This window comes from Shewanella indica (assembly GCF_002836975.1).
Taxonomy (GTDB): domain Bacteria; phylum Pseudomonadota; class Gammaproteobacteria; order Enterobacterales; family Shewanellaceae; genus Shewanella; species Shewanella indica.
Genome location: NZ_NIJK01000009.1, coordinates 1 through 96,822 on the forward strand (window position 1 = coordinate 1; position 96,822 = coordinate 96,822).

Here is a 96,822-nt window from a genome sequence, read left to right on the forward strand (position 1 = left end):
TCCATCCATTTTGAAGGACGACTGGATGCTCACATCGATCTGTGATTTTTAACGTGACACAGAATTTTGAACACCCTCCCCGAAAAGCGCCACTTAAAGGGGCAGTGGATGATGCGTGCACTGTTGATATTGTTAGAACTGCGAAAGAAACCAGCAAAATAAAACGGGGGAGCCAACGCATAATGACAAACACTCCATGTTTAAAGTCATTCCACTTGTACAATCATTATCAATGACCATCCAACACAACAACAGGCAAAAAGTCAACACCCAAAACAAACCGCCCTCAAAAAACCAACAAACACACCAAACAAAAACCAAATAAAACACCTATCCATCACCCACAACTAAAACCATCAATTTAAAAACAATGTGCAATAAGGAGTTATAAAAGGAAGTTAGGTGAATAGTTGAAGGGAGTCTTACTCTTACAATAATAAGTATGTCCATCAGGTAAGATGACTTTGGGAATCGTCCCTAGTTTGTTTTCACAACGCTATATTGATGGTAAAGATGAAGCTCATCGTCAAGTAACATGCTTTACGGATTATATTCGAAAGAGGGTTTTCAAAATTCTGTGTCACGTTAAAAATCACAGCGCAATGTAGGTTTCCTGTCGCTCTTCAAAATGGATGAACAACTGAGACAGCGTCAAGCTCCAGTTTTGAATCGGTGTAACTACCGTTCTTGAGCTTTCAATATACCTGCTGCTGAAGCAGCTGCTGGATCTCCAGCCCCAAAGTTCTGAAAGTCAGGATCCGGCTGGTAGTCTGACGCCATACCAGACCTATCTCACGATATGGAGCCTCCCCTGGAGGGCTCATCACCGCCAGATCTGTGTCTTTCAATATCCCGGCATCTATTGCCATCTGCGGCAGGAAAGTCGTGCCCAATTTACTGTTCACCATCTGTACCAGAGTGTGCAAACTGGTGGCCGCAAAAGGGTTGACCTTGGCGCTGTCACCCAGTTGGCAGGCACTGATGGCATGACCGGTTATGCAGTGCTCACTCTGCAACAGAAAAATACTCTCATCCGGCAGCGCCTGATAGTCCACCGGCTCATGAATATCGGCAGATAAGTCCTTGTGCACCACCATCTTGAAGGGATCTATACCCACTTTCATGCTGTGATAGCCGGAAGTATCAGCAGGCAGAGCCAACAACAACAGATCCAACTCGCCCTTACCCAAAGCTGTCAACAAACGCTCTGTGGTGTCCTCTTTGAGCAGCAAACTCAGATCCGGATAGGTCTTCTGGCACTGCTTAACTACACGGCTCAGCAGGAACGGGGCAATGGTGGGAATACAGCCAAGTCGGATCTCTCCAGTCATAGGCGCACCCTGGTTTTTCACCAATTCCACCAAGTCATCGACATCGGTCAGAATTTTCAACGAACGCTGTACTACTTCTTCACCGATAGCGGTAAACATAAAAGACTTATGATCCCGTTCAATCAGCTGATAACCCAACTGTTCTTCCAGATTTTGGATCCCGCTGGACAGCGTCGATTGGCTAACATGGCACACCTTGGCTGCCCGGTTGAAGTTCTGTTCCTGATGCAGGTTCACCAGATAATAGAGATTTTTCAAACTGGGTAAGTGTTTCATTTTGTCGATTACCAATTGAGTAATGCATTAGAAAGTTCTATCTAATCTAACACAAAAAGTCTGTCGAGCAGCAGTATCACATCAGGAGTGTGACCGAGGCGATAAATCATCCCCCAAGATATCTATCACTGAAGCGGAAATAGCAGAGAACCCAAGCCTTGACGGCTAAGGTTCAGGTAAAAAAAAAGGGGGTAGTAACGGAAGTTTCTTAATACCTTGACTGCGCCGGAGCTTCTCTCCGGCACCCAAGGCTAATTTATGCTTTGGCTTCGAGGAAAGACTTGAGTTGCTGCAGATCTGCACCGGCATGTTCAACAATAACCGCCAGCCACTCTTTATGCCCGGCTTCCCAAGCGGCTTCTTCACCGTGTTGCAGTTGCTGTGCAGTTTGCTGGATCCGCTTTAATCCCACAGAGCCGGCAGCACCTTTGAACTTGTGGGCCTCAGCGCACAGGGTATCTTTATCTCCGGCCGCTTCGGCCTTTTGCAAATTCGCGACGTATTCAGGCAACAACTGTTCAAATAACACCACACTCTTGAGTAAGGTGCCGGCACCAATAGCACTACAGTACTGCTCCAGGGTATTGAGATCTAAGATAGTATCCAGTTCAGTTGTGGCCATGAAGGCGCTCCTCAAATGTGTCAGATTTACCACATCATACCCGCTAAAATTACCGGTGCAACTTATAGGCGCTAAACAAGACAAAACTTTCCCGGATTTAACATTGGCGATACAAAATCCGGGCACAATAGATACAATGATTTATAGGCTATTGATTTAAATTGATTAAACTAGAACCTTGCCCGCCCTTAGCCGCCAACTCATCCACCAGTGCTACCAAGCCTATCCAGCGCTGAGCGCACCAATCCGGCGCCAGCAACACGGGACGGCTGGCATAAGCGGTCACCCGATGAAACACTATCTCTTTTGGCGTGTGACGGATCAGTTGCGCCGCACTGGTAACATATTCGTCCAGTGTCGGTGGCTGCAACCTGCCTGCTTCCCAGGCCTTGGCCATGGTACTGCCGACTACTATATGAAGGGGATGTAATTTAAGGCCATCGACACCTGTGTTTAACACTGCTTCCAGCGTTTGTTGATGTTCAATCAGCCCTTCTCCCGGCAGTCCGAGGATCAGATGAGTACATACCTTGAGTCCGCGACTGCGGGCGCGGCATACAGCATCCTGGTAAGCGGCAAAGTCATGACCACGGTTAATTCTTTTCAGCGTGGCGTCGTGAGCTGTCTGTAAACCCAGTTCCAACCAAACTTCACTGCCGTTTTGTTGATATTGCGCCAACAGATCCAGCACCCTGTCCGGTACGCAATCCGGGCGGGTACCGACACACAAACCCACCACTTGTTCGCTCTGCAGTGCCTCATCGTATTTGCGCTTCAACTCGGCATACTCTTCATAAGTACTGGTATAGGCCTGGAAGTAAGCCAAAAACCGCGAAGCCTTTGCCCTCATCTTCTGTTTGCCGGCCTCAAGCTGAGCCGCAATCGACAAGTCGGTTCCATGTTCATGACTGAAAGAGGCAACATTACAGAAAGTGCAACCACCGCGTCCCAGAGTTCCGTCGCGATTGGGACAGGTAAAACGTGCATCCAGAGTCAGCTTTTGTAACCGTTGACCAAATTGTTGCCGGCAGTATTGACCAAAGGTAGTGACAAAATCGTCCAGTCCCATTTGCTTCTCTCAAAAAAGTCGCCAGTCTAACGACTCCAATTTGGGACTACTCTGCTCCAGGTCAATTTATGTCACAAATGGCTGCTACTTTTGCCAGTGATCTATGATCAAACCGCTTGAGCGCAAACCGCTCCCAGATCACACTTTTGTGAATATTTAATCATTTAATGCAAATTTTTAATGTAAACGCCAGCGAGACCGGAAATCAGTTTTTCTTCTTTAAGGATAATTCGAGGCCGCTTGTTAAAATTAGGTGAACAGAAAACAGGGGCAAAGTAGATTTTCTTTTCATTCATAGTGTTATACAGCGCAATCCTCAGTTTACGTTAACGTAATGCAATTGAAGATTCCGTATGAAACACCCCAAAATTCATCAAATATATGCAATATTTAGGTTTGACCTTTAGCAAGTCTCAGGATAATTTGAATGGTTCGGGTGCATATCTATAGAGTTTGGTACTCTCTCCCGAGTAGTAATAGTGATGTTAAGGGAGGTTTTGTATGAGCTTGTATCATCCCAGTTTCGAGCGGGATAACTGTGGTTTTGGATTAATAGCCCAAATGGATGGCGAAGCCAGCCATCGCATTGTTCGCTCGGCAATCCATGGCCTCGACCGCATGAAACATCGTGGTGGTATTGCAGCTGACGGACGCACTGGCGACGGTTGCGGTTTGCTGATGCAAATGCCCACAGGATTCTTTGAAGCCATTGCGGCCGAACAGGGCTGGCATCTCAGCCGTAAGTTCGCCGTTGGTATGCTGTTTTTAAACCAGGATGAAACCCTGGCCGCCGAAGCCAGAATATTGCTCGAACGGGAACTGGAGAAAGAAACCCTGAGTATTGCCGGCTGGCGCCCGGTTCCGGTCAATCCGCAAGTGCTCGGCGAGATAGGCAAGTCCAGCTTGCCGCAAATTTGGCAAGTGCTCATCAATGCTCCCATTGGCTGGCGAGAAAAAGATCTGGAGCGGCGCCTCTATATGGCTCGCCGCCGTCTCGAGCAGCAATTAAGCCAGGATAAAGACTTTTATGTCGCCAGCCTCTCCGGCCAGGTCATTGTCTACAAAGGTTTGATGATGCCGGCCGATCTGCCGGCCTTTTATCCGGATCTGGCCGATATTAGGCTGCAAAGCTCTATCTGCCTGTTCCACCAGCGCTTCTCGACCAACACCTCACCCAAGTGGCCACTGGCACAGCCGTTCCGTTTTCTGGCCCACAATGGCGAGATCAATACCATCACAGGTAACCGTCAATGGGCTAGGGCGCGGGCCTACAAGTTCAACTCACCGCTGCTGCCTGACTTGCAGCAGGCCGCCCCGTTTGTCAATGAAACCGGCTCAGACTCGTCATCACTGGACAATATGCTGGAGATGCTGCTGGCCGGCGGCATGGACCTGTACCGCGCCATGCGTTTGCTTATCCCGCCTGCATGGCAGAGTAACCCCGAGATGGATGAAGAGCTCAAGGCCTTCTATGACTTTAACTCTATGCATATGGAGCCTTGGGATGGCCCGGCCGGGATAGTCATGACCAACGGTCGCCACGCCGCCTGCGCGGTTGATCGCAACGGGCTGCGGCCATCGCGCTATGTGATCACCAAAGACAGAATTCTCACCCTGGCCTCGGAAGTGGGTATCTGGGACTATGGCCCGGATGAAGTGATTGAAAAAGGCCGGGTCGGCCCGGGTGAACTTCTGGTACTCGACACCCTCAGCGGTCGTCTTTATCAGTCATTCGAAATCGATAACGATCTTAAACGTCGTCACCCCTATAAGGAGTGGATGGCGAAAAACAGCCAGACTCTGGTACCGGCAGAGCAGTTGTCGCCGCAGGATCAGGGCGTCAGTGAATTCAACCAGGGCACTTTGCTGCAGTACCAGAAGCTGTTCGGCTACAGCCGTGAAGAGCTTGAGCAAGTGATCTGGGTACTGGCCAGCAAAGGCGAAGAAGCCACCGGCTCCATGGGCGACGACACCCCGATGGCGGTACTGTCGAAGAAACAGCGCTCGCTGTATGACTATTTCCGGCAAAAATTTGCCCAGGTCACCAACCCGCCAATCGATCCGCTGCGGGAGAAACATGTGATGTCGCTGGCCACCTGTATCGGCCGCGAGCAGAACCTGTTTAACGAAACCACGGGACACGCCTATCGGGTGATGTTCAACTCACCTATCTTGTTGTTCAGTGACTTCAACCAGTTGCTGAGTCTGGACAGCACCTATTACCGTGCCAACAAGGTTGACCTTAACTATCCGGCCTCCGAAGGCCTGAGTCAGGCAATCAAACGGATCACTGATGAAGCCGAACGCCTGGCACGCACCGGCACCACCCTGATAGTGCTCTCGGATCGCGCCGTCAGCAAAGACACCCTGGTCATTCCGGCCGCCATGGCGGTAGGTTCAGTGCAGCAGATGCTGGTGAACAAGAGCCTGCGCTGTGACACCAACATCATAGTGGAAACAGCCTCGGCCCGGGATCCGCACCATTTCGCGGTACTGCTGGGCTTTGGCGCTACGGCCATTTACCCCTATCTGGTGTACGAGTCCATTGCCGAACTCGCCAAGCGCCATCAGGCCGAGGATATCGTCAATCTGATGCTCAACTTCCGCTACGGCATTGAGAAGGGGCTGCGCAAGATCATGTCCAAGATGGGGATCAGCACAGTCGCCTCCTATCGCTGCAGCCAGCAATTTGAGGCCATAGGCCTGGCCGACGAGGTGATTAAACAATGCTTCAACGGCGTGGTCAGCCGTATTCAGGGTGTGGGCTTCGATGGCATAGAAGCCGATCAGCAACTGCTGAGTCAGGCGGCCTTCCGCCCCCATGTGCCGCTGCCGCAGGGCGGTTTGCTCAAGTACGTTGAGGGCGGCGAATACCACTGCTTCAACCCGGATGTGGTCAATACCTTACAACGGGCTCTGAAAGAGGTGGATTACCCGCTCTACAAACGGTTTGCCGAGTTGGTAGACCAAAGGCCGGTCGCCACCTTGAGAGATCTGCTGAGCATCAAACAGCAGCGCGAAAGCATAGCGCTCGAAGATGTAGAGGCGGCCAAAACTCTCTTCCCCAGATTCGACAGCGCCGCCATGAGTATCGGCGCCCTGAGCCCGGAAGCTCACGAAGCGCTGGCCATCGCCATGAACCGTCTCGGCGGCCGCTCAAACTCGGGCGAAGGCGGTGAAGATGCCCGCAGATTCAACAGCGAACGCAATTCGGCCATCAAGCAGATAGCCTCTGGCCGCTTTGGGGTAACCGCCCATTATTTAATTAACGCCGAAGTGCTGCAGATCAAGGTCGCCCAGGGCGCCAAGCCCGGTGAAGGCGGTCAGCTGCCCGGTCATAAGGTCAGTGTTGAAATCGCCGGCCTCAGGCATGCCCGCCCGGGTGTAACGCTGATATCACCGCCGCCGCACCACGATATCTACTCTATTGAGGATTTGGCGCAGCTGATCTTCGATCTCAAGCAGATAAACCCCAAGGCGCTTATCTCGGTCAAGCTGGTCTCTGAGCCGGGCGTTGGCACCATAGCCACAGGAGTCGCCAAGGCCTATGCCGATATGATTACCGTTTCCGGCTATGATGGCGGCACAGGTGCCAGCCCGCTGACATCGGTCAAGTATGCCGGTAGCCCTTGGGAGCTGGGCCTTGCCGAAGTTCACCAGTCTCTGGTGGCCAATGGTCTGCGACATAAAATACGCCTGCAGGTGGATGGTGGTCTCAAGACTGGCACAGATGTTATCAAGGCGGCCTTACTGGGTGCCGAGAGTTTCGGCTTTGGCACTGTGCCCATGATAGCGCTCGGCTGCAAATACCTGCGTATCTGTCACCTAAACAACTGTGCCACCGGCGTTGCCACCCAGGACAAGACCTTGAGAGACAAGCACTATCATGGCTTGCCCGAGCGAGTAATGACCTACTTTGAGTTTGTCGCCGAAGAGGTGCGTGAATGGATGGCCAAGCTGGGGGTCAGCGAGTTTGAACAATTGGTAGGGCGCAGCGATTGGCTGCAGGCCATCGAAGGCCAGACCGCCAAGCAGCAGGGACTGGATCTGAGCCCTATCCTGTTCAAACCCGAAGTATTGCCAAGCACCAGTCTGACCTGGAAAGAGATCAATACGCCGGCAGATCCCGGCAACCTGAACCAGGAACTGCTGGCCAAGTGCGCCGAGCGTGCCACCAAGGGCGAAGGCTTCGATATCTGCTTCCCCATCAATAATACCGACCGCTCGGTAGGCGCCGCGCTTTCGGGCCATATCGCGGCAACCAGGGGCGTAAAAGGCTGTCCCAAGCCGATAAGACTCAGCTTCAACGGTAGCGCCGGTCAGAGTTTCGGGGTCTGGAACAGCCCAGGACTCGAGCTGTCACTGTGCGGCGACGCCAACGACTATGTGGGTAAAGGTATGTCCGGCGGCAAGATAGCCATCTATCCACCGCTCGGCAGCGCCTTCCAATCCGAGCGCAGCGCCATTGTCGGTAATACCTGCCTCTATGGTGCCACCGGCGGCAAACTGTTTGCGGCGGGACGGGCCGGTGAGCGCTTCGCGGTCAGGAACTCTGGGGCATTGGCGGTAGTTGAAGGGGTCGGTGACAACGGCTGTGAATATATGACAGGCGGTATAGTAGTGGTGCTGGGGACCACGGGCGTTAACTTCGGCGCCGGTATGACTGGCGGTTTTGCCTATGTGTTCGACCAATTCGGCCGCTTTAGCCGTAGGGTCAATACCGAACTGGTCGATACCCTCAAGCTGGAGATGCCCATTCATCAACAGCACCTCAAAGGGCTGATAGAGCAACATGTGGCCGAGACCGGCAGTGAACACGCCAGTGCCATTCTCAGTGAGTTTGACAACTGGCTCGACTGTTTTGTCCTGGTCAAGCCCAAGAATATTCAGGTTTCGGATCTGCTCAAACTGGAACAACCGAGCCCGGAACTGGCCGTAAAAGCGGGGTAAGCGAGCATGAGTAACGATTTTCAGTTTATCGAAGTGGGTCGTATCGACCCGAGCAAGCAGGCTATCGCACGCCGCAAGACTGAGTTTATTGAGATTTACCAACCCTTTGCCCAGGCGCAGGTCGACCAGCAGGCCGATCGCTGCCTGGACTGTGGTAACCCTTACTGCGAGTGGAAGTGCCCGCTGCACAACTATATCCCCAACTGGCTCAAGCTGGCCAAACAGGGACGTATCCTGGAAGCGGCAGACCTGGTGCATGAAACCAATACCCTGCCGGAGGTCTGCGGCCGAGTCTGCCCGCAGGACAGGCTCTGTGAAGGTGCCTGTACCCTGAATGATGACTTCGGCGCCGTCACCATAGGCAATGTGGAAAAGTACATCACGGATACCGCCATCGCCCAGGGCTGGCGCCCTGACATGAGCCAGGTAACGCCCAGAAGCGAGCGGGTCGCCATCATAGGCGCGGGGCCGGCCGGTCTTGGCTGCGCCGATATCCTGGCCCGCAACGGGGTCAAGGCTGTAGTCTTTGACAAATATCCTCAGATAGGCGGCCTGCTGACCTATGGCATTCCCGCCTTTAAGCTCGACAAGTCCGTGATGGCTACCCGCCGCAGCGTGATGGAAGGCATGGGGATAGAGTTCCGCCTCGGCGTAACTGTAGGCCAAGATATTTCCTTTGCCGAGCTGCTGACCAACTTCGATGCCGTGTTCCTCGGCATGGGGACCTATAACGCCATGCAGGCGGGCCTGCCCGGTGAAGAAGCTGAAGGGGTTATTCAAGCCCTGCCCTACCTGATTGCCAACACCCGTGAGTTGATGGGGCAAGCCGATCCGGCGCAGCCCTACATCGACCTCAAGGGCAAGAAGGTGGTAGTGCTCGGCGGCGGTGATACCGCCATGGACTGTGTGCGCACGGCGGTGCGCCAAGGCGCCGAGTCGGTTATCTGTGCCTATCGCCGTGACGAAGATAATATGCCGGGTTCGCGCCGTGAGGTGCAAAATGCCCGCGAAGAAGGAGTCGAGTTTCTGTTCAACCGCCAGCCGGTGGCGATTGCCACAGACGATGGCAAGGTCAAGGGAGTCGAATTTGTTGAAACCGCGCTTGGCAACGCCGATGCCAGCGGTCGCCGGCGTCCAGAGCCCATCCCGGGCAGCGATCAGTTGCTGGAGGCTGACGCCGTGATTGTCGCCTTCGGTTTTCAACCCAGCCCGGCGCCCTGGTTTGCCGAGTTTGATATCGCCCTGGATCAATGGGGCCGGGTAAAAGCTGAAAAAGAAGCGGCCAATCCATTCCAGACCAGCAATCCCAAAGTGTTTGCCGGTGGTGATATGGTCAGGGGTTCAGATCTGGTGGTCACCGCCATCGCCGAAGGGCGCGATGCGGCGCTTGGGATCCTCAATTTCCTCAGCTGACAACTCAACACTTTGAGCGCATACGGGAACCCACCTCCCGGGTGCGCTTTTTTTTCATCCAACCGCCACACTTCAAATAACACGCTTGCGACTGCCTTGGACTTGTCGTCCCTACAAGTCGCAAGCAGCTGACTTGTTCGCACCATCCTAGGCTTGTGCTATATTAAGCCGCCCTCAGGCTCACTCAAGACATTTAAAGAAGGTTAAGCCATGAAAATCGGTATTATCGGCGCCATGGAGCCGGAAGTTGCTCACCTGATTGCCTCTTTGGAAAACCCACAGCACAGCAAGGTTGCCGGCATTGAATTTGTCAGCGGCACTCTGGTTGGCAAAGAAGTCATAGTTACCCGCTCCGGCATAGGCAAGGTTGCCGCCAGCATAGCGACCAGTCTGTTGATTGAAAAGTTCGCCCCGGATGCAGTCATCAATACCGGCTCGGCCGGTGGGTTTGTCGATGCGCTGCAGATAGGTGATATAGTGATCTCCGATGAAGTCCGCTACCACGATGTCGATGTCACCGCCTTTGGCTATGAGATGGGCCAGATGGCACAGCAGCCGGCGGCCTTTATCCCGGATCCCAAGTTGATGCTGGCAGCCCAACAGGCCATCGCAGGTTTGGGAGAGGTCAAAGCCATTGAAGGCCTTATCTGCACAGGTGACAGCTTTATTTGCGATCCCGAGCGCACTGCCGTCATGTTAAAACATTTCCCCACCATGGCCGCCTGCGAAATGGAAGGCGCCGCCATTGCTCAGGTATGTCATCAGTTCGGCGTGCCCTTTGTGGTGATCCGCTCTCTGTCCGATAATGCCAACAACGACTCTCCGGTCGACTTTGATGCCTATCTGGTCAAGGCGGGGCACCACTCGGCCCTGATGGTCATAGGCATGCTGCATCACCTTTAATTTAAGGAGCACCAGAGCCCATGAGTCTGCCCTTTTGCGAGCAGCTGCTGGCCTTAGATGGCCCCCTCATACAGGGGTTTCTGGTGCTGTTTTTGGCCTTGTTACTGGCACGTTTGGCGCCGCTGCCCCAGGCGTTTCAACCCCTGGCCTGGTTGAGCCATCTTGCCAGGTCACTGGCAGCCAAGGTCAAACGGGGCGACAGAGACAAAAAGCAGCAGCTGATTGCCGGTTCACTGGCTATTTTACTGCTGGTACTGCCATTTTGGTTAATCATCACCTTTCTGCTGGAACTGGCTGCATTCCCCTGGTTCTTTGAGTTTTTGATCCTCTATCTGTGTCTCAACGACGCCTGTTTTATTCAGGAAGCCGAAGAGATATACCAAGCCCTCAGGCGGGGAGACAAACCGGCCGCCAGAGAGTTGCTCGCCCCCTGGGTTGCCCGCGACACCGCCGAACTGTCCGAGGCTGGCATAGCCAAGGCCACTATAGAAAAGCTGGTGACCACTCCCATTCACGGCACTGTTACCGTGGTGTTTTTCTTCTGTCTCGCCGGCGCGCCCATGGTGCTGCTGGTGAGAATGCTCAAACAATTGGAACAGAGCTGGTGGTGTCTGGATCCACAATACCGTTTCTTCGGTCGCCCCGTTTTTCTGGTCAATCAAGTGTTACTGTATATTCCGGCGCAGCTGTGGCGTTTTACCCTGGCGATTCAAGGTGGTCCCCAGACATTAAAACTGCTTTGGCACACACCCCATAGCCGCTTTCCTATCGGCTCTAATTTCCAGGTGGCAACCATGGCAGCATTTGTACTGATGACAGAGCTTGGCGGACCGCAAAAATATTCCGGCATCAAGGTACAGGTGGAGAAAATCGGCCCGGGGCCCATAGCGGATCACAAGACCATACCCAAAGCGATTGCGCTGACCTTTCGCACCTTCACCATCTGGTTTGCTTTTGTGATCTTGTTACCTCTGATTTGGGTTTTGTTACGTTATTCACAAACGCTTTAAATTATTCAATTTCTCCTTATAATGCCTTCATTCCCCGCTTGACACTGAGAAGACTGCCGTGCTGGACAATATGCATATCTCTTTGACGACCCCGGCATTGCTGTTTCCGGCCATTTCCCTGCTGCTGCTGGCTTATACCAATAGATTTTTCTCACTGGCCGCGCTAATTCGCACCTTGAGTGGCGGCGATAAACCCGTTGCCGCCGAACAACTGAAAAACCTGCGCCGCCGCATCGTTATCATCCGCCGCATGCAGGAGGCAGGTGTCACCAGCTTCGCCCTGTGTGTGCTGTGTATGATTTTTATCTATCTTGGCTTTAACACTACAGGCTCGATGATTTTCGGCGCCAGTTTGCTGTTATTGCTGTATTCCTTAATCCTGTCGGTGATTGAAATCCGTATCTCGGTCGATGCCCTCAACATTCATCTCAAAGAGATGGGTTAATGACATTGTGGGTCTATAGCCTGGATCTGTTCGGCACCGCAGTATTCGCCCTTTCCGGCGCTTTGGCTGCCAGCCGGCACAGGATGGATCCTTTCGGCGTTTTGGTACTGGCAGCGGTCACTGCCATAGGTGGCGGCACCCTAAGAGACACCATTCTGGGCGCTCCGGTATTCTGGCTTCATGACCACAACTATCTCTACGTGATACTACTGACCGTGGTACTGACCTTGATTCTGGTACGCCGCCCCTGGCGTTTGCCCCCATCTAGCCTGGCCATAGCCGATGCCGTCGGCCTGGCGCTCTTTACCGTTATCGGTACCCAAAAGGCCCTGACTCTGGAGTTTGGCGCCCTGATAGCCGTAGTCATGGGCTTGATCACAGGAGTGGGAGGAGGCATTATTCGGGATCTGCTTTGCCGCCGGATCCCCATGGTGTTGCGTACCGAAATCTACGCCACAGCATCTATTCTGGGCGGTCTGGTGTACACCTGCAGCCTGCAGTTAAAATTCGAAGCCGAGGCGGCGCTGATGCTGGCTTTTTTCACGGCTTTGATAATTCGCCTGGCCGCCATACGTTGGCACCTGTCGTTACCCGCGTTTGACCTAAAGACCAAGAGAGATTGATTGTGCGTTATTTGGTGTTGATCCTGGCATTGTTAAGCCCACCATTGCTGGCCAACAGCGGCGATATGCCGCCGGAGCAGCAGATGGCCGTACGCTATATCCATGCTCTGACCACTCACGACTATGATGAGCTGGCGACCTTTTACAATCGTGACAGCGTCTTCAACGACCGTACAGCAAACCGCAAATACACAGGCGGCAGGCATATTATAGAGTTTCTGGAGCGGGCACACCGCGGCGTACTCGAGTATCGATTCAACATAGAGCACATGTTCAACTCAGGCTCTCTGGTGGTGATGATAGGCAACTACCACTATAAGGGTCCGGGAGAGCAATTTGGCAAGCCCGGGAAAATTATTGATATCGCCATCCCCGGAGTAACCACGCTAAAGCTGGATACACTCAACCACAGGGTGAAAGAACATATGGATCTGATGGACTATCAGACCATGGTGGATCAACTCTCGGCTCAGTAATCCAGCTCGCCGGGAACCCGGCCTGTTTTTTACTGTCCAACTCATCTGAGTGCCAACAGCGAGATCAGGGTTCACTCTGATCCGAGAGGTAAAGATGAGTCGCTTATCCGTACTGGCTGTCCTGCCCCTGTGCTTCCCTCTGATGACTCAGGCCCAGGCAGCATTCAATGCCGAAGAAAAGTTTGAACCACCCCTGGTGGTTTCCTACGCCGCACAACCTATAAACCGTTTCAATCAAAAGCTGATGCAGGCGCAACATCAACAGGCTCCCTGGAGTAACAATCCCGAAGGGATCAGCCGCCACTATTCTGGCTCAGCCTTTAAGTTTGTACGCATCAGCCACTCTCACGGCAAGACCTTAACCTATAATGTCAGCACCCAGGAAGGACATCCGCAGATGCTGCTTATTCTGGCGCTCGATAACAATGCCGGAGACTGGTCAGTGGAAAAAGCCGTGCTCAGTTGGCGCTGCCAGAACAAGGTCTACTTTGGTACCGACAACTGTAGCCCGCCTCACGACCACTGAGCCTGATACAGGTAAGAAAAAACCCGGCAATGCCGGGTTTGGTATTTTACGCGCTCAAACAAATGCTTAAATTTAGCTACCTTGGAATTTAGGTACCTTGAGTTCAGGCCAGTGTTACCTTGGCAAACTTACGCTTGCCAACCTGGAATACCGCGCAAGTGCCGGCGTTCAGTACCAGCTTGCTGTCTTCAAGCTTATCACCATCCATCTTCACCGCACCTTGCTTGATCATCCGCATGGCATCGGAAGTGGAGCCAACCAGACCGGCTTCTTTCAGCAGATTGGCAATCGCCAACCCTTCACCGGCTTCCAGAGTCAGCTCGGGAATATCATCCGGCATAACACCCTTTTGGAAACGATTGATAAAGGCTTGATGGGCAGCCTCGGCAGCTTCTTCACTGTGGAAACGACCAATAATCTCTTTCGCCAGGGCTATCTTAATATCCCTTGGGTTGGCACCGGCTTCGACATCGGCCTTAAACTGTTCGATTTCAGTCAGCGGACGGAAAGACAGCAGCTCCAGGTAACGCCACATCAGCTCATCGGAAATGGACATTATCTTACCGAACATCTCATCCGGGGCTTCACTGATACCTATGTAGTTTCCGGCAGACTTTGACATCTTCTTCACACCGTCCAGCCCTTCCAGCAGCGGCATCATAATCACCACCTGAGGCTTCATGCCTTCGGATTTCTGCAGCTCACGGCCCATCAGCAGGTTGAACTTCTGATCAGTACCGCCCAGTTCTACATCGGCATTCAATGCCACTGAGTCATAACCCTGCAGCAGCGGGTACATAAATTCATGGATAGCGATCGATTGACCTGAGGCAAAGCGCTTCTTGAAATCGTCACGCTCCATCATACGAGCCACAGTCTGGCGGGAGGCCAGGCGGATCATACCGGCGGCGCCGAGATCTTCCAACCAGCTGGAATTGAACTCAATCCGGGTCTTGGCCGGATCCAGAATTTTGAATACCTGCTCCTTGTAGGTTTCGGCGTTGGCCAATACCTGCTCACGGGTCAGAGGTGGGCGAGTACTGTTCTTGCCACTCGGGTCACCGACCATACCGGTAAAGTCACCGATAAGGAAGATAACCTCGTGTCCCAGGTCCTGGAACAGTCTGAGTTTGTTAAGAATAACGGTATGGCCTAGGTGAATGTCCGGCGCAGTCGGATCAGCACCCAACTTGATTTTAAGTGGCCGACCTTCTTTCAGCTTTTCAAGCAGATCTGCTTCGAGCAAAACCTCGTCGGTACCACGTTTAATTTCCGCCATTATTTGTGCTAAATCAGCCATCTCGCCAACAACTCCCTAGGCTCTTCAAATTCAAAGAGACTTATGTTACTTGTTAGCCAGCCTAAATGAAAGTGTGTACACTAAGGCAATATGCCCAAGAATTAAGAAATTGGTATCCGGGTCGATGGCAAAGCTTATAACTCTCTTCAAACTGCTGCCCAGAAAGCATCAAATCCTGCTTAGTATTTTTACTACCATAACCCTGATAACCCTGTTGCTGCCCTCTGACGAAGCCGAGGCATCGAAAAACAGCGCCGTTCCGGAAACCCATGTTCGTTACCAAGTGCCTCTGGCCTTTCGTACCCCCACTTCACCTACGGCCCAGCAAGTGGTTGAAAGCGGGCAAGATCCAGAATCAGAAGCCGCCGCCGAGGCGTTGACAGAGAAACTCAATCAACAGGCTAAAGCCGCTCTGACAGTTCCGGAGCAAACCAGTCCGGCGATAGCCGAGCTTGAACATTTCGAGATAAAGAGTGGCGATACCCTGGCGGCGCTCTTCAGTCGCGCCTCACTTACTGCCAGAGAAGTTCACGACATTACCCAGTTGCCGCTGGCGAAAAAAAACCTGCTGAAAATCATGCCTGGTGACGAAGTCGCCATAGGTAAAAACGCCGATGGCGAATTGCAAGAGCTCAGATACCGCCTCGATGCCATCTCTACTCTGATAGTCCGCAAACAGGGCAAGAGTTATCAAGAAGAACTGGCGGTAAAAACCGTTGAGACCCGGGATAAGTTTGCCCGCGCCAGCATCAAGAGCAACTTCTGGAATGCCGGAGTCGAAGCCGGACTGACACCGGCGCAGATTATGCAGCTGGCCACCATATTCGGCTGGGACGTCGACTTTGCCCTGGATATCCGCGAAGGCGACAGCTTTGCCCTCATGTACGAAGAAGAATATGCCGATGGTGAGTTTCTACGTAACGGCAACATATTGGCGGCCGAATTTATCAACCAGGGCGAGCGCTACACCGCGGTAAGGTATAAGGATGGCAACTACTATTCCGAGGAAGGCCGCAGCATGCGCAAAGCATTCCTGCGCTCTCCGGTTGACTTCAAGTATGTGAGTTCCAACTTCAATCCCCGCCGCCTGCACCCTGTTACCGGTCAGGTGAAGGCTCACCGCGGAGTGGATTATGTTGCCGCTATAGGCACTCCCATCAAAGCGGCCGGCAGCGGCCGGGTCATCAAGGCAGGTTACAACCAATACAACGGCAACTATGTGTTTATCAAACACAACGAAACCTATACCACCAAATACTTACACCTTAACAAGCGTAAGGTTAAACAAGGTGAAAGCGTCAAACAGGGACAGATCATAGGTACTCTTGGCCGCACAGGAAGGGTAACTGGCGCCCATTTGCACTATGAGTTTATCGTCAACGGTGTACACAGAAACCCGCGCACTGTGGATCTCCCCAAGGCCGAAGCGATAGCCAAGCGCGAACGTGTCGCGTTCCAACAACTCAGTAGCCAATTGATGGCCACTCTGCTGCGCAACAAACAAGTTCAGGTTGCGATGCAATAACAGGGACAGCATAGATGAATTCAGGATACTTTATTGGGCTGATGTCCGGCACCAGCATGGACGGCGTTGATGCCGTATTAGTGGACTTCAGCAGTGGTCAACCTAAGCTGCTTGGCCAACATACAGAGCCGTTGCCCACTCATTTGTTCAAGGGGTTGCAGCGTCTGTGCCAACCGGATACAGATGAAATTAACCGTTTGGGACGGCTGGATCGCACTGTGGGTAAGGTGTTTGCAGCCGCGGTCAAGCAACTGCTGGCCAAGACTGGGGTGAGTAAAGAACAGATCTGTGCTATCGGCAGCCACGGCCAGACAGTACGCCACATGCCCAACCTGGAAGTGGGCTTTACCCTGCAAATTGGCGACCCCAACACAATCGCCGCCGAAACCGGTATAGATGTTATCGCCGACTTTCGCCGTAAGGATGTCGCCCTCGGTGGCCAGGGTGCTCCCTTGGTGCCGGCATTCCACCAGCAGATATTCTCACACCCAGGTATAAATCGCTTCATTCTCAATATCGGCGGCATCGCCAACATCACTTTCCTGCCCGCCGATAACCGGGAGATCCTTGGCTTTGATACCGGCCCGGGAAACACCCTGATAGACGCCTGGAGCCAGCAGATAAGACAACTGCCATTTGATGAAGACGGTCAGTGGGCCGAAAGCGGCAACAGCTCGGCGGAGTTTCTGGCGCAGTTGTTATCACACCCCTATTTCTCACTGGATTATCCCAAGAGCACGGGCAGAGAGCTATTCAACAACGCCTGGTTGGATCAACAACTGGCGCTGTTCAGCCATCTGCCGGAAGAAGATATTCAATCGACACTCTTGGATCTCACCTGTCACAGCATTGCCAGAGACATAGCCAAGCTGAGCCCGGATGGCGAAATCTATGTCTGTGGTGGCGGCGCGCTCAATGGCGTATTGATGAAACGCCTCGGGGCCCAGTTACCAAAGCACAGCATAGCCACTACCTCGGCTTTGGGTATTGATCCCAAGTGGGTGGAAGGCATAGCGTTTGCCTGGCTGGCGCTGCGCCACCATCAAGGCTTACCGGCGAACCTGCCGGCGGTAACCGGCGCCAGCCGCGAAGCCGTGCTCGGTGCCCGTTTCCCCGCCGCCTGAGAAAAGATTGGCTTCAACCAGGCAAAGCTGAAAAACAGGAATTAGCCATTGCGCCCTGCGGGGCGCTTTTTCTTGCCTGCAAGCAATGTTAACATGCCGTCAATTTTTGGCCGGGCGCAGTGCCGTGGCCACCGAGATGAGATGTCACCATGAGCAAGAAACAAACCCAGGCCCAGTTCGCCGGTATGACACCGGAAGGCCGCTACGACTTTCTGGTAGAGCAGGTAAAAGAACATAAAGAGCTGTGGGTATTACAAGACAATGACGGCTGCGTGATGCTGACCACGGATGATGAAGACTGTATTCCAGTTTGGCCCAGTGAAGAGACGGCTTCCCTGTGGGCCGAGGATGATTGGCAAGATTGCCGACCGCTGTCTATCGGCCTGGCCGAGTGGCTGGAGCGCTGGGTTCCAGGTATGGAAGATGACGAGCTCTATGTTGCCGTCTTCCCTATGCTGGAAGATCTCGGCGTAGTGATCCCGCCACATGAGCTGGAGCAGCGACTGGCGCCCAAGACGCGTCACTGAGTCGATGGAGCATGATTCAATAGAACATGATTCAATAGCGCACAAGGAGCACCGCGAGATGAGCCAAACCGCCACAGAAAGCTACGCCATTCCCAAACGCCTACTGCTGCTGATGCTACTTTATATCGCTGCCGCGGTCAGTGGTCTGATTGCCGGTCAAGGCGTTATCTTTTGTCTGCTGACGCTGATCATGGTGTTGGCGGTATTAGCGCGCCATCAAGCCGGCTTATGGGCACTACGACTCTATACCTTGGTGCAACTCGCGCTGGTGAGTTTCTTGCCCTATCTTCTGGATCAGGGCGACAGTGTAGCTACTGGGCCTAACTCACTCAAAATCACAGGTTTTGAGATCAAGGCACCGGACTGGGCCATTTTCAGCTTTCTGATAGGCTTTTGCATGCTGCAGGTATGGATAGCCTTTACCCCCAAGGTCAAAGCCTTCTTCAAGCGTAAGATGAACTTCAACCTGATGCAGTAACCGGCCTTGCGCCCACAAAAAAGCCGTCCCAGTGGACGGCTTTTTGCTGCTTTTATTCTCGGTTATACCGAGAAGCTGGCCCCACAGCCACAGGTGGTGGTGGCGTTTGGGTTTTTGACGAAAAAACGCGAACCTTCCAGCCCTGAGGTGTAATCCACTTCACCGCCAACGAGGTATTGCAGGCTCATGGGATCAACGACCAGCTGTACCCCTTGTTTTTCCACAGTGAAATCGCCTTCATTCACTTTTTCGTCAAAGGTGAAGCCATACTGAAAACCTGAGCAGCCGCCGCCCGTGACATAGACCCGCAGCTTCAGCGCACTGTTCTGTTCTTCTTCCAGCAAGGCCTTGACCTTGGTTGCCGCCGCATCGGTAAACTGGATGGGCATAGCTGATTCAGCTTGTTCAGTCATTACTACCTCTTACATCTGTTTGCTGTGGCAGATTATCTGTTACCTGACTATTTTGTTCAAGTATTATGCCGGGATCTTTTTCGCCCTCAAGCAACTCAGGCAAGCTGAAACTTTGCTCGGTTTCGGCGCCTTTGCTCCAGCGACTCGCAGGCACAACGACCTTGGCTTTCATCTGCTGTAATTCAAACCCTTCAGGCAGGGTAAATTCCGCTTCCAGTACCTGAAAGTACTTGAAGTTAAATGCCAACTTGGTGTCCACCAGTTTAGCTAAATTCAGTTCGACTTGCTTGCCCTCTTGCATGCCAATGAGAAGTATCTCACTTCTTCCCTTGAGCGCCTGCTTACGCTTTTGCAACTGGGTCAGCACCAATTTGAGGCGAAACTGTCCAGCTGTGGCTAAAGGCATCAATTCCAAACCATGAATAGCCACCCCTTCGGCATTATACTCCGGCGCCATGATGCTGCGGTAGAAGGCCAACTCACGTTCCAGCTCCTGCTGCTTTTTATGCTGTTTGTTGAACAGCTGCTGCATCTGTTCGTTGGCTTCCTTGGCCAGGCTCAGCTCCAAATTGCGGCTCGCCAACTGCTGCGCCTGCTCCTGTAACTCGATCTGCAATCGCTGACTCTTGCCATCGTTTCGTTGAAATTTGACTTCTGCTGGCGGAATAAAAAAGTGATAGCTGAGCAGTCCAGTCAGAAAGGCCACCATGACCAAGAGCAACAAATACAGACTGGATGGGCGAATATTTCGCTCCATCACTTGCAGGCGATCGAGCCAGCGATGATAATTTGCCATTAACTAACAGCCCCTTATATAAAAATTTCCATCTTGGGTACTAAGATTTCACATCAGGCTTCGGAAAGCAGCAGTGCAGACAAGATTCAGAAAGTTCAAACTTGAGGCGCGAAAGTATCTGCGCCACCAGATGAGAGACAAGCTGTCCCAAACGAGGATCAGTATTCAACTGTGTCTGCTGGCCCTGTTGTTTGCGCTGATGGCCTCGGCTGTCATCATACTATTTCGCCTGCTGCTGCAATGGGCCAATCATTTTACCCAAACACAAGAATGGGATTTTACGGGCTCAATCGGTGACTGGCGAGTCCTGTTACCACTTTTTGGGGCTTTTTTGATCTGGATTGTCGCCAAATTCGGCTCCAAACGCTACAAGCGGATGGGCATAGCCTATGTGCTGCACAGGGTGAAACTGCATTACGGCAAAATTCCGCTGCAGTCGGCACCGGGGCAGTTTTTTCAGGCGCTGTTTGCACTGGCGAGCAACTTCTCGGTCGGTCGTGAAGGCCCGGCAATTCATCTGGGGGCGGTCACCGCCTCGGTATTGGCGGAAAAATTCAAGCTGCCGGACAACAGTGTACGCATCATGTGCGCCAGCGGCATAGCCGCCGGGATAGCCGCCACCTTTAACGCGCCCTTGGCCGCCGTGGTATTTGTCCTCGAAGTGGTGCTCAGGGAATACAAGGTACAGTACTTCTTCCCCATCATGCTGTCGGCCATCTGCGGCGCCGTATCCAGCCAGGTGGTGTTCGGTAATATCCACGAGTTTGATGCCATCAAGGTCAGCCATATTCCACTGGATCAGTACCCGCTGCTGGCACTCGGCGGTATAGTGCTGGGGGTCGCCGCGGCCTTATTCAATCACAGCCTTATTCAGGTGACCGAGCGCGGCCAACACTGGCCCTTGATTATCCGCCTGTTACTGGCGGGTGTTATCACCACTTTGATAGGCCTGGTGCTGCCTCAAGCATTGGGCAGCGGTGAAATGGCCATAGGACTTGCGGTCAGCGACAATCCGGCAATCTGGTTTTTGCTGGCGGTATTGCTGGCCAAGATTATCGCAACCATTGCCGCTATCGGCCTTGGGATCCCGGGTGGGATCATAGGCCCACTCTACGGTATAGGCGCCTTGGGCGGCGCCATTCTGGCTCAGGCGACCGCGCTGCTGTTTCCCTCGGTGGCCCCCTATGCAGGGCTCTATACCGTCATCGGCATGACCGCCATGATGGGGGTTTGCCTCAGTGCACCGCTCGCCGCCCTGGTGGCGCTGCTGGAGATGACCAATGATGCCTCCATCATACTGCCCGGAATGATAGTGGCCGTGCCCGCCTACCTCATCGCCTATCAGGGGCTGAATGCCAAATCCATATTCTTTCGTCAGTTGGATATCATGGGCCTGGGTTATAAAGTGGCCCCGGTTAACCTGGGGTTACAGAAACTCGGGGTACGCGCCCTGATGGACAGGCGCATAGTGATAGTCAACAACAATGATGAGCTGCTGCTGGAAGTAATGAAACGCGCCCAGGGCAGGCCTGTGCTTGCCAGAGATGCCGAAGGCCAGATTGCCATGCTGGAGTTGCAGATGCCTTCGTTTGACACTGACACCAGCCTGACCCAACACAGGATCCAGGGGCTACCCGACTCGGCCACCCTCAACGAGGTGTATGAAATACTGGCGCCGAAACGTGCCGGTGAAGTCTATATCTATCAAGATAACCCGGAGAATATCGTCGGAGTGATCAGTTGGTCTAACCTGCAGCAGGAAATCCGTGCCGGAGAAGTGTAATTTCAGTCATCAGTCATTTTCATGACCGCCGCCTTCTGTTATAGTTGCGCCTCAGCCAAACCCTACATAACCCATGGGTCCAGACCTCAGTGTCAACACCCAACTGCATTGGAAACCAAGGCTGATGAACCATTTCCAGGGATCACATATCCTCTCTGTAAACCAGTTAGATCTGGACGCCATTCAAACCATTTTCACCGTAGCCCAAAAGATGACCCCATACGCACTGCGCGAGAAGCGTACCAAGGTGCTGGATGGTGCTATTCTCGGCAATCTGTTTTTTGAACCCAGCACCCGCACCCGGGTCAGCTTCGGCTGCGCCTTCAACCTGCTTGGCGGTCGGGTCGCTGAAACGGTCGGTATGGCCTCCTCGTCGCTGTCCAAGGGGGAGTCCCTCTACGATACCGCCAGGGTGTTGTCCAGCTACTCGGACGTAATAGCCATGCGCCACCCCGAGTCCTACTCGGTACGCGAATTTGCCGAAGGCAGCCGGGTGCCTGTTATTAACGGCGGCGATGGTGCCAACGAGCATCCAACCCAGGCACTGCTGGATCTGTTCACCATACAGAAAGAGCTGCACAGCAAAGGCTTAGGCATAGACGGTATGCATATCGCCATGGTGGGCGATCTCAAATACGGCCGCACTGTGCACTCGCTGTCGCGTCTACTGTGCATGTACAAGAACATCAGCTTCACCCTGATCTCCCCTGCCGAGCTGGCAATGCCTGACTATGTGATCGCCGACATTGAAAATGCCGGGCATAAGATCACAATAACAGACCAACTGGAAGGCAATTTAGATCAGGCTGATATACTCTATCTGACGCGCATTCAGGAAGAGCGCTTCCCCTCGCAGGAGGAAGCAGATAAGTATCGTGGCAAGTTCCGTTTGAACAGCGCCATATACACCAAAAATTGTAAGTCCAACACAGTGATCATGCATCCATTGCCTCGGGACTCCAGGCTGCAGGCCAATGAGCTGGACAATGATCTTAACAACCATCCCAACCTGGCTATCTTCCGTCAGGCCGACAATGGCTTGTTGATCCGCATGGCACTGTTTGCCCTGACACTCGGGGTGGACAATCAGTTGGAAAAATACGAGTGTCCGGTTAACTGGTATTCACGCAAGGCCGATCGCTAAAGAGCGGCCACTGACTTTAAGGATTAAACATGACCCGTTCTGAAGACCTGTTTGAACAGGCCAAGAAAACCATCCCCGGCGGTGTGAACTCGCCAGTACGTGCCTTCAATGGTGTAGGCGGCTCTCCCCGCTTCATCGAAAAGGCCGACGGTGCCTATATCTATGATGCCGACGGCAAAGCCTATATCGACTATGTCGGTTCCTGGGGGCCTATGATCCTGGGTCACAACCATCCCAAGATCCGCGAAGCGGTTCTCAAGGCGGTGGAGAACGGTCTGTCTTTCGGCGCACCTACCGAACTGGAAGTGCAGATGGCAGAAAAAGTCATTGAGATGGTGCCTTCCATTGAACAGGTACGCATGGTGAGCTCTGGTACAGAAGCTACCATGAGCGCCATACGCTTGGCTCGTGGTTACACCAACAGAGACAAAATCCTCAAGTTCGAAGGCTGCTACCACGGCCATGCCGACTGTCTGCTGGTTAAGGCCGGCTCAGGCGCCCTGACTCTGGGTCAGCCCAGCTCCCCTGGGATCCCAGCTGACTTCGCCAAGCACACTCTGACTGCTGTCTATAACGATCTGGACTCAGTCAAAGAGCTGTTCAGCCAGCATCCGCAGGATATCGCCTGTATCATACTTGAGCCGGTTGCCGGCAACATGAACTGTATACCGCCGGTTGCAGGTTTCCTTGAAGGACTGCGTGAGCTATGCGATCAGTTCGGCGCCCTGTTAATCATCGACGAAGTGATGACAGGCTTCCGCGTCTCCAAGAGCGGTGCTCAAGGCCACTATGGGGTGACACCGGATCTGACCACTCTGGGTAAAGTTATCGGCGGCGGTATGCCGGTTGGTGCCTTCGGTGGCAAGAAAGAAGTCATGCAGTATATTGCCCCGACCGGCCCTGTGTACCAAGCCGGTACACTTTCAGGTAACCCTATCGCCATGACCGCAGGTCTGGCCCAGCTGGAAGCCCTGTCAGAGCCTGGTCTCTATGAAGATCTGGCTGCCAAGACCAAGCGTATTGCCGAAGGCTTCAAGGCCGCGGCCGACAAGCATGGTATCCCTATGGCTATCAACTATGTTGGCGGCATGTTTGGTTTCTTCTTTACCGATGAAGAGAAGATCACCGGCTTTGAGCAGGTCACCAAGTGCAATATGGAGCAGTTCCGCGCCTTCTATCACGGCATGTTGGATGAAGGTATTTACCTGGCACCAAGCGCCTTTGAAGCAGGTTTCCTGTCTATGGCTCACGGCGAGCAAGAGCTGCAAGCGACTCTGGATGCAGCCGATCGCGTCTTGGCACGCATGAAGTAATCCGCAGATGGATTGAAAACGGGGCCTATACGGCCCCGTTTTTTATGCCCACTCCCGCCGGGTAGATTTCTCTGGCGTCCAGCTAGAACTCAGGTTGCTCAATTCCCCTTCTGCAAATTTTCCACCCAGCGCCATACTCACAAGTCAATTAAAGCTGCACCATGTCTGTCACGCCAACTTGCCACCGGCTCGCGAGTCGACTGTCGCGTTTCGCTGCCAAACAAACCCAATCAGTACAAAATACCAAGATATAAAAAATAAACAGACCAAATCACTGGCTTAGCCCGAAAGTCGACGGACGCTTATCACAAAGTCTAAGAAAATGTGTTCCAGTTAACAGTTGCGTTATCCATGTCAGTGTGGTCTGATTCGCACGCGCTATCACAGCTTGATTAACTGAACCTTGATGGCCAACACAAAAACTGCCCACATCCCCCAGGGCAGACGAACATAAAATCAGCAGTTGGAATTGCATTTATGCTCTATACCTTTCTTATCATACTGGCGGTGTTGGCACTGCTGAGTATCATTTTTGAAGAGGTGACTCACCTCAACAAAGCCAAAACGACTCTGTTTTTCGGTTGTATCTCCTGGATAGCTCTGTTCATGTCTGCCGGCGACCCCGGCCATGAAAAGCTGGTAGAGCATCAACTCAATGAAAACCTGCTGGAAATCGCGACGCTCTGGCTGTTTTTGATGTCGACCATGACCTTTGTGGCCTACCTCAACGCCAAGGGCATGATCCAAATTTTAGTGCAGAAGCTGTTTCCGCAACGGGTGAGCACCCGGATGCTGATGCTGCAAGTCGCCCTGTTTTCCCTGGTATTGTCGGCCATCTGTGACAACGTCACCGCTACCTTGGTCTCTCTGGGACTGCTGACCACCTTCAAACTCGACAAACAGATGCGTCGCCGGATGGCGGTATTGATTATCTTTGCTGTCAACTCAGGAGGGGTTTCCCTGATAACGGGTGACGTCACCACCCTGATGATCTTCCTCGGCGGCCATGTGCATATGTCAGAGCTGTTGATGTTGGTGCTGCCGGCGGCGTTCAGCGTGATGTTGCTGGCAATACTCTTCTCCCTCAATGCCAAGGGCGAGGTGTCCACCACACCTATTCGTCAAAGTTACGAGACAGTGGATGTGCTGATAGCCATCATCTTCTTCACCACCATATTGATGACCATGGCACTGAATATTCTGTTTGCCATTCCCCCCGTGCTGACTTTCCTCACCGGGTTGTCAATCATGTTCCTGGTGGGCCACACCGCCCGTAACGACAAAGAAGAGCTGCAGATCCTCGAGTATATCCGCCAAGTGGAATACGACACCTTGCTGTTCTTCCTCGGGATCCTCTTGTTGGTAGGGATGCTCAAAGAGATAGGAACGCTGGATCTGCTGGCCCAGGTCTACGCCCGTCACGACCCCAACATTTCCAACTTTGTCACAGGTATGGGCTCGGCGGTATTGGATAACGTGCCCTTGACCGCGGCACTTTTGAAAGCCGCACCGCAACTGACCACACCAGAGTGGCTCGGCCTGACCTACGCAGTAGGTGTTGGTGGCTCTCTGCTGGTAATAGGTTCGGCGGCCGGGATCATCGCCATGAGCAAGGTCAAAGAGCTGACTTTTGTCTCCTACCTCAAGTATGTACCAGCGCTGCTGCTGTGCTACTCGGTGGGCTATGCTCTGACGTTGCTACTGGGTAACTACTTCTACGGCATTTGATATCTATGTCATCGATAACGGCTCAATCAAGGAACCAATGGCTCATAGCCACAAGCGTACGACTAATCCAAGTTGGAATTGATTACCTGCCAAGCTCGGCACGGAAAGGTTAACTGGTTTCTTTATCTATTCTATTTGTTGCAAGAGCCAGAGTTACAGAAGAATACGAGAGATACCTTGATAAGCAAGAAGCCACCTGTTTAGCAGGTGGCTTCTTTATGCCCGGAATTTCCCTGTTTACCAACTACGCATCTTATGGCCTTTCAGCGCATAGAAGAGAATAAACAGATAACAGGGCAAGCCTATCCAGTAACCCAACTGCACATTGTCGCTGAAGTGGGCGATCTTGCCGAATATCAGCGGCAGTATGGCGCCACCTGAAATANCAAGCCTATCCAGTAACCCAACTGCACATTGTCGCTGAAGTGGGCGATCTTGCCGAATATCAGCGGCAGTATGGCGCCACCTGAAATACCCATGATCAGCAGCGCCGAGCCCTGGGCCGTGTACTTGCCCAGCCCTTCCAGCGCCAGCGGCCACACAGAAGGCCAAACCAGAGCGTGAGCCAGGCCCATCATGGCAACAAAGGTGACTGTATCCGGAATAGTTGGAATACCGCTCCACCCCCACAGCAGCGACGAGATAGCATGGCTCTCGGCCGATGAGAAGATGATACCAAAGATGCAAGCAATACCCGCCAAGGCCGAGGCGAGTAAAGCCTTTTCCTGGCTGATAAAACGTGGAATACAACTAACCCCCAAAAGGTAGCCGATAACCATAAACACCATAGTGTAGGAGGTCAGGGATGCGAAATTGTTGACCTCGAGGCTAGCACCATAGAGGCCTATGGTATCACCGGCAATCACTTCAACCCCCACATAGGCAAAGATGGCTATGGCGCCCAGGATCACCTGAGGGAAATGCACTATACCGCTCTTGTCGGCGTGCTCTCCCTCTTCTCCCTCGAAGGCGATTTCCGGCAAAGCAGAAAACTTCACCAGTGCAATCAATACCACAAGCGCCAGCGTCATATAGATATAGGGCATCACCAGACGCGAAGACAGTTCGCTTATTTGGGCTTCTCGCTCGGCCGGGGCCATGGCAGCCAGATGCCCGGCGGTGAACCCTTCCAGATCAGCCAGTACCAAAGCGGTAAACAGGATAGGCACTATCACCCCGGCCCCCTTGTTAATCAACCCCATGATGGAGATCCGCATGGCGGCGCTCTCCTTTGGACCAATATGCACCACATAGGGGTTGGACGCCGTCTGCAAAATGGTCAGACCGGTTCCCAGTACAAAAAGCGCCAGCAGGAACATCAAAAAGTTGGCGCTGAAGGCGGCGGGAATAAACAGCATAGAGCCGACGGCCATGATCCCCAGCCCCACCGCCATGCCATTGCGATAGCCGGTACGGCGCAGGATAGACGACATGGGCAGCGCCATCACGGTATAAGCGATGTAGAAGGCAAAGGTGACAAACAGTGCCTGAAACTCATTGAGCTCACAGATGATTTGCAGAAAAGGGATCAATGAACCATTCAACCAGGTCACAAATCCAAAGATGAAAAACAGCGCACCTACGATAGTCATAGGCAAAAAACTGCTTCTTGAGGCTGCGTCAGCCGGGGTAGCAACTGTCATGTTCATAAACCTGCTTCTTATAGTAATTTATTGTTTGGCAACCAAATTTATCGGCGCCCCATCCATCTTGAGTGGTGTTTAACCCTTGAAACCTTGATGCCGCGGCAGCTTTATACACGGCTTTGTTTCAATAAAGTTACGTCATAATAACAAAAAAGACAACGCTGTCATTAATTTTAAACCCGGCAGATGACCGCTTGTTCACCTCACTTAGGCAAGCTAAACCCGAATAAACAACTGCCTGCGATACATCCACCAGAGCAGCAACCATTGCACCCCGAGCATGGCCAATACCCCAAGCAGTGGCTGCCAGTTCTCGGGGGCGGTATTGATAAAACCGCCAAGCAGACTTTCGCTGCTATAGCGCCACTGAACCAAACTGGAAGCGAGATAGATGATGATGGCGTTGCAACCAATCACCACAAAGGGGAAACCCAACCAACGCAGCCCAAGCACATCGATAACGGCGTAAAACAGTGCCAGCAGCAACAGGCTCCAGCCACTGCTCACCAGCACAAAACTGCTGGTCCAGAGATCTTTATTAACCGGGATCAGAGGATTGAGCAGCCAGCCAAGCCCCAAACAAACCAGCCCGGCCAGACACAGCAAACCTACCCTGCCCCAGGCTGAAAAACTTTGCTGCTGCAAAAAGCGGCCCACAAACACACCGGCCAAAGCATTGACCACTGCGGGAAGGGTCGATAACAGGCCTTCCGGATCATAAGGCTTATGTTGGTAGCTGATCCCGGGCAGGAAATGATTGTCTACCCAGGCGTTGATAGAACCGGCGGCGCTAAAGTCCCCGGCACTGCCGCCCGGGACCGGTAGCCACAGCTGCACCATGGCGTATCCCAGCAAGATAGCGACAGCAACATAGATCTGGGTTCTGAGCCCTGTGTGCCACACCAGCATGGCGGCAAAAAACCAGGCGAAGGCGATACGCCCCAAGACGCTGGCATAGCGTATCTCATCCAGGGCCACCGGCATGCCCGTCCCCCAGCCGTGATTGTAGAGCACGCCAAAAAACAGCAGTAAAGCCAAACGCTTAACTGCGTGCTTATATTTTGGAAGTCGCTCGGCAAACGCCAACTTGTCCAGACGCTTGGGAGACAAACCCAGGGCAACGCCGGAGAGGAAGATAAACAGCGGGAAGATAAGATCGTAGAAGGTAAAACCATGCCAACTGCTGTGGTGCATCTGGCCATCGAACCAACGCCAGCCACTCCAAGTAGTCAGCAGCAAGAGGGCGGCAAACAGCGCTTCACCGCCGAGGATCCAGAACATGTCAAAGCCCCGCAGCGCATCGAGCGACATCAGCCTGGGCTTGTTGGCGGTCTCAGTTGCCGCCGCTATCTTTTCAGTCATAGGGCTTCCCTGTTGTTATTATCTTTATCCGGGTAAAAGCTGCACTGCTTATGTGAAGACAGTTAATGTGTTCTTGGCGCAACGGCTTATTTCAGTACACTCTTTCCTCGGCGGCGTAAACCAATTGACCGCCGATATAGGTGCTTTGCACCTTGAGTTCATTATCGAGCACCAGGAAATCGGCACGTTTGCCCGCAGCCAAGTGGCCTTGCTGCTCAAGCCCAAGAAATGCCGCCGGATACTCGCTCGCCATCCGTATGGATTCTTCAACACTGAGCCCCAGCAGAGAGACAGCGTTTCGCACCGCAGTATTCATATCCAGCACACATCCGGCCAGCTCTCCTGTGATGGCGTTGAGTCTGTCGCCCTGGCGTAGCACCTGCTGACCAAAGAGCTCAAAACCGGCATCTTGATCCAACCCCACAGGTGGCATGGCGTCCGTCACCAAGAGCATCTTGCCTTTGGCCTTGGCGCGGATAGCCACCTTGGCTGCGGCCGGATGCACATGATGACCATCGACGATAAGGCCACACCAACTGGCCTCGTCCTCTATGGCGGCGCCCACCATACCCGGTGCTCTGGAGCCCAAGGGCGACATGGCGTTGTAGAGGTGAGTAAAACCGCTGGCACCGGCCGCCAGGGCCGAACGCACGGTATCATAGTCGGCATTGGAGTGACCAAGACAAACACGGACACCGGCCTCGACCAAGGCACTGATAACCTCAGGCGCCACATTTTCCGGCGCCAGGGTAACCAAGCGAACCCCCAAATCCTGACGGCTGAACAGTGCCAGCTCGGCATCGGAAATTCGGCGGATATACTGCTGTGGATGCACGCCTTTCTTCGGCACAGACAAGTGCGGCCCCTCAAAATGTATCCCCAACACCCCTGTGCTTTGCCTGGCTATCGCCTCGGCCACCGCATCGGCCGCACGGTTCATCACCTCGATTCTGTCGCTGATCAGGGTCGGCAAAAAGCCTGTGGTGCCGAACCTGGCGTGGGCCCGGCCTATGGTTGCGATACACTCGAGTGTAGGCTCGCCGTTAAACAGCGCGCCGCCACCGCCATTGACCTGCACATCGATAAACCCGGGTACAACCAAGCCTTGCAGGCGGATAGCATCTGAACCTGCCGCAGAGCCCAAGGCCTGCAGATGGCCGCTCTCCACGGCAAAGCTCAGATTGTGATGATATTGCCTGCCATCGAACAAGCGCTCGGCGATAAAGGTTTGCGTCATTCTCTGCTCTCCACTGCGTTATCCAGGTTGGGCACGTCGGCCACTTTAATCAAAGGGTTTGGGTGACTTTCTTAAGCCCGGCCGGTTGATCCGGATCTATGCCTCTGGCTATGGCCACAGCGGCCACATCGATATAAAAACGCTGCAGCAATGCCAGAGGCGCGACTCTGGGATGAACCTCATTGGCGGTTTGCTTGAGGTGAACCAACTCAGCGCCGCGGCGCCCGACTTCGGCTATCTGCTCAAGATGGCTGGCATAGGATTCATCGGCCACACAGACATCGACTATTTTGAGATGGTTCTCCACCAGGGTCACAGGGCCATGGAGAAATTCGGCGCTGGAGAAGGCCTCGGCATGGATAGCACAGACTTCCTTGAGTTTGAGCGCTATCTCTTTACTGATGGCATAACCCAGTCCTCGTCCCAGCACTACCAGGTTGTTGCTGTGCTGCAAAGATTCGGCAGTCAGTTGAGGTTCTGCATCCACAGCCGCCTGCAGCGCCTGGGGCAATTCATCTATGGCGCGGGCCAACTCAGGGCTCTGGGTCCAGGCAGCGGCCAGTTGCAGCAGCGCCGACAAGGTAGCCAAATAGCTCTTGGTGGCGGCCACCGCCTGCTCCTCTCCGGCGCGAAGCGGCAATACAAGATCGACTATGTCCTTGATAGGTGCGGTTTCATCATTAACCAGCGCCACGCAAAAGGCACCGGCTTCGCGGGCCATCTTGGCCTGGGCCAGAATATCCGGGCTGCGTCCCGACTGAGAGATGACTATCACCAGACCACCGGCCAACTGCAAGCGCTTGCCATAGACACTGGCCACCGAAGGCGCGGCGGCAAAAGTAGGCACACCGGCCTCTATTTCAAACAGATACTTGGCAAATACCCCGGCGTGATCGGAAGAGCCGCGACCCACAATCATCACAAACTTGGGCGCAAACTCGCGCAGCCGCTGCCCCAGTTTCCGGGTTAACTGGTCATTGGCCTGCAACTGGTTGGCAATCTTCTCGGGAGCACTGCGAGCCTCGCGCTCCATTATGGTATGGGTCATGGTTTCACCTTTGCTAAGTCGTATGCGCCGGCATCGGCCGGACGGGCTGAAAATTGCGAGTGTTGGTGCATGGCAAAGTGCACGGCACCGATTTCCGGTGGCGCCAACACGGGGGCGATTCGTTCGACCACATCGTCGGCCAGCAAGGGCCGGAGCGGCTCGGCCAGGCCGCCTATCATGGCAAATCGCGGCGGATTGAGTTCAAACAGGCGCCGTGCCAACTGGCTGATATAGTCGGCACCTTCGCTGACAATAGTGGTGGCGGTATCATCGCCCTCGGCCGCACAGGACAGCACTATTCTCGCCAGGGCGGCATAACAACTGGAGGAGCGTCCGGCGAGGTTTTCCACTATCCCCAGGGCATCTGTCACCCCGAAATGGGCCAGCAGTTTGGCGCCAAGGGCTGTTTGCGGCGCAAAACCATCGAGCGATAACAACACCTGCTCCGCGGCTTTCAAGCCCATCCATGCGCCGCTGCCCTTATCGCCCAAAGCAAAGCCATGACCACCGAGAGACAATTGCCGTTCGCCCACATGGGCATAACCACAGGAACCTGTGCCTGTGATGATGACGGCACCCTCTTCCCCCTGGTGGGCGCCTATGCAGGCGGTATGCAGATCTGTGGTCAGATACATGGCGGCAAAGGGATGCCGCCAATCGAGGATCTCCTGATAAAGCCTGGGAATATTGACACCGGCAAGCCCGAGACCAGCCACCATATTGGCGCAATCGGCTTGCCGCAGACCGGCATCGGCCAGGGCCAAACCTGTAGCACTGATGATGGAGTCGAAAGTTTGGCTCAGACCGTGCAAAGGATTGGCCCGACCGGCAACTCCGGTTCCCAGCACACCCTTTTGCCGGCAGTAGACGGTTGCCCGGCACTTACTGCCGCCGCCGTCTATCCCTATAAACACTTGTGTATCCGGTGTCGGGTTTTCCCCCATGGCAGACCTCTTTCTGTTTCTTTTATGGTCACGGCGCAATCTGGCGCGGCGGAACACTGACAAATCGCTGCAGTAAGGCGCCTTTCAGGATTTACCCGGTGACATTCCACTGAGCGCACTCAAGTTAAAGCTATCGTTAACCATGTGGTTAAACTAATGTTACATCACAAATGACAGCGTTGTCATTTAATTTTAATCAGCAGAGATAAATCGACTCATGGCTAGGACTCGCCATTGACTAAAACATTGAAAATTAACCAATAAATATTCAGCAAGCCACTATCTTTGAGCGACTCGGGCCCCTTAACCACTCTTAAACGCCACTCAAGCCTTAAAAACAAGTCAGGCATTAAAAGTGAGCCCGGCATTAAAAATAAGTCAGGCAATAAGCTAAGACGTGGCTGGCGTTATCTGTTAACGCCAGCCCACATCCGTACCCGCTTAAAGACTAATTCAGTGGCTGAACCCGGCTGTAGCGGCGGCCATCGGGCGAAACACTGCGAAGCTCAAGCGGAGCTGCTATTGCCACAGGGCCGCGATACTCCTGCCATTCAGCCCCTGGTCGGCGATATTGGATCTTGAGCCCGGGAAAGATGATATTGGCCTCAAGCTTGCCATCCTTGATTCTGCCGCCCGGCAACGGCAAACGGTAATGCACCCCGGCCTTATCCAGCTTGGCCAACTCCTTATGCCCCAGGATGTTGGCCAGTCGATACCAATCCTCTGCCTGCGCCTGTCGCTGCTCGGCACCGAAATAACCGGAATCCTGGCTGTAACTTACCCCCTGATGCCGGTAAACCAGCTCCCAGTCCGGCTTATGCCAGGCCTTTTCCGCCAAAACCAAGAGGCGAGGGAAAATCATATAAGCTGCGGTCGTGTCGCTGCGAATCGTCTCGCTCCAGAGTTGCCCCTGCAGGCCAACAAAGCCCCTGCCCGGCGCCATTGGGCCGCTGAGATGCTTTCCTTGTGGGCTGAGTTGCTCTGTGTCATCGGCGACAAAAGGCCTGTCCTCAATATCGCCCCACTGCTCGGCATTGGCCGGCAGATTATCCGGCATAAAGCTGTGTAACTTGCGACTGTTGCTGCTGCGACTGGCCCAGTAATAGCCGGGCTCTTTCGGATCGGCCGCCGGCGGCATATCGAAATAGAGTACTTCCGGGTTGGACAGCACAGTATCCCAGCCGAGATTGGCCTGGGCATGTGCCCGTTTGAAGCCGCCGTGGGCGACTATGTCCCAGATATTGCTTTGCACCGGGCTCGGCATATTGGCCGGGTTGACGTGACTCATGCCATCGCTCCAACCGGCCGCCTCTATGCCGCGATCGGCCAGCATCTGCGATACCCGCTCAATAAAGTAGGCGCCGAGGGCCGATTTGTCGGCCACTCGCTGCGAATTGGCCGCAATAAAGCGTTCACAGGCCGGCGAGTCGAGCCAGGCACCGGCGGTCTCATCGGCACCTATGTGATAGCGCTTAAGCGGTACTCCGGCGGCCTGATGCAGCTTGGCAATTTCATCTATCACCTTGGCAACAAAGGTGTAACTGGACTCCATACAGACATTGAGCGTGTTGTCGTTGTAATACTGAATAGAGCTGTAGACAGTGGCATCCTCGGGATCCGCCAGCAGATATTGGCTGGCGGCCTGACTGTCGCCCTGAGCCAATAACTTGCGGCTGCGGGCCTGCATCGATTTGATAGCGGCGCGGGAGTGACCCGGCATATCCATCGACGGGATCACCTGGATCTGTCTTGCGGCGGCAAACTTGAGAATGTCGATATAGTCCTGGGTCGTGTAGTACCCGTTGACCTGAGTCTCAGGATTGGGGCCACTGCCGAGTTGCGGCAGCAAACAGCGGTTTTCATCGAGATCATGGCAACGCTTGCTGCCAATCTCGGTCAGCTCCGGCAGGCCGGGGATCTGCAGGCGCCAGCCTTCATCGTCGGCCATGTGCAGATGCAATACGTTGAGTTTATAGGCTGCCATTTGCTCCAGCAGACTCAGCACAAACGCCTTGGAGTGGAAGTTGCGGCCAACATCCAGATGCATGCCGCGAAACGGGTATCTGGGGCCATCGTGAATGCGCAGCTGTGGCAGTGCTATTGATTGGGTATCATCGGCAGGCAACTGCAGCAAGGCGGCAAGACTCGCCAAGCCATAGGAGTAACCCGCGGCGTCTGCGGCGGCCAGGTTAATTCCGCCGGCCTCAATCTCGAGTCGATAGTGCTCGCTTTGCCCGCCCTTGAGCGGCAGCAAGTTAAGCGCCAATCCTTGCTCGCTCTGGCTGACACCCAGCCTTTGTAGGCGCAAGAGCGCCGCCTCAAGTGATTGCAGCTCGACTCCGGTAGCTATGTGGCTCGGGTTAAGCTTAATCCCGGCATTGAGGGTGACGGGTGTTTGCTCAAGCCAAGTCACTGAATCCGGCTTAGGAATAAGGCTTGCCACCGCAAGGCCGGCATCATCGGGAGTATCGGCATTTTGGCCGAAGACGACATTGGCGGTATCCCAGGGCAGCTTATCCTTTGAGCTGCGGCGATATTGTTTCTCGGCATCCGTATAAGGCTGCACATAGGGAAGCAACTCAAGCCCGGTATCCGGGTCTTGCTTAACTTCAGTGCTGGCGATGACCTCCGGCTTGAGCCCCTCAACCACCATGTAATAGTTGGGCATGGCATCGATTTCCGACAGCTGCCACAGCTCACCGCGAAAATTGATGATTTCGCTGACACCCTTTTTGAAACCGCCGAAGGCGGCGGTTGGCGTCAGACGATGCAGATCGCCCTGAATATGCTCTATATGAAACTCAGGCGAGGCAACCGAGAGTACCGGACGCATCTGGCTAAAATAGATGGCCCAGTCAGAAGCGCTGAGATCTTCGCTCGGAGTCAGGCGAATTTGCGCCTGGAAACAGCGGCCTTCGGCACGGCTCGGGTCGCAGTTATCATCCGGCACATTGGACAGCACAGCATATTTCAGCTGCAAACTCTGGGCAAAGCTATGCAGCTTATTCTGAGTCAGATCTTCACTTGAGGCTTTTGACGAAGAACCGGCTTGGCTCTGCCCTGGTTCAGTCCCGGTTGCCGGCGGCTTGTCAGAACAAGCCGTCAGCCCCAAGCTCAAGGCAATGGCTAACGCCGCGATAGTTAACTTCATTCCGTTACTCTCCTGTCCTTATTATTGTTTTCACCATGATGCCATATTCCCTGTCGACTCAAGCAGTGGCTGTCACCTCAACAAGCTATGTTGAGTGACAACCGGGATAAAAAAATGGCCAGGTACTGAAATCAGCACCCAGCCCACTCTAGTTTCCGGGGAGAGACTACAGTATTGAAAACACAGTTGCGCAGCCGCCCGACAGATACTCAACTGTGGAAGGCATGTAAAGGAGACCTCATCCTCGACATGCAGACCTTACAAGACAACATGGCCATGGAAACAATAGTCACACAAGCAATGACAACGCTGTCATCGATAAACATACACAAGTACAAACCTTATTTCTACATTTTTTTGACAATTTTTATTTACCCAAGCCCCCTTGAAAACAGCGCTTGCGAACATATTTTTAACAATGACATCCAGTTTGCCCACTGTTAACATCCGCAGCATGCTTGGGGTCACAAGCCAATAAGTCTCAAGCTGAACTTTTTACTGGTTTGCGGTACTAATACAACCGAAGAAGCGGTTCTGGCCCGATATTTCAGTGACGATTTATTTTCCGGTGCGTCAGTTGATTGGCTGACGGAACCTCAGATAACAACAAGGATAAAAAGACAATGACAGCACAATACGTCCCGCTCAACAACGGCGCACACAAGGCTCTGAAAGTCACTCCAGGCATAGATTTCAGCGAATTTGAGCAGCACCATATGTTGCCCTTGCTGGTGCAGGAATTTTTGCCTGCCGCCACCAGTTTCCCGATCATTTTCGCCAAGAACAGCCAAAGTGGAGATTTCCAGCCGGTTGCCATCACCTCTCTGAAGCCTGAGAGCAACTGCTTTATCAAGGACAACACCTGGACCCGACGTTACCTGCCAATGCAGTGCCGGATGCAACCTTTTGCCGCCGGTGACTCCAGCCAGGAAAATGTACTTATCGGTATCGATGTCAACAGCAAGCATGTCAGCGAAGACAAGGGCGAAGCCCTGTTTACCGAAACCGGTGAGCAGACCGAATTCCTGAAAAACCGCATCGAATTTATCGGCAACCTGATTGAGTACCGTGAAATCACCAAGCAGTTCGTCAAGACCCTGACCAGCCATGAATTACTGCAACCCAAGACTCTGACAGTAACCAACAAACAGGGTGAAAAGAGCAATATAGATGGCCTCTATATCGTCGATGAGCAAAAGCTCAATGCCCTGAGCGATGAGGTTAAACTAGAATTTGCCAAGCGCGGCGTCTACTCACCGGTTTATGCTCACCTGTGCTCGCTGAATCAAATCGACTTGCTGCTGGATTAATCCACTCATCCCTATTCCGGGACAATAAAAACGGCGGCCAAAGCAGTAATGCTTGGCCGCCGCCTTATTGGATCACGGTTAGTTTGCCCTATAGGGAATTAAAAGCGCCAACGAGTTAAGCCTTGTTTGCCTTCCCTAAACCAAGCCTAAAGCTTGAACTTCAGGGTTAAATGGCCCAGCCGCCCATATAGAACACCACCAAGCCTATGGTGATAACCAACACACCGGGCTTGAGCTTACGCCACTCACCGCTGCAGATTCGGCCGATAACCAGGGTCGCAAACCCCAACATAATGCCTGTGACTATGTTGCAGGAGAGTATGATGAATACTGCGCAGGTCAGTCCCGCCATGGCGTCTACCTTGTCATCGAAGTCCAGCTTGGTGACATTGGACAACATCAGCAGTCCCACATACATGAGCGCTGGCGCCGTGGCGTAGGCAGGTACCAAATAAGACAGGGGTGCCAGGAAGATCATCAGCAGGAACAGTACCCCCACCACAGTGGCGGTCAGGCCTGTTTTTCCGCCTGCTGCAGTACCGGCGGCCGATTCAATGTATACAGCGGCAGGTGCGCCGCCCACCAGGCCGGCGAAGATAGAGCTGACAGAATCCGAGGTCAGCGCCTTACCGCCCCCTATGATGTTGTCATTCTTGTCCAGCAAATTGGCTTGTCCGGCCACGGCTCTTATGGTGCCTGTGGCATCGAAGATAGCTGTCATCACCAGCGCCAGCACTATCGGCAGCACCACAGGGTTAAGGGCGCCCATGATATCCAGTTGGCCAATCAAAGAGCCTTCAGCGCCCAAGTCGGGTATGGCAAACACGCCTTTGAACTCCACATTGGGGTCAAACAGCAAACCAAACACTGACAGGGCGATGATCACCAATAAAATGCCGCCTGGCACCCGGCGACGTTCGAGTCCGATAGTGGCAGCCAGCCCCACGACAGTGGCGATCACCGGCAGGCTGTGGATATCGCCGAGCTTGACCGGCAAACCGGTATCATTGGCCACAATCAGTTGCACACTGTTAGTGGCAATCAGCAGCAGAAACAGGCCGATACCTATCCCTGTACCATGGGCAATCCCCTTGGGCAGGTTAGCAAGCACCCACTGGCGAACGCCGGTAACGCTCACCAGGGTAAAGACGATACCCATAAGGAAAATCGCCCCCAGGGTGACAGGCAGGCTCATGCCCTGCCCCAACACCAGACTGAAGGCGGTAAACGCAGTCAGTGAGATGGCGCAGCCTATGGCCATCGGCAGATTGGCCCACAAACCCATCAGCAGTGAGCCGAAGGCGGCAATCAGACAGGTGGCAATAAACACGGAGCCGGGATCAAACCCGGCCTTTCCCAACATGGAGGGGACAACGATAACTGAGTAAACCATGGCAAGAAACGTGGTCAAACCGGCGATCACTTCCTGGCGGACAGTGCTGCCACGAGCGCTGATATTGAAGAAGCGTTCCAGCCATGACGATGTAGTAGGTACAGCGGTATTTGTCTTTGAAGACATCATAATTATTCTACCTTTTTGATCTCTTTATTCGGGTCAGATGACGCCGGCTACGGCAGGTGAGAGCCCCGCTGGGCGGGTGAGAGATCCACAACAAAACGTGACCTGCAGGTGGTGGGCACCAAGGAGTATCGTCAAACGATGTCCAACGCAGCCTTTGTTGGTCGCGGATAATACTGCAAATTGGCGCCCCCGGCTAAAAAGATTTCGGGATCTGTGGCTCATCCTGAATATGCAGTTGTTCATAACTTTTCATATTTTCTCAAATCCCATTCATTGGCAGCGCAATCGCCATTCACATCCTTTCCCTATAGTGGCCCCATCAAGCAAACCCTGCTGCGTTGGAGCAATCACTATGTCTGAGTCCACATCAAGCAAAAAACAGGAACTTATGGCCCACGGCCTGATTATTTTCATGCTGTTTCCGGCCCTGACCATCACAGGTATCAGCCTCTATGGCCTGATCATCTGGATCATGCTGGCCCTCGGCGGCGTCGCCAGTCACTGATACAAGAGGATTGAATAGATGAAACGGTTAATAGCAATCTGGCGTACTCTCAACCGCCCAACCAAGTACCTGAGCCTGGGCGCCATCAGCCTGTCGGCCTTTATCATGGGCATTGTTTTCTGGGGCGGCTTCAACACGGCGCTGGAAGCCACCAACACTGAGGCCTTCTGTATCAGTTGCCACTCGATGGAGAGCAATCCCTATCAAGAGCTGCAGCAAACTGTGCATTGGTCGAATCACTCCGGCGTGCGGGCAACCTGCCCAGACTGCCACGTGCCCCACGACTGGAGCCGCAAGATAGCCCGTAAGATGGAAGCCTCTCACGATGTCTGGGGCTGGCTGTTCCAAACAGTCAACACTCCGGAAAAATTTGAAGCCAAGCGTCTGGAAATGGCCAGCCGTGAATGGAAACGCTTTGCCCGTGACAACTCCCAGGCCTGTAAAAACTGCCATGACTACAAGTCAATGAAATGGGACGAGATGTCAGCCCTAGCGCAAAAACAGATGAAACAAGCGGCCGAGAAAGATCAGTCCTGTATCGATTGCCACAAGGGCATAGCTCACAAGCTGCCTGATATGGGCACGGCCAGAGCCCCGGAACTGATTGCCGAAGTGGGTTCGGGTGAGACTTCCCTGCAACAGGGCGGCAAATATTTCAGCGCCTTGACCAAGCCTCTGTATCTGGATGACAAGAGCGCGGAAGAAGCCGGTACTCTGAACGTGGCCACCGAAATCAAGGTGTTGGAGCTCAAGGGCAAGCGCGTCAAAATCGCCATCGATGGCTGGCGTAAAAAGATAGGTGCCGGCCGGGTGATCTACATGGACTTCGGTATCAATATCCTCTCGGCTCAATTGACCAAGGCCGCTGCCGAAACCGACGGGGTGATCAAGACCTTTGAAGAGAAAGAAGATCCCATGACTGGCCTCAAGTGGCAGCGTGTGGAAGCCGAGATCTGGACCGACAGCGATTATCTGCTGACCGAACTGGCACCACTCTGGGGCTATGCCCGCAGCACTTATGCCTCTAGCTGCAGTGTCTGTCACACCCAGCCCGATGAGCATCACTTTGATGCCAACACCTGGCCGGGCATGTTCCAGGGGATGTTGGCCTTCGTCAACATGGATCAGGACACCCAGGCACTGGTGCAGAAATACCTGCAACAACATTCTTCCACCTTCAGCAAAGAAGAGCACTAAGAGGTTGGCGTTATGAACAGAAGAGACTTTTTAAAAGGCCTGGCCTCCACTTCCGTTGTGGTTGCCGGAAGCAGTTCGGTACTCGCTCCCCTGTCGGCGCTGGCCAAGGGGATGGATGACGGTGACGCCTGGCTGACCACAGGCTCCCACTTCGGTGCATTTCGTATCAAGCGCCGCAACGGGGTTATTGCCGAAGTCAAACCACTGGAGTACGACAAGTATCCCACCGACATGATCCGCGGTATCCGTGGCCTGGTCTATAACCCATCACGGATCCGTTACCCCATGGTGCGGCTCGACTTCCTGCTCAAGGGACACAAGAGCAATACCCATGAACGCGGCGACTTCCGTTTCGTTCGTGTCACCTGGGACAAGGCCTTGACTCTGTTCAAGGAGTCGCTGGATATCATTCAAACCCAGTACGGTCCATCTGGCCTGCACGCCGGACAAACCGGTTGGCGTGCCACCGGACAGCTGCACTCAAGCACCAGCCATATGCAGCGCGCCATTGCCATGCACGGCAACTTCGTCAAGAAAGTAGGCGACTACTCCACCGGCGCCGGGCAAACGATTATGCCTTATGTGCTGGGCTCTACCGAAGTGTACGCTCAAGGCACCTCCTGGCCGCTGATCCTCGAGCACAGCGATACCATAGTGCTCTGGTCCAACGATCCATATAAAAACCTGCAGGTGGGCTGGAACGCCGAAACCCACGAGTCCTTCGCCTATCTGGCGCAGCTCAAGGAAAAGGTCAAAGCCGGTAAGATCCGGGTGATCAGCATAGATCCGGTCGAAACCAAGACCCAGGCCTATCTCGGTTGTGAGCAGCTGTATGTCAACCCACAAACAGACGTGGCCTTGATGTTGGGTATCGCCCATGAGATGTACACAGCCAAGCTGCATGATGCCAAATTTATCGAAGGCTATAGCCTGGGCTTTGAAGAGTTCCTGCCCTACCTCCTGGGTGACAAAGACGGCATCGCCAAGACTCCGGAATGGGCCGAAGCCATCTGTGGCGTCAAGGCTGAAGTCATCCGCGATCTGGCCCGTACCCTGACCAAGGGCCGCACCCAGATCATGATGGGCTGGTGCATTCAGCGTCAGCAACACGGTGAGCAGCCTTACTGGATGGCAGCAGTACTGGCCACCATGATAGGCCAGATAGGCCTGCCTGGCGGTGGTATCAGCTATGGTCACCACTACTCGGGTATCGGCGTACCTGCCACAGGTGCCGCCGCGCCGGGCGCCTTCCCGCGCAACCTGGACGAAGGCCAAAAGCCACTGTTCGACAACAAGGACTTCAAGGGCGCCAGCAGCACCATTCCGGTCGCCCGCTGGATAGATGCCATTCTGGAACCCGGCAAGACTATTGATGCCAACGGCAGCAAGGTCACCTATCCGGATATCCGCATGATGGTGTTCTCGGGCAACAACCCCTGGAACCACCATCAGGACAGAAACCGTATGAAGCAGGCGTTCCGCAAGCTGGAATGCGTGGTCTCCATAGATGTGAACTGGACCGCCACCTGCCGCTTCTCTGACATAGTCTTGCCCGCCTGTACCACCATGGAGCGCAACGATATTGATGTCTACGGTGCCTACGCCGGCCGCGGTATTCTGGCGATGCACAAGATGGTTGAACCTCTGTTTGAAAGTCTGTCTGACTTTGAGATATTCACCCGCTTTGCCAAAATACTCGGCAAAGAGAAGGAATACACCCGCGGGCTAACCGAAATGGAATGGCTGGAAAAACTCTACAACGAGTGTAAGGCCGCCAACCAGGGCAAGTTTGCCATGCCGGACTTCAACGAGTTCTGGAAGCAGGGTTATGTGCACTTCGGTGAAGGGCAAAACTGGGTCAGACACGCCGACTTCCGTGAGGATCCTGAGATCAACCCCCTGGGTACTCCTTCAGGCCTGATTGAAATCTTCAGCCGTAAGATTGCCCAGTTCGGTTATGATGACTGCCCAGGCCACCCAGTGTGGATGGAAAAATCCGAGCGCAGTCACGGTGGTCCAGGCAGCGATAAGTACCCGGTTTGGCTGCAGTCCTGCCACCCGGACAAGCGCCTGCACTCACAGATGTGTGAGTCCAAGGAATATCGGGAAACCTATACGGTGCAAGGGCGTGAGCCGGTTTACATCAACCCTGAAGATGCCAGGGCCCGCGGTATCAAAGACGGCGATCTGGTGCGGGTGTTCAACGACCGCGGTCAACTACTGGCCGGTGCCGTCGTCTCCGGCCGTTTCCCCAAAGGGGTAATCCGGATCCATGAAGGCGCCTGGTATGGCCCGGTCGGCAAAGATGGCAGCGTCGAAGGCGGCGCCGAAATCGGTGCCCTGTGCAGCTATGGTGACCCCAATACCCTGACTCAGGATATAGGTACCTCCAAGCTGGCGCAGGCTTGCTCGGCCTACACTTGCCAAGTGGAGTTTGAAAAATTCACCGGTAAGGCGCCCAAGGTATCCTCCTTCGATGGGCCGATTGAGATAAAAATCTAACCTAAGGTTCGCAGATAACTGAGGTAAGCCAATGGAACAGTTAAATCAAGGCAGAGCCATGCTGTACAACTTCCTCTCGGGCCTGTTCGCCCGCGAGTTGAACGCCGAGCGCCTGAATCAATTGACGGCGCCGCAGAGCAAGGACTTCTGGCAACAGCTGAGCAGCGATCCTGCCCTCAAGCAAGAAGCCAAGCTGATGGAGCAAAAACTGCAATCCATTGCCTGGATGCAGGACAGAGACAAGGCGCTGCTGGAGCTGGCGGCAGACTTCTGCGGGCTGTTTCTGGTGGGCAGTAAACAGAGTGCTTCGCCCTATGCCGGCCTCTATCTACAAGCGGATGACGATGTCACCCTGTTCGGTGAACAGCATCAACAGATGCTGACCTTTTTGCAGCGAAGTCAGCTGCAGCTGAGCGGTGACTTCCCCGAACCCGCCGACCATCTGGCGGTGATTCTGGCATATCAGGCACATCTGTGTCTGAACACCTCGGCCTCAACGCAGCAAGAATTTCTGCAAGAATGCCTGCTCAGTTGGCTGGAGCCATTTTGTCAGCGGGTGATCGAATGCGATCGCGGCGGTTTTTATGCCGCGCTCGCGCGCCTGACCCTGGCGTTTGTTCAAAGCGATGCCGAATGGCTGAAAGGCGCCGCAGCGCACTGAGCGAGGCGATTTAGACCGGTGCTGACTCAAGTGCTTGCCTGAATCAAACGTAACACAGCCCCCCCTAATCAAAGGATCAAAGGGTCAAAGGGTCAAAGGGTCAAAGGGTCAAAGGGTCAAAGGGTCAAAGGGCGCCAACTCGAGTATCGAGCGGCGCCCTTTCTATATCTTCAGCAGCCGTTAAATGCTGCGCTTCTTCTCTTTCGCTTAAACCCCAGGTAAAAAGCACCTTAGTCTGATTGCTGCTCAAGCCAGTTTTCGAGCGCCTGCAATGATGCCGCTACGCAATCTGTCAGCTCGGTAAGTTCCTCGTCGCTCAAAGGATTGCCAACCTTGATGGACTGTTCCAGTGCGGCGCAGCGCAAATGCAGCGCTTCAAGCCCCATGTTGCCACTGCTGCCCTTGAGTGCGTGCAGCTTGGCAGCAATGATATCCCGTTGCCCATCCTCCGCCTTTAAAGCTTGCAGCTGCGCGTCACAGCTATCCACAAACTGTTGCCGCATCTCCAGCAAAGTGGCCTTGCCGAGTACCTGCAAGTCCTGCTCAAGTTGCTCCAGCGCCAGCCATTGGGCGTTGTCCGTATTGCGGGATTTAAGGCCCGGCGCTTGGATATCCTCCTCCTTATGGCGCTCATCACTCAGATTCGAGCCGGAGACAACCCCTAGCCAATTGGCCAGAGCCTGCAATCCCAAGGGCTTACCCAGCACTGTATCAAAGCCCATGGCCTGATAATCAGCCATGTCCTGAGTCTGCAACTGGGCGGTAAAGGCGGCAATAGGCACCTTGGTGCCCAGCTGTTGCCTGAGCTCAGGCAACAGCTCGCTGCCGGAGCCGTCACTCAGCTGTAAATCCAGCATCACGGCATCAAAGGGGCCTGACGTGTTATCAAGCAACACACTTCGCGCCTCAGCCAAACTGACACACAAGAGTGATTCATGTCCAAGGTGCGCCAAAAAGCCCTGAGCCACCAGGGCGTTAACCCTGTTATCTTCCACCAGCAACACCCGCTTGGCGATTTCACTCTGCGGCAGGCGACTCGATTGTTGCTCCCCCTGCTCACAGGGCTGAAGCGGCACACTGAAACTGAAACGGCTGCCCTGCCCCGGCGTACTGATAACGTCTATGGCGGGCTCATCCTCGCTCTCACGGCCATTCATCAGTTGCACCAGGTCACGACTGATACTCAGCCCAAGCCCGGTACCCCTGGCACTGGCATGGGTCGCCTCTGTGGCATAGGGGGTAAACAGATGCGCCATGGCTTCGGGGCGGATGCCGATGCCGGTGTCAGTCACGCTGAAGCACAGGCGTGCACCTTCAATACTGACCTCCAGAGTCACACTGCCCTTGGTGGTAAACTTAATCGCATTGCCCAGAAGGTTAAATAATACCTGCCTGAGCTTGGGCCCATCAAGCCAGACCCATTCGGGCAATTCCGGCTTTAACAACCTGAGCTCAAGCCCGGCAAGATTAGCCCCGGCCAACATGATGGCGGTCACTTCGTTGAGCAGCGCCGGCAACTCCACAGCCCTTGGCTCATTGAGCAGCCTACCCTGCTCCAGACGTGAAAAATCGAGAATGTCATTGAGCACGGTTTGCAGTTGAGTGCCACTGTACTGGGACAACGCCAACATCTGCCGCGCCTTGGCGGGTAACTCCGCCTGCCCCAGCAAACTCAGGGTGCCGAGCAAGCCATTAAGCGGTGTACGTATTTCATGACTCATGGTTGCCAAAAACAACGACTTGGCCTGACTGGCTTCCTCCAACTGGGCATTGGTCTGGGCGAGCTCGCGGGTTCGCTCGGCGACCTTCAGCTCCAGCGCCAATTTATGCTCGGTCAACTCGGCGGCAGTGCGCTGCAGATCCTGCTGCAACTTTTGATTGTGGGCCGTTTTCTGTTTGAAGGCTTCCAGCGCCGAGGCCATAGCAGTAAGTTCATCATCACCGTAAGAGCGTATACTGACATTGGTATCGCCAAGACTCAGGCGACTGAGTGCCTGGGTGGCATCGCTCAAGCGCCGGGCGATGCCCTTATAGATAACCTGCCAACTGACAAACAGGATCAGCAGCAACATCAAAGCGCCCGTCCCCCAGAGCCCTGCGCTGGCCCAATTGAGCTGCCCCAGATAGTCGCGGCGGGCCAAATTCAGCTGTTGCTGTTGGCCTTCGAGGGCGGCATCCACGGTTTGCTCCATCGACTTGAGGTTATCAGAAATCACCAATTGCCTTTGTTCCAGTTGCTGCTGCAACTGCCATATCGCTTCGGCCAATTGTTGACCGGCAATGACCTGGTCAAGACGAGCAAATTCGGCCTCGAGCGCCTCGGCTCTACCTGGGTCCCGAACCAAATCGGCCACAGGAATACGCTTGAGCAATCCCGGGGACAGGGCATCATCGGTCAACGGCGCCTGGTTGATGGCGCCGACCAAGTCTTGCGGCGCATCGGCCGCGGCAAATATCTGCCCGAGCAAGGCTATCTTGTGGGTCAGTTTCAGGGCGCGGTTGAGCTGCTCGGCGCTGCTGAGATCCAGCTCTATAATGTCATCTACTGTCTCAGCGCCAGGGATCTGGCTCAGCTTGGCAATAATAACTGAATCCAGCACCGCCAGCTCGGAACGCAGCAGATTATCGGCCTGCTTGGAAGCCTGTACCAGTAAAAGTCCTTGCTGCTTCAGCGCTTGGGTACGCTCAAGTCGCTCGCCAGTCTGTTCGCCGAGTAAGGTCAGCTCGGCGATAATGGTGGCCGCCGCCTGTTTAAGGTTGGCCGAATCCGGCACCGCCAACTGCTCCAGGGTCGCTATCGCCGCCAACATGCGATTGCTTTCAAGAGACAGGCGGCGTCCCAAATATTGACGCTGCTTTTCATCTGCAACTGTGCCCAGGCGCTGGGCATTCTCCGCCAACGAGGTGGCCGACTGCGATAACTGCCGCGCGGCTTCTGATGCGGGCAAGGCCTTCTCATACAGAAAACTGTCGGCACCCCTGACCCAGTGCAGGCTCAAATTGCCCAGAGTCACCAGTAATAACAGCAACAGCGCCAGTAAACAGAACGCCAGCATCAGACGGCCGGTCAGGCTGCTCAGCCATGAAGATAAAGGTCTCACTTGTTATCCTTGTTGATACCGGTTCGCATAGGCATTGACTCACTCAAACATTCAGCAGGAATGCTATGGTAGAATACTTGCATCATATATCAGGGCCTTCCCCATGAGCCAATTTTCCGCCAAGTTTGAGGCTGTGTTGCCTGCAACTAAAAAACCGCTACAGCTGTGGTTATTGGCTCTGCTGATGTTTATCCCTGCCGCGCTGGCCAATGAAGCCTGGGAGCTGGAGCAACGCAGTCCTTTCAACGAAGCAATCCAGCAGGCCAGCCCTCTGACCCACACGCCGCTCACCAAGGCCAACAAACCTTGGAAACTGTGCGCGTTGGTGCCGCATCTGAAAGATGCTTACTGGATAGGGATTAATTATGGCTTAGCCAAACAGAGCCAAGTATTGGGGCTCGGGCTGGAACTCCATGAAGCCGGTGGCTATGGCAACACTCAAACCCAGTTGGCACAACTCAAATCCTGCCTCGATGGTGATGCCGATGCGATTTTGCTCGGCGCCGTCAGCCCACACCTGCTTGAGGGCCAGGCGCTTGAGCTGACCAAGCCGGTGTTGGCGCTGGTGAACCAGTTGGCAGACAGCCGAGTACAAACCCATATAGGAGTCAACTGGTATCAGATGGGTTATCTCACAGGTCAATTCCTCGCATCCAAACCATATCAACGTCTGGCGATGCTGGCGGGCCCCGAAGGCCGCGGTGGTACCGATCTGGTGGAAAAAGGCGTCGGACAAGCACTGCAAGACAGCACCGTAGAGATAGTGGCCGTGATGCATGCCGACAACAACCGCAATCTCTACCGGGATCAGCTCAATTTGTTGCTCAACCAAAATAAGCCGCCGCTGCCACAAGCCTTACTCGGCAGTGCTGTGGCGATTGAAGCCGCCATGGGCACTCTGAGACAGAGAAATATGACGGATAAAATGGCGCTGGTAAGCAGCTACTTGTCTCCGGATGTCATGCGAGGCCTCAAGCGCAACAAGGTCGCTTATGCCAATGATGACAGAGTGGTACTACAGGGGCGGCTGGCGGTCGATCTCGCCGTTAGGCTGTTGCAGGGGGAAAAGGCGTTTGGTGATATAGGCCCGGCAATTTTGCAATTGCGCCCGGATAACCTCAACAGCATGCAACTGGATGACAGTTTGGCACCGGCGGATTTCTACCCGGTATACAGAGTGGAAGCCAAGGGCTCAGAACTCAGTCGCTAACATCGGCGGCAAACAGATAACCTTCACCATGCACAGTGACAAACAGCTCTGGACTCAGCTTGCTGCGCAGACGCCGAATAATCACATCTATGGTACGGTCGTTAACATCCTGATCCCTGTGACTGGTTTGTTGCATCAAGCGCTCTCTCGATAGCACCTGCTGCGGGTGCAGGGCAAAGGCCACCAGCAGTTCAAACTCAGCCTTGGTCAACTTGATAGCCTGCCCATCCAAGCTCAAACGGCGGCTGTTGAGCTGCAAGTGATAGCCTTCGAAATAAAGATTGTCGTCCGAGCGCGACAGTTGTTCGGCCGTTTGTTGCTGCGCCTTCTTCACCAGAGAGATGCGCCAGAGCAGATTTTTGACCCTGACCCTGAGCTCACGAAACTCAAATGGCTTGGTGACATAATCATCGGCGCCCATTTCCAGGCCAACTATTTTATCTATCGCCTCATCCCGGCCGGTCACCAGAATAATGCCCACATCTGAGCGACTGCGCAGCTCACGGGTCAGCATCAAACCATCGTCACCAGGCATATTGATATCCAGCATCACCAGGTCCACATGCTGTTGTTGTAGTTGCTGCCACATCTGCTCACCGTCAGCGGCCTCCATCACCTGGTAACCATCTTTTTCAAAGTAGCCTTTTAAACGAGTCCTAATGATAGCCTCATCGTCCACTATCAATATGCGGTATGCCATGCTTGTATTCCAACCGGCTGGGATAGAGGTCATTATTCACAATTTTTCATATTTTGTCTGTAGCGGATAGATATTTGACCTGAGTTCGGTGCTAAGCGCTTTTTATGTGGCTACAATAAGGACGAATCAAAAATTAAAGGACTGAATATGGACGAAAAGCGCAAGTTTTCGCGGATCCTGTTTAGCATAGATGCCCAGCTGAGCTGCGGTGACAAGGTGTGGAGCACCCATTTGCTGGATCTCTGTCTCAATGGCGCCATGGTGGAAGAACCTGCCGATTTCGCTCCCGAAGGCGTGCTGAAGCTGAGTTTTTGCCTGCCCCAGTCCGAAGTTGAACTGTGCATGGAGGCTGACGTCGTGTATCGCCGCAACGGCCTTCTGGGCCTCAAGTGCGGGCTTATTGATATCGAGAGTATCAGTCACTTAAGACGGCTATTGGAGCTGAATCTTGGTGATGCCTCACTGCTGCACCGCGAGTTGGAACAGTTTATCGCCGAACATGAACAGAGCCGCTGAAGCGGCTCCTGCTTCACAGGTCACAGGGCGGCAATAGCCCTGTTTGCCGGGCTATTACTTCACATAGCGCTCACATAGCAATCATAAAGCCCCGAGTGCCTCGCTGAGTTTGCTCACCCCTATCACCTGCATCCCCTGAGGCGGCTTTTTCGGCATATTGGCCTTAGGCACAATCGCCCGGGTAAAGCCATGCTTGGCAGCTTCCACCAAACGCTCCTGACCATTGGGCACGGGACGTATCTCACCGGAAAGGCCCACTTCGCCGAACACCACCAGATCCCTGGGCAGAATATCACCACGGAAACTGGAAACCATGGCCAACAGCAGAGTCAAATCGGCGCTGGTTTCTGTCACCTTGACACCACCGACCACGTTAACAAATACATCCTGATCCGACATCTGTAAGCCGCCATGACGATGCATTACCGCCAGCAACATAGCCAAACGATTGGCATCCATCCCCACGGCGACTCGCCGCGGATGCGACAGTGCCGAGCTGTCCACCAACACCTGTAGCTCCACCAGCAGCGGCCGGGTGCCCTCCCAAACCACCATCACCAAGGAGCCGGAGGCAGCTTCATCGGCGCGTGACAGGAATATCGCCGACGGATTGGCCACTTCCTTGAGCCCCCGTTCCGTCATGGCGAACACTCCCAGCTCATTGATGGCACCGAAGCGGTTCTTATGGGAGCGCAGGGTACGGTAGCGGCTATCGCTGTCCCCTTCAAACATCACGGAGCAATCTATGCAGTGCTCCAGCACCTTGGGGCCGGCCAGAGAGCCATCTTTGGTGACATGGCCGACCATGATAATGGCGATACCATTTTGTTTGGCAAAACGGGTCAGAAAAGCGGCCGACTCACGAACCTGGGCCACACTGCCGGGGGAAGACTGCACATCGCTGATATGCATCACCTGAATCGAGTCTATCACTATGACCTTGGGCTTCTCCCGCAGTGCCACAGTGCAGATGGTCTCGACACTGGTTTCGGACAACATCTTCAAACGTCCGGTGGGCAGACCCAAACGATGGGCACGCATAGCCACTTGCTGCAAAGATTCCTCGCCGGTGACATAGAGAGCCGGCATTGTCTCTGCCAGCTGACACAAAGTTTGCAGCAGCAAGGTACTCTTACCGGCCCCCGGATGACCGCCAATCAGGATGGCACTGCCGGCGACTATGCCGCCACCGAGCACACGGTCGAATTCGATAAAGCTACTGGGGATCCTGGGCACTTCGTTGAGATCTATCTGATCCAGCGTCTGGATCTCACTGGCACCGGCACCGGCATAACCGCTGAACTGCCCCCCCCGGGATGGTGTGGCCGCCCCCAGTCTGACTTCGGTAATGGTATTCCATTCATGACAAGCACTGCACTGCCCCTGCCAACGGGGAAAGTCCTGGCCACATTCGTTGCACACGTATGCTGTTTTATTCTTCGCCATCTGGGTTCAAACTTGTGTAAAATCTGTAATAGTTAATTAAAATAATTGCACTTTCAAAGTGATAGTTTCAGCGCGATAATCCCGATTTGGGTTCAAGCTTCCCAAAGCCGGGCCGACATAAGACTAACAGTCAGCACAAGAATAAGCACCCTTTAAAGAGCGAGTCCATGAGCCCAGATCACCACAGCGCCCTGATTGAGCAACTCAAGCCCCTGATGATGGAGCCGGACTTTAGTGAGATCTTCTTGCAGCTCACCGCCGAAGAGTCCAACTCGACCCGCTTTCTGTTAAAGATGGAAATCCAGCGCCTGGCTTCCCCCTGTCTGAGGATCATTGATCTCAGAGACAAATCGGAACTGCCCTGCCTGGAGTATCGCTTCGCTGACCAACGCCATTATCTCGATGCCCCGGCCAAAGAGGCCTTAGACGCCGCACTGGCGCTGTACCGCAACCAGTACACAATGGGAGTATATGAACAGGTGATGGAGGCTCATCGCCAGCGTCGCCAACGACTACAGCAAACGCCCCGCAATCAGGAAGGCCAGGAGAATCCCTATCTGGTACCCGGAATCGTCCTGGGACGTTACTTCAACCGCAGTGAAGAGCGGATGAACTACAGCATCAAGATAGCGGTTTCCCAACCCGGCAGAGAAGAGTTGCGCGGCAATACCGCAGATCTTTCCGTCGGTGGCGCCAGGGTGCGCCTGCCCGCCAGACACAACTTAGATCTTAACCGGCCGCTAAGGGTCAAGCTACTGGACCTCAGCGATGAATACTATTACCGGGATCTGCAACTCGGAGTCGACTACCAGATAGTCGATGCCCAGACAGAGCAGGATACCTGCTGGATGCGGCTAAAACGCATCGGCGGCAGTGAGCAGCTCTCCGAGCTACTTGCCAGCCTTATTCGCGGTTATAAGTTCCGTTACAAGGTGGATGTCAACGATGTACTGACAACAGCAACAGGACTGGGATTCGAGCGCCATTATCTGGCCCATCTGCCACACCTGCCGCTGTTTATCGAGCAGGACAGCCAAGGCAACCCAACTATTGGCGCTTTGCTGCTGAGCCGGGACAATCAGGCACTGCTGCACGATTTTCTCGATGAAGCCGATATCAACCAATTGCCGGGACTGCTGAGCAAGCAGAGACTGGCGGCCATGCTCGCCGAGCCGGACAACGCCGACCACAGATTACTGTTCAGCTTTACCTATAATGCCCGTGGTCAACTCTACTTCTACTCAGCCAGCCTCAGCGAGCTGAAAAAAAGCCGCCTGCAACCTCTGTTTCTCGGCTTTGGTGCCACCAAGGGTAGTTGGAAGGTTATCCAGGTGAGCCTGGATACCATAGACCACCGGGGTTCCTACAAGGCCTCCATGCTCCCGGGGGATGACAGCAACTACTCGGCACTGACTGAGCAGCAGCTGAGCAAATACAGCCACATATTACAGTTGATGGACGTGACCGACGAACAGGCCGCCGAAGAGTATCGTCGCTGGCCATTCAAGATGGACGCCAATGAGCTCAAGCGTTTCGGCCAAACCAAAATCACCACCAACAGTATCCGATTGGTGTCCATGTATTTCAGCGAGCGGCGCCAGGAAGCCAGGTTCTCCTTCAAGACCTTGGTCAACATCAGTCAGGGCAAACAGCAATACACAGGGATCACCCATGATATTTCCAGTCGTGGCCTGCAGCTGAATCTGGATGAAAACGCGACTCTCAATCCCAAGGAGCCACTGCTGCTGAGCTTTCCCAAGCTGCAGGAGCTGGCGCCCAAGGCAAAACTGCAGGCACTGCCCTACCGCTTGGTGCGCAGCCGTAAAAACGGTGTCACCCTGCATCTGGCGGCGGTGATGGGCCACACGCCTCATCCGGGAGTGGAGTTTTTGCAGCGCCTGATAGAGCAAAACCGCGAGAAATTGCAGCAACTGACAGAAAATAACTCTGAGGTCAAAGAACTGGCCGAAGGAATGAAAAACCTCTTGATGCGCAAACTGCATTCAGTGCCTTTCCTTGTGGAAAAAACCGTCAAGTCTTTCCGTTTTTCGGCGCTGGGGGTCGGCGTCAAGCCGGATGTCGTCAGCGACCTGTTCGCCAACAGCAGCGCTGAACAGTTGCAGTTCAATCTCGAACCTTTACTGCAAGACGGCCGGCTGAAGCGCGACTTTATCGGCCCGATACGGGCGATGAAGCCGCAGATGACCATGGACAGCTTCGAAGTCTTTGTGCAGTTGGTGCGCCAATCCAGCGGCCAGTTGCGGCTGCGCTGCACCGCCCGCCATGAACTGGCGGAGCGTCAGGCCCAAGTGGATTTTATCCGTCAGGCGCAATCGCTCGGCAGCTTTATGGCCTTGAAAGTCTATCGCGGCGCCGCCGGTAAACCGGATCTGGGCTATATCCGCCGCGAACTGGAATATATAGGTGTTCATGCCAAGCACAAGGCCAAGAAGCTCGAAGAGATGCTGTGGCGGGTAGTGGGCGTTGGCGAATTTTTGGAAATCACCAGCGAGGTCTTGCTGCGCTACCCGGAATTAAATCCAGAAGCTCAGTCACTGACGCTGGAAAGCTCAAAACCCTGATACCAGGCGAGCACCTTGTTGAAATGATCGTTTGGTGCATCCACATGGGTCAGCATATCCGCATGACCATAGTCGTGGCGATTGCCGTTTTCCCGTGACAGTAAGGTAAAGCGGCTATTTTGCAAGCCGCATTCGGCCATCATATCCAGCACATCTTCCGGGTTGCCGAGCACAGTGTCATTCTGTCCGGCGATAAACCAACTCTTGGGCCAAGTGGCTTTGGCGGCAGCCCGGCCATAGTCGAAACCATCGTCATGATCTATCCAATCACCGCGTACCCAATCTATGCTCTGCTGTAGCGAAGCCCGGCTCTCGTTATCCATGCCCATGCGCCACTTGTCGGCCGCGAGATAGCCGTGACCGGCGGCAATGCCGGGAGCCAGGCGGTTCCAAACGAGATCCACCATCAGCCACTTTTTCAATGACCTGACTCTTATGGTGCGCTTGCTGCCAAAGGTAAGCAGTGATGCCACCGAGGCTTGCAGTTCCGGAAATCGGGCCAGGGCACTGGCCATCAGCACCCCGCCCCAGGAATGGGCACACCAATGCAGTTTGTCCAGGGACTCGGCCTCAAGCAGATACTGCTGCACCAGGGGCAGTTGTTCACGGATGACCTCGCCTTGCCCAAGCTCAAACCCTCGCGCCAACTTAGGCGTGCTGAGGCCGCGACCTGCACTGTCCATTACATAGACGGTAAAGCCCGCCTGGGCCAGAAACGGTGCCAGACCTCGACCTCTGCTGCTGTAAAACACCCGACCGTTGGACATGGCGCCGTGCAACATCAAAATCGGGATCTGATGCCGAATACCGGCTGCGGGAGAAATTTTGCGAAGATGCAGTTCGCCATCTCGATAAGGCAGAAAGATTGATTGCTGTGTAGTTTCCATGGAGTGTGTCGTCACCGGGTTCTATAGCAAAAGCTAATGAATCCCGGTCACAAAAACAAGAGCAATCACTCTAATTCTAACTGTTAACGCTTCAGCGCCCTTGCAGCAAGAAAGGTAATACCTGCAGGCCCAGCTTATTGATCCTGGCCGCAGCCGCCGCAGCCAGCTTAGGTTTGGCATGATAGGCAATACCAAAATCGGCCGCCTGCACCATGGGGATATCGTTGGCGCCATCGCCTATGGCCAGCCTTTGCCCGGCAGCTATCTGCCACTGCTCGGCGCATTTTTTCACCACATCAGCCTTGAAGGCGGCATCCACTACCTGGCCGCTAACCTCGCCGAGCAACTTGCCATCGCTTATTACCAGTTCATTGGCAAAAGCGGCATCCAACCCAAGCAACTGCTGCAGATGGCCAACAAAGGGGGTAAAACCACCTGAGGCCACCACAGTGCGCCAGCCATAGGACTTGAGCTCGGCTATCATGCTCTCAAGCCCGGGGCTCAAGGGCAAGCGGGCACAGAGGTCATCAATAATACTTTGATTCGCGCCCTTGAGCTTGGCCACCCTCTGGCGCAGGCTCTGTTCGAAGTCCAGCTCCCCCTGCATCGCCCGCTCGGTCACTTGTGCCACCTCGGCGCCCACGCCGGCAGCGGCCGCCAATTCATCGATACACTCAATGGTAATGGCGGTCGAGTCCATATCCATCACCAACAGGCCTGGAGTCGAAAGCTGCGGTAAACTCGTTGTCGCCGCAATGGACAGGTAGTCCAGCTCGCAAATTGACTCAAGACGATTCTGCATGGATTGACAGATACCCGCCTCGAGCAGCAACTCGAGCCCATACAAGGATTGCTCGCGCTGCAAAATCGCCACCGCCCTCGGTGCCAACTCGGGAAGCAAATCGGCAACAGCAGCCGCGGCCTTTTCACTGAAGATCAGCCGTAATCGCTCACCCTGAGCATGTTGCCCTTCCTTGAATGCCGGCCAAGTATGCTGCTGCAGACTCAAGACATAGACACCATCCTGACGTTGACTGGCCAACAGGGGAAAAGGTAAGACTGACTCCATGGTCACTGCTCTCCGGCTATCGGGCATACCCATAATCCATTATGATTAGGGAAACACCGAATTTGATTAAGGGACAAAGTATTGTTGTTCAAGGGCCTTAAAAAAAGCCAGAAGATCAGCAGACTGCTGCAGATCGCCATAGCCGTCACTCTGCTGGTCGGCCTGGTCCAGCTGTGGCAGACAAGCCTACTACAAGGGCAGCGGCTTCTGAAGACCCAAACCCAAAAGATGGCCAGATTATTGGTGCAACAAACAGCCTATGGTGCCGCACCGGCGTTGCAACTGCAAAATGATGAGCAGTTGCAATGGCTGGCCAGCGCCCTGGTGGAAGATCCCAAGGTGATGGCGGCGACTATCTACAGCGAGGATGGCCAGCGGCTATCCTTTGCCCAGGATGTCAGCCCAGAGTTACTGGAGCCGGACTCCCCGGAGCTGGATGATCTGCTGGCGCCCTATCCCCCTTATGTCGAGCCGGTGATCCAGCAAGGTAAAAACCTGGGCTTCGTCGAAGTCAGGCTGGATCCCAAGCTGTTTTTCAATGAGATCAAAGAAGCCCACGAGCTGAATATGGAGCAGCAGCAACTGATGCTGATAGTCGCGGGCTTTATCGGCCTGTTGCTGTCGCGGGCCTTGTCGTTCAAACGCGCCGACTTTGACCGCCGCCGCACCCGGGTCAAGCGCAGGCGTAAAAAGCTTAAACAGCAGGAAAAAGCAACCGCCAAGGAAGCTGCGGATACTGAATCCAATGCCACCGAAAGCCAAGATTCAGCCCCGGATACCGGTGAAGCCCAGACCGAGCTTGAAGCTGAATCCAACACCAATATGTCACCCAAACAGGCAGAAAAGCCCGCCAAAGCCTCGGCCACAAAGACTGCCAGGCCAGAGCATTCAGAGGTAAACACTAAATCTGGGATTGACAATAAAACAGGGGAAAAGGTCCAAACAAAAACAGGCGGTGAAACTTCAGCGCCCCCAATTGACTCAAGTAACCAAAGAGACCAAAGCGAAGCCAAGCAAGCCAACGATAGCCTGATCCCGGATCCTGTCGATGCGGACGATCCCCGCAGTAAACGTCCCTGGCCGGGAGTTGTCCCCAAACGGGAGCCACAAACTGCAGAAGCAAACAAAAAGAACGAGTAGCCCGAGAGCCAGCTTCAGCTGCAGAGCAGCGCTCCAGGAATAAGTGGCAAGGCTTAAAAACAATAAGGGCTCCCTCGGGAGCCCTTATGATGTCAGTTGGTTACCGGATTACAGGGTAATCGCTGCATCCAGCGTCATGACGATCATATCGTTGAAAGTGGTTTGACGCTCATCAGAGCTGGTCTTCTCACCGGTACGGATATGGTCGGAAACTGTTACCACGCAAAGAGCGCGGGCACCGAATTCATGGGCAACACCGTAGAGACCGGCAGCTTCCATTTCCACACCCAGTACACCCATCTTTTCCATCACGTCGAACATTTCAGGATCCGGAGTGTAGAAGAGATCGGCAGAGAACACGTTACCTACACGAATTTTGGTACCGTGAGTCTTGGCTGAGTCGACTACAGCGCTCATCAGCTCATAGTTGGCGATGGCAGCAAAGTCCTGACCTTTGAAACGCAGACGGTTCACCTGAGAATCGGTGCAGGCGCCCATGCCGATGATCACATCGCGCACTTTAACGTCAGTACTGATTGCACCACAGGTGCCTACACGGATCAGGTTCTTGACACCATAGTCCTTGATAAGCTCAGTGGCATAAATGGAGCAGGAAGGGATACCCATGCCTGAACCCATCACAGAGATACGCTTGCCTTTGTAGGTACCTGTGAAACCGAGCATGTTACGTACGTCGGTAACCTGTTCTACGTTTTCCAGGAAGGTTTCGGCAATGTACTTGGCCCGCAATGGATCGCCAGGGAAAAGTACGGTTTCAGCGAATGCGCCGTCAACTGCATTGATATGTGGTGTTGCCATCGAAATAACCCCGTTAGTTTTATAAAGACTCAAGTCTGTTTATTAAAGACGGCTCCGGCGAGGGAGCCATATCTTGTCAGCGAATAAATGATTCGCCGTATTCCATTGGTTCCAGCTTGAAGTAGCTGGCAATGGATTGGCCGATATCGGCAAAGCTCTTGCGACGCCCCAATGAACCAGCACTCAAACCTGCGCCATAGGCCAGAACCGGCACATGTTCGCGGGTATGATCTGTGCCTTCCCAAGTAGGGTCGCAACCATGGTCTGCAGTCAGGATAAGCAAGTCATCCTTATTCAGCAGTGCCAGGATTTCAGGCAATCTTGCATCGAAGTATTCCAATCCCCGGGCATAACCTGCCACATCTCGGCGGTGGCCATAGTGGGAATCGAAATCCACGAAGTTGGTGAAGACTATGGTGTTGTCACCGGCAGCCTTGACCTGCTCCAGTGTAGCATCGAATAGAGCCTCCAGGCCCGAGGCCTTAACCTTGCTGGTGATACCGCAGTGGGCATAAATATCGGAAATTTTACCGACACTGACCACTTGGCCGCCGGCGGCTTTCAGCTTATCCAGCACAGTTTTCGCCGGTGGCTCTACTGCGTAGTCACGGCGATTGCCGGTGCGAGCAAAATCGGCGGCGCCGCTGCCAACAAAGGGTCGCGCTATGACTCGGCCGATATTATATGGCTCAAGCTCTTCACGGGCGATTTCACACAAACGGTAGAGGTTCTCCAGGCCGAAGCTTTCTTCATGGCAGGCAATCTGGAACACAGAGTCGGCCGAAGTGTAGAAGATAGGCAGGCCGGAACGCATATGTTCTTCACCCAACTCTTCAAGAATCGCAGTTCCGGATGCGTGACAATTACCGAGGAAACCGCCAAGGCCGGCGCGCGCCAGGATCTTATCGGTCAATTCTTTGGGGAAAGAGTTTTGCTTGTCGCTGAAATAGCCCCAATCAAACAGCACGGGAACACCGGCCATTTCCCAGTGACCACTGGGGGTATCCTTGCCTGAGCTCAGCTCTTCGGCATGGCCATAGGCGCCTATCAGCTCGACATCGGCGTCAAAGCCGGGGGCAAACTGACCTGTGCTTTCCATGGCGGCATGTGCCAGCCCCAGACGGCTAAGATTGGGTAACTTCAGCGGCCCTTCACGGCCATCATTGGCACGCCCTTCGGCACACTCCTTGGCGATATGACCAAAGGTATCTGAACCCAGGTCACCAAACTTGGCAGCATCACCGGCTGCACCGACGCCGAAGGAATCCAGCATTAAAATAATGGTACGTTTCATACTACTTCTCCTGGAGATCGGCGGCGCGGATGGCGCGATAAATCTCCGGTGTTTTCTCAGGGGCGCTGTCGCCAATGACTATGGCTCGGCGCACAGCGGCAGCGGCTTCTTCGAAGGCGCTTTCTGACTGGGCATGCACCATTGCCAGCGGCTTGTCGGCATTGATTTCATGTCCCAGGGCACAAACCTGTGTCAGGCCGACGCTGTAATCCAGGGCATCACCAGGCTTACGACGACCACCACCCAAAGTGACCACAGCCAAGCCGAGTTCACGGGTATCCATACTGTAAGCAAAGCCTGAACGCTCGGCATATACAGGACGAATAATCTTGGCTTGGGGCAAATATTTTTCAGGATGCTCGACAAAATCGGCCGGGCCACCCAGTCCAGAAACCATACGGGCGAAGATCTCGGCGGCCTTGCCATTATCCAGCACGGCGTTGAGCTTACTGCGGGCCTCGGCCTCATTGGCGGCAAGGCCACCGAGCAGCAACATCTCACTGCAAAGTCCCATGGTGACTTCGTAAAGGCGCGGATTACGATATTTGCCGGTAAGGAAGTTCACCGCCTCAAGCACTTCGACCGCGTTCCCGGCGCAGGAGGCCAACACCTGGTTCATATCTGTCAGCAGCGCCGTGGTCTTGGTACCTGCACCATTGGCAACCGCAACAATAGAGCGAGCCAGCTCCTCGGATGCCTGATAAGTAGGCATAAAGGCACCGCTGCCCACTTTGACGTCCATCGCCAGCGCATCCAGGCTACAAGCCAGCTTCTTCGACAGAATAGAGGCGGTGATAAGCGGGATCGATTCGACGGTGGCCGTGTTGTCACGAATGGAATAGAAACGCTTGTCGGCAGGGACCAGATCGCCGGTTTGACCGATAATGGCCACACCGACCTCTTTAACTACCTTACGGAATAGTTCGCTGTCGGGCTCAGTCTGATAGCCGGGAATGGCGTCAAACTTATCCAGAGTACCACCTGTGTGGCCCAGACCACGACCGGAAATCATGGGAACATAACCGCCGCAGGCTGCCGCCATAGGGCCAAGCATCAGGCTGATAACATCACCCACGCCGCCTGTGCTGTGTTTGTCTATGACAGGGCCGTCGAGCTGCAGGCTATCCCAATTGAGCACAGTGCCGGAATCACGCATAGCCGTAGTCAGTGCGATGCGCTCATCCATGGTCATGTCGTTAAAATACACCGCCATCCCGAATGCAGCTATCTGACCTTCAGACACACTGTTATCGGTAATGCCTTTGACAAAGAACTGGATCTCCTCCTTGGAAAGCGCCATTTTTTCACGTTTTTTACGGATTATCTCTTGTGCCAGAAACATAATACTGCCTCCTTTCTGCTGCAACCTTGTCTATAAAAGCTGTTACAGCATTGGGGTTGGACGTCAAATGTGTAGTAATTTTATTACAGATACTAACCAAGTTTTGACGTCCCCAAATAGACTTGGATCACAATCAGCGGGGATTAGTAACCTTGAGTCGGTGCTGGTGCGTCAGCCAGTTCCAGCGTGTGCAGCAGACTGGACAGCAGGCTGGATGCACCGAAACGGAAAGTCCGGGGAGACACCCAGTCACTGCCCAGAATACGCTCGGCTACGCCAAGAAATTCAGCAGCTTGGGCGGCATCACGCACACCACCGGCGGGCTTGAAGCCTACAGCAGGATTCTTCTCACTGATAACAGTCAGCATGATTTCAGCTGCTTCAAGAGTGGCATTGACCGGCACCTTACCGGTAGAGGTTTTGATAAAGTCAGCGCCGGCATCGATAGACAGCTCAGAAGCCTTGCGAATAAGCGCCGGGTCTTTCAGCTCGCCGGATTCGATGATCACCTTCAACAGCACATCTTCACCACAGGCTTCTTTGCAAGCCTTCACCAGCTCAAAACCAACAGTTTCGTTGCCTTCCATCAGCGCACGATAAGGGAATACCACATCCACTTCATCAGCACCGTAAGCGACTGCTGCGCGAGTTTCCAGCACCGCGATAGCGATGTCATCATTACCGTGAGGGAAGTTGGTGACTGTGGCAATACGGATATCATCGGCACCCATGGCATCCAGAGTCTTGCGCGCGATAGGAATAAAACGTGGATAAATGCAGATAGCAGCGGTATGACCGGCCGGGGTATTGGCCTTATGACACAGATCAATCACCTTCTGATCGGTATCATCATCATTCAAGGTGGTCAGGTCCATCAGTTGGATGGCGCGCTGTGCTGCTTGTTTTAAATCGCTCATAATTGCTCTCCGAGACATAAAATCAAAGGATTAAAAATCTGTCTTGGCAGCGCCAGAGGGGCTTTTGTGGTTATTGTTATGGCCGGGCCTTCGGGCGACGCCTGCATTTGACTGCAAATCATCTTTGTAGGGTATTCAACCTTGATAACGAGTATCACGACTTGAATCCTTGAAGACCGGGAAGGGGGAACTCGAGTTCCTTGCCTTGCCGCGAAAAATCCCTTTTAACGCGAGAAATCTGTCAACCTTTACATAAACAAGCTGAACCAGCTTCCGGCTATTAATCCGGGTTCATTGAACCCAATTCACTATAGCTCAGGCTTAGGTAAAGATTAAGTCAGAGCAAAATAAAAACGGGGGTCACCCAATTGGGTCACCCCCATCAGAACTTAGAACTTGTAGGTCGCGCTCAGGTAGTGAGACCAACCTGTAGATTCCAGAGCCAGAGCACCGGCACCATCTTCAATCAGGTATACGTCTTTAAAGCCTTTCAGGCCATAACCCAGAGCGTAACGGTCTGAATGCCAGTACAGACCGAAGAATACGTTACCACCATTGGTAGATGTTGGTACGAAAGCTGTCTTGTTTTCGTCAGCACCGAACTGGTAGTCGATGTAGCCCTGGAATGACAGGAAGCTCTTGTTGTCGAAGAAGTAGAAAGGCTTGAACCAGTTCATGGAGAACTGATAACCGTTCCATTCTTTGTTGTTCAGGTCGTAGTATCCATACAGGTTCATGCCGGTTTTGCCCAGCCATGGCACCATAACGTCAGCACCCACACCCCAGAAAGAGCTGTTTACACCTGTACCATCACCGTCGTTAATCAGACCGTCCCAGTTAAACAGAGTAGAGAAGTAAACTTCTTGAATTGGACCGAATGACAGATCTTTACCAAATACGGCATCCAAGGAGATACGTGGTGCAAATTTCATGAACAGCTTGCTGCTGCCTGAACCTGGGTTCTTGTCACCGTCGTTGGTGTACTGGTTACCCAGGTTAAACACGTCAACATAACCGTACAGGTCAAAGATACCGGAACGACCACCGAATTCCATTTCCAGGTAGTTGTGCTGATCACCTGTAGCTGGGTTATCGGGCTTCTCACCGATAGAATACATCAGGTTGAACTGCATCCACTTGTAATCACTGCCGTGCAGATCAGAACGATCAGCGGCGTAAGCATTGCCTGACATGGCGGCGACCGCGGTAGCGGCTAAAGCTAAAGTTTTAACGTTTTTCATCATCAACCCCATTCATCTTTGGTTCTCGCCACCCTCTTGGAGCGGCATTCTTTTAATTGGCGCCCGCATTCTACCTTCTCCATCCAAAACTACAAGAAAGACAAAAATAAAATGCGAACACTTAATTTTATATTTGAACAAAAGTACCCATTTCACTCACTTGCCAGAAATATCTGCACTCTTGTTCTGCTCATCTTGCCAACCATAGATAGGCATATGAGCCAAGCAAAGCTAATTTGGAAATCGATTGGGTTAACAAGAGGCCTGCGAATTCAGGCCTCTGTTCACTACCGTCTTACAGTGCCAGGAACAAACCGGCCAGAGTCGCACTCATCAAGTTAGCCAGAGAACCGGCAACCACAGCGCGCAGACCCAGTTTAGCCAGATCGTGACGACGATTTGGTGCCATGGCACCCAAACCGCCCAGCAGAATTGCGATAGAAGACAAGTTAGCAAAGCCACACAGAGCGAAAGAGACAATCGCCATTGTACGCCCTGTCATTGGCGCCTGAGTTTCAGCCACACACATAGGCAACTCTTTAGTGACGTCAGCGGCAACTGTAGTACAAGCCATAGCAGCATCATGGATGTAGGGTGCAAAGTTCATGTAAGCCACAAACTCGTTGACCACTATCTTCTGACCGATGAAAGAACCTGCAATCATGGCTTCATTCCAAGGCACACCAATGAGGTAAGCCAGCGGCATGAAGATATAACCCAGGATCAGTTCCAAGGTCAGGTTTTCCATGCCGAACCAACCGCCGATACCACCAATGATACCGTTGATCATGGCAATCAAACCGATGAAGGCCAGCAGCATAGCACCAACGTTCAGCGCCAGGTGCATACCGGAAGAAGCACCGGCTGCAGCAGCGTCAAGCACGTTGGCTGGCTTGTCAGGATCGTCCGGCAGCTCATCCATGTCGTTCTTGGCAGTTTCTGTCTCTGGGTGCATCAATTTGGCCATCAACAAGCCACCTGGAGCGGCCATGAAAGATGCCGCAACCAGATACTGGATCGGTACACCCATCTGCGCGTAACCTGCCAGAACAGAACCCGCGATAGATGCCAGACCACCGACCATAATGGCAAACAGCTCAGATTGAGTCATGGTAGGAATGAAGGGACGAACCACCAGAGGTGCTTCGGTCTGACCCACGAAGATATTGGCAGTGGCAGACATAGACTCGGTACGGCTGGTACCCAGGGCCTTCTGCAAGGCGCCACCTATGATGCGGATAATCCACTGCATGATGCCCAGATAATAGAGCACAGCGATCAGAGAAGAGAAGAACACTATGATTGGCAGCACGTTTACTGCGAAGATAAAGCCGACCTTAAAGTTAGCCAAATCACCAAACAGGAAACCGATACCATTTTGTGCATAACCGATAACACTGGAAACAGCGTCGGAGATACTTTTCAGGATATCTTTACCGACCGGCACATACAGCACAAAGCCACCGAAAGCGGCCTGAATCGCCAGTGCACCACCGACTGTTCTAAGATTGATTGCTTTCTTGTTGTTGGACAACAAGAAACCAATCGCGAGTAGGGTGACCACCCCTACCAAGCTCATAAGTATATTCATTAACCATCACCCTATTGTTAACGCTTTTTAATTATGTTGTTAACCAACCTTTTTCCGAGCAAGATTATACCCGACCTCCGGGGCAAAATCGTCGTTTTGATCAAGTTTTTGAAGTTAATTTTCAAAAGTTTAGTCACCGCATGTAATGCGAGTTACACCTGTTCCATTAAAAAAAACTAAAGCTCAAATAGTTGCATCAGATTCTGTTGGAGGTGTTCTGATATTAGAACATTGCTATTTTTCTGCAAATTCGCCATTTCGGCTATTATTTGTACCAGCGTCAGAGGGGTATTGCGCTTTTCCGGCAAGAAATGAGGTGCCATTGAGGGTGAATCCGTCTCGATCAAGAGCGCATCCAGAGGTAATTTGCTAACTGTGTCACGTAACTTTTTTGCGTTTTTATTCAGCAATAAGCCACCAATCCCCAATTTGAAACCCAGTTCCAGATAAGCGATTGCTGTTTCGTAGGAGCCGTTGAATGCATGAACTACTCCGCCCCGCGGCAGTGAATACTGTTTCAGCATTCCCAAGAGTTCATTATGGGTCTTCACCGAATGCAATATCAGTGGCAGCTTCAACTCCGACGCCAAGGCCAACTGCCCATCAAGCACTCGGTATTGTAAATTCCAAGGGGCATGCGCCGGGTTATCTGGTGCGAGCTCTGCCTTGGGTTTATCCAAACCACACTCGCCAATTCCCACCATCAAAGAGTCATTCGCCGTTATGAGCTCGGTTCTCAGTGCGGCAAGGGATTGATCACATTCAATGAGGGTTTTCGGGCAATACCAGGGATGGATCCCCAAGGTATAAGGCAGTTGCAGTTGGTGAGCAATCGCTTTCTGTTTTGACCAATGTTCACGGCTAACACCGGGAATTATGGCCCCACCAATACCGGCAGCCTTCATCGCGGCTATGAGGGCTTGCCTGTCATGATCAAACTCACTGAAATCCAGATGAGCATGGGAGTCAAAGATCATGTTGTTTTCCTTCTTTTTGTCCGTCTGCCAGAGGTTCTTCCTGCTCACGTTTCTTTAATGGCGGATCGCTGAGCCTTGGCATACAACAACGGCGACTATCTTCGGTTAACCCCAAGCTGTCGCAAAAACGGATGTAACTTTTCCAGCATTTTTGAATAAAAAACATCAGAAGATCTCTCAACAACATCCCAATAAAAAAGGTGGAGCAAGCTCCACCTTTATGATTTAGTGTTCCCGGGTCTTGGCAAACTCAATATCCGGATAGCGCTCCATGGATAAATTAAGATTAACCATGGTCGGAGCGATATAAGTCAGGTTATCACCGCCATCCAATGCCAGATTGGTGGAGCACTTACGTTGGAACTCTTCCAGCTTACGGGCATCATCACAGTAGACCCAACGCGCGGTTGCCACGTTTATAGCCTCATAGATGGCTTCCACGTTGTATTCCGATTTGAGTCTGGCGACCACCACTTCGAACTGCAGTACCCCAACAGCCCCTACGATCAAATCATTGGTATCCAGAGGACGAAAAACCTGTACAGCCCCTTCTTCCGAGAGTTGCACCAGGCCTTTGAGCAGCTGTTTCTGCTTCAGCGGATCTTTAAGACGAATACGACGGAACATTTCCGGTGCAAAGTTGGGGATCCCGGAAAACTTCAACTCTTCACCTTGGGTAAAGGTATCGCCAATCTGAATGGTGCCATGATTGTGCAAACCTATAATATCGCCGGCGTAAGCTTCGGCGGCGCGCTCACGGTCACCGGCCATAAAAGTAACCGCATCTGAGATACTGATAGTTTTCCCTAAACGGACATGCTTCATCTTCATGCCCTGGGTATATTTACCGGAAACGATACGCATAAAGGCGATACGGTCTCTGTGTTTCGGATCCATGTTTGCCTGGATCTTGAATACGAAACCGGAAAACTTCTCTTCTCCGGCTTCGACCAGACGCTCGGTGGTCTGCCTAGGCATAGGTTTGGGAGCCCAAGCGGTCAAGCCATCGAGCATATGGTCGACCCCAAAGTTACCCAAGGCGGTACCGAAGAACACAGGTGTCAGCTCACCACTCAAGAATAGTTCAAGATCAAATTCATTGGAGGCGCCGGTTACCAACTCCATCTCGTCACGTAGCTGCGTTGCAAGGTCGCTGCCAACGGCTTCATCCAGCTCAGGGTTATCCAACCCTTTAACTATCCGCACTTCCTGAATGGTGTGACCGTGACCTGTCTGATACAGAATGGTTTCATCGCGGTGAATATGGTAAACGCCTTTGAAAGACTTACCACAACCTATGGGCCAACTGACCGGAGCACAGAGAATATCGAGCTCGTTTTCCACTTCATCGAGCAATTCCATCGGATCGCGGATATCCCGGTCAAGCTTGTTCATGAAGGTGACGATCGGGGTGTCACGCAGCCGAGTCACTTCCATCAACTTACGGGTTCTGTCCTCAACCCCTTTGGCAGCATCGATAACCATAAGGCAGGAGTCCACCGCTGTCAGGGTACGGTAGGTATCCTCAGAGAAGTCTTCGTGACCTGGGGTATCCAGCAGGTTGACCAAGCAGTCGTTGTAAGGAAACTGCATCACAGAAGTCGTGACCGAGATCCCCCGCTCCTTTTCCATCTCCATCCAGTCAGATTTCGCATGCTGAGACGAGCCACGGCCTTTTACTGTACCGGCAGATTGAATGGCGCGGCCATGAAGCAAGACTTTTTCTGTGATGGTGGTTTTACCCGCATCCGGGTGAGAAATGATGGCGAAGGTGCGGCGCTTGTCCACTTCGACTTTAATACCTGACATGTTCTTCCGTACACTTATGACGCTTGAAAAAGGCGCAAATTATAGCGCCTCACTCAGGCCTTGGCTAGGCAAGGCCTTTGATTGTCAGATAAAGGTAGATCAGTTAGCCGTCTGTTGCACAGGTTCCGGCGTTTGCTCCAGCAATGCCAGTTCCATTCGGGCATATCTGTGCTCGACAAAATCATAGATATTGGTGGCCAGTGCCAGGCGCAGATAATTAGCAGCCTTATCTTTATCGCCTTGTTCGGCCGCCACCTTAGCCAGATAAAAGTAGGTTTCACACAAGCGCTCTGCATACTCTTTGGGGTGAGTCAGGCCGCTCTTGGCCATGGCAAACACCCGAGATTCATCAACCGCTCCCAGGTAATAGTCGACCAACACTGTCGCCCAGGCATTGTCATCCAAACGGGTACGATTAAACTGCAACCTTGCCAGCGCTTCCTGGGGGGAGAGCTCATATTCGATCAGATATAACCACAGCGCCCGGTAACCATCACTTTCATCCTTGAGATAAAAGCTTTCCATGTCTTTGGCAGCCAGCTGTTTGCGCTCGCCATAGTAAAGTGCAATACCACGATTGAGGAAGGCATAATCATATTCAGGAGACAACTCAAGAACCGCATCAAAGGCCTCATAAGCGCTCTCAAACTCCCCCTCCTGAGTGTAATAAATACCGAGGAAGTTATAGGCATCAGCTAAGTTGGGTTGCAGTTTCAACGCCTGATGAAAATCGATGCGAGCCAAGATCCTCAAGCCCACGCTGTCGTATATAACGCCGCGGTCATAATGAAAACGAGCCCGTTGCTCGGTAGTGAGTTCAGCCCTGGCCAGGATTTCATTAAGTTTTGCCAGAGTGACTTCCAACTTATAGTCCGGCAAAACAGGGGCAACCAACAATTCACTGTTGGCTTCAGACGCCGGCAGGGAAGCGCATCCCGAAGTCAGCAAACTGGCTCCGGCCAGTACAGAAAACACAGCGGCGCGCAGATTAAAACTCATCCAATCCATCCTTTGTCATATCCCAATGCAGGCTCAATCATAGCAATACAGCCGTACCTACGCTATCCGCCTGCGGTGGCAAATCCAAGATAATTTAAGTTTTAACCATAAAAAAGGAGACCCTAAGGTCTCCTTTTCTCATGCAATGAAAGCTTACTCGGCAGCTTCTGGAGCGGCTTGTTGTGCTTCCTTGATAGACAGACGTACACGGCCCTGACGATCCACTTCCATTACCTTAACGGCAACTTCCTGATTCAGTTGCAGGTAGTCGGATACGTTGGCCACACGCTCTTCAGCGATTTGAGAGATGTGTACCAGACCATCTTTACCGGGCAGTATGTTAACGAAGGCACCGAAGTCAACGATGCGGATAACTTTACCCTTGTAGATGCGACCCACTTCCACTTCAGAGGTGATCTCTTCAATGCGGCGGATAGCTTCCTTGGTGGCGTCGGCATTGCTTGAAGCAATCTTTACAGTGCCATCGTCTTCCAGCTCAATGGTAGTACCTGTCTCTTCGGTCAGCGCGCGGATAGTTGCACCGCCCTTACCTATCACTTCACGGATCTTCTCAGGGTTGATCTTGATGGTAGTGATACGTGGAGCGTGGTCAGAGATATCGTCACGGGCAGAGCCAATGGCCTGGTCCATCACATTAAGGATATGCACACGAGCACCATAGGCTTGCTGCAGTGCAATTTCCATGATCTCTTTGGTGATACCTTCAATCTTGATATCCATCTGCAGTGCGGTTACACCATCACGGGTACCGGCCACTTTAAAGTCCATATCACCCAGATGATCTTCATCACCCAGAATGTCAGACAATACGACGAAATCATCACCTTCTTTCACCAAACCCATGGCGATACCGGCAACTGAAGTCTTGATAGGTACACCGGCATCCATCAGCGCCAGAGAAGTACCACACACAGACGCCATAGAGCTGGAGCCGTTGGATTCAGTGATTTCAGATACTACGCGCACGCTGTATGGGAATTCTTCAGCAGAAGGCATTACGGCGTTGATACCACGCCATGCCAGCTTACCGTGACCGATTTCACGACGCTTGGGTGAACCCACCATGCCGGTTTCACCAACAGAGTATGGAGGGAAGTTATAGTGCAACATGAAGCGGTTGGTACGCTCGCCCATGATGGAGTCAATCTTCTGTGCATCACGCTCGGTACCCAGAGTACAGGTCACCAGAGCCTGAGTTTCACCACGGGTGAACAGGGCGCTACCGTGAGTACGTGGCAGCACGCCGGCCATCACAGACAGGGCACGTACCATATCAGGCTCACGACCGTCGATACGAGGCATACCTTTGATGATACGACTACGAACCACTTTCTTCTCCAGGCTACCCAGCAGGCCGTCCAGCTCACGCTGATCCAGTTCAGGGTTTTCCTCGAGCAGCTTTTCAATAGCAGCTTTCTTGACTTCAACTACCGCATCGCGGCGCTCATGCTTGGCGATGATCTGGTAAGCGGCGGTAAGACCTTCCTCTGCCAGCGCCTTAACCTTGGCAACCAGCTCTTCATTGGCAACAGGAGCAGTCCAGTCCCAAGCAGGCTTACCGGCTTCGGCCTTGAGTTCATTGATGGCATTAACCACTACCTGCTGCTGCTCGTGACCGTATACCACGGCGCCCAGCATCACTTCTTCAGGCAGGGCCTTGGCTTCAGATTCCACCATAAGCACGGCGCTCTGGGTACCGGCAACAACCAGATCCAGCTGGCTGTTTTCACGCTGCTCTGCACCAGGGTTCAGCACATATTCGCCATTGATGTAACCGACACGTGCCGCACCCAGAGGACCATTGAATGGAATACCGGAAATAGCCAAAGCAGCAGAAGTACCTATCATGGCCACGATGTCTGGTTCGATCTGTGGATCAACAGAAACCACAGTGATGATCACTTGAACTTCGTTGGTAAAACCATCAGGGAACAGTGGACGGATAGGACGGTCAATCAGGCGGGCGATCAGTGTTTCATCTTCGGATGGTCGACCTTCACGCTTGAAGAAACCACCAGGGATCTTACCGGCTGCGTAAGTCTTTTCCTGATAGTTAACAGTCAGCGGGAAGAAGTCACGGCTTGGGTCTGCTTCTTTCTTGCCAACCACAGTCACCAGAACTGTAGTATCGCCCATGCTGGCCAGAACGGCTGCATCGGCTTGGCGTGCAATAACCCCTGTTTCCAGAGTGACTGTGTGTTGACCATACTCAAAACTTTTTACAATTGGATTCACTTGACCCATTCCTTAATTTAATAACCTTGAATTTCGCGCGTAAGTATACTGCAAACCTCTAGAATAGATAAAGAGTGCCAGATGATGACAAAGACGCTTCTTTTTTCTAAAGTGGACTATATCAATCACATGTTGCTGCATTGCTACCGAATTGGACTAGCCTTGAATATAGAATTCGCCCCCATAATAGCAGGAAAAGGCAGATGAATACCGCCAGGTTCAAGTCGCTCACCTGGAAGCAAACCAATCTGGTGGTTTTCACAGCTCTTTTCTTTGCCGTTGCTATTTTTATCATTGAAATTTTGATTGTAGTGACCACAGAAAGGCAATCGTTGCTCAGTAGTCAACAAGAGTTACTCGACTCAGTTGAACAACCGGCCGCCAATGCGGTCTGGGCATTGGATGACAATTTGGCGCGTCAGACAATGGAAGGCGTGATGAAAGTGGAGCATGTCGGTTCAGCCAGGATCACCCTGGATGACAACTCCCTATTCGTCAATCTCGGCAGCAGCCGTCCTGAGCCTTCTGATACTTTTGGACATTTGAGTCTCAAACTGTTTGGCGATCTCAAGCAGATATCAAGGCCACTGCAACGTCCTTTTTATTTTGAAGGCGCGGAAAAAGAGCAACTGATAGGCACGCTGACCATCAATTATGATACCCGAGAGTTGACCCAAAGCCTGATCAGCCAACTGCAGTTCAGTTTTGCCGCCACCCTGGCCAGGGCGTTGTTTCTGACACTGGTGCTGTCCATAGTGTTCCACCGTTTCCTGACCCAACCCATCGCCCGGATCAGTGAAGCAATAGACAAAATTGACCCTGAGTCACCGGATGAAAACATGCTGCCGGTATCAGCCAACCACAAAGATGACGAATTAGGACTGGTAACCTCCAAATTCAATCAGATCCTTAAACAATTCAGCCAGACCCAAAGCAAGCTGCGCAAAATGGCGACCCGGGACCCTCTCACCGGCCTGCCCAACCGTACCTTGTTATTGGAAACTATAGCCGTTGCCATTCAGCGTGCCCGGGTACATAAACGCAACTTCAGCCTGCTGTTTATCGACCTCGATAGATTCAAAAACGTCAACGACTCACTGGGGCATGCGGTGGGTGACCAGTTTCTGGCAAGAATTGCCCGTATTCTGGAACGGGTGGTCGGAGACAAGGGAACTGTAGCCCGTCTCGGTGGGGATGAATTTGTGATCCTGGCCGATGAGATTCAATCACCAACCCAGGCGGCCGACTTTGTAGACAAGCTGTTAATCCAGCTCAACACCCCGGTGCAACTCAATGAACATACCATTCACCCGGCCGCATCCATAGGCATCTCCATCTATCCCGAAGATGGCCTGAGTGCCGAAGATCTTATTCGTCACGCCGATATCGCCATGTACAGCGCCAAGGCAGCCGGTTCTAACCAATGGGCCTTCTTCAAGCAGCAGATGACAGAGCGAGCGGCGGTAAGACTGCGCACCGAAGCCTCGCTGCACGATGCCATTCGCAACAACGAATTTCTGCTGCACTTTCAACCAAAAGTTAATATCGAGACCGGTGAACTGGTGGGGTGTGAGGCACTGATCCGCTGGCAAAAAGACGGCCGTTTGATAAGCCCCATGTCCTTTATTCCGGTTGCCGAAGAAACCGGGATCATCATTCCTATTGGCCGCTGGGTCATAGAGCAAAGCTGCCGGGTACTGCGGCGCTGGCAAAAACGCTATAATTTCAGTCCTCCAATCGCTGTCAATGTCGCTTCACAACAGTTTGCCGACGCCAGCCTGGTACCGGATATCAAACAGATGGCCCTGCGTTATCAAATAAGGCCCGAACTGTTGGAGGTGGAGATCACCGAGACCTCATTGATGAATGACATTGAGCTGGCGATCAGCAAGCTTGAACAGCTTAAATCGGCAGGCTTTGGTATTGCCGTCGACGACTTCGGCACGGGTTACTCATCCCTCTCTTACCTAAGACACCTACCAATCACCACCATGAAGATTGACCGCTGTTTTGTGACCGATCTTCCTCAAGAGAGCGCAATAGCTTCCACCATTCTGATGCTGGGGCGACAATTGGATCTGAAAATTGTCGCCGAAGGTATTGAGAACGAGCAGCAACTCGAATGGCTGAAGCAAAATCATTGCGCCATAGGTCAAGGCTTTTATTTCAGTCAGCCGCTGTCACTGGAGGAGTTTGAAGCTAAATACATAGCCCCCCATAATGCCAGGATCCTCAAATTGGATGGCCAACTGAGCTGAGTTGTAATCAATAGGTTTTAGACGACTGACATTAAGTGAAAAGGGACGAGCTAAAATACGCTTCCCCAAAATTGCAGACACAAAAAAAGGAGGCCTGGGCCTCCTCTTCTTTTGGTACAGTTCGCGATTAGCGACGCAGACCCAGCTTCTGGATCAGAGCGGTATAACGAGCAACGTCGGTACGCTTCAGGTAAGCCAGCAGCTTACGACGAGAACTAACCATACGCAGCAGACCACGACGTGAGTGGTGATCGTGAGTGTGTTCTTTAAAGTGGCCTTGCAGGTGGTTGATCTGAGCAGTCAACAGCGCAACCTGAACTTCAGTAGAACCGCTATCGTTTTCGCCACGGCCGAACTCAGCCAGGATTTTCGCTTTCGCTTCAGTACTTAGTGACATGTGTCTCTCCAAAATAGTCTTGATAGTTTCCCCAGCCGATCACTAACTCAGCCAAGGGCGCGACATAATAACCCCAAGGGCTGTAGATCGCAAGTCAAGCTCAGCTTTTTGCCTCAGGCAACACTACCAAACGCTTGGGAGCCAGCAAACCATCGTCATTCATCATGCCGACACCAATAAAGCGTTTGCTGTCACCCAAGGTGATCCGCACCAGAGTATCGGCTTCCAACTTAGCAACCCGCACCGGGTTACCATTAAGCAGATATCCGGCCATGGCATCGGGGACATTGCACTCTGGAAGGTCGGCAACCGCCGTATCCATGGGAAGCAGCAAAGGGTCCAATAGCTCGGAAGGCACCCGCTCTTCGGTCATGGCCTGTTCCAGCAAGGCTTCGAGCTGTGCCAGACTAACCATGCGTTCATAGGGATAACCCGCCACCTGAGTACGACGCAGCATGATCACATGGGCGCCACAACCAAGCATTTCACCCAAGTCATCTACGATAGTACGAATGTAAGTGCCCTTGGAACAGTGAATATCCAGCGTCAGCTCGTCATTCTCCCAAGAGATGAACTTGAGCTCATAGACGTGAATAGGCCTGGCTTCCCGAGGCACCTCTTTACCTTCCCGGGCGTACTTGTACAAGGGCTGACCCTGATACTTGAGCGCCGAGTACATGGAAGGCACCTGCATGCTATCACCACGAAAATGCTCCAGCGCCTGTTCCAGTTGGGCCATGGAAAACTCAACCGGCCGGGTTTGCACCACTTCACCATCTGAATCGCTGGTATCAGTGCGCTGCCCAAGCTTGGCAGTCACCAGATAACGTTTATCGGCATCCAACAGGTGCTGGGAAAACTTGGTAGCTTCGCCAAGGCAGATGGGCAGCATCCCGGTCGCCAGTGGATCCAGCGCGCCGGTATGGCCAGCCTTGGCGGCATTGTAGATCCGCTTTACCCTTTGCAGGGCAAAGTTGGAGCTCATGCCTGTGTCTTTATCCAACAGGACGATACCATCGACCAAACGGCCTTTGGGACGACGCGCCATCAGTTGTTTTCCTCATCCTTGTCTTGAGATTCGGTGCCAAAGGTTTGCTGCTTGGCCTTGTCCTTATTAATAACCTCGGTTACCAGGTTGGACATTCTCATCCCCTCGACCAGAGACTTGTCATAGACAAATTTCAGTTCAGGCATCACCCTAAGCTTCATTCTGCCGGCAACCAGGGTGCGGGCATAAGGCGCTGCCTTGTTGAGTGCAGCCAGCTTCTCATCAACCTTAACCGGGTCTTCTTCAAAGAAGGTGACATACACTTTTGCATAACTCAGATCCCGTGAGACTTCCACGTCGTTGACTGTGACCATGCCTACACGAGGATCTTTCATATCACGCTGCAGTACCTGCGCCAGTTCCTGTTGCAGTTGCTGGGCGATACGCCGGGTACGACTAAATTCTTTTGCCATAGTATTCTTCCCCAAAATCAACAAGGGCGGCCTCAGCCGCCCTTTTCGATGTTGTCGTTACAGGGTACGGGCAACCTCGACGGTTTCGAACACCTCAATCTGGTCGCCTACGCGAACATCATTGTAGTTCTTCACGCCGATACCACATTCCATGCCATTGCGAACTTCGCTAACGTCATCTTTAAAGCGACGCAGAGACTCAAGCTCACCTTCATAGATAACCACGTTCTCACGCAGAACCCGGATAGGTGCGCTGCGCTTAACGATACCTTCGGTCACCATACAGCCGGCGATTGCACCCAGTTTAGGCGACTTGAACACATCTCGCACTTCAGCCAGACCAATGATCTCCTGCTTGAATTCAGGAGAAAGCATACCGCTCATGGCCGACTTGACTTCGTCGATGAGGTCGTAGATCACGCTGTAGTAACGCAGATCCACACTCTCACTTTCGATGGTCTTACGAGCCTGAGCGTCAGCACGGACGTTGAAGCCCACCATGATGGCGTTGGACGCTGCGGCCAGAGTCGCATCTGTCTCGGTCAGTGCACCCACGCCACTGGCGATGATGTTCACTTTCACTTCTTCGGTAGACAGACGAGTCAGCGAGTCGACGATGGCTTCCAAAGAACCCTGTACGTCAGACTTGAGCACGATATTCAGCTCTTTCACTTCGCCTTCGGTCATGTTGGCAAACATGTTTTCCAGCTTGGACTTCTGCTGACGCGCCAGCTTGATGTCGCGGAACTTACCCTGACGATACAGGGCAACTTCACGGGCCTTACGCTCGTCTCGAACAACTGTCGCTTCGTCACCGGCAGAAGGCACCCCGGACAGACCCAGGATTTCAACCGGAATCGACGGACCGGCTTCAGTGATGTTCTTGCCGTTTTCATCCTTCATGGCACGGATCTTACCGTACTCCAGACCACACAGAACGATATCGCCCTGACGCAGAGTACCTTCCTGAACCAGGATGGTAGCAACAGGACCGCGGCCCTTGTCCAGCTGAGACTCAACAACCACACCGGCGGCCATGCCGTCACGTACAGCCTTGAGTTCGAGGATTTCAGCTTGCAGCAAGATACCTTCCAGCAGCTCGTCCACGCCCATACCTGTCTTGGCAGAGACAAACACGAACATGTTGTCGCCGCCCCAATCTTCCGACATCACGCCATGCTGGGACAGTTCACTCTTGACGCGATCGACATCGGCTTCAGGCTTATCCATCTTGTTCACTGCCACGATCAGCGGTACACCGCCGGCCTTGGCATGCTGGATAGCTTCAATAGTCTGAGGCATTACGCCATCATCGGCAGCCACCACCAGAATCACGATATCTGTGGCCTTAGCACCACGGGCACGCATAGCGGTAAACGCGGCGTGGCCAGGAGTATCCAGGAAGGTGATCATGCCGTTATCAGTTTCTACATGGTAGGCACCGATATGCTGGGTAATACCACCGGCCTCACCAGCCGCGACTTTAGTGCGACGGATATAGTCAAGCAGCGAAGTCTTACCGTGGTCAACGTGACCCATGATGGTCACAACCGGCGCACGAGGCTCCAGTTTGACATCTTCACCGTCACGGTCAGCAAGAACCTGATGTTCCAGCTCGTTTTCACGGATAAGCACAACCTTGTGGCCCATCTCCTCGGCAACCAGTTGGGCAGTTTCCTGATCCAGTACCTGGTTAATGGTCACCATAGAGCCCATCTTCATCATGGTCTTGATGATTTCAGTGGCTTTGATGGCCATCTTCTGCGCCAGTTCGGCCACAGTAATGGTTTCACCTATGCGTACATCGCGGTTTACCGCAGCAACCGGCTTATTGAAGCCATGGCTCATGGCTTGAGGCGCACGATTGCGGATGTTGCGCTCACGACCGTCACGGGAGTCCTTGGTACGTTTCTTACCGGCACTCTTGTGACGTGAACGACGACCACGCTTCTCTTCATCCATATCACTGGTATCTTCGGCGGCGCGGGCCACTTTGGAGGTGGTGATATGGTGATCGCTGCGCTTCTCGGCTTCAAGACGCTGGCGCTCTTCTTCGGCCCAGCGTTTTTCATTCTCTTCAGCCAGGCGACGGGCTTCGGCTGCCGCACGGGCGGCTTCTTCATCGGCCTTGCGCTTAACAGCTTCAGCCTGAGCCGCTTTCAGACGCTCGGCCTCAACACGGGCAGCTTCCTGCTCAGCGCTGGTCTTGGGATCGGCCTTAACCTCTTCTTTGGCTTTACCGGCATCCTGAGCCACTTTAGCCTTGGCCTTGGCTTCAGCTTCCGCCTTGGCTTTCGCTTCGGCTTCTGCCTTAGCCTTGGCTTCAGCTTCTGCCTTGGCTTTCGCTTCGGCTTCTGCCTGAGCTTTGGCTTCGGCTTCGGCGCGAGCCTGTTCTTCCGCCTGACGGGCCAATTCGGCCGGGTCACGCTTCACAAAGGTGCGTTTCTTGCGTACTTCGACTTTGACGTCTTTGGACTGGCCGCCGCTGCCGGCAACACTCAGAGTCGATACGGTTTTACGCTGTAATGTCATCTTGGTGGGCGCACTGTCCGCACCATGTTGTTTTTTCAGGTAGTCCAGCAGTTGCTGTTTCTCGGCCTCGGTGACACTGTCATCCTTGCCTTTCTTGATACCGGCCTTGGAAAACTGCTCGATCAATCGGTCTACGCTTTTTCCCACTTCAGTGGACAGTTTCTCTACTGTTGTCTCTGCCATCAGTTAAATCCCCCTGTTGATCGACTATGCTTCTTCGCCAAACCAACAGATGTTGCGGGCTGCCATGATGAGCTCACCTGCTTTTTCTTCTGTCAATTCTTCAATTTCGATCAAATCGTCAATGCCTTGCTCGGCTAAATCTTCCAGAGTTATCACACCCATACTTGCCAAAACGTACGCCAGGTGGCGATCCATTCCAGGCATGGACAACAACTCTTCGCTAGGTTCGGCACCATCCAGTGCTTCTTCGGATGCCAGTGCACGGGTAGACAAGGCAGCCTTGGCGCGCTCACGCAATGCGGCAACTATGTCCTCATCAAATCCTTCGATGGCCAACAGCTCGGAAACAGGAACATAAGCCACCTCTTCCAAAGAGGTGAATCCTTCGTCGGCCAGCACCTGGGCGAAATCTTCGTCCACATCCAACGCACCCACGAACAGCTCCATCACTTTGGCGCTTTCGGCCTGATGTTTCTTGTTCATGTCTTCCACTGTCATCACGTTCAGTACCCAGCCGGTCAGCTGTGTCGCCAAACGAACGTTTTGACCATTGCGGCCGATAGCTTGTGCCAGACTATCGGCTTCGACGGCGATATCCATTGAGTGGTTATCTTCGTCAACAATAATTGAGGCCACATCGGCTGGTGCCATAGCGTTGATAACAAATTGTGCCGGGTTATCGTCCCACAGCACTATGTCAACACGCTCGCCACCAAGTTCATTGGATACAGCCTGCACCCGGGCACCGCGCATACCGACGCAAGCCCCGATAGGGTCGATACGACGATCGTTTGATTTCACGGCGATCTTGGCCCGTGAACCTGGGTCACGGGCGGCGCCCATCACTTCGATCATCTCATCGGCAATTTCCGGTACTTCAACACGGAACAGTTCGATCAACATTTCAGGCTTGGTGCGGGTCAGGAACAACTGAGCACCACGTGCCTCAGGACGCACAGCATACAGCAGGGAGCGTACCCGGTCACCAGGACGGAAAGTCTCACGGGAGATCAGGTCTTCTTTGAACAGCACGCCATCGGCGTTATTGCCGAGATCAACCACTACGCTGTCGCGGTTGCTCTTTTTGACCACACCGGTAACCAACTCACCTTCTTTGTCGATAAACTGCTCGACGATTTGGGCGCGCTCGGCCTCACGAACTTTCTGTACTATTACCTGCTTGGCGGTTTGAGTAGTAATACGGTCAAATTGTACCGAATCGATTTCATCTTCAATGAACTCACCAGGCTGGATCTCAGGGTTCTCATAACGAGCCGCTTCCAGAGTGATTTCACGGTAAGGGTTTTCCAACGCTTCACCGTTATCATCAACCACCAACCAGCGACGGAAAGTCTCGTAATCGCCGGTTTTGCGATCTATGGCAACACGAACATCGATATCGCCTTCATACTTTTTCTTGGTTGCGGTAGCCAGCGCAATTTCGAGCGCCTCGAAAATCTTTTCGCGCGGTACAGCCTTTTCGTTGGAAACCGCTTCAGCGACCAGCAAAATATCTTTATTCATCGTCTTGCCTCGTTCACCTTGAAACCATCAAAACTTAGCGATCAGGTTGCCTTTACGGATGTTATCCAAGGCAATAATCAAGTCTTTTCCATCCACTGTCAGGGTGAGCATCTGCCCTTCCACCTTAGTGATGGTACCTTTTAAGTTACGACTACCCGCCACCGGCATAGTCAGTTGAATCTTTGCTTCCTCTCCAAGGTACATACCATATTGCTCAGAGGTGAACAGCGGCCTATCGAGACCGGGAGAGGAGACTTCCAGTGTGTATTCGGAAGTGATTGGGTCCTCGACATCCAGAATGGCGCTCGCCTGACGACTGGCATTGGCACAATCTTCAATATTAATGCCGTTCTCACCGTCAATAAAGAGCCGCAAGATTGAATGCTTGCCGGCCTTAACAAATTCAATACCCCAGAGCTGGTAGCCGAGGCCTTCCACTGCCGGAGTAAGCATTTCTGTGAGTCTGGATTCTAATGTTGCCAAGGTAACCCCCGAAAAACAAAAAAGGGCTATTAATAGCCCCAGTATTGAGCTGCCGTAAAAGGCAGCAAATTTAAAAGTCCCAGATAACAAAAAACCCCGTAATCACGAGGTCATTATGTTCAAGAACCTGTAAACAGGATGAATTATCTATCAGCTTAATTCATCACTGGGAGCTGGTTGCGGGGGCCGGATTTGAACCGACGACCTTCGGGTTATGAGCCCGACGAGCTACCAAGCTGCTCCACCCCGCGTCAACTGCTGCAAGTTTACTGATTTCAGCTTTTACTTGCAATAACTGAGAAAAATTTCATATCGATTAACTCAGTTAAAGATTGGTGCCGAGAGCGGGACTTGAACCCGCACGACCGTTAGGTCACAGCCACCTCAAGGCTGCGCGTCTACCAATTTCACCACCTCGGCATATTCGGTATTAGTCTGGAATTTTAGTCTCAGACTGTTGGGTCTGTTCTACTTCAGGCCCCAATATGTTGGTATCCTGCTTCACGTGGTGTGCACTCATATTGCCAATAACCAGGCTTAGAGTGAAAAACGCGATAGCGAGAATCGCCGTTGTCCGAGTCAGAAAGTTACCTGAACCTGCTGAACCGAACAGGGTTCCTGAAGCACCGGCACCAAAAGATGCGCCCATGTCAGCCCCTTTCCCTTGCTGGATAAGAATGAGTCCAACCAGACCCAAAGCTACCAACAAGTAAATAACCATCAGTACTTCTTTCATATTAAGCGCTCATTGCTATTGAACATAAACTCAAGAATTCGGTAGAGTTTAAGCTAGCACCGCCTATCAGTCCACCATCCACATCAGGTTGGGCGAATAAATCTGCAGCATTACTCGGTGTGACGCTGCCGCCGTACAAGATCCTGATATTTTCCCCAATATAAGGGGACACTTCAGAGAGGCGATTGCGTATAAACGCGTGAACTTCTTGTGCCTGCTCCGGTGTTGCGCTCTTACCTGTCCCTACAGCCCAAAGGGGCTCATAGGCGATGATCGCATTATCAAAAGCCATGGTACCGTTCTTTTCGATTACCACATCAAGCTCCTCGGCAAGCACCTCGAAGGTACGTCTTGCCTCACGAGCCGGGCCAGATTCACCAACACAAAGTATCGGAGTCAGACCGTGCTTTTGAGCAGCAGCAAATTTCTCTGCCACTATGTTACTCGTCTCACCGTACATACGGCGGCGTTCCGAGTGACCAATTATCACATAACGACAACCGGCATCTTTCAGCATCCGCCCTGAGGTTTCACCAGTGTAAGCACCAAAATCGTGCTGACTCAGGTTTTGAGCCCCCATTCTAACCAGAGAACCATTCAGGGTTTCTTTGTTAGCTTCGAGCAGTTGCCTTACGCTTTCCAGGTAAATCGCTGGTGGGCATAAAACCACTTCAACAGAATCATTATGTAGCTTGCTGGCAAACTTCTTGAACAGCTCTTGTGCTAACTGCGCACTGCCATTCATTTTCCAGTTACCTGCTACCATTGGACGTCTGAGTGCCATCACCATCTCCTCTGAAAGCGGCGTGAATAATAGCGAACCACTTATTAACTTACAATACCTGATTACGGAATTTTTGCGATTTACTGTGTGTTCGGCTACTTTTTATGCTCACACTCAGTAAATCGCTCACAATTCCAGCTTAAGTTATTAATTTTACTTTAATTAAGCTAAAGAATGCCAGTTTAAACCGCTTGTTTGACTGCAGCGGCTATGGTTTCGGCATGGGCGCGCACCAAGGCTTCATCATCCCCTTCCACCATTACCCGAATCAAAGGTTCGGTTCCGGATTTACGCAGCAGTACCCGGCCACGCTCGCCAAGTTGCGACTCAACCTGAGTCTGGGCATCTTGTACCAGTTGCGACGCCAGCGGATCTGAGTTGCCTTCAAAGCGAACATTAATAAGGACCTGGGGCAACATCTGCATCGACTCGGTCAATTCTTCCAGTGAGGCGTTGTGACGACGCATGGCCGCCAGCACAAGAATACCTGCAACTATGCCATCTCCAGTCGTGCCATGGTCCAGATTGAGGATATGACCTGAGTTTTCCCCCCCTATGCGCCAATCTTTCTCTTTCAGCAGTTCCATTACATAGCGGTCACCGACCTTGGAACGGGCAAAAGGGATATTGAGCTGTTTGAGCGCCAATTCGAGCCCGAGATTGGACATCAGAGTACCGACAACCCCGCCTTTGAGGATGCCGCGCTTTTGCGCGTCGCAGGCAAGAATATAGAGGATCTGGTCGCCGTCTATAATGTCACCTTGTCGATTGACCATCATGATACGGTCGCCATCACCGTCGAGGGCGATACCCAGATCGGCGCCTTCGCTGACCACGGTTTCACAAATCTTGGTCATGGAGGTCGCACCTACTTGATCATTGATATTGATGCCATTGGGCTTATCCCCTATGGTCACTACCTCGGCGCCCAGTTCACGGAACACATTGGGGGCAATGTGATAGGTTGCGCCGTGAGCACAGTCCACCACTATCTTGAGTCCGGCAAGGGTTTGATCCGCCGGGAAGTTACCTTTGCAATATTCGATATAACGACCGGCGGCATCATCGATACGGGAGACCTTCCCCAGTAGATGCGACTCGACACAAACCAGAGGCTTTTCCAGCTCGGCTTCAATCTCAAGTTCCAACTCGTCATCCAGCTTGCTGCCATCTGTGGAGAAAAACTTGATACCGTTATCATAGTAAGGATTGTGAGATGCACTGATAACCACTCCGGCCTCGGCGCGGAAAGTTCGGGTCAGGTAGGCGACTGCAGGCGTAGGCATAGGGCCCATCAACATCACATTGAGTCCGGCGGCAGACAGGCCGGCTTCCAGCGCCGACTCAAACAGATAACCAGAGATCCGGGTATCCTTGCCTATGATCACTTTACGAGTGCCACTGCGGGACAAGACTCTACCGGCAGCCCAGCCAAGCTTAAGAGCCAACTCCGGGGTCATCTTGCCCGCTCCGACTTTGCCGCGGATCCCATCCGTACCAAAAAACTTTCTCACGTTCACTCCTACTGAGAACCATCTTCAAATGGCTATTCTATATACTGTAAACCTAATATTGGCTGACCTATTGGCTTGAAATGCTTTTATCCCAAATACATTTCCTATCCAAAGCGTTTGCTGGCAGCCATCACCTTGAGTACATCGCAAGTCTCTGCGACATCATGTACCCGAATAATATGTGCGCCCCGCTGAGCAGCCAGCATGGCGCCAGCCAGGCTGCCTGCCAATCTATTATCTACGCTGCGCTCAAGCAGATTTCCTATCATACTCTTTCGCGACAGTCCGATAAGTAAAGGCAGATCAAATTTTGCCAGCTCTTGTAAATGAGCCAGCAGATGATAATTGTGTTCCAGCGTCTTGCCAAATCCAAAACCCGGATCCAGCAATATTGCCTCTCTGGCGATCCCCGCTTCAATACAGGCCTCGATACGCTTGGCAAAGAAGTCATTCACCTCGGCGAGCAGATCCTCATAGTGAGGCTCATTCTGCATGGTTCTGGGCTGCCCTTGCATATGCATCAGGCACACAGGCACCTGCAGCTCAGCAGCGGCTTGCAGGGCTCCCGGCTCCTGCAAGGCCCGTACATCATTGATAAGGTGAGCGCCGGCATTGATACCGGCACGCATCACTTCGGCTTTACTGGTATCCAAAGAGATCCAAATTTGGGGATGCTTGGCAGCAATATACTCCACCAGGGGGACAACCCGGGCAAGCTCCTCATCGACACTGACATCGGCAGCACCGGGCCGGGTGGACTCACCGCCGATATCGATAAACACGGCGCCATCGGCCACCATCTGGTCGGCGTGCTGGCAGGCCAGTTCAAAGGAAGAAAAACGCCCGCCATCGGAAAACGAATCCGGGGTTACGTTGAGGATCCCCATCACCTTGGGCTCATCGAGTAGTAGTTGCTGAGCACCGGACTTCAATTCAAACACTCATTACTCCCTTACGCGTCAAGCGCGAGAACATCTTTCTTGGATTTAGTATTGTGCCTTGCGGCAGAAACAAGAAAACCCCTTGCGGGGTTTTCTTTAACCTCAGAATGGGCCTATTTCAGCGGGCTCTCGCCGGGCTTGCCCAAATCTGCAGCTGTATCACTCGGCTCATGCTCTTCAACTTCAGTCTCTTCAGGCTTTGCAGCTTTATTGCCGTTATTACCGTTGGAAGAACCGTTGTCATCCATATGCCAATCGACCGGAGGACGCACTTCGCGGCGCTCCATCAGGTCCTCTATCTGGCGCGAGTCTATGGTCTCATACTTCATCAGCGCATCTTTCATCGCGTGCAGTACGTCCATATTCTCATCCAGCAGTTGTTTGGCTCGCTGGTAGTTGCGGTCAATGATGGCCTTGATTTCAGAGTCTATGATGGCCGCTGTCTCATCAGACATATGCTTGGACTTGGCCATGGAGCGGCCCAGGAATACCTCACCCTCTTCCTCTGCATACAGCAGTGGACCGAGTCGCTCGGAGAAGCCCCATTGGGTCACCATGTTACGGGCAATGGCCGTGGCATATTTAATGTCCTGAGATGCACCGGTAGAGACTTTTTCAGTGCCAAAGATAATCTCTTCGGCCAGTCGACCACCGTAGGCCACGGAGATCTTACTCTCCAGCTTCTGGCGGCTCTCACTGATGGCATCGGCTTCCGGCAGGAAGAAGGTCACACCCAAGGCGCGGCCTCGAGGGATAATGGTTACCTTATGCACAGGGTCGTGCTCAGGTACAAGATAACCCACAATCGCGTGACCGGCTTCGTGGTAAGCCGTCATCTCTTTCTCGGACTCAGACATCACCATAGAGCGGCGCTCGGCGCCCATCATGATCTTGTCTTTGGCACTCTCAAACTCTTCCATGGTCACTACACGGCGATTACCGCGAGCAGCAAACAGTGCCGCCTCGTTAACCAGGTTGGCAAGATCCGCACCAGAGAACCCAGGCGTACCGCGGGCAATCACACTGGCTTTAACATCGTCTCCCAAAGGCACTTTACGCATGTGCACTTTAAGAATTTGCTCACGGCCGCGAACATCCGGCAGCCCCACTACAACCTGGCGGTCGAAACGGCCTGGACGCAGCAGCGCGGCATCCAACACATCTGGACGGTTGGTTGCGGCGATAACGATAATACCTTCATTACCTTCAAAGCCGTCCATTTCCACCAGCATCTGGTTCAATGTTTGCTCACGCTCGTCGTGACCACCACCGAGTCCGGCACCACGCTGACGGCCAACGGCGTCGATTTCATCGATAAAGATGATACATGGCGCCGACTTTTTGGCCTGCTCGAACATGTCACGTACCCGGGAGGCACCGACACCGACAAACATTTCCACAAAGTCAGAACCTGAGATGGTAAAGAAAGGCACCTTGGCTTCACCGGCAATCGCCTTGGCGAGCAAGGTTTTACCTGTACCTGGAGGACCAACCATCAAGACACCGGTAGGAATACGGCCACCGAGTTTCTGGAACTTAGTCGGATCACGCAGATAATCCACCATCTCCTTCACCTCTTCCTTGGCCTCATCACAACCGGCCACATCGGCAAAGGTGGTCTTAATCTGATCTTCGCTCATCAGCTTGGCTTTACTCTTGCCAAAGGACATGGCGCCTTTACCGCCACCGCCCTGCATCTGTCGCATAAAGAAGATCCACACCCCGATAAGCAGCAGCATGGGGAACCAGGAGATAAAGATCTGTGTCAGGAATCCTGACTCTTCGGCTTCCTGCCCTTTCATACGGATGCCTTTACGATCCAGGTCATTGATCAGATCCTGGTCATACAAGGGCATAATGGTGGTGAACTTTTCACCGGACTTTTTAACGCCTTCTATCGTACGTTGGTCGCTTTTCACTTCCACGTTGCTGACTTGGCCGCTACGAACATCGTCCAGGAAAGTCGAATAATCCATCTTCTGCGCTGACGAAGAAGAGGGGGAGTAACCCTGGAACACGGACATCAGCACCACGGCGATGACCACCCAGAGAATCAAATTTTTTGCCATGTCACTCAATTACTGAACCTCACAAAGTCTTGAGATTTACTTCAATCAGGGTACTACAACTTGTACCCTGTCGCTACCAGATAGACCTCGCGAGAACGTGGCCTGGAGGAATCCGGCTTACGGGTTTTTACAGTCTTGAACGCTTGTCTGACTGCTTTCATATACTCGTCAAAGCCCTCCCCCTGAAAGACTTTAACAGCAAAACTGCCATTGGCTGCCAACACCTGATGACACATATCCAGCGCCAACTCCACTAAATACATGGCTCTGGGCTGATCCACACCATCTGAACCACTCATATTGGGCGCCATATCCGAGAGCACCAAGTCAACCTTATCTTCCCCTACACGAGTCAGCAAGGCCTCAAGGACTTTTTCCTCACGGAAGTCTCCCTGAAGGAAATCGACGCCAACGATTGGGTCCATCGGTAAAATATCACAGGCAACCACTTTACCTTTTTCACCGACCAACTTGGCTGCTACCTGAGACCAACCTCCGGGAGCGGCCCCCAGGTCAACCACTGTCATCCCGGGTTTAATCAGCTGATCTTTTTGTTGCAGCTCCTCTAACTTGAACGCGGCCCGCGAACGCAGCCCCCGTTTTTGTGCCAATTTGACATAGTGATCATCAAAGTGTTCCTGCATCCAACGGGTGGAACTGGCCGTACGTTTCTTACCTGACATTCAAAATCCGCAACAAATGAGAGTTACACAAGGGCTATATGAGGGTAGAATAGCGGCTTTTCAACAGTAACTCAGCAAAAGTTGGTAGAAATGAACTTAACAACCAAACAGAAACAGCATCTAAAGGGCCTGGCACACAGCCTCAAGCCAGTAGTGCTGCTTGGTGCCAATGGCCTGACTGAAGGGGTACTGGCTGAAATTGATAATGCGCTCTCTCATCATGAGCTGATTAAAGTTAAAGTCGCCTCTGAAGACAGAGAACTGAAAGCCGCTATCGTTGATGCCATTGTCCGTGAAACCCAGGCAACCAAGGTGCAGCTGATAGGCCATGTATTGGTGCTCTTCCGCCAATCCGAAGAGATGAAAATCGCTCTGCCCAAGGCCAGATAAGCCCATTCCCCTCAAAAAAGCCACCTAATTAAGGTGGCTTTTTTGTTGCCAGTATCCCATCGGCGCGCACATTGTGGCGCCGGTGGATTAAATCAGTATTAATTGACGGGTTTCAATCAGGGTGTCTGGGTCACAGGCGTCACCCGATAATGTTCACTGGACAGTCCCAACCATTCCGGCAATGAAGTACCAACTGATATCGATGAGAAGGTACCGGTCAACACCCCGATAAACATAGCGATGGAAAATCCTTCCAAGGGACCTCCGCCCATGATCCACAGCGCTGAAATGGTCATCAGGGTAGTACCGGATGTCACCATGGTTCGGGCAAAAGTGGCAGCAATCGCCTGGTTATTGATGTCTTTTACCGCCAGCTTGGGTTTGGCAGCCAGCAATTCGCGGATCCTGTCGGCAATAATGATGGAATCGTTGAGCGAATATCCCAAAATGGCCAACACAGCCGCCAGCACCGTCAGGTTGAACTCCATCTGAGTGGCGGCAAAAAAAGCCAGCACAAAGATAACATCATGTACCAGAGCAAATACCGCGCCGGCTGCCAGACGCCACTCAAAGCGGTAAGAGAGATAGCCCAGAATACACAGCATAGCCACCAGCAAAGCCAAACCGCCCTGCTCAGCCAACTCCTGGCCGACCTGAGGCCCGACTATGCTGGTATTGAGCACTTCCACCTGAGTGTTCATACCCGCCAACACTTCCGGCATTTCGGGCATACTCTGTCCGGCACTTGGCGCGGCATAACGCAGCACCCAGCGTCCCGGCTCACCGGCAGCAATCAGGCTGACTTCCTGACCATAGGCCTGCTGCAACAAAGGTTGCAACGTCTTGGCGCTGATTGAGCTTTCGATACGGATTTCACTGACCACACCGCCGGTAAAATCCAGCCCCCAGTTGAGCCCCTTGACGGCAATCACACTGATGGACACTATCATCAAAACTACAGAAATCGCGCTGCTGAAATAACGCCACTTGGTTGCATTTTTCATATTAATCATAATATTAAACCCTCACGTCGCGGCTGAAGTTCTTGCCATAAACCAGATTGATAATCGCCCTTGAGGCAAAAATCCCGCTGAACATACTGGTCAATAACCCCAGTCCCAGCGTCAGCGCAAACCCCTGAATAGGACCATTACCTATGGCGTAGAGCACTACGGCGGTGATCATAGTGGTGAAGTTGGCATCGAAAATGGTGGAGAAGGCGCTGTCAAAGCCCTTGTCAATGGCGTGCGCCAATGCTCGCCCTTCACGAAGCTTGTCGCGGATCCGCTCGAAAATCAGCACATTGGTATCCACCGCCATCCCCACTGTCAGCACCAAACCGGCAATCCCGGGGAGCGTCAGCACCGCGCCGGGGATCAAGGCCAGCAAACCAAACAGCAGCACCATATTAGCCAGCAGTGCCAGGTTGGCGACCCAGCCCAGTCTGCGATACCAAAGCGCCATAAACACCAGGGTGATCCCCAGACCGAGCGCCAGGGCGGCAAAGCCGTTGTGAATATTTTCTGCCCCCAGCGTCGGGCCTATGGTGCGCTCTTCAACTATGGTGACAGGCGCAGTCATAGAGCCGGCCCGCAGCAAAAGAGCCAATTGCTGCGCATCCTGATAACTACCGGCGCCGGTTATCCGAAAACGCTCCGGCAGCACAGACTGGATGGTGGCGACACTGATAATTTCATTGCTTTGCACCGCCTTGCCATCGGCATCGCGACTGTACTCACTGTATGCCGTGGCCATAGGTTTACCGATATGGCCTCGGGAGAAGTCGGTCATACGGCGGCCGCCTTCACTGTCCAGGGTAATATTCACCTCTGCAGCGCCCATTTCTCCTATTCCGGCACGGGCATCGACAATATGCTCGCCGGTCAGCACAGGTTTACGTGCCACGGGCACAGGATTGCCGGACTTGTCTTTAATCAAGATGGCGCCGGTGGCACTATCCTTAACCTCATAGAAGGCCAGAGTCGCGGTCGCCCCTATCACGCTCTTGGCGGCCGCCGGGTCTTGAACACCGGGCAGCTCGATACGGATGCGGCTCTCGCCCTGACGCTGCACCAAGGCTTCGGTGATCCCCAGTTCCTCAATTCGGGTACGCATGATCTGCAGATTTTGCTGCACCGTCAGATTACGCAGGTTGATTTTCTCGGCCTCCGTCAGCACCAGCTTGAGTTGACTGTTATCGCTGCTCACCTGCCAAAGTGGGTATTGCTTGGCCATAAATTGCCGCACCTCGGCGCGAGCCGCCTCAGGCATAATCACAGTCAGTTGCTCTTCAGCGCCCTGACGCACACTTAAGCCACGGATCCCCTTTTCTCTGGCAAAGGCGCGCAGGGCGTCGGCCAATGAACTGCCTTGAGTCTGATACACAGGAGCAATATCCACATCCAACAGAAACTGCACCCCACCACGAAGATCCAGTCCCAGTTTAATGGGTTCAAATCCCATGCCGAGCAGCCACTCGGGCGCCGCCGGGCTCAAGGCCAAAGTGAGCTCAGCCGGATCTTGGGCATGATTGGCCAGCAATGACTTGGCCAGTGTCTGTTGGCCTTCGTCATTGAGAATAACCAAGGTTTGCTGATCTTTGCTGTCCAGGCGCTTGACGAGAATATCGGCCTTGGCCAGTTCAGAAACTATCTGGGTCGGAGATAAGGCTATTCCAGCCTTGGGAGAAATTTGCACCGCGGCATCTTCACCATACCAGGTTGGCAAGGCGCTCAGCGCCATCACCACCAGAGTGACTACCAACACCAGATATTTCCAGGCGCTGTAGTGATTAAGCAATTTTTTAGGCTGGCGCCCACGGCCATTACTCTTTAATAATGAGTCAGTTATCATATTTATGCTCTCTTTTCGACTCGTGGCTTAAGCCACATATCACAGTCGCAGTCATCCAATGAAGGAGTGACTGACAACAGATGAAGTGAAACCCGGACAGAAAAGCCCGGAAGAGAGCGTCAGGCGGCCTGCTGACTGAAGCGATAGCAGAGGTTGGCGTCTTTCCAGCCCCCAAGGCGCAAACCAGCCCCGGGGTGCGTTAAGGTCCAATTCTGCTCGATAGGCAACTGCTCGGCAAAACCTATGCTGAGCACTGGCGCCGGTGGCATAGCGATTTCAAACGCCAATTCATAGGGCGGCTCGGGCACATCCTGCTGAGCGGCCATACTGAGACAGCGCAGACGAGCACCAGGGGCAGAATAGAGTTGGTCGCCCTGCTCGGAGCGCAGCAACTTGGATAAGTCAGACAGGGAAACCTTGCCATCCACCTCAGCTCTGCCACTAGCATCATGCTTGCCAAACTTGTGATACCGGGCCTCTTGGACTTGAGACTCCTGACCAACTGAGGTAGATGAAGCTATGGACAACGGCTCTTTGTCAGCATCTTGCTGACTGAGCTCGGGCAAAGCCTGTTCAAACGCCTTCCAGGTTGCATCTGAGGCAATCCCGGAATACACATTTCCCAGCAGACCTATGGCGATCAGCAGGGTAAAGAGGCGCATGATTTTCAGCAACAAGGTGTCCATTGATAATGGTTATTTGGGCGGATGCTAGCCTTTCAAGCCCTGGCGGGCAAATTAAACTTTGTCCATCTTGCACAAAAAAGCCGCCCGGAGGCGGCTTGATAACGCAATCAGATATATTCGACGGCAACAACTTCATATTCTGCCAGGCCACCGGGAGTTTGAATATTGACTTCATCCCCCAGATTTTTACCGATAAGGCCACGGGCAATTGGGGAGTTCACCGAGATCAGGTTCTCTTTGATATTCGCCTCATCGTCACCAACAATGCGGTAAGTCACTTCGGCATCTGTGTCCAGGTTCAGTATGGTCACGGTAGAACCAAAGATGATCCGGCCATTGTTGGGCATCTTGGTCACATCAATGATCTGGGCGTTGGACAGTTTGCCTTCGATATCGCGGATACGGGCTTCGCAAATGCCTTGCTCTTCACGGGCGGCATGGTATTCGGCGTTTTCTTTCAAATCCCCCAGTTCACGCGCCGCGGCAATTGCCTCGGTGATCTTGGGACGGCGATCAAACTTGAGTATATCCAGTTCTTTGCGCAACTGTTCTGCCCCAACCAGGGTCATGGGAACCTTGTTCATAATCTCTTTCGTCTCCTGTCAAACAAAAGCAGCCTCCGTCAGCCAAGGGCCAACAGAGACTCATTTTTCGGGTGAATGGGCGCCATTTTGTCTGCGGCGCCAGGGATGCATAGCGGAATACCGGGGAACACACCGGCCAAAACTCAATTCATCTTGGCTACAAGCTTACCTAAGGCATGGCAGGCTTGCCAGTGATGGCGACAAAAATCTCTGTTTCTGTGGCACCGACGATAATAAATTCATCTCAGTTAAGACTCGAAAGCACAGAGGGATAGCCCCAACCATTGTCTCCTACCTCGACCTGCTCACCGGTAAGGTACTGATACAAAGTCGGTGCCAGTGAGCCGTTATCCAGCGGCCCCAATCTCTGGCCGGGTTTGCTAGGCTCGCCCCAGAAACCTATGAAGGCATCTTTTTCCAGATAATGCTCGCCCGCATGACGACCCGGCACCAGGGTGTTGTAACCAAACCCCTCTTTGGGGAAGAGGTTGATGGTGCCGGCCCGGTCTTCATCATAGAGGTGTGCCAGCTGCACCACGGCATCGGGTCTGGGACTCATGGCCGCCAGATTGCGCCACTGCTCGGCGCTGCAGCCCTTGGCACTCCCCAGGCACAATTCGAGCAGTTGTTGTTTGGCCGATAACTGAACATCAGACAGCGGCAACAGATAAGGGTTACTCTGAGCCAGTGCCAGCAGCTCAGGCGCGCCTTTATCATCAAGCGCCTGATAACGGATAGCGCCCGAGTCACGACTGATCATTTCATCTCGGCGCTGCCCGTTTCTATATCCCACCAAACGCACAGAGCAGCTATCAAGTGTGCAATCACTTTGACGCACCACCAGATAATCCAGCGATTCCTGCAACTCATCGGCAAGCAGGCTGACCATATCCAGCGCCTCGCTTTCTTTGACCTTAAAACGGGTCAACTCCTGATACAAGGGTTGCACCTGCCAACCTCGGTCCGAGTTAAAGAAGTCCAGCATATAGTTACCACCTGCGGTAGAGGCTATCACCAAGTCTACCCCATGCAGTGAAGGCGGGTTGAGGTTGTTGGTTATTTTGGGGCCTTCCCCTTCATCAGAGGAGATTTTGCTTATCTTGAGCTCGACCCCGCGTTGCTTGAGCGCATCTTGCAGCACCAGTTCGGGGTTAAGGGTGTGATACACAGGTGCCAAACCATGATCGCCGGCCATGCCCCACAGCGTCTGCGGGTAGATACCCGCGTCCCGATACACCCTGTCCAGACGGCCAAGCCAGTAATCGAGCCGGTTAAGCTCACCGGTCGGCGCTATGATTTCGTCGCTGAACGGCCCCTTGAAATGGGCGAAATGATCCGGCCAGGGGTTATAAATAAGCAGATAGTCCGGCATCGCCTGTTCACTCAGCAAGGCCAGCTCATTGAGCTGTTCATTGAGCTTACCCCGCAAGCTCATGCGGGAAAACAGCCGCCAGGCCCCCATCTTGTCGTAGGCCTCGAGTTGCTTGCGAACCGCCGCCACGCTATGTTGCAAGTCCCTCTCGGCTTCGGCGCGCAGCGACAACTCATTGAGACAGCGCTGCTCACCAAAATCACGGATCGCTTCCCCCAGCCCCAGATTAACCAGGGCATCGAAACTGGTCTGGGCGTTCCAGTCATATTGGGCGTTGCAGTTTAAGGTCTTGAGATAATTCAGCCGGTCGAACATGGTACGCATGCCGCGGCTCTCCACCAGATTTTCGAGCTGCAGGGCGTCGTTGCCGAAAAAGTAATAGGCCCGGTCACGGGTGCGATCGACAAAGTGAAAATTGGGGATCCCTGTGCCGCCCTTACCGGACACTGCGGCGCCTGTCTTGATAATCGGCAGATTGCGCACACTGATGGTCGGCGTGGAAGAGATGCCTCCTGTGGCTATGCCATTCTCACTCCGGCGATAGAGTGACTTGAAAAACGGCAGATAGTACTGGTCGGTGGCGCCATTTTTCACCAGCTGACGCAAAAAGTCCTGCTTGGGAGTGTGCTGCGGCCGCCCCTTGGCTGACGCGGGCGTGAGTTGCGACAAAGCCGCGTCCCTGGCAAGTACTTCTTTGAGATAAGGGCCGGAATTGGGTGCAACCAACGCCTGCATCAGTCCCTGGCTCAAGCCATCTACCGTTATCTGCACCGCTCTTGGGCGTTGACTCCAACTTGCCAGAAAATCACTCAGCCCCTTGGGATCTTCCTTGAGACTGGCCTGCATCCAGGCCGAAAAGGCTTTTGCCCGCTGCGCCGGTAATGCATATTGGCGATAGGCCTTGAGCACATTGAGACGGACAAAGTCGATAAGGGTAACGGTTATCGCCTGCGCCTTGTTGTTTACCTTGGCGGCATTTTCCGCCTTGCCATCTTCAATAATCAGCTCGAGGGCGCTGCGCATATCCCCCTCAGGCAGACTGCCGACATACTTGCCAATCTCAGTGATGATCAGCGGCTGAATGTCGGCAATCAACGCCAGATCTTCGGGGCTATCGCCAAGATAGTTGTAATGCTCCGGCAGTATCTTGCCAAGGGCCCAGTCATCATTGTTGAACAGGCGATCATAGACAGTCACCAACATGGCAACCAACTGGCGATTGAGCGTCATGCCCTCGCGTCTGTCATTGGCTTCAGCGGTCGGTTCGGTGTTGTCTTTAACCTGCTCTTCCAGGCTGAACAGCGAATGCTGCCAGGGCGCGATTTGCTCCTTGCTGTATTGGCTCAGCAGATAATCCCGGAACTGATCCCGGTTCTCGGCGCGGCTGTATCTGTCGTAAAAAAGGTAGAGAAAATGCCCAAGGGGGATGCTGTAGAAAGGATCAGACAGCCGGGCTATGACCCTGGCCTTGGTCGGCGCATCGAGCGGCAGCGTTAAAATGTAGGCATCCAGGCTCATACCGGCAACAGAAAATATCGCCAGATCGCGCCCTGTGGTGACACTGAGCTCCAACCCTTTAAACAGCTGCTTTTGCAGCAGATCGCCGCCGTGATACAAGGGTGCCACCAAAGGCACAGTGTTGATATCGGCCCGCACACCGTTGCTGCAGAGGCTCAAAGCCAGGCCAAAACTCAAGGCAAGAGCCTGTGCTTTGCTCCGCCGGTTGAACAGCCCTTTGACTCGCCCTGCAACATTTTCCCGGCCCTTGGGCTCCTTTGAGACAGACTCGAGTATCATCACTTCCTTTCCCTGAAACATCTTGATTGCAGCATCTTAAATGAAACGCCTTGATAATGGGCGAGTTTAGCAAGAGCCGCCAAGATCCCAAAGCCAAGGTGTTTCATCCGGCCTACAAAAAAACAGGCCACCCTAATGGGTGGCCTGGTCACTTTCAGTTACTGACTGACAGCGTTTACTTGTTGACCCTGGCGTGCAGTTCCTGCACTGAGGCAACATTGCTTCTGTCGTCGGCATCATGGGCCATACAGGTTGCAAAAGCCGCGTTCATGGTGGTGGTGTAGTTCACCTTGTGCTGCAGCGCGCCGCGGCGCAGCTGTCTGGAATCCTCGATGGCCTGACGACCCTCAGTGGTATTCACTATGTAGGTGTATTCACCGTTCTTGATCCGGTCAAGAATGTGTGGACGACCTTCATGCACCTTGTTCACCAGGCGGGGATTGATACCCGCTTCACCCAGCACCACTGCCGTGCCGTGGGTGGCATCCAGCTCATAGCCGAGTTCAATCAGCTTGGCCGCCAGATCCGAAACCCGCTTCTTGTCGCTGTGACGAACAGACAACAGAGCGCGGCCTGACTTGGGTACATCCTTCACTGAGCCCAGTTGCGCCTTGGCGTAGGCTTCGGCGAAGGTATCACCCACACCCATCACCTCACCGGTAGAGCGCATTTCAGGGCCGAGCAGAGGGTCAACACCCGGGAACTTGTTGAACGGCAGAACCACTTCCTTCACTGAGTAGTAAGGCGGGATCACTTCCTGAGTATGTTGCTGTTCGGCCAGTGAAGTACCGGCCATTACCCGGGCGGCAATCTTGGCCAGAGGCACGCCTGTGGCCTTGGAGACGAAAGGCACTGTGCGGGCGGCACGCGGGTTCACCTCAATCAGGTAAATCACGTCGCTCTTGACCGCAAACTGCACGTTCATCAGACCAACAACGCCCAGTTCCAGCGCCAGCTTGCGTACCTGCTCGCGCATCTCATCCTGAATCGCCTTGGAGAGAGTGTAAGGAGGCAGTGAACAACCTGAGTCACCTGAGTGAACACCGGCCTGTTCGATATGCTCCATGATGCCGCCGATAACCACGTCTTTACCATCGCAGATGGCGTCCACGTCTACTTCGGTGGCGTCATCCAGGAAGCGGTCCAGCAGTACCGGCGACTCGTTGGATACGCTCACGGCTTCGTTGAAGTAACGGCGCAGATCCTGCTCATCGTAGACGATTTCCATCGCCCGGCCACCCAATACATAGGAGGGACGAACCACCAGAGGGTAACCTATACGCTCGGCATCCAGTACCGCCTGCTCCAGATTGGTCACTGTGCTGTTTTCAGGCTGTTTCAGCCCCAAACGCTCAACCGCTTGTTGGAAGCGCTCACGGTCTTCGGCGCGGTCGATGGCATCCGGGCTGGTTCCTATGATGGGCACACCTGCGGCTTCCAGGGCGCGGGCCAGTTTCAGTGGCGTTTGGCCACCATACTGCACGATAACCCCTTTGGGCTGCTCAACCCGCACGATTTCCAGTACGTCTTCCAGGGTAACAGGTTCAAAGTAGAGTCTGTCAGAGGTGTCATAGTCAGTGGAAACGGTTTCAGGGTTACAGTTAACCATAATGGTTTCATAACCGTCTTCACGCATCGCCAGCGCCGCATGCACACAACAGTAGTCGAACTCGATACCCTGACCGATACGGTTGGGGCCGCCACCTATCACCATGATCTTGTCTTTATCGGACGGATTGGCCTCACACTCTTCCTCGTAGGTGGAGTACATGTAGGCGGTATCCGTGGCGAACTCGGCGGCGCAGGTATCTACCCGCTTGTAGACAGGGAAGAGTTCATACTTGTGACGCAGTTTGCGCACTTCACTTTCAGAAACCCCCAGCAGTGACGCCAGGCGCGCATCGGAGAAACCTTTACGCTTCAACTTGCGCAGGAACTCCTGGGTAAGACCGCTCCAGCCGCTTTCCTTGACCTTCTCTTCCTGCAGCACCAGATCTTCAATCTGCACCAGGAACCAAGGGTCTATGTTGGTGATGCGACGGATACCTTCCATAGACATGCCGGCGCGGAAAGCATCGGCGATATACCAAGGGCGCTCAGGGCCGACATCCTGCAACTCGTAACGTATCTTGGCCAGGGCTTCCGGCTCGTTGATATCCACGATAGGGTCAAAACCTGTCATCCCAGTTTCCAGGCCGCGCAGAGCTTTTTGCATCGACTCCTGGAAGGTACGGCCGATGGCCATCACTTCACCGACAGACTTCATCTGAGTGGTCAGGCGGTCGTTGGAGCCGGCAAACTTCTCGAAGTTGAAGCGAGGAATTTTGGTAACCACATAGTCGATAGAAGGCTCGAACGAAGCCGGAGTCAAACCGCCGGTAATGTCGTTCATCAGCTCATCCAGGGTAAAGCCCACCGCCAGCTTGGCCGCAACCTTGGCAATCGGGAAACCGGTCGCCTTGGAGGCCAGCGCAGATGAGCGCGATACCCGTGGGTTCATCTCGATGATCACCATGCGACCATCTTTGGGGTCGATACCAAACTGCACGTTGGAACCACCGGTTTCAACACCGATTTCCCGCAGCACCGCCATGGAGGCGTTACGCATCAGTTGATATTCTTTGTCGGTCAGGGTCTGAGCCGGTGCAACTGTGATGGAGTCACCTGTGTGTACACCCATGGGGTCAAAGTTTTCGATGGCGCAGACTATGATGCAGTTATCGTTACGATCGCGCACCACTTCCATCTCGTACTCTTTCCAGCCAATCAGCGACTCGTCAATCAGCAGCTCATTGGTCGGCGACAAGTCCAGACCTCGGGTACAGATCTCTTCAAACTCTTCGACGTTGTAAGCGATACCGCCACCGCTGCCGCCCATAGTGAAAGAGGGGCGAATGATGCAGGGGAAGCCCACTTCATTCAGTACCTTGTGCGCTTCTTCCATGCTGTGGGCAATACCGGCACGAGGACACTCGAGACCGATACTCTTCATCGCCTTGTCGAAACGGGCACGGTCTTCGGCCTTATCGATGGCATCGGCAGTGGCACCGATCATCTCGACGTCAAACTCTTTCAATACGCCTTTGGCTTCCAGTTCCAGGGCGCAGTTCAGCGCCGTCTGACCGCCCATGGTTGGCAGAATCGCATCGGGGCGTTCTTTGGCGATAATGTTGCGCACCACTTCCCAGTGGATAGGCTCGATGTATGTGGCATCGGCCATTTCCGGGTCTGTCATAATGGTTGCAGGGTTGGAGTTCACCAGAATAACCCGGTAACCCTCTTCTCTCAGCGCCTTACAGGCCTGGGCTCCCGAATAGTCAAACTCACAGGCCTGACCGATAACGATTGGGCCGGCACCCAGGATAAGAATACTTTGAATATCAGTACGTTTTGGCATTTTTTTCTATCTTCTCCCGGCGATTACAGCTTGACTTGGTGACGGTATTGCTCAATCAGTTCGATAAAGTGATCGAACAGAGGCGCACAATCGTGCGGCCCCGGACTCGCTTCAGGGTGGCCCTGGAAGCTGAAAGCCGGCTTGTCTGTCAGGTGGATCCCTTGCAGTGAGCCATCAAACAGCGACTTGTGAGTCACCTTGATGTTGGCAGGCAATGTGGCTTCATCGGCAGCAAAACCATGGTTCTGACTGGTGATCATCACAGTGCCTTTGTCAATATCGCTTACCGGGTGGTTGGCGCCGTGGTGACCAAACTTCATCTTCAGCGTCTTGGCACCGTTGGCCAGCGCCAGCAGTTGGTGGCCAAGGCAGATGCCGAATACCGGGATATCGGTTTCGAGAATTTGCCGAATCGCCTTGATGGCGTAGTCACATGGCTCCGGGTCACCGGGGCCGTTGGAGAGGAATACCCCATCCGGTGCCATCGCCAGCACTTCACTGGCAGGCGTTTGTGCGGGAACCACAGTCACATCACAGCCTCTGTCTACCAGCATTCGCAGTATGTTCTGCTTCACGCCGTAGTCATAAGCCACTACCTTGTACTTGAGTTCTGACTCGGGAGTATCGACCGGCAGGCCGCTCTCCAAACGCCAGGTTCCCTTGCGCCAGGTGTAAGACTTGTCGGTCGTCACTTCCTTGGCCAAGTCCATGCCTTTCAGTCCAGGGAATGCCTTGGCGGCGGCCAGCGCCTTGTCTACGTCCTGCTCACCCACCAGAATGCAACCGGCCTGAGCGCCCTTCTCCCGCAGAATACGGGTCAGCTTACGGGTGTCGATATCGGCGATACCGACTACCTTGTTGGCTTTGAGGTAATCACTGAGGGATTGTTGGTTACGGAAGTTACTGGCGAGGAGGGGAAGATCACGAATAATAAGACCACAGGCATGAACTGCATCGGATTCTGTGTCTTCATTGTTAGTACCGGTATTACCGATATGTGGGTAGGTTAGAGTTACTATCTGGCGAGAATAAGATGGATCGGTGAGGATTTCTTGATATCCGGTCATCGAAGTGTTAAAAACGACTTCTCCGACTGCGATCCCATCGGCACCGATTGCTGTGCCGGAAAATACGCTTCCATCTTCGAGTACGAGTAAGGCAGACTTTGTCAACGCGACCTCCGAGAAAAGAGCCAAGCCACTGAAATATAATGTTTTTATCTTTGTTTAAAGTACCAATTTCCGCTAAAATACGAAATTTTGACAAATTCCGAGCATCCTACACGAGAAATGGCAACCCGTCTATAGCTTGACGGACGAATTCGAAAAAAAACCGCCGATTGGCGTAATGCCGATCAGTTAAGACAGATCGCTTGACGATCTCACTGAAAGGATCAAAATCCGATGACCCCATGTCATCGGA

Annotated in this window: 74 protein-coding genes, 2 tRNA genes and 1 pseudogene; 27 read left to right on the plus strand and 50 right to left on the minus strand. The window is 53.3% G+C overall.

Features of this window, described 5'->3' with window-relative positions; all coding sequences use genetic code 11:
- Positions 1-695: 695 nt before the first annotated feature.
- The 3 genes from oxyR to mnmL all read right to left on the minus strand — a co-directional run bounded on the left by oxyR (position 696) and on the right by mnmL (position 3,298).
- Positions 696-1,607, minus strand: coding sequence for a hydrogen peroxide-inducible genes transcriptional activator OxyR (gene oxyR / locus CX650_RS02350; protein ID WP_101094918.1), 912 nt, complete (start codon positions 1,605-1,607; stop codon positions 696-698).
- Between the two features lie 256 nt (positions 1,608-1,863).
- Positions 1,864-2,229, minus strand: a complete 366-nt coding sequence (locus tag CX650_RS02355; RefSeq protein ID WP_039033706.1) for an Hpt domain-containing protein — start codon at positions 2,227-2,229, stop codon at positions 1,864-1,866.
- A gap of 148 nt (positions 2,230-2,377) precedes the next feature.
- Positions 2,378-3,298 carry a tRNA modification radical SAM protein MnmL/YtqA gene (gene mnmL, locus CX650_RS02360; RefSeq protein WP_039033705.1) on the minus strand — a complete coding sequence of 307 codons (921 nt, stop codon included), beginning with the start codon at positions 3,296-3,298 and terminating at the stop codon, positions 2,378-2,380.
- A 501-nt stretch (positions 3,299-3,799) separates the two neighbouring features.
- On the opposite strand from mnmL, the gene gltB reads away from it, so the two are divergent.
- From gltB to CX650_RS02400, 8 genes are all read left to right on the plus strand, one after another.
- Positions 3,800-8,248, plus strand: coding sequence for a glutamate synthase large subunit (gene gltB, locus CX650_RS02365; RefSeq protein ID WP_101094919.1), 4,449 nt, complete (start codon positions 3,800-3,802; stop codon positions 8,246-8,248).
- A gap of 6 nt (positions 8,249-8,254) precedes the next feature.
- Positions 8,255-9,661 carry an FAD-dependent oxidoreductase gene (locus CX650_RS02370; RefSeq protein WP_101094920.1) on the plus strand — a complete coding sequence of 469 codons (1,407 nt, stop codon included), beginning with the start codon at positions 8,255-8,257 and terminating at the stop codon, positions 9,659-9,661.
- 210 nt (positions 9,662-9,871) lie between these two features.
- Positions 9,872-10,564: a 5'-methylthioadenosine/adenosylhomocysteine nucleosidase gene (locus CX650_RS02375; RefSeq protein ID WP_101094921.1), complete on the plus strand. Its 693-nt coding sequence runs from the start codon at positions 9,872-9,874 to the stop codon at positions 10,562-10,564.
- A 20-nt stretch (positions 10,565-10,584) separates the two neighbouring features.
- Complete coding sequence (locus tag CX650_RS02380) at positions 10,585-11,574, plus strand: cobalamin biosynthesis protein CobD/CbiB (RefSeq protein ID WP_101094922.1); 990 nt, start codon at positions 10,585-10,587, stop codon at positions 11,572-11,574.
- Between the two features lie 70 nt (positions 11,575-11,644).
- Positions 11,645-12,019, plus strand: coding sequence for a DUF2721 domain-containing protein (locus tag CX650_RS02385; RefSeq protein ID WP_039033703.1), 375 nt, complete (start codon positions 11,645-11,647; stop codon positions 12,017-12,019).
- The gene (locus tag CX650_RS02390) at positions 12,019-12,642 is read left to right on the plus strand and encodes a trimeric intracellular cation channel family protein (protein ID WP_101094923.1); all 624 of its coding nucleotides are present in this window, start codon (positions 12,019-12,021) and stop codon (positions 12,640-12,642) included. The genes CX650_RS02385 and CX650_RS02390 overlap by 1 nt, the downstream gene beginning before the upstream one ends.
- 2 nt (positions 12,643-12,644) lie before the next feature.
- A complete protein-coding gene (locus CX650_RS02395; protein ID WP_373296856.1) occupies positions 12,645-13,118 on the plus strand; it encodes a nuclear transport factor 2 family protein in 474 nt (157 codons plus the stop codon).
- A 94-nt stretch (positions 13,119-13,212) separates the two neighbouring features.
- Positions 13,213-13,644 (plus strand): hypothetical protein, encoded by a 432-nt coding sequence (locus CX650_RS02400; protein ID WP_039033677.1) that lies wholly within the window; start codon positions 13,213-13,215, stop codon positions 13,642-13,644.
- 103 nt (positions 13,645-13,747) lie between these two features.
- Here CX650_RS02400 and tyrS read toward each other — a convergent pair whose 3' ends face one another.
- Positions 13,748-14,944 carry a tyrosine--tRNA ligase gene (gene tyrS, locus CX650_RS02405; RefSeq protein WP_101094924.1) on the minus strand — a complete coding sequence of 399 codons (1,197 nt, stop codon included), beginning with the start codon at positions 14,942-14,944 and terminating at the stop codon, positions 13,748-13,750.
- A gap of 124 nt (positions 14,945-15,068) precedes the next feature.
- Between tyrS and CX650_RS02410 the strand changes: the two genes are divergently transcribed.
- The 4 genes from CX650_RS02410 to CX650_RS02425 all read left to right on the plus strand — a co-directional run bounded on the left by CX650_RS02410 (position 15,069) and on the right by CX650_RS02425 (position 18,598).
- The gene (locus CX650_RS02410; RefSeq protein WP_101094925.1) at positions 15,069-16,469 is read left to right on the plus strand and encodes a peptidoglycan DD-metalloendopeptidase family protein; all 1,401 of its coding nucleotides are present in this window, start codon (positions 15,069-15,071) and stop codon (positions 16,467-16,469) included.
- Positions 16,470-16,483: 14 nt separating this feature from the next.
- On the plus strand, positions 16,484-17,593 hold the full coding sequence (locus CX650_RS02415) for an anhydro-N-acetylmuramic acid kinase (RefSeq protein ID WP_039033674.1): 1,110 nt from the start codon (positions 16,484-16,486) through the stop codon (positions 17,591-17,593).
- 149 nt (positions 17,594-17,742) lie between these two features.
- Positions 17,743-18,120, plus strand: a complete 378-nt coding sequence (locus tag CX650_RS02420; protein ID WP_039033673.1) for a DUF2750 domain-containing protein — start codon at positions 17,743-17,745, stop codon at positions 18,118-18,120.
- A 58-nt stretch (positions 18,121-18,178) separates the two neighbouring features.
- Positions 18,179-18,598 carry a hypothetical protein gene (locus tag CX650_RS02425; RefSeq protein WP_101094926.1) on the plus strand — a complete coding sequence of 140 codons (420 nt, stop codon included), beginning with the start codon at positions 18,179-18,181 and terminating at the stop codon, positions 18,596-18,598.
- Between the two features lie 62 nt (positions 18,599-18,660).
- Here CX650_RS02425 and erpA read toward each other — a convergent pair whose 3' ends face one another.
- Together erpA and CX650_RS02435 are read right to left on the minus strand one after the other, a co-directional pair.
- A complete protein-coding gene (gene erpA, locus CX650_RS02430; protein WP_025010525.1) occupies positions 18,661-19,011 on the minus strand; it encodes an iron-sulfur cluster insertion protein ErpA in 351 nt (116 codons plus the stop codon).
- A complete protein-coding gene (locus CX650_RS02435; RefSeq protein WP_039033671.1) occupies positions 19,004-19,807 on the minus strand; it encodes a DUF6776 family protein in 804 nt (267 codons plus the stop codon). Before CX650_RS02435 ends, erpA begins: the two co-directional genes overlap by 8 nt.
- A 130-nt stretch (positions 19,808-19,937) precedes the next feature.
- Here CX650_RS02435 and CX650_RS02440 point away from each other — a divergent pair, with 130 nt between their 5' ends.
- From CX650_RS02440 to nhaD, 4 genes are all read left to right on the plus strand, one after another.
- Complete coding sequence (locus tag CX650_RS02440) at positions 19,938-21,590, plus strand: chloride channel protein (protein ID WP_082014254.1); 1,653 nt, start codon at positions 19,938-19,940, stop codon at positions 21,588-21,590.
- Positions 21,591-21,714: 124 nt separating this feature from the next.
- Positions 21,715-22,734: an aspartate carbamoyltransferase gene (locus CX650_RS02445; protein ID WP_101094927.1), complete on the plus strand. Its 1,020-nt coding sequence runs from the start codon at positions 21,715-21,717 to the stop codon at positions 22,732-22,734.
- Between the two features lie 29 nt (positions 22,735-22,763).
- Complete coding sequence (gene hemL / locus CX650_RS02450; RefSeq protein WP_039033668.1) at positions 22,764-24,047, plus strand: glutamate-1-semialdehyde 2,1-aminomutase; 1,284 nt, start codon at positions 22,764-22,766, stop codon at positions 24,045-24,047.
- A 477-nt stretch (positions 24,048-24,524) separates the two neighbouring features.
- Positions 24,525-25,775, plus strand: coding sequence for a sodium:proton antiporter NhaD (gene nhaD, locus CX650_RS02455; protein WP_039033667.1), 1,251 nt, complete (start codon positions 24,525-24,527; stop codon positions 25,773-25,775).
- A 237-nt stretch (positions 25,776-26,012) separates the two neighbouring features.
- On the opposite strand, the pseudogene CX650_RS02460 reads toward nhaD, so the two are convergent.
- From CX650_RS02460 to CX650_RS02485, 6 genes and pseudogenes are all read right to left on the minus strand, one after another.
- Positions 26,013-27,418: pseudogene (locus CX650_RS02460) on the minus strand (sugar MFS transporter).
- Between the two features lie 219 nt (positions 27,419-27,637).
- Positions 27,638-28,783, minus strand: a complete 1,146-nt coding sequence (gene nagX / locus CX650_RS02465; protein ID WP_101094928.1) for a transmembrane glucosamine N-acetyltransferase NagX — start codon at positions 28,781-28,783, stop codon at positions 27,638-27,640.
- A gap of 91 nt (positions 28,784-28,874) precedes the next feature.
- On the minus strand, positions 28,875-30,020 hold the full coding sequence (gene nagA, locus CX650_RS02470) for an N-acetylglucosamine-6-phosphate deacetylase (protein WP_101094929.1): 1,146 nt from the start codon (positions 30,018-30,020) through the stop codon (positions 28,875-28,877).
- A 49-nt stretch (positions 30,021-30,069) separates the two neighbouring features.
- Positions 30,070-31,068: a glucosamine-6-phosphate deaminase NagB-II gene (gene nagB-II / locus CX650_RS02475; protein ID WP_101094930.1), complete on the minus strand. Its 999-nt coding sequence runs from the start codon at positions 31,066-31,068 to the stop codon at positions 30,070-30,072.
- Entirely contained in the window at positions 31,065-32,012 is a 948-nt protein-coding gene (gene nagK / locus CX650_RS02480) for an N-acetylglucosamine kinase (RefSeq protein ID WP_101094931.1), read from the minus strand. Before nagK ends, nagB-II begins: the two co-directional genes overlap by 4 nt.
- A 448-nt stretch (positions 32,013-32,460) precedes the next feature.
- Complete coding sequence (locus CX650_RS02485; protein WP_101094932.1) at positions 32,461-35,163, minus strand: family 20 glycosylhydrolase; 2,703 nt, start codon at positions 35,161-35,163, stop codon at positions 32,461-32,463.
- 623 nt (positions 35,164-35,786) lie between these two features.
- On the opposite strand from CX650_RS02485, the gene CX650_RS02495 reads away from it, so the two are divergent.
- Positions 35,787-36,473, plus strand: coding sequence for a SapC family protein (locus CX650_RS02495; RefSeq protein WP_071475592.1), 687 nt, complete (start codon positions 35,787-35,789; stop codon positions 36,471-36,473).
- Between the two features lie 166 nt (positions 36,474-36,639).
- Here CX650_RS02495 and CX650_RS02500 read toward each other — a convergent pair whose 3' ends face one another.
- A complete protein-coding gene (locus tag CX650_RS02500) occupies positions 36,640-37,995 on the minus strand; it encodes an NCS2 family permease (RefSeq protein ID WP_039033661.1) in 1,356 nt (451 codons plus the stop codon).
- 352 nt (positions 37,996-38,347) lie between these two features.
- Here CX650_RS02500 and CX650_RS02505 point away from each other — a divergent pair, with 352 nt between their 5' ends.
- From CX650_RS02505 to torD, 4 genes are read left to right on the plus strand one after another with little or no spacing between them, the layout of a single operon-like run.
- On the plus strand, positions 38,348-38,500 hold the full coding sequence (locus tag CX650_RS02505; RefSeq protein WP_025009952.1) for a nitrate reductase: 153 nt from the start codon (positions 38,348-38,350) through the stop codon (positions 38,498-38,500).
- Between the two features lie 18 nt (positions 38,501-38,518).
- The gene (torC, locus tag CX650_RS02510) at positions 38,519-39,697 is read left to right on the plus strand and encodes a pentaheme c-type cytochrome TorC (protein ID WP_044733940.1); all 1,179 of its coding nucleotides are present in this window, start codon (positions 38,519-38,521) and stop codon (positions 39,695-39,697) included.
- A gap of 12 nt (positions 39,698-39,709) precedes the next feature.
- Positions 39,710-42,199: a trimethylamine-N-oxide reductase TorA gene (gene torA, locus CX650_RS02515; RefSeq protein ID WP_101094934.1), complete on the plus strand. Its 2,490-nt coding sequence runs from the start codon at positions 39,710-39,712 to the stop codon at positions 42,197-42,199.
- A gap of 31 nt (positions 42,200-42,230) precedes the next feature.
- Positions 42,231-42,860, plus strand: coding sequence for a molecular chaperone TorD (torD, locus tag CX650_RS02520; RefSeq protein ID WP_101094935.1), 630 nt, complete (start codon positions 42,231-42,233; stop codon positions 42,858-42,860).
- 230 nt (positions 42,861-43,090) lie between these two features.
- Here torD and torS read toward each other — a convergent pair whose 3' ends face one another.
- Positions 43,091-45,961 (minus strand): TMAO reductase system sensor histidine kinase/response regulator TorS, encoded by a 2,871-nt coding sequence (gene torS / locus CX650_RS02525; protein ID WP_101094936.1) that lies wholly within the window; start codon positions 45,959-45,961, stop codon positions 43,091-43,093.
- A 184-nt stretch (positions 45,962-46,145) separates the two neighbouring features.
- Here torS and torT point away from each other — a divergent pair, with 184 nt between their 5' ends.
- A complete protein-coding gene (gene torT / locus CX650_RS02530) occupies positions 46,146-47,171 on the plus strand; it encodes a TMAO reductase system periplasmic protein TorT (RefSeq protein ID WP_101094953.1) in 1,026 nt (341 codons plus the stop codon).
- On the opposite strand, the gene torR is transcribed toward torT, so the two are convergent.
- The gene (gene torR / locus CX650_RS02535) at positions 47,161-47,871 is read right to left on the minus strand and encodes a two-component system response regulator TorR (protein WP_025009949.1); all 711 of its coding nucleotides are present in this window, start codon (positions 47,869-47,871) and stop codon (positions 47,161-47,163) included. The two genes, torT and torR, sit on opposite strands and share 11 nt — an antisense overlap.
- 147 nt (positions 47,872-48,018) lie before the next feature.
- On the opposite strand from torR, the gene CX650_RS02540 reads away from it, so the two are divergent.
- Entirely contained in the window at positions 48,019-48,387 is a 369-nt protein-coding gene (locus CX650_RS02540; RefSeq protein ID WP_039033656.1) for a PilZ domain-containing protein, read from the plus strand.
- Between the two features lie 81 nt (positions 48,388-48,468).
- Here CX650_RS02540 and radA read toward each other — a convergent pair whose 3' ends face one another.
- Complete coding sequence (radA, locus tag CX650_RS02545; protein WP_039033655.1) at positions 48,469-49,833, minus strand: DNA repair protein RadA; 1,365 nt, start codon at positions 49,831-49,833, stop codon at positions 48,469-48,471.
- Positions 49,834-50,000: 167 nt separating this feature from the next.
- Between radA and CX650_RS02550 the strand changes: the two genes are divergently transcribed.
- Positions 50,001-52,415, plus strand: coding sequence for a PilZ domain-containing protein (locus tag CX650_RS02550; protein WP_101094937.1), 2,415 nt, complete (start codon positions 50,001-50,003; stop codon positions 52,413-52,415).
- On the opposite strand, the gene CX650_RS02555 is transcribed toward CX650_RS02550, so the two are convergent.
- Both CX650_RS02555 and serB read right to left on the minus strand, forming a co-directional pair.
- Positions 52,382-53,302 (minus strand): alpha/beta fold hydrolase, encoded by a 921-nt coding sequence (locus tag CX650_RS02555; protein ID WP_101094938.1) that lies wholly within the window; start codon positions 53,300-53,302, stop codon positions 52,382-52,384. The two genes, CX650_RS02550 and CX650_RS02555, sit on opposite strands and share 34 nt — an antisense overlap.
- Positions 53,303-53,393: 91 nt before the next feature.
- Complete coding sequence (gene serB / locus CX650_RS02560) at positions 53,394-54,371, minus strand: phosphoserine phosphatase SerB (protein ID WP_101094939.1); 978 nt, start codon at positions 54,369-54,371, stop codon at positions 53,394-53,396.
- Between the two features lie 81 nt (positions 54,372-54,452).
- Here serB and CX650_RS02565 point away from each other — a divergent pair, with 81 nt between their 5' ends.
- The gene (locus CX650_RS02565; RefSeq protein ID WP_101094940.1) at positions 54,453-55,511 is read left to right on the plus strand and encodes an AhpA/YtjB family protein; all 1,059 of its coding nucleotides are present in this window, start codon (positions 54,453-54,455) and stop codon (positions 55,509-55,511) included.
- 108 nt (positions 55,512-55,619) lie between these two features.
- Here the strand turns inward: CX650_RS02565 and deoD are convergent, their stop codons facing one another.
- The 11 genes from deoD to pnp form a co-directional block, all read right to left on the minus strand.
- On the minus strand, positions 55,620-56,330 hold the full coding sequence (deoD, locus tag CX650_RS02570; protein WP_025009945.1) for a purine-nucleoside phosphorylase: 711 nt from the start codon (positions 56,328-56,330) through the stop codon (positions 55,620-55,622).
- A gap of 76 nt (positions 56,331-56,406) precedes the next feature.
- Positions 56,407-57,624 (minus strand): phosphopentomutase, encoded by a 1,218-nt coding sequence (locus CX650_RS02575; RefSeq protein WP_044733933.1) that lies wholly within the window; start codon positions 57,622-57,624, stop codon positions 56,407-56,409.
- A 1-nt stretch (position 57,625) separates the two neighbouring features.
- Positions 57,626-58,966: a thymidine phosphorylase gene (gene deoA, locus CX650_RS02580; RefSeq protein ID WP_101094941.1), complete on the minus strand. Its 1,341-nt coding sequence runs from the start codon at positions 58,964-58,966 to the stop codon at positions 57,626-57,628.
- A gap of 143 nt (positions 58,967-59,109) precedes the next feature.
- Positions 59,110-59,883, minus strand: coding sequence for a deoxyribose-phosphate aldolase (gene deoC, locus CX650_RS02585; RefSeq protein ID WP_039033648.1), 774 nt, complete (start codon positions 59,881-59,883; stop codon positions 59,110-59,112).
- A gap of 389 nt (positions 59,884-60,272) precedes the next feature.
- Complete coding sequence (locus CX650_RS02590) at positions 60,273-61,124, minus strand: nucleoside-specific channel-forming Tsx family protein (protein WP_071475619.1); 852 nt, start codon at positions 61,122-61,124, stop codon at positions 60,273-60,275.
- Between the two features lie 295 nt (positions 61,125-61,419).
- Entirely contained in the window at positions 61,420-62,715 is a 1,296-nt protein-coding gene (locus tag CX650_RS02595) for a NupC/NupG family nucleoside CNT transporter (protein WP_101094942.1), read from the minus strand.
- A gap of 176 nt (positions 62,716-62,891) precedes the next feature.
- The gene (locus CX650_RS02600; RefSeq protein ID WP_039033696.1) at positions 62,892-63,689 is read right to left on the minus strand and encodes a TatD family hydrolase; all 798 of its coding nucleotides are present in this window, start codon (positions 63,687-63,689) and stop codon (positions 62,892-62,894) included.
- Positions 63,682-63,858 carry a hypothetical protein gene (locus tag CX650_RS19975; protein WP_157822980.1) on the minus strand — a complete coding sequence of 59 codons (177 nt, stop codon included), beginning with the start codon at positions 63,856-63,858 and terminating at the stop codon, positions 63,682-63,684. The genes CX650_RS02600 and CX650_RS19975 overlap by 8 nt, the downstream gene beginning before the upstream one ends.
- Positions 63,859-63,917: 59 nt before the next feature.
- A complete protein-coding gene (gene prfC / locus CX650_RS02605; RefSeq protein WP_039033646.1) occupies positions 63,918-65,501 on the minus strand; it encodes a peptide chain release factor 3 in 1,584 nt (527 codons plus the stop codon).
- Between the two features lie 99 nt (positions 65,502-65,600).
- Positions 65,601-66,500, minus strand: coding sequence for a lipoprotein NlpI (nlpI, locus tag CX650_RS02610; RefSeq protein ID WP_101094944.1), 900 nt, complete (start codon positions 66,498-66,500; stop codon positions 65,601-65,603).
- 153 nt (positions 66,501-66,653) lie between these two features.
- Complete coding sequence (gene pnp / locus CX650_RS02615; RefSeq protein ID WP_039033644.1) at positions 66,654-68,756, minus strand: polyribonucleotide nucleotidyltransferase; 2,103 nt, start codon at positions 68,754-68,756, stop codon at positions 66,654-66,656.
- Between the two features lie 203 nt (positions 68,757-68,959).
- On the opposite strand from pnp, the gene CX650_RS02620 reads away from it, so the two are divergent.
- A complete protein-coding gene (locus CX650_RS02620; protein ID WP_101094945.1) occupies positions 68,960-71,014 on the plus strand; it encodes a putative bifunctional diguanylate cyclase/phosphodiesterase in 2,055 nt (684 codons plus the stop codon).
- Positions 71,015-71,141: 127 nt separating this feature from the next.
- Here CX650_RS02620 and rpsO read toward each other — a convergent pair whose 3' ends face one another.
- From rpsO to rlmE, 14 genes are all read right to left on the minus strand, one after another.
- A complete protein-coding gene (rpsO, locus tag CX650_RS02625) occupies positions 71,142-71,411 on the minus strand; it encodes a 30S ribosomal protein S15 (protein WP_039033642.1) in 270 nt (89 codons plus the stop codon).
- 100 nt (positions 71,412-71,511) lie between these two features.
- A complete protein-coding gene (truB, locus tag CX650_RS02630; RefSeq protein WP_039033641.1) occupies positions 71,512-72,459 on the minus strand; it encodes a tRNA pseudouridine(55) synthase TruB in 948 nt (315 codons plus the stop codon).
- A complete protein-coding gene (rbfA, locus tag CX650_RS02635) occupies positions 72,459-72,872 on the minus strand; it encodes a 30S ribosome-binding factor RbfA (RefSeq protein ID WP_039033640.1) in 414 nt (137 codons plus the stop codon). The genes truB and rbfA overlap by 1 nt, the downstream gene beginning before the upstream one ends.
- Positions 72,873-72,929: 57 nt before the next feature.
- Entirely contained in the window at positions 72,930-75,587 is a 2,658-nt protein-coding gene (infB, locus tag CX650_RS02640; protein WP_039033639.1) for a translation initiation factor IF-2, read from the minus strand.
- A gap of 24 nt (positions 75,588-75,611) precedes the next feature.
- Positions 75,612-77,111 (minus strand): transcription termination factor NusA, encoded by a 1,500-nt coding sequence (nusA, locus tag CX650_RS02645; protein ID WP_101094946.1) that lies wholly within the window; start codon positions 77,109-77,111, stop codon positions 75,612-75,614.
- Positions 77,112-77,138: 27 nt separating this feature from the next.
- Positions 77,139-77,594: a ribosome maturation factor RimP gene (gene rimP / locus CX650_RS02650; protein ID WP_039033637.1), complete on the minus strand. Its 456-nt coding sequence runs from the start codon at positions 77,592-77,594 to the stop codon at positions 77,139-77,141.
- 174 nt (positions 77,595-77,768) lie between these two features.
- Positions 77,769-77,845, minus strand: a tRNA-Met gene (locus CX650_RS02655).
- 82 nt (positions 77,846-77,927) lie between these two features.
- Positions 77,928-78,014 (minus strand) — tRNA-Leu (locus tag CX650_RS02660).
- Positions 78,015-78,024: 10 nt separating this feature from the next.
- Positions 78,025-78,330 carry a preprotein translocase subunit SecG gene (gene secG, locus CX650_RS02665; RefSeq protein WP_039033636.1) on the minus strand — a complete coding sequence of 102 codons (306 nt, stop codon included), beginning with the start codon at positions 78,328-78,330 and terminating at the stop codon, positions 78,025-78,027.
- A gap of 1 nt (position 78,331) precedes the next feature.
- On the minus strand, positions 78,332-79,114 hold the full coding sequence (gene tpiA / locus CX650_RS02670; protein ID WP_039033635.1) for a triose-phosphate isomerase: 783 nt from the start codon (positions 79,112-79,114) through the stop codon (positions 78,332-78,334).
- Positions 79,115-79,296: 182 nt separating this feature from the next.
- Positions 79,297-80,634 carry a phosphoglucosamine mutase gene (glmM, locus tag CX650_RS02675; protein ID WP_039033634.1) on the minus strand — a complete coding sequence of 446 codons (1,338 nt, stop codon included), beginning with the start codon at positions 80,632-80,634 and terminating at the stop codon, positions 79,297-79,299.
- A gap of 98 nt (positions 80,635-80,732) precedes the next feature.
- Entirely contained in the window at positions 80,733-81,569 is an 837-nt protein-coding gene (gene folP / locus CX650_RS02680; RefSeq protein ID WP_101094947.1) for a dihydropteroate synthase, read from the minus strand.
- Between the two features lie 113 nt (positions 81,570-81,682).
- A complete protein-coding gene (gene ftsH / locus CX650_RS02685; RefSeq protein ID WP_101094948.1) occupies positions 81,683-83,647 on the minus strand; it encodes an ATP-dependent zinc metalloprotease FtsH in 1,965 nt (654 codons plus the stop codon).
- A gap of 44 nt (positions 83,648-83,691) precedes the next feature.
- Positions 83,692-84,321, minus strand: coding sequence for a 23S rRNA (uridine(2552)-2'-O)-methyltransferase RlmE (rlmE, locus tag CX650_RS02690; RefSeq protein WP_025009927.1), 630 nt, complete (start codon positions 84,319-84,321; stop codon positions 83,692-83,694).
- A gap of 90 nt (positions 84,322-84,411) precedes the next feature.
- Between rlmE and yhbY the strand changes: the two genes are divergently transcribed.
- The gene (yhbY, locus tag CX650_RS02695; protein ID WP_025009926.1) at positions 84,412-84,711 is read left to right on the plus strand and encodes a ribosome assembly RNA-binding protein YhbY; all 300 of its coding nucleotides are present in this window, start codon (positions 84,412-84,414) and stop codon (positions 84,709-84,711) included.
- Positions 84,712-84,827: 116 nt separating this feature from the next.
- On the opposite strand, the gene secF is transcribed toward yhbY, so the two are convergent.
- The 7 genes from secF to carA all read right to left on the minus strand — a co-directional run bounded on the left by secF (position 84,828) and on the right by carA (position 96,572).
- Positions 84,828-85,724: a protein translocase subunit SecF gene (gene secF / locus CX650_RS02700; protein WP_373297532.1), complete on the minus strand. Its 897-nt coding sequence runs from the start codon at positions 85,722-85,724 to the stop codon at positions 84,828-84,830.
- A 4-nt stretch (positions 85,725-85,728) separates the two neighbouring features.
- Entirely contained in the window at positions 85,729-87,564 is a 1,836-nt protein-coding gene (gene secD / locus CX650_RS02705) for a protein translocase subunit SecD (protein ID WP_101094949.1), read from the minus strand.
- Positions 87,565-87,683: 119 nt separating this feature from the next.
- Positions 87,684-88,250, minus strand: coding sequence for a hypothetical protein (locus tag CX650_RS02710; RefSeq protein WP_101094950.1), 567 nt, complete (start codon positions 88,248-88,250; stop codon positions 87,684-87,686).
- Positions 88,251-88,357: 107 nt separating this feature from the next.
- Positions 88,358-88,834, minus strand: a complete 477-nt coding sequence (gene greA / locus CX650_RS02715; protein WP_039033631.1) for a transcription elongation factor GreA — start codon at positions 88,832-88,834, stop codon at positions 88,358-88,360.
- Between the two features lie 244 nt (positions 88,835-89,078).
- Entirely contained in the window at positions 89,079-92,003 is a 2,925-nt protein-coding gene (locus CX650_RS02720) for an alkaline phosphatase family protein (RefSeq protein WP_101094955.1), read from the minus strand.
- Between the two features lie 175 nt (positions 92,004-92,178).
- Positions 92,179-95,400: a carbamoyl-phosphate synthase large subunit gene (gene carB, locus CX650_RS02725; protein WP_101094951.1), complete on the minus strand. Its 3,222-nt coding sequence runs from the start codon at positions 95,398-95,400 to the stop codon at positions 92,179-92,181.
- A gap of 23 nt (positions 95,401-95,423) precedes the next feature.
- Positions 95,424-96,572 carry a glutamine-hydrolyzing carbamoyl-phosphate synthase small subunit gene (gene carA / locus CX650_RS02730; RefSeq protein WP_101094952.1) on the minus strand — a complete coding sequence of 383 codons (1,149 nt, stop codon included), beginning with the start codon at positions 96,570-96,572 and terminating at the stop codon, positions 95,424-95,426.
- Between the last annotated feature and the right edge of the window lie 250 nt (positions 96,573-96,822).

Bases quoted from the DNA above. Each gene is read 5' to 3' on its own strand.
- oxyR (WP_101094918.1), bottom strand. From the start codon at position 1,607: ATGAAACACTTACCCAGTTTGAAAAATCTCTATTATCTGGTGAACCTG.
- CX650_RS02355 (WP_039033706.1), bottom strand. From the start codon at position 2,229: ATGGCCACAACTGAACTGGATACTATCTTAGATCTCAATACCCTGGAG.
- mnmL (WP_039033705.1), bottom strand. From the start codon at position 3,298: ATGGGACTGGACGATTTTGTCACTACCTTTGGTCAATACTGCCGGCAA.
- gltB (WP_101094919.1), top strand. From the start codon at position 3,800: ATGAGCTTGTATCATCCCAGTTTCGAGCGGGATAACTGTGGTTTTGGA.
- CX650_RS02370 (WP_101094920.1), top strand. From the start codon at position 8,255: ATGAGTAACGATTTTCAGTTTATCGAAGTGGGTCGTATCGACCCGAGC.
- CX650_RS02375 (WP_101094921.1), top strand. From the start codon at position 9,872: ATGAAAATCGGTATTATCGGCGCCATGGAGCCGGAAGTTGCTCACCTG.
- CX650_RS02380 (WP_101094922.1), top strand. From the start codon at position 10,585: ATGAGTCTGCCCTTTTGCGAGCAGCTGCTGGCCTTAGATGGCCCCCTC.
- CX650_RS02385 (WP_039033703.1), top strand. From the start codon at position 11,645: ATGCATATCTCTTTGACGACCCCGGCATTGCTGTTTCCGGCCATTTCC.
- CX650_RS02390 (WP_101094923.1), top strand. From the start codon at position 12,019: ATGACATTGTGGGTCTATAGCCTGGATCTGTTCGGCACCGCAGTATTC.
- CX650_RS02400 (WP_039033677.1), top strand. From the start codon at position 13,213: ATGAGTCGCTTATCCGTACTGGCTGTCCTGCCCCTGTGCTTCCCTCTG.
- tyrS (WP_101094924.1), bottom strand. From the start codon at position 14,944: ATGGCTGATTTAGCACAAATAATGGCGGAAATTAAACGTGGTACCGAC.
- CX650_RS02410 (WP_101094925.1), top strand. From the start codon at position 15,069: ATGGCAAAGCTTATAACTCTCTTCAAACTGCTGCCCAGAAAGCATCAA.
- CX650_RS02415 (WP_039033674.1), top strand. From the start codon at position 16,484: ATGAATTCAGGATACTTTATTGGGCTGATGTCCGGCACCAGCATGGAC.
- CX650_RS02420 (WP_039033673.1), top strand. From the start codon at position 17,743: ATGAGCAAGAAACAAACCCAGGCCCAGTTCGCCGGTATGACACCGGAA.
- CX650_RS02425 (WP_101094926.1), top strand. From the start codon at position 18,179: ATGAGCCAAACCGCCACAGAAAGCTACGCCATTCCCAAACGCCTACTG.
- erpA (WP_025010525.1), bottom strand. From the start codon at position 19,011: ATGACTGAACAAGCTGAATCAGCTATGCCCATCCAGTTTACCGATGCG.
- CX650_RS02435 (WP_039033671.1), bottom strand. From the start codon at position 19,807: ATGGCAAATTATCATCGCTGGCTCGATCGCCTGCAAGTGATGGAGCGA.
- CX650_RS02440 (WP_082014254.1), top strand. From the start codon at position 19,938: ATGAGAGACAAGCTGTCCCAAACGAGGATCAGTATTCAACTGTGTCTG.
- CX650_RS02445 (WP_101094927.1), top strand. From the start codon at position 21,715: ATGAACCATTTCCAGGGATCACATATCCTCTCTGTAAACCAGTTAGAT.
- hemL (WP_039033668.1), top strand. From the start codon at position 22,764: ATGACCCGTTCTGAAGACCTGTTTGAACAGGCCAAGAAAACCATCCCC.
- nhaD (WP_039033667.1), top strand. From the start codon at position 24,525: ATGCTCTATACCTTTCTTATCATACTGGCGGTGTTGGCACTGCTGAGT.
- nagX (WP_101094928.1), bottom strand. From the start codon at position 28,783: ATGACTGAAAAGATAGCGGCGGCAACTGAGACCGCCAACAAGCCCAGG.
- nagA (WP_101094929.1), bottom strand. From the start codon at position 30,020: ATGACGCAAACCTTTATCGCCGAGCGCTTGTTCGATGGCAGGCAATAT.
- nagB-II (WP_101094930.1), bottom strand. From the start codon at position 31,068: ATGACCCATACCATAATGGAGCGCGAGGCTCGCAGTGCTCCCGAGAAG.
- nagK (WP_101094931.1), bottom strand. From the start codon at position 32,012: ATGGGGGAAAACCCGACACCGGATACACAAGTGTTTATAGGGATAGAC.
- CX650_RS02485 (WP_101094932.1), bottom strand. From the start codon at position 35,163: ATGAAGTTAACTATCGCGGCGTTAGCCATTGCCTTGAGCTTGGGGCTG.
- CX650_RS02495 (WP_071475592.1), top strand. From the start codon at position 35,787: ATGACAGCACAATACGTCCCGCTCAACAACGGCGCACACAAGGCTCTG.
- CX650_RS02500 (WP_039033661.1), bottom strand. From the start codon at position 37,995: ATGATGTCTTCAAAGACAAATACCGCTGTACCTACTACATCGTCATGG.
- CX650_RS02505 (WP_025009952.1), top strand. From the start codon at position 38,348: ATGTCTGAGTCCACATCAAGCAAAAAACAGGAACTTATGGCCCACGGC.
- torC (WP_044733940.1), top strand. From the start codon at position 38,519: ATGAAACGGTTAATAGCAATCTGGCGTACTCTCAACCGCCCAACCAAG.
- torA (WP_101094934.1), top strand. From the start codon at position 39,710: ATGAACAGAAGAGACTTTTTAAAAGGCCTGGCCTCCACTTCCGTTGTG.
- torD (WP_101094935.1), top strand. From the start codon at position 42,231: ATGGAACAGTTAAATCAAGGCAGAGCCATGCTGTACAACTTCCTCTCG.
- torT (WP_101094953.1), top strand. From the start codon at position 46,146: ATGTTTATCCCTGCCGCGCTGGCCAATGAAGCCTGGGAGCTGGAGCAA.
- torR (WP_025009949.1), bottom strand. From the start codon at position 47,871: ATGGCATACCGCATATTGATAGTGGACGATGAGGCTATCATTAGGACT.
- CX650_RS02540 (WP_039033656.1), top strand. From the start codon at position 48,019: ATGGACGAAAAGCGCAAGTTTTCGCGGATCCTGTTTAGCATAGATGCC.
- radA (WP_039033655.1), bottom strand. From the start codon at position 49,833: ATGGCGAAGAATAAAACAGCATACGTGTGCAACGAATGTGGCCAGGAC.
- CX650_RS02550 (WP_101094937.1), top strand. From the start codon at position 50,001: ATGAGCCCAGATCACCACAGCGCCCTGATTGAGCAACTCAAGCCCCTG.
- CX650_RS02555 (WP_101094938.1), bottom strand. From the start codon at position 53,302: ATGGAAACTACACAGCAATCAATCTTTCTGCCTTATCGAGATGGCGAA.
- serB (WP_101094939.1), bottom strand. From the start codon at position 54,371: ATGGAGTCAGTCTTACCTTTTCCCCTGTTGGCCAGTCAACGTCAGGAT.
- deoD (WP_025009945.1), bottom strand. From the start codon at position 56,330: ATGGCAACACCACATATCAATGCAGTTGACGGCGCATTCGCTGAAACC.
- CX650_RS02575 (WP_044733933.1), bottom strand. From the start codon at position 57,624: ATGAAACGTACCATTATTTTAATGCTGGATTCCTTCGGCGTCGGTGCA.
- deoA (WP_101094941.1), bottom strand. From the start codon at position 58,966: ATGTTTCTGGCACAAGAGATAATCCGTAAAAAACGTGAAAAAATGGCG.
- deoC (WP_039033648.1), bottom strand. From the start codon at position 59,883: ATGAGCGATTTAAAACAAGCAGCACAGCGCGCCATCCAACTGATGGAC.
- CX650_RS02590 (WP_071475619.1), bottom strand. From the start codon at position 61,124: ATGAAAAACGTTAAAACTTTAGCTTTAGCCGCTACCGCGGTCGCCGCC.
- CX650_RS02595 (WP_101094942.1), bottom strand. From the start codon at position 62,715: ATGAATATACTTATGAGCTTGGTAGGGGTGGTCACCCTACTCGCGATT.
- CX650_RS19975 (WP_157822980.1), bottom strand. From the start codon at position 63,858: ATGTTTTTTATTCAAAAATGCTGGAAAAGTTACATCCGTTTTTGCGAC.
- prfC (WP_039033646.1), bottom strand. From the start codon at position 65,501: ATGTCAGGTATTAAAGTCGAAGTGGACAAGCGCCGCACCTTCGCCATC.
- nlpI (WP_101094944.1), bottom strand. From the start codon at position 66,500: ATGAGTTTTAATCTGCGCGCCGCTGTGTTTTCTGTACTGGCCGGAGCC.
- CX650_RS02620 (WP_101094945.1), top strand. From the start codon at position 68,960: ATGAATACCGCCAGGTTCAAGTCGCTCACCTGGAAGCAAACCAATCTG.
- rpsO (WP_039033642.1), bottom strand. From the start codon at position 71,411: ATGTCACTAAGTACTGAAGCGAAAGCGAAAATCCTGGCTGAGTTCGGC.
- truB (WP_039033641.1), bottom strand. From the start codon at position 72,459: ATGGCGCGTCGTCCCAAAGGCCGTTTGGTCGATGGTATCGTCCTGTTG.
- rbfA (WP_039033640.1), bottom strand. From the start codon at position 72,872: ATGGCAAAAGAATTTAGTCGTACCCGGCGTATCGCCCAGCAACTGCAA.
- infB (WP_039033639.1), bottom strand. From the start codon at position 75,587: ATGGCAGAGACAACAGTAGAGAAACTGTCCACTGAAGTGGGAAAAAGC.
- nusA (WP_101094946.1), bottom strand. From the start codon at position 77,111: ATGAATAAAGATATTTTGCTGGTCGCTGAAGCGGTTTCCAACGAAAAG.
- secG (WP_039033636.1), bottom strand. From the start codon at position 78,330: ATGAAAGAAGTACTGATGGTTATTTACTTGTTGGTAGCTTTGGGTCTG.
- tpiA (WP_039033635.1), bottom strand. From the start codon at position 79,114: ATGGCACTCAGACGTCCAATGGTAGCAGGTAACTGGAAAATGAATGGC.
- rlmE (WP_025009927.1), bottom strand. From the start codon at position 84,321: ATGTCAGGTAAGAAACGTACGGCCAGTTCCACCCGTTGGATGCAGGAA.
- yhbY (WP_025009926.1), top strand. From the start codon at position 84,412: ATGAACTTAACAACCAAACAGAAACAGCATCTAAAGGGCCTGGCACAC.
- secF (WP_373297532.1), bottom strand. From the start codon at position 85,724: ATGATTAATATGAAAAATGCAACCAAGTGGCGTTATTTCAGCAGCGCG.
- secD (WP_101094949.1), bottom strand. From the start codon at position 87,564: ATGATAACTGACTCATTATTAAAGAGTAATGGCCGTGGGCGCCAGCCT.
- CX650_RS02710 (WP_101094950.1), bottom strand. From the start codon at position 88,250: ATGGACACCTTGTTGCTGAAAATCATGCGCCTCTTTACCCTGCTGATC.
- greA (WP_039033631.1), bottom strand. From the start codon at position 88,834: ATGAACAAGGTTCCCATGACCCTGGTTGGGGCAGAACAGTTGCGCAAA.
- CX650_RS02720 (WP_101094955.1), bottom strand. From the start codon at position 92,003: ATGATACTCGAGTCTGTCTCAAAGGAGCCCAAGGGCCGGGAAAATGTT.
- carB (WP_101094951.1), bottom strand. From the start codon at position 95,400: ATGCCAAAACGTACTGATATTCAAAGTATTCTTATCCTGGGTGCCGGC.